Here is a 115,343-nt window from a genome sequence, read left to right on the forward strand (position 1 = left end):
ATCTCTCGAGAGTTCCACACAACCCCGACCAAAACCCCCCCCCCCCCTCCCCCCCACCCCCCCCCCCCCACCCCCCCCCCCCCCCCCCCCCCCCCCCCCCCCCCCCCTTCCTCCCCCCCCCCCCCCCCCCCCCCCCCCCCCCCCCCCACCGTCGCAGTAGTGTGGCGGCATGGCGGTCTCGTACGTCGGCCTGTTGCGGAACCGCCGGGTGATGGCCCCATTCATCACCGTCTTCATCGCTCGTCTGCCGCTGGCCATGACGCCCCTCGGCGCGGTCGTCCTGATCGCGGAGGCCCGAGGTTCGTACACCAGTGCCGGGCTGGTCAGCGGCACCATCGCGGTGGCCACGGCCGCCTCCGCCCCGGTGTGGGGGCGGCTGATGGACCGCGTCGGCCAGCCCCTGGTCATCGCCGGCACGTCGATCGGCGCGGCGCTGCTACTGACCGCGTTCGTACTGGTCGCGGTGACCGGAGTTCCGATCGGGGTGCTCGTGGGGCTGGCCGCGCTGGTCGGGCTGAGTTGCCCGCCGGTGAACCCGGCCATGCGGGTGGCGTGGTCGGTGATCGTGCCGGACGAGACCGCGCGCAACGCCGCGTACGCTCTGGACGCCTCGATGGTCGAGACCGTATTCGTGCTCGGCCCGCTGTTGCTCGCCGTTCTTCTCGCCGGGCCGGCGGCGTTGCCGCTGCTGGTCACGGCCGGTCTGATTCTCGCCGGCGGTGTCGGCTACTCGCGCACCTACGCCGCCCGCAGGTGGCGGCCTCAGCCCTTGGGCACCGAGCGCGGCAGGGGCGCCTCGCCGCTGCGCTCCCCCGGCACCGCGCTGACCCTCGCCGTCGGGCTGGCCATGGCGATCGCCTTCGGGCAGTTCGACGTCGCGATGACTGCCACGGCGCAGCGGGTGTTCCACTCCGACACCGTCCTCGGGCTGTTTTTCGCCTCGGCGGCGATCGGCAGCGCGGCGGGCGGGCTGTGGTACGGCAGCCGGCAGTGGCCCGGGGCGGAGCGGCATCGGCTTCCGGTGACCCTCGCCGGATTCGGGGCCGGCGCGGCGGTGCTCGCCATCGTGTTGACCACCTGGCCGTCGCCGCCGCTGCCGGTGCTGATGGCCGTACTGCTGGTCACCGGCCTGTCTATCGCCCCTAGCTTGATCGTTCAGCAATCCCTGATCGATCAGCACACCGCGCCCGGCCGCCGCAGCGAGGCGCAGGCGTGGCTGACGACGGGGCTGACCGCGGGCAGTGCCGCCGGCCTGTCGATCGCGGGCGTGCTGGTCGATGCGGCCGCTCCGGCGGCCGCCTTCGCCGGAGGCAGCGTCGCGCTGGCTCTCGCCGTCCTGGTCGCCCTCTTCGCGCAGCGGTGGTGGCGTCCCGGGCGCCCCGGCGGTGGAACGCTGCTATCCCGCGAAGGCGCGCCGCATCAGCAACGGCGAGCGGGACGCGAGGGCCAGGCTCCGGCCGGCGACAGCGCGTAGCGGGGGCCGCTGCCGCGCCCAGGACGGCATCGGGTTGGGCAGCACGAACAGCACTCCGAAGTTGAGGGAGGGCGCGTCCTGGTAGCCGTTCTCGACCAGCCGCACGATGCGGCCGCCGGCGTGGTGGTAGATGGCCAGCAGTCGATCCTGCGGGATCTTCCGGCCGTTCACGGTCCGGGTCAGCCGTAAATAGGCTTCGGCGTACTCGCGCCGCTCGGTGTCGGCAAGCTCGTCGATCCGCCGGCCTTGCCGTGCGCACTCGCGTGCCAGCCACCCCCGCAGGCCGGGCAGTCGGCTCTCGAAGAAGACCTCGGCGATGTCGTGCCGGATGATGGCGGCGATCTGGTTGGCGAACAGCATGCTGCGGCCCGGTCCGCCGGACGCTGCGGGCAACATCGAGAGCGTGACGATGTAGAGGTTCCGGCCGGCGGGGTCGTGCGTCGACTCCAGCGTTCCCTGGTCGGTCATCTCCTCCCACGTCCTGAAGTCACTCGCGGACCGGTTCGTGCGGCACCCCATCAGGAAGCCGGCCATCCTGTCGCCGTCCCACACGACGGGCGCCCACTCGGCGCCGAGCCGCCGCAGCCGCTGTTCGAACACCGTGCGCAGCCGCGCGCGCAGGGCGTCGGGGCTCTCGCCGTAACCCCGGTAGACGTGACCGAACGCCCGCAGGTCCACCTCCACCAACTCCGGCACATCGGCCAGCCGTGCCGGGCGCAGACGTATCCCGCCCGCGCTGCCCGATCCGGCTGTCGCCGGAGCGTTGCCGTGGCGCTGACGGGGAAGCACCCGTGGCCGGGCGAAGGAGCGTGAGCGGCAGAGGGCAGGGAACCGGACACCACGCATGAAACGAGCCTAAGTGGCATCGAAGCCTTCGCAGGATTCATTCACCCGCAAGGTGTCATCCGGGCGTCAACTCGACGCGGCCTCAGAAGAGGCCGAGTCCGGCCGATCGGAACCGAGTAAGCACCGAACATCGACGCGGCCGGAGAAGTCCTTGTCGAACCGCAAGCTGACTGCGGGCTACCTCGGCTGGATGGTGGCCCTGGCATCGGTTTACTTCGCCGTGCCCGGCACCGGCCCGGTCGCGTGGGCCTTGATCAGCCTGTCGAGCGTGGCCGCCGTCGTGGTCGGCACGCGCCGTCATCGGCCGCGCAAGCGCGTGCCGTGGATCCTCCTGGCCCTTGCCGTCGCGGCGTTCGGGGCCGGCGACACCATGAGCAAGATCGGCTCGGGCGGCCCGGACGACTGGCTCCCGATGGTGTCCGGCCTGCTCTACCTGGCGATCTTCCCCCTCATGACGGCCGCCATGATCATTTTTGCGAACGCCGGCGGCAACCGCGATCAGGGCAGCCTGCTCGACTCCTTCGCGCTGGCCTCGGGCGCGGGACTCTTTCTCTGGGTCGCGCTCATCTCGCCGAACGTCCGTAACCCGCTTCTGACCGACATCGACAAGATCAGCGTGGTCTGCTTCGCCCTCGGCGACGTGATCCTGCTGGCCCTCACCACCCGGCTGCTCCTCGAGGTTCGCCGCGGGCGCGCGGCTGTCCTGGTGGTCGTCGGCGCCGCCGGCCTGTTCACCGCAGACGTGTCCTACGGCCTGCTGAGACTGGCCGGCAGCTGGACCCCGGGCGGACCGGTCGACGCGGGCTGGCTCTACTTCTACCTGCTGTGGGGCGCCGCCGCGCTGCAGCCATCGATGACCGGGCTCACCGATCCTCGTCCCCCGCGGCCACGGTCGGTCAACGCCTGGCGCCTGCTGCTGCCCGCCACCGCGCTGCTGGCGGGCCCAGCGGTCCTGCTCTATCAGGTCGCCACCGGCGGCGTCACCGACGGGCTCGCCATCGCCGTGATGTCGAGCGTGACCATCGCGCTCGGAATGGCACGGCTTACCGGCGTCGTCGCCACCCACCGTCAGGCGCTGCGCCGGGAGCGCCAGTTGCGCAGCGCAAGCGCTGCCCTGGTGTCCGCCACGGCACTCGACGAGATCGACACCATCCTGCGCGACGCGACCAGGCGGCTGCTGCCGGTCGGCACGCCGCACCGCGTCCTGCTGATCCGTCAGGCGGGGGCGCCGGCCCCAGACGCGGTCGACGTGAACGGGCAGGACGGGATACTCCTGCGTTCCGTGCGAGATCTGTCACCGGACGTCCGCGATCAGCTCGCCGGGTTCCCCCTCGCCCTGGTCTGCCCGATGACCGTGGGCACGGGCGACAGCAGTGACAACGACCCGGACACCGGAGCCCTGGTGGTCGCCGCGCCCGAGATCGCCCTGGTCAATCTGCAATCCTTCGTCGAGGTGCTCGCCGGCCAGGCCGCGCTGGCACGCGAACGCATCCGGCTGGCTCTCGAGATCAACCACCGGGCGAGTGAGGAGTACTTCCGTACCCTCGTGCAGAACACCGCGGACGTCATCCTGATCCTCGACGACCAACGCAACATCCGGTACGCCAGCCCCTCCGCCGCCTTGACGCTCGGCTCCGCGGATCTGACCGGCGTGGCCCTGCTCGACCTGCTCGACAGCGAAACCGCCCGCCGAGCCGCCGAGGCGATCGACATGCTGCACCCCGGCGAGAGCCACGCTGACGGCACCGACTGGCAGCTGCACACGGCCGACGGCAAGCCGTTGCTCGTCTCGACCTCATTGCGCGATCTGCGCCACGACCCGACCGTACGAGGATTGGTGGTCACCTTCCGCGACGTGACCGACCGGCGGCAGCTGGAACACGACCTGACTCACCAAGCCTTCCACGACAGCCTCACCGGACTGGCCAACCGCATCCTGTTCGCCGACCGGCTGCAACAGGCGGTGACCCGCTCCGGCCGCACCGGCGCGCTGCTCGGCGTAATGGTCGTCAACCTGGACGATTTCAAGGCGGTCAACGACTCGACCGGCCACCAGGACGGCGATCGGCTGCTGATCGCGGTCGCGCAGCGGCTGCAGACGGCCCTGCGTTCCACGGACACCGTGGCCCGCCTCGGCGGCGACGAATTCGCCGTCCTGGCCGAGGACCTGAGCTCACCGGCCGAGCTGACCACCATGGTCAACCGCATCGTCGATGCCTTCGCCGAGCCGTTCGACCTCGCCGACCGGTCCACCACCGTCTCGGCCGGCATCGGCGTGGCATCGACCCTGGACGCCACCTCGGCGGAAGAGCTGCTCCGCCAGGCCGACCTTGCGCTGCACATCGCCAAGCGCTCCGGCAAAGCGCAGTGGCGGCGCTACCAGCCGACGCTGCACAACCCGATGCTCGAGCAGCAGGAGCTGCGGGCCGACCTCGAGCAGGCGGTCGCCGACCAGGCGTTCACCGTGTACTACCAGCCGATCGTCGAGCTCGGCAGCGGCAGCACCGTCGGCATGGAGGCCCTGGTCCGCTGGAAACACCCCGACCGCGGCATCGTCCCGCCCGACCAGTTCATCCCGATGGCCGAGGAGACCGGCCTGATCGTCCCGCTCGGGCTGCTGGTGCTCGAGCGCGCACTGGAAGCCGCCGCCGGATGGCGGCAACGGCAACCCGACCGTCCTCCGTACGTGAGCGTGAACGTCTCCGCCCGCCAGTTCCGCACGACCGGCTTCGTCGACGACGTGACCAGCCGCCTGGCCGACGCCGGACTGCCGCCGGACGGTCTGCTCATCGAGATCACCGAGAGCATGCTGCTCCGCGACGACGAACAGGCCTGGACCCACCTCGCCACACTGCGCGAATTCGGAATCCGGGTGGCGATCGACGACTTCGGCACCGGCTACTCCTCACTCAGCTACCTCCGTCAGGTCCCGGTCGACGTCGTGAAGATCGACAAGTCCTTCATCGACGGACTGAGCGACTCCGACCCGCAGCAGGCCCTCGCGGAAGGCATCCTCAAGCTGGCACAGAGCCTCCAGCTCGCCGTCGTCGCCGAGGGCATCGAACGCGAAGAGGACCGCGCCGTGCTGCACGCCATGTCGTGCCCATACGGCCAGGGCTACCTGTTCGCGAAGCCACTGCCCGGCGACGACGCCGACCGGTGGGTCAGCGACCAGCCGCAGTTCACGAGTCTCGCCTGACGGTGAAGCCGGCTTGCCAGATCGGCGGGTTCCCGGCCGGCCGGCGGAACCCGCTCATCGGAGGCGTCGGTGAGGAGCCGGCCCACCAGGTCCGGAACGACCGCGCGAACGGCCGGCAACTGGCGCAGCCCGAGCGCGGGCAGCGAAACGAGCGCGGCTCGGCGCTGGGCGGAGGTCCGCGCGACCAGCGGCGTCCGGTCGGTGTGCAGCGGCAAGTCGGCGAGGCAGACCGCGACGCCCCACCGGTCGCCGGTGCGCCGATGGGCGAGGTCGTCGAGCAGCGCGTCAGCGCCGCCGTCACGTCGCGGCGCCACGTCACCCCAGCCTTCCCGGACGGTCCAACGCACGTTGGCGTCCACCCGCTCGCCCGCGCAGTCAACCCAAGAAATCACTTATTCATGTCGTACCCGCGCAGAAGGCCCACCCCTCTCATCGATGGATGAAAGCTGTTTGGGCGGTGTCCCGACGGGTAGCCGGGCACGCAAAGCACGCAAAGGAGGGTCCATGGAACTGACGGCCACGACAACCATCCGCAACCCCCCGTCGGAGGTGTACGCGTTCTGGCGCGATCTGGAGAACCTCCCGACGTGATCGGACCAGCCACTGGTCGGCCGCCGCCCCGTTCGGCTCCGATGTGGAATGGGACGCGGAGATCATCGACGAAACGCCCGGCGAGAAGGTCGCGTGGCGCTCGACCGGGAACGCCGGTGTGCCCAACGCCGGCACCGTCCGATTCGTGCCCGCCCCCGACGGGGTGAGCACCGAGGTGCACGTCGTGCTGGTGTACGACATCCCGGGTGGGGAGCGGACGCATGAGGGCCAACACCTGGGCCGGCCGGAACAAGGTCGAGGTCCGCGACGTGCCGGACCCGAGGGTCCTGAACAACCGCGATGCCATCGTACGGATCACCTCCACCGCGATCTGCGGCTCGGATCTGCACCTGGTCGACGGCTATGTGCCGACCATGCAGGACGGTGACGTGCTGGGCCACGAGTTCATGGGCGAGGTGATCGAGGTCGGATCCGGGGTGCCCGCGGACAAGCTCCGGGTCGGTGACCGAGTCGTCGTGCCGTTCCCGATCGCCTGCGGCGCGTGCGCCGCCTGTGCCGCCGAGCTGTACTCCTGTTGCGAGAACACCAACCCCAACGCCGGGATCGCGGAGAAGATGTTCGGCCACCCGGTCGCCGGGATCTTCGGCTACTCCCACCTGACCGGCGGCTTCGCGGGCGGTCAAGCGCAGTACGCTCGGGTGCCATTCGCCGACGTCGGACCGCTGAAGGTCGTGCCGCAGCGGCGGCGTGGTCTCGGTGATCGGCGTCTACGGCGAACTGCTGGACAAGTTCCCCGCCGGCGCCTGGATGAACCGGTCACTGACCCTGCGGACCGGGCAGTGCCACGTCCAGCGCTACATGAAGCCGCTGCTGCAGCGCATCGAACGCGGCGAGATCGACCCGACCCGGATCATCACCCACCGGCTTCCGCTCGACGAAGCCGAACACGGCTTCGACATCTTCAAGAACAAGCAGGACAACTGCGAGAAGATCGTCCTGAAACCCTGACCACCAACCGGATCCGGCCACCGCGATGAGCGCGGTGGCCGGACGCGAACATCCGGTGTGCCGCGGCTGAGCACGACCCGGCTCTCGTCGCCGTGCAGCTACGCTCAGGACGGCCCGCGAGCGGCCGATAAGGCGCTTGTGAGCGTCGTGCCTGGTCGGATGTGCAAGAACGTCACCGGTGTGATCACCGAGGTGGATGATCTGATCCTGGATGTGCTGGGTTTCAGCCGGGAGGAGATGCTCGGCCGGCGGTCCACCGAGTTTCTTCACCCTGACGATCACGAGCAGGCCTTCGACTCGGAGATCGAACTGTCGCTGGTCCACCCGGTCCGAGGCCCGCGCCGCTGCAGCGTGATTCTCAGCTCCCTGGCCGGCCACTCCGGGTATGGGACCACCGGCGCTCTGCAGTGCATCTCCGACATCACCGATGAGGCGCAGCAACGAGCCGACATCATCCACCGTGCCGCGCACGACGGCGATCGATAGCGCGTGCGGCACGTTGATCGCCGACGAGGTGGCATGGAGGCCTTCTCGTCGTGCGCTGCCAGTGCGTCCCGGCGCAGGGGGTCAGCACTCGAGCGCGTCCTCGTTTCCTTGGCGACGTAGTGAGGTGCGGCGGCCGAGCAGCCGTAGCACCAAGCACACCGGCTCGCTGGCCGCCACCAACCAGAGCTGACGGCCGGATGCCGCGTCAATGCGTTCGAGAGCACGCAGGCCGGCACAGTCGAAGAAGGTCACCGCGGACAAGTCGACTTCGACACCACGTCGCCCGCTGTCGGTGGCGGCCGACAACGCCAGATAGAAGTCCATGGCGGTGGAGCTGTCGATTTCACCGGACGCACGCACCCGCGCGGCGCCCGGCACGCACTGGCCCGGAAGAGTTTCGATGTGCAGCAATGCGCCATCCACCCGAATCACCTCCCCGCGACGCTAGCTCCGCAGCACGACAAGTGTCACCGTCCAACCGACTCCGCCGGACATGCCGGAACGGCCTAATCCGCTCGGGACTTGGCAACGTCACCGTGCACGAATCCGCACCGCCGACCTCCGGCCTCGCCGACGAACTCGCCACCCATTCCTGCGTCGACCGGTCATCCGATCGTGCTGCGGACGGGCCGGGCCGCGAGAGCCCGGCCCTCTCCCCCGAAGTCAGCGGGCGGCGAATCGCAGAATTTGGTCATCGTCCTCGCGGGGCGCGCGCGGCTGGTTCGAGGTGGTCACCCACAGCGAGCCGTCGCGGGCGATCTCCACGGTGCGCAGCCGGCCGTAGACGCCTTGGAGATGTTCGGTGGGCTCGCCAAGGCGGCCGTTGCGCAGGGGGATGGTGATCAGCCGCTGACCGGTCAGCCCGGCCACATAGAGCGTGTTACCGGAGATCGCGATGCCGGCGGGTCCGGCTTCGCTGGTGGGGAACGTGATCAGTGGGTTGGTGAGGCGGCCGTTCTGGGTGTCGCCGGTGCCTTCGACCATGGGCCAGCCATAGTTGCGGCCAGGCTTGATGAGGTTGATCTCGTCAAGGGCGTCCTCGCCGAACTCGGAGGCGTACATCCGGCCCTTGGCGTCCCAGGCGAGACCCTCCAGGTTGCGGTGCCCGTAGCTCCACACCGGGGAGTTCCGGAACGGGTTGCCCGGCGCCGGCCGGCCGTTCGGGGTGATGCGCAGGATCTTGCCGTTGAGGTTGGTCAGGTCCTGCGAAGCGCCCGGGATATGACCGTCGCCAACGGTCGCATAGAGCATGCCGTCGGGGCCGAACTTGAGGCGACCGCCGCTGTGGCCCTCGCCGCGGGGAAAGGCGAAGACGATTTCGATCGGGTCGTCGGAGTCGAGTGCGAACCGGGCGATGCGAGACTCGCCGCCGACGGCGTTGTAGAACACGTACACCAGATTGTCCCGGGCGAAGCGCGGGGAGAGGTCCAGGCCGAGCAGACCGCCGTCGCCGGGCGGCAGGACCATGTCGGGGATCGTACGCACGAGCTCGGGAGCCTGACCCGGCCGAATGCGCAACACGTTGCTCGTCTGCCGTTCGGTGATCAGGGCGTCGCCACCGGGCAGAAAGTCCAGGCCCCAGGGCATCAGGATGTCGGTGGCCATCACCGTCGGCGCCGCGCCGAGATCCGGCGTACGCACCGGGGCGGCCGCCGCCGCCTGCGTGGTGAGGCCGGTCAGGAGCAGGGCAGCCAGGGTGGCCGCGGTCCATCGGCGTGGCGACAGGGACAAGGTCATGGGGTCTCCTCGAGGTAAGGGATCGCTGAGGATCGATTGCCCATTCAGGTGACCAGTCACGGTGGAAAGGCGACCGAAAGGTGCTTCCGGAACGTGGGCGATGACGAGGCCTTGACCTGCGGCGATGCGCCGGGCGCATAGCGATGTCCCAGATGTCGCCGCCGGCCCGGCGTACCGGGCGGCTCGGTATGCGTCGAACGCATATCGACGTCCCGGAATCCGCGTTGGCGGTGGCTTCGCCGGGCGGGAAGAGTCCCCGTATGACGCAGAGCGAGGGACTTTCCCGGCGTGAGCTTCTCGAACGTTCCGGGGCCGTGGCCGCGGCCGCGGTGACGGTTCCGCTGATCGGCGGGGACGCCGCGACCGCGGCGGCGCCAGGCGACGTCAGCGTGCGGATGACGGTGAACGGGACGGTTACGCCGCTGACCGTCGATCCACGCGAGACGCTGCTGGACGCGCTCCGGGAGCGTCTTCGGTTGACCGGCACCAAGAAGGGGTGCGACCGGGGTCAGTGCGGCGCCTGCACGGTGCATGTGAACGGTGATCGGGTGGTCTCGTGCCTCACCCTCGTGGCCACGCTGGGCGGCGCCCGGGTCACCACAGTCGAGGGGCTGGCCGACGGCGACCGATTGCATCCGCTCCAGCAGGCGTTCATCGATCACGACGGCTTCCAGTGCGGATTCTGCACGCCCGGGCAGATCATGTCGGCGGCCGCGGTCATCAACGACGGAAGCGCCCGAACCGACGACGAGATCCGTGAGCAGATGTCCGGAAACATTTGCCGGTGCAGTGCGTATCCGGGCATCGTCGCCGCGATCCAGCAGGCCCGCAAGGAGATCAACTGATGCGCGAGTTCCAGTTCGAACGACCCCGCACCATTCTCGACGCGGTGCGGCAGTCCGGTCCGGACGCGGCCTTCCTCGCCGGTGGGACCACACTCGTAGACCTGATGAAGCTCGAGGTGATGACCCCCGGCCGCGTCCTGGACATCAATCGCCTCCCGCTGCAGGGCATCGAGGCGACCGGCGGCGGCCTGCGGATCGGAGCCCTGGAACGGATGCGGGACGTGGCGGCACACCGCCAGGTGCGCCGCGATTACCCGATGGTGGCTCAGGCCCTGGATGCCAGCGCCTCCGGTCAGCTCCGCAACATGGCCAGCATCGGCGGAAACCTGCTGCAACGCACGCGCTGCGGCTATTTCCGCGACGTCAGCAGGCCCTGCAACAAGCGGCGACCGGGCAGCGGATGCCCCGCGATCGAGGGTGAGAACCGGATGCACGCGATTCTGGGCTCCAGTGACTCCTGCGTGGCCACGCATCCCAGCGATCTCGCCGTCGCGCTGGTCGCGCTTGGTGCGACGGTCCAGCTGCAGAGCCGGACCGGTCCGCGCGAGGTCGCCCTGCGCGAGTTCTACCTGCTGCCGGGCAGCACCCCGAATCGCGAGCACGATCTGCGGCCCGGCGAGCTGCTCACCGCCGTGACCATCCCGCGCCTCTCGTGGGCCTCGCGCTCGATCTACGTCAAGGTCCGCGACCGGCAGTCGTTCGAGTTCGCGCTTTCGTCCGCCGCCGTGGCGGTGCGGCGCGACGGCGACGCCATCGCCGAGGCGCGCGTAGCGGTTGGTGGCATGGGCACCCGGCCCTGGCGGCTGCCGGCCGTCGAGGCCGCTCTGGCCGGCCGGCGGGCGACCGAAGCCAACTACGCTGCGGCGGCCGAACGGGCCACCGAGGGCGTCCGCCCGTTGCGGCACAACGCGTTCAAGCCCGAGCTGATGCGACGCACGCTCGTCCGCGCCCTGATGGAGCTGGAGGAGATCCGATGACCGTCTCCCCGATCGGCCGTGAGACCGCCCGCATCGACGGGCCTCTGAAGGTCACCGGCCGCGCTCCGTACGCGACCGATTATCGGCCCGAAGGACTGGTCTACGGCCACCTCGTCCTCGCCACGGTCGGCAAGGGCACCGTACGGTCGATGGACGTCTCCCGCGCCGAGGCCGCACCCGGAGTCCTCGCCGTCTACACCCCATTTCAGTCCCTGCGGCTCATCAACGACTTCCAGGGGCGCGGCCCGGAGAATTACGTCGTGCTGCAGGACACCACCGTGCGCTTCCGTGGCCAGATCATCGGCCTGGTCGTCGCCGATACCATCGAACGGGCCCGGGATGCCGCCGCTCTGGTCTCCGCCGAATACACGACCACGCAGGCCCGGACCTCTCTCGCCGAGGCCGCCCCCGGCGAGCCGCGGGACGTCGTGCAGGTGCTGGCCTCCGGATTGTCCTCGATTGACGAGGCATTGGCGTCGAGCCCGGTCACCGTCACCACCGCGGTGACCCAGCCCACCCAGCACCACGTGTCGATGGAGCCGCACGCCACGACCGCCGTGTGGCAGGACGACCAGCTCACGGTCTACACCGGTTCGCAGGCGCCGCAGCGCCACGCGCCATCGATCGCCGCCAGCCTCGGCGTCGAGCCGGCCAAGGTCCGCGTCATCTGCCGGTACACCGGCGGCGGCTTCGGCAGCCGGTCGTTCGCGTGGAACGAGGCGAAGCTGTGCGCGGCGGCCGCCCGCGCGCTAGGACGCCCGGTCAAGCTGGTCCTCAGCCGCGAGCAGGTGTTCACCACTGCCGGGCACCGGGCGGCCATCCAGCAGACCGTGCGGCTCGGCGCCGAAGCCGACGGGCGGCTGATCGCGATCAGCCATGAAAGTGATGCGGAAGTGCCCGCATCCGGCGGCTGGGAGACGATGCCCGCGGACAGCACGTCAGGGGTCCTCTATCGCACCCCGAACCTCCGCTTGGAACAGCGAATGGTCACTCTGGACACTCCGTCGACGTGGGCGATGCGCGCGCCCAACGAGGGTCCCGGGTCGTTCGCGCTCGAAACGGCGCTCGACGAGCTGGCCGCCCGCACCGGCGTGGACCCGGTCGAGCTGCGGCGGCGCAACGACGCGACCGAGGACCCCGTCAACGGCATGCGCTTCTCCAGCAAATATCTCGACCAGTGCTACCGGGTGGGTGCGATGCGCTTCGGCTGGAACCGGCGTCCCCGGCGTCCGCGTTCCCGAACCGACGGCGACTGGCTCGTCGGCATGGGCACGGCGAGCGCCGTCCTCGGGTCGGGGCGCCGGCCGACTTCGGCGCGGGTGCGGTTCCGCGACGACGGCCGCGTCGTCGTCTCTTCGAGCACCTCCGATCTCGGCACTGGCGCGCTGACCATGCTGGCCGTGGCAGGTGCAGACGCGCTGCGCCTCCCGGTCAGCACGATGGTGCCGGAGCTCGGCGACTCCGCCCTCCCGCCCGGCGGCGCCGGTGCGTTCGGGTCCGCCGTCACGGCCAACACGGTGCCCGCCGTGCAGGAGGCGTGCCGGTCGGCCGTCGCGGCGCTCATCCAGACCGCCGTGGAGAATCCGCGCTCGCCTTTCCACGGCCTCAACCCGGCTGACCTCCGCTTCCGGCAGGGCCGGGTCTGGGCGGGCGCCCGATCGATGAGTTTCCCCAACCTGCTTCGCGAGATGGGCCTGGCGCACGTGGAAGCGGTCGCGAACACCACACCCGCCGAGGTCGAGCAGTATGCCTTCCACAGTTTCGGCGCTCACTTCTGCGAGGTCCGAGTCCACCGGCTGACCGCCGAGGTGAGAGTCAGCAGATTCTCCTCGGTGTTCGACGCGGGCACCATCATCAACGCCCGGGCGACACGCAGCCAGCTCGTCGGCGGGATCATCTGGGGCATCGGGCACGCCCTGCTGGAAAGCGACCCGATCGAAGCCGACGGCCGCTACGCCGCGGCGTCGATGGCGGACTACCTCGTCCCGGTGAACGCCGACATCCCCGACATCGATGTGCACTGGCTGGATCATCCGGATCCGCACATCAGCGAGGCCGGCGCGCGCGGGCTGGGCGAGCTCGGCACCGTGGGATCCGCGGCGGCGGTCGGCAACGCCGTCTTCAACGCGACCGGCATTCGCGTACGCGATCTGCCGATCACCATCGACAAGCTGCTCTGACTGCGGCTACGCGCGCGGACCCCGGTGCGTCCTCAAACCCCCGGTCATTCACAGCTCCAGCACGAGCTTCGGGCTCGCTCCTCGTGACACGCAGATCAACATGACGTCGCCGGCGGCCTGCTCGGCGGCACTGAGCACCGAGTCACGGTGCTCGACGGCGCCGTCGAGCACAGTTGCCTCGCATGAGCCGCAGGTGCCCTCCTGGCAGGAGGACAGCACCGGGACCCCCGCCGCTTCGACGACGTCCAGGATGGATCGGTGCGGCGGAACCGTGAGGGTCAGCCCGCTCAGTGCCAGCTCCACCTCGAACGACTCGGCGCGCGCCGGCATCAGGGTTTCCTTGGGAGCGAACCGTTCCAGCTGCAGCGCGCCGGGTGGCCAGGCCGCGCAGCGCTGCTCGGTGGCGGCCAGAAGCGGTTCCGGTCCGCAGCAGTACACCAGCGTGTCCTGCCGTGGTGCGCCGAGCAGGTGATCCAGGTCGATGAGCCCGACCTTGTCTTGCGGATAGAGCCTGGCATGCACGCCGGTCCGGTCGAGGAAAGCCATCGAGCGCTCGCTGCGCCCGCCGTAGTGCAGCTCCCAGCGGGCTCCCGGTGCCTCGGCCGTGACGATCATCGGCAGGATCGGGGTGATGCCGATTCCGCCGGCTATGAATACGTATTGCTGAGCTGGCCGCAGGGGGAAGTGGTTGCGTGGCAGGCTCACGTCGACTTCGCTGCCTTCGTGCAGGTGGTCGTGGATGTACGCCGAACCGCCGCGGCCGTCCGCCTCGCGCAGCACCGCGATCTGCCACGCGGTGCGATCGGCCGGTGCACCGCAAAGCGAGTACTGCCTGACAAGGCCGCCCGGCAGTCGCAGGTCGATGTGCGCGCCGGCCGTCCACACCGGCAGGTCGGCTCCGCGCAGGTCGCGCAGCTCGAGCGCCACAACTCCGTCCGCGACCGTGCCGCGTCGGGCGACCCGCAGCCGCAGGCCGCCCTCCTGATCGGCCATCACGCGGCCGAATCGGCCGCCGGCACGATGGTCAGCGGCAGATTGGTCACGCTGAGCAGCGGCCAGGTCAGCCGGTGCACCGGGCCGCCGACCGAGAACGACTCGGTTCTGGTGAGCAGTTCCTCGACCGCGATCCTGATCTCCAGCCGGGCGAAGTGCTGCCCGACGCACTGGTGCAGTCCACGGCCGAAGGCGACGTGCCGCTTGTCGGTCCGGTCGAGGTCAAAGGTGTCGGCATCCGGCCAGGCGGCCGGATCGACGTTGGCGGAGCCGAAGTTCAGCAGCAAGTATTCGCCGGCCCGGATGGTCTGCCCACCAATCTCCGTGTCGACCGCGCATCGGCGGGGCATCGCCTGTTGGGGCGTGTCGATCCGCAGGCTCTCCTCGATCGCGTCGGGGATCCGGCCGGGGTTCGCCCGCAGGTGGTTCTGCAGCTCACTGTCGTGGGCGAGCCGAAGCACGAGATTGCCGAGGCCGCTGGTGGTGGTGATGTGCCCGGCCAGCATGATCGTGACGATGAGGTTAAGCACCTCGGGCTCGCTCGCCGGCTGGTCGCCGACGAGGCCGTCGAGGATGCCGCTCACCACGTCTTGGCGAGGGTGCTGCCGGTGGTCGGCGATCAGGCCGGCCAGGTGCGGCATGATGCCGGCGAATAGCTCGTCGGGGATGGGCACGTCCGGGTCGGTGAGGCCGTGGCCGGTCGCCTTCGCCATGGCCATCACCCAGTCGTGGTGCACCCGCCAGTTGTCGTCATTGACGCCGAGGAGCCGGCACAGGCCGCGGGTCGGGAACGGGAATGCGAACTCGTCGGCGAAGTCCGCGTGGCCGCGCCGGACCATGGCGTCGATCATTTCGCCGGCGTCGCTGCGGACCTTCTCGGCGTGCCGGCCGACCGCGTCGGCACGGAAGTGGTCGTTGAGCAGTCTGCGATAGAGGGTGTGGCCGGGCGGATCTACCTGCAGCGGGATGATGCGCGGACCGTCGGGCGGGGTGGTGCTGCTGAAGGCATGGACGTTGCGCGCGGCGTCGAGGAGATCGCGGTGGCCGAACACCCCCCACCAGTCGACCGTGGAATCCGGCACGGCAATCCGATCGACAGGGCAGCGGTTGAGCTGCTCGCGGTAGGCGTCGGCGGTGCTCGCCTCGGCGGATTCCTCGATGTGCCGTAGCGCCGCGGTGGGATCCCAGGTCATGCGCTCTCTCCCGCCGGCTCGATTCGCATGGCGTCGACATCGGCGAAGTAGTCGGTGTCCCAGTTCGACATCTGTTCCTCCCACACGTCGCACAAACTGTATGCAGTTTATGATGTGATCGAAACGGTACGGTACGGTACGCAGGTCGGGCAAGGGGCTGCCCCAGGCCCGCTCGACAACGTGTTAGTCGGCCAGCAGGGCCGGCAAAAGGATCTGGTCGACCAGCTCGGTCAGCGTGCGCGGCTCGACCGGCCGGCCCGGTATCAGAAACCGAAAGGTGAGATAGCCCAGCAGGACATCCCACAGATCTCCTTCGTCGGCCGAGCCGAGTTCACCCCGCTCGACGGCGCGAGTGAGCACGGCCCGGGTCACCTCGCGGTGGTGCTGCAGGAAGTCGGCCACCGCCGCCCGCAACTCGGCGTTGCGCTTGAGCTCGGGCAAGGTGGCGGCCAGCATGTGCACGTGCTGACCGACCTCGGCCGCGGTCCGCTCAGCCAGCGCCACGAGGTCGGCGCGCAGCGAACCGGCGTCCTGTGGCACCTCCATCAGGCCGATCTGCGAGCTGACCGCCGCCACTACAAGCGCTGCCTTCGTGGGCCAGCGCCGGTAGATGGTGGCCTTGCTCGCTTTGGCTTGGGTCGCCACCTGCTCGACGGTCAGTCGCTCGTATCCGTGCTCGGCGAGCTGCTCCACCACGACGGACAGGATTTCCGCCTCCCGCGCGGTTGGCTCCCGGCGGGTCACAGCAGCCTCCTCGATCACCTACCGAGCCTATCCGGGCGTGTGTCCGGGTGGTGGCGGGGCCAGGTGTGGTGCGGGGGTGTCGAGTGTGTCGCGGATTTTCTGGAGGAGGTCGGGTTCGGTGAAGGGCTTCTCGACGAGCGTGACGCCGTCGTCGAGGGTGCCTTGTGAGGCGAGGACGGGTTGGGCGTAGCCGGACATGTAGAGGACTTTGATGGTGGGACGCATGTGGCGAATATTGGTGGCGAGTTCTTTTCCGAGCATGTGGGGCATGATCACGTCGCTGAGCAGCAGGTCGATGTGTTGGTCGGTGTGTTCGGCGATTTTGAGGGCGGCGGGCCCGCTCGGGGCGGTCAGGACGTGGTAGCCGTTGCGGGTGAGGATGCGGCGGGTGACTTCGCGTAGGGCGTCTTCGTCCTCCACGATCAGGACGGTTTCGCCGCCGTGGGTGAGCTGTGGTGCGGTGGTGTCCTGGGTGGGTGCAGGGGTTTGGTCGGTTGCCGGTAGCAGGGCGGTGAAGGTGGTGCCGGCGCCGGGTGCGGACGAGATGGCGGCGTGTCCGTCGGCTTGGTGGATGATGCCGTAGACGGTGGCCAGACCCAGGCCGGTGCCCTGACCTTTGGGTTTGGTGGTGAAGAACGGTTCGAAGACCCGTTGGGCGACCTCGGGTGGGATGCCGGTGCCGGTGTCGGCCACGGCGAGCTGCACGTGTCGGCCCGGGCGCAGGTTGGGATGTGTGTCGACGGCATGATGGTCGAGGATGCGGTTGGCGGTCTCGATGCTCAGGGTGCCGCCGTCGGGCATGGCGTCGCGGGCGTTCACGGCGAGGTTGACCAGGACCTGTTCTAGTTGTCCTGGATCGGCCAGCACCGGCCACAGGTCACCGGCAAGTTGGGTGTGCAACTGGATGTGCTCGCCGAGGCTGCGCTGCAACAGGTTCTGCACCTGGCCGATGACGGTGTTGAGGTCGAGGACCTGGGGTCGCACGACCTCACGGCGGCCGAAGGCCAGCAATTGGTGGGTGAGTTCTCCCGCGCGGTGCCCGGCGCGCACGATCTGATCGATGTCGCGGCCCACCTCGACCCAGCGCGGGTCGCTACTGGCATCGGCGGCCTCGGCGACCTGCTCGCCGACGAACGTCGTGTAGTTGAGGATCACCGCGAGCAGGTTGTTGAAGTCGTGGGCGACACCGCCGGCGAGCTGGCCGAGGCTCTCCAGGCGTTGGGATTGGTGGAGTTGGGCTTCGAGGCGTTCGCGTTCGGCGATGGCCTTGAGTCGTTCGTGTTCGGCCTGTGTCTCGAGGCGTTCGGTGACGTCACGGATTGCCGCGGACACGACGATGCCGTCCTCGGTGTCGAGCGCGGAGAGGCTGATCTCGCAGGGGAACTCGCTGCCGTCTTTGCGGCGGGCGGCCAGGTGCATGCCGGCGCCCATCTCCCGTGGCTGGGGTTGGGTGAAGTAGCCGGCGCGGTGGGCCGGGTGCAGCGGACGGGCACGGTCGGGCACGAGGATCTCGATGAGCTGGCCGAGCAGCTCGTCACGTGGGTAGCCGAACAGGCGTTCGGCTTGGGCGTTGACCAGGGCGATTTCCCCGTTGGCGGTGACCCCGACGATGGCGTCCGGTGCGGCTTCCAGCAGGCCACGGAATTTGGCCTCGGCTCGCCGCAGGTCGGTGATGTCGCGGCTGATGGAGGCGACCCCCGTGACATGCCCACCGCCGTCGGTGATCGCCGACAGGGTCACCATCACCGTGACCACACGGCCGTCGGCGTGGCGTCGTTCGGCCTGGTACGGCTCGACGTACTCGCCGGCCACGACCCGAGCGAGTTTTGCCGCCTCGGCAGGCCGTTGCGGTGCCGGGACCACCACGGCGATCCTCTGCCCGATGACCTGATCGGCGAGATAGCCGTAAAGTCGCTGTGCGCCGGCGTTCCAGCTGGTGATCACCCCATCCGGGTTCTGCCCGACGATCGCGTCCGGCGAGGACTGCACGATCGCAGCCAGTTCCTGCCGTTCGGCCAGCACAGCCCCGCGCTGGGCGAGCAGGGCCGCCTGCGCGCCGAACGCGGCGAACAGGATCACGTCGTCGTCGCTGAACAGACTTCGGTGGTGGTTGAGCAACACCAGCGCACCTCGGCCGCCCGGCAACGGCACTGGCACGGCCGTGACCAGCCGCACCCCGCGGCGCCGCGCCAGCGTGGTGGCCAGCGGCGCAGCGCCACCGTCCACGCCCGTATCGAGCATGCCCCGGATACTCAGCAACTGGTCCACGCTCGCCGCGTCGGTGGTCACCGCCGAGTCGGCGTCGATCCCTGCCCTGGCGACCTCGCGCAGTCGGCCATCCCCGGTGGGTAGCAGCACGACGGCCGCGTCAGCACCGACTTGCGCGCGGACCGTGTCCGTGTACCGCTGCCACGTCGTTTGCGGTGGCTCGTCGAACGGCGCTTCCAACAGTTGCCGGGTCAGCACGGCCGATGCCTGCGTAGACCATCGGCGGCGCAGCCACCCCGGCGGCGAGAACGCCATCAGGTACACCAGCGCGGACAGCACCGCCGTCGGTCTTGCCGCCCGGCTGCCCTGCGGGCCCGTTGCCGCGATCAGCAGCATCGCCCCGAACGCGGCCGTGGCCGCCGCCGCCAAACCCAGCCGGACTCGGGCCGCACCGGCGCGCCGCCGCGCTTCGCCGACGAGGTATAGCGCGGCGATCAGCTGACCCGCGAAGAACGTCACCACGGTCGCCCACACCACCGGCCGCGCAACAGGCGGCGACAGTAAGGCCAACGGCACCGCCGTCATCACCCAGCCGCCCACTACGACCGGGTACAGCCACCGCGGTACTCGGCGCACATGCCTGAGCAACCGCAAGGTGAAGAACGGCTGACCGAACAGCAGGACCAGGGCGACTGCGGTCACCGGCCGCGGCGGCGCCGGGGTCACCGCCCGCAGCATCGACAACGCGAACAGCATTGCCGGAGCGGCGAACAGCACCACCACGTCGCGCTGCAGCGGATCGCGCCGACGTAGATAATCCGCCAGCGCTTTTCCGCACACCAGGACGAACAGCACGCCTGCGACCAATGTCACCACGGCCCCCAAGGATGCTGGCACAGGGTGGGAACTAATCACCCCAATAAGGGCATACCGATCATACTTGTCGCGGCGTCGGGCCGGGCGTCAATGGCGGTCGCGAATCGGTCGACTCGACGCCCGGGCCAGTCCGCACGCCTGCCGTCGATCGCCGACGAGCACGGGGCGACGCGTGGATCGCACGGGAATCCCATCGGCGGCCGGGTTTGGTGGTGGCTATGCCGCTGTCGGCGCGGCTGAACCGGTCGAACAGGTGGGGCACGAAGGCCTCGGGTATCCCTTCGCCGTTGTCGGCGATGTGTATGCGGACGTGGTCGGGGTGGTTTACCACGGTGACGGTGACCGGTGGGGCACCGCATTTGGTGGCGTTGCCGAGCAGGTTTCCGAGGATGAGTTGCAGGTGGGCCGGGTCGGCCAGCCAGGACGAGTTCGCCGGTGGCGACCACGTTGGCCAGGGGCTGCCGTACGTCGTGGGTGAGCATGGCGAGGAAGTCGAACATCTGGGCGTTGGCCTGTTGCAGTTGTTCGGCGCGTGGGTTGCGGTTCGCGTTCTACGGACGGATCTCGCCGTTCGAGTATCAGGATCGCCGGCGCTGATGGGGACTTCGGTCCGATGGCATCATGAAAAGTGGGGCGTGCTGCCGGTGAACATCCGGTCCACTGTCATCGGCACGTCGCGCAGCCGGAGCCCGGTCGCGTTGTAGATGGCATTGCTGATCGCCGCGCTGACACCGCCGACGCCGATCTCGCCGGCGCCGCGCGCACCGAGTTCGTTGTGCGCGTCATCCGGGACGTCCAGCAGCACGACATCCACCTCGGGCACGTCGGCGTTCACCGGCAGCAGGTAGTCGGCCAGGTTGGCGTTGGTCATGACTCCGCTCGGGTCGAACTCCAGCCCCTCGAACAGGGCCGCGGACAGCCCCCAGATCATCCCGCCGATGATCTGGCTACGGGCCGCCTTGGCGTTGATCACACGGCCGATGTCCATCACGCCGAGCATCCGGCTGACCCGCGGCTCACGGGTCCAGCGGTTGACCCTGACCTCGCAGAACTGCGCCCCGAACGACCAGAACGCGCGTCCGTCGGTGATCGGGCCACGCGGCTGGGTCATCCCCTGCCCGGTCACCGAGGTCAGCCCGGCGCGGGTGAGCGCGGCGACCAAGGATGCCTGCCCCGGATGAACCGGCAGGTCGCCGGCCCAGGCTCGTAGCTGAGTCAGGGCGTCGCGCACGGCCGCCGCGACCGCAGGAGCGACCGAGGCGGTCCCGGTGGAGCCCAGGGCCGCGCCGCCGGGCGGCAGGGCCGCATCACCGAGCCGGACCCGGATCCGGTCGATCGGCAGGCGCAGCGCGTCCGCGGCGGTGATGGCAACAACCGTGGCCATGCCGGTGCCGAGATCCACGGCGGAGGTCGCCACCTCGGCGGTGCCGTCAGCGCACACCGTCGCCGTCACGGTCACGGGCGTGACCTGGATCGCGCGGTACGTCGTCACCGCCATACCCATGCCGAGGAGGTCGTCGCCGTCGCGCCGCGCCCCGGGCTCGGCGACCCGCTCAGCCCACCCGAACCGCTCGGCGCCCACGCGCAGGCACTCGGTGAGCTGGTTGCTGCTCCACGGCACGCCGGTCCCGGGGAACACATCGGCGTGGTTCTGCTCACGTAGCCGCACCGGATCGATGCCGAGCCGGACGGCGAGTTCGTCCATCGCGGTCTCCAGGGCGTGCAGGCCGGGAACCTCGGCGGGCCCGCGCATGAATCCGGTGCGCGGCAGGTTCAGGGTGACCCGGCGCTGGCTGACCGCCACCGCTTCGGCGGCGTAGAGCATCCGGGTGACGGCGTGCCCTGGCGCGATCAGCAGGTCGGAGATGATCGCCGCCTCCGCGGAGCGCGAGCGGTGCCGGATCGCGGTGAGCCGGCCGTCGTGTTGCGCGCCGAGGGTGATCTCCTGGTCGGTCATGCCGCGCACGATCGTGGTCGTGAAGACCTGTTTGCGGGTCAGGACGGTCTTGATCGGCCGGCCGAGATCGCGGCTGGCGGCGCAGGCCAGTTTGGTATCGACGCCGGCGCGGGTCTTGCCGCCGAAGCCGCCGCCGATGTGCTCGGCGGCCGCGTCGATGGCCTCCGGGTCCAGGCCGAAGGTGGCGGCGAGCTCCGCGACCAGCCAGGGAATCGCCTGGTGGCCGGTGCGCACGTGCAGACGGTCGCCGGTCCACCAGGCGAGGCTGTTGTGCGGTTCCATCGCGGCGTGGTTCTGTGCGGCCGTGCGGTAGCGGCCGGTCACGACGACGTCGCTGCCGGCCAGGATCTGATCGACGTCACGATCGTCCCGGCGGTAGCCGACGTCGGGGTCTTGGCCGTGGTCGACGCTGTCCGGCACGGTTGTCGGCGCAGCGTCCAGATGCACGGCCGGCTTGGTGATTTCGTACGTCGCGGTGACCAGATGCGCCGCATGCCGCGCCTGCTGCGGCGCCTGCGCCACGACAAACGCGATCGCCTGGCCGTAGTGGTGCACCAGCGTATCCATGAGTGGCGCGTACCGGGCGCCGTTCGGGTTGGTGACCGACGGCAGCGGGGTGATCGGCAACGGGGCGAAGGGTGAGTAGATCGCCACCACGCCCGGCGCCGCGGCCGCCGCGGTGGTGTCCAGCGCGGTCAGCCGGCCGGCGGCGACGTCGCTGGTGACGAGATGGCCCCACAGCATGCCGGGCCGCGACTCGTCGAGGGGATACCGCGCGGCGCCGGCGACCTTGGCCGGGCCGTCGATGCGGTCGACCGGCGAGCCGAGGGTTGTCATGCGGCGATCACCTGTTCGATGGCGCGCAGCAGAGTGCGTTCGAGCAACGGGGACTTGTAGGCGTTGTGGGCCAACGGGCGGGCGTCCCGGGTCGCGGGGCGGACCGCGGCGGCGAACGTTCCCTGGGTGGCCGGCATGCCGACCAACGCCGCCTCGACCCCGCGCAGCCGCCAGGGGACGGTGGCGACGCCGCCGGCGGCGAGACGCGCGTCGGCGATGACGCCGTCGCGCACCTGGACGGTCACGGCGACGGAGGCGAGGGCGAACTCGTAGGAGGCCCGGTCCCGCACCTTGACGTACGCGGAGCGCGCGCCCGCCGGCGGCCGGGGAACGTGCACTTCGGTGATCAACTCACCCGGCCGCAGCGCTGTCTCGATGTGCGGCGTGTCGCCGGGCAGCGGATAGAACTGGCCGACGGGCGTGGTGTGCGGACCGTCCTGCCCGGTCACGTGCACGGTCGCGTCGCTCGCCACGAGGGCGACCGCGAGATCGCTCGGATGGGTCGCCACGCAGGCCGTGCTGGCGCCGAGGATGGCGTGCGTCCGGTTCGACCCGCCGATCGCAGGGCAGCCGCTGCCCGGCCGGCGGCGGTTGCAGGCCGAGGCCGGATCCCGGAAGTAGCCGCAGCGGGTGCGCTGCATCAGGTTGCCGCCGATGCTGGCCATGTTGCGGATCTGCTGCGAGGCTCCGGCCAGCAGCGCCTGGCTCACGAGCGGAAACCCGTCCGCCACGCCGGGGTCCGCGGCGAGGTCGCTCATCCGTACGCCGGAGCCGACGGTCAGCCCGCTCGCCGTGACGCTGATGTGGCGCAGCGGCAAGGAGTTGATGTCGAGCACCACTCGCGGCCGTAGCACGTCGAGCTTCATCAGGTCGATCAAGGTGGTGCCGCCGGCCAGGAACGCGACGTCGGCGGCGGATCCGACCGCCTCTTCGACGTCGGTCGCGGCGGCGTAGGTGAACTCACGCATCCGCATCGCCCCCCGCGGCGCGGACCTCGCGGATGGCGGCGACGATGTTCGGGTAGGCCGCGCAGCGGCAGATGTTGCCCGACATGAACTCGCGGATCGCCGCGTCGTCCAGGCCGGGCACCTCGACCGCAGCGGCCGCCGACATGAGCTGGCCGGGGGTGCAGAATCCGCACTGCAACGCGTCGTGCCGCACGAACGCCTCCTGCAGGCGTGCCCCGACCGGGTCGCCGGCCAGCGAGTGCACGGTGCGGACCTCGGCGTCCCGGGCCGCGGCCAACAGGGTGAGGCAGGCGAGCACGGGCCGGCCATCGAGGCGCACCGTGCACGCGCCGCACTGGCCGTGGTCACACCCCTTCTTCGGGCCGGTCCGGCCGAGGCGGTCGCGTAGCGCGTCCAGCAGGGTCTGGCGGGTGTCCCCGACCAGCTCGGCCGGCTCGCCGTCGACGTGCATTCGGGTTCGCGCCGTCGGGGGGACCCGGGGTTCGGTCATCGGCCTTCGAGCCTGTCGCGCGCGGCGGCGAGAGCGGCGGCCATCGCGCCCGGGTCGCCGTCACGAGTGGCTGCGCCGTTCACGGTGTCCGTACTCATCAATCCTCCGACGCTCGGCTGCGCTACCGAACGCAGCGTATCAGCTTCTTTATAAGCATCAAGGCTTTGATACACCCTCGAACGGCCCATCAGTGCATCACCGACCCTCCGTCGACGACCATCGTCTGCCCGGTGATGAAGTCGCTGTCGGCGGAGAGCAGGAAGACGACGGCGCCGTCGAGATCCTCGGGCTGCTGGTCGCGCGGGAGGCACCGGGAGGCGATGTTCGGTGCGCTCATGGCGTCAGCCTCATCTCCCCAGTCGAGCACCCCATCGCTCAGAGTGAAGCCCGGCGCGATGCAGTTCACCCTGACTCCGTCTGAGCCGACCTCGCGTGCCATCACCCGGCTCAGTGCGATCACCGCGCCCTTGGAGGCGACGTAGTGGGCTCTGCCCGGAACCCCTTTGAAAACAGTGCCCGACGAGATGTTCACGACCTTGCCGTAGCCCTGCGCTCGCATCGTCGGCAGCACCGCCCGCGTGAACTCGAAGACGCCGCGCACGTTGACCTGCATGACGCGGTCGAACTCGTCGGAGTCGATCTCGTCGAACGGCTTGCTCTTCCCGAGTGCCGCGAACACTGCGGCGTTGTTCACCAGTCCGTCGATCCGGCCGAAGCGGTCGACAACCCGCCGGACGAAGTCGGCCACGTCCGCGGGTTCGGTCACATCGCAGGTGCCCCCCAAGGCGTTCCCGCCGATCGCGGCGACGACCTCGTCGGGCTCCAGTACGTCGCACACCGCCACGTTGCCGCCCTCGGCCGCAACTGCGCGCGCGTAGGAGGCGCCGATACCTCGCGCGCCGCCGGTGATCACGACCGTCCGGCCGCTCAGCCGCCCCATCGGACGGCCCTCACCGACGCGGGAGGCCGAGGGCCTCCCGCGTCTGCGCGACGTCGGCCACGGCGTGACCGAGATCCTCGGCGAGACGAACGGCTCGCTCGACCAACGGCAGGTTTCCCTTCGTCAGCGTCCCGGGTCCGACGTGGAGGGTGTCCTCCATCCCGGCTCGCGCGTTGCCGCCCAGTGCCAGGCCGATGCCGGTCAAGGACAGGTTCGCGCGGCCGATCGCGATGACCTGCCAGACGGCGCCCTCGGGAATCCGCCGCACCATGGTGATCAGGTTCTCGGCGGTGGCCGCCATGCCGCCGCGCACGCCGAGCACGATGGAGAACTGCAGCGGGTCGGTGTCGAGGCACCCCTCGTCCCGCAGCCGGAGCGCGGCCTCGAGATGGCCGGTGTCGTAGATCTCGAGCTCGGGCTTCACACCGAGGTCCCGCATCCGGGCGGCCAGCTCGCGAACCTTCTGCGGCGGATTGAGAAACTCGCCGTCGCCGAAGGACATGCTGCACGGGTTGAGAGTGGCCATCGCCGGTCTCAGGTCGACCAGCCGGGCCCGCTCCTCGAAGGGCACCGAGAGCCCGACTCCGGTGGAGAGCTGCACCAGGATGTCACAGCGCTCAGCAATCAACTCGATGGTCCGCCGGGCGATGCCGGGATCGGCGGTTGGCCGGTCGTCCTTGTCGCGTAGGTGGATGTGGGCGACGGTCGCACCCGCGTTGTAGGCGCGCAGCACGTCGTCGGCGATCTCTTCCGGCTGGGTCGGCAACGTCGGGTTGTCCGCCTTGGTGGCTAAGGGGCCGGTCGGTGCGACCGTGATGACGATGCTCATGACACCTCCTTGGTTCGCGGCGGTCGTCAAATCTTCAGAATCCGACGCGCGTTCAGATTCGCGATCTTGGCTCGGTCGGAGTCGTCGAGCCGGGCGGCCTCGAAGCCGCGAACCGCGTTGGCGGTCGACTCGTAGGGATAGTCGATCGAGAACATGATGGAGTCCGCACCCATTGCCAGCACCGCGCCTTCCAGGACGGCCGGCGAGACGACGCCGCTCGTGGTTATCACGATGTTGCTGCCGAGGTACTCCGACGGCATCCGCTCGAGCGGCCAGAGCGGCTCCTGGGCCAGGTAGCGAGAGTCCATCCGGGAGCCCTGGAACGGCAACAGCTCACCCATGTGTCCGACGATCAGGGTCGCGTTCGGGTGCCGGTCGAAGACCCCGCTGAAGAGGAGTCGCAGCACATGCCCGGCCACGGTGACCCCGAAGCTCCACATCGATCCGCGAAGCTCGGGATGGTTCTCCATCACATGCCATCGGTCGGCGGCGAGGATGCTCGGGTGGATGTACAACGGGACGTCCAGGGTCTCGAGTGCGGTCCAGAAGTCTTCGTACGCCGGCTCGTCCAGGTAGGACCCGTTGGTGTGGTCGTTGACGAGCGCGCCCACGAAACCCAGTTCCCGGACGCAGCGGCGCAACTCGGCGATCGCCGCCTTCGGATCCTGCATCGGCAGCGCGGCGAAGCCGCGGAAGCGGTCGGGTTGCTTGGCGATCGCCTCGGCCAGGTAGTCGTTGGCAACCTTGGCGTTGGCGACCGCGTCGGCGGCATCGGCGTACGCCTGGATGCCGGGCACCGTCAGCGACAGCACCTGGATGTCGACGCCATACTCGTCCATCTCGGGGAGCCGGTACGCAGTGAAGTCGGTCAGCCGCCTCGCCCAGTCCTTCATGACGTCGGGCTTGGTGCGATGTGCGTTGCCTGCCCAAGGAGGTGTGCCGGCGTCAGGTCCGGGGATCGAGAACGCCTCTTCCAGCGCGATGTAGGTCATGAGAACGGAACGGTCCTTTCGTCGGTTCGCGGCGCGGTCCTGTCCGCGTCGAGTAGCCGGAGCGCGGTGCGTCGCCTGACCGCGGCGAGCTCGTCGCCGTCGATGAACGACGAACTGATGCTCTCGAAGAGACGCTCGAGGCGGTCGCCGTGGATGAACGGGGCGTCGGAGCCGAAGACGATCCGTTCCGCTCCGGCGAACGCGGCGAGCGCCGCCAGGGCCGGCCGGCCGAGCAATGCCGTGTCGAAGCAGCTCACCGCCAGCATCGCCGCGAAGGTGTCCCCGCCGTCGATCGTTCCCGCGGGGTCGTCCAGCCGGTCGAGAACGAAGGGAAACGTGCCACCGCCGTGCGCGAAAACCCAACGGATGTGCGGGAACCGCGAGAACAGGCGCCGTTTGCCGAAGAGCACGGCCACCCGGGTCGTGTCGAAGACGTACTCCACCAGGTTCGGGCCGACCTGTCCGGTGAGCGGGGTCAATGCCGGCGAGGTGGGATGGACGTGGACGAGGGCGCCTTCGCGGTCGAACAGGTCGAGTAGCTCGTCCCAGGCAGGCTCGCCGAGATACTGTCCGGCGTACTGGGTGAGTGCCGAGATGCCGTCGACACCGTCATGCCGCAGCGCGTTCTCCGCATGCCGCAACGCGTCGTTGAGCGACGGCAGCGGAAGCGGCGCGAAGACACCGAACCGCTCCGGGCGGAGCTCTCGGAAGCCGAGCAATTCCTCGTGCGCCGCGGTGCTGAACCCAACGAGGCCGTCGACGTCACCCAACCCGAAACCACGCGCTGCCGGGGACAACATCGCCCGCTCGATCCCGACCGAGTCCATCCATCGCAGCGTGGAATCGGGTTCCCAGCCGGGAATGCCGGGAAGACCGGTAGCGCCGGCCGCCGTGCCGGACCGTGCCAGCACCCGCTCCCGGTAGGCGTCGGTGACTGCGTGGTGGTGGAAGTCGATCGCTGGTTCATCGCCAGGGTCACTCATTGAGGCCGTCCAGCGGGTGCAGGTCGGCGTCCGACCGGATGCTGGTACGGCGAATGAGTCCCAGGACATGGGAACGCAGCTCGGCGAAGCGGGGATCCGCCTTGGTCGCGATCTGGTCGCGAGGTCTGGGCAGGGTCACGTCGAGGGTCTCGAGGACCGTGCTCGGCCGCGCTGACAGCACCACCACACGGTCGGCGAGGTAGACGGCCTCGTCGATGTCGTGGGTGACGAGCACCATGGTGATGCCGCTCGAGCCGTGGACGCGGAGCACGAGGTCCTCGAGGTCGGCCCGGGTCTGGGCGTCGACCGACGCGAATGGCTCGTCCAACAGCAGGATCTCTGGCTCGTAGGCGAGAGCTCGCGCAATTGCGACGCGCTGTTGCATCCCTCCCGATAGCTGCCACGGGTACTTCGTGCCGAATGCGTCGAGACCGACCTGTGCGAGTGCGGCCCGGACCCGCCGGTCTCGCTCGGCGCGTGACGGCAGCTTGGTCTTCAGCGGCAGGCCGACATTGCGCTCGACCGTGAGCCACGGCATGAGCGAACGTCCGTACTCCTGGAACACGCAGGCCAGCTTTCTGGGTGGTTCGCAGACCTCGGCGCCGTCGAGCTGGATGCTGCCCGAGGTGCATCGCAGCAGTCCGCACATGCATCTGAGCAACGTCGTCTTGCCGGCCCCCGACGGGCCTACGATGCAGATGAACTCGCCGTCGGCGACGGTCAGCCCGATGTCGCGGATCGCCTCGACCGTCGAGCTGCCGGCGCCATACTGTTTGGTTACGTGGGATAGTACGAGCATCAGGCACCTACCATCGTCAGACCGGCGTGCCAGCGCAGTACGCGGCGCTGGAGCAGGAGAAGCAAGCCGTTGGACGCGATCCCCAGGAGCCCCAGCAGCAGCATCCCCGACCACATTCCCGGCATGTCGAACGTTGACTTGGCCTCGACCGTGACTCGACCGATCCCGTTGGTCGAGGCGAACATCTCGGTGACGACCATCATGATGAACGCCAGTTGAAGCGACACCCTCATGCCGGCGAGGATCTGTGGCCCCGAAGCCGGCAGGAACACCGACAACAGGCGCTGAGTCCGGCTGAGCCGGAAGACCCGGCACACATCCTCCAACGCCGGGTCCACCGAGCGCACGGCATCGACGGTGTTGAGCAGGACGGGGAACATCGCGATGAACCCGATCACAACGATCTTGGAGATGTCGCCGATTCCGAAGACGAGCACGCTGATCGGGACCAGCGCCGCGCCCGGCAGCGACCGGCCGAACTGGACAGCGGGGTTGAGCGCACGGTCGAGCGGCCGGATCCGGCCCAGCACCACTCCCGCCGCCACGCCGGCGAGCGAGCCTAGGGCGTAGCCCGCGGTCATGCGCACGACGCTGGGCGCGACATCGGAAAACACTCGCGCGGAAATCCAGGTGGTGTGGAACGTGTCGAGCACCCGAGACAGGGCCGGATAGTACGGCGACGTGCTGTGCGCCGAGGTGACCCACCAGGCCACGAGCACGGCGATAGGAAGCGCGGCTGAAAGGGCCAGCCGTCGTGCATGTCGAGCCATCATGCCTCCATCGGACGGTAACCGGGATGCCAGCGCAGCAGCGTTCGCTCGGCACGCGCGAAGACGACGTTGAGAGCCAGACCGAGCACGCCGGTGGTCAACAGAATCCCGTACATCGCGTCATACAGGCCGTTGGCCGAGTCACGCGCCAGCACGCTACCCAGCCCTGCCACACCACCGAGGAGTTCCATCACGACCGAGGCCAACAGAGCTATCGAGGACGCGATCCGGACGCCGGTAGCAAGGAACGGCAGCAGGCTCGGGATCGCAACACTGTGCAGCCGCTGTGCTCTGCTCAGCCCGAACACACGCGCCGTGTCGCGGGTGACGGGATCGATGCTCCGTACGCCGTAGTGAACCTGATAGAGAATCGGCCAGAATGCGCTCAACGCGGCGAGCGTGATAGCGACCTGCGCGGTAGCGCCCATGACCAAGAGCATCAGCGGCAGATAGACGATCGCGGGGATCGGGCGGACGAACTCGAACACCCCGCTGAGCAGGTAGTCGATCCAGCGGCTGCTGCCCGTGGCGAGCCCTACGGCCGTGCCGGCGACCAAGGCCACCGCCAGTCCGGCCGCCCAGTGTGTCAGCGTCTGACCGACCGCGTCCCACAGATCACCGGACAAGGAGTTCCTCGCCAGCCACGCCAGAGTGCTCGAGACGGGCTGCACCTGGCGAGGCAGGACGGTCCTGGCCAGGACCTCCCAGAGTCCGCACAGCAGTAGGGTGCAGCCGACCGGCAACAGGGCGCTACTGAGCCGGGAACGCACGGTCTGCGTCGCCGAACGCCGAGCGCCGGGCGGGCGAACGGTTGCCACCCGAACGGGATCTCGGCTGGTGGAGTCCTCGCCATCAGTCGCGCGGATCGTTGTACGAGCCTGGAACATCGTCGCCTACCTCAGGGCCTGATCGTGATGCCCGACGGCGGCGTGGAGAGATCGGCGTCGGGAGCCTCCGACCAGACGACCTCGCCGATCGGGAGAGCTTTTTCCAGCAACTGGTAGCGGACCATCAGATCCATCATCTTCGTGGTGGAGTCGCGGCTCACGCCGCTGACGTACCAGGGCAGGGGCAGGTTCTGGACAACCTCCGCGGCCGCACCGGTCTTCGCCACGATCTGGGCGCGGATCTCGTCGGGGTGCGTGTTGGCGTAGGTCACCGCCTCGGCCCACGCGTCCAGGAACCTCGACATGACGGCGCCGTGCTCCTTGACGTACTCCTTGGACGCCATCATGACGCTGCCGACGGAGTGTGGGCCGAGAGCGATGGCCGCGGGGTCGCCCAGGCTCTTGAAACCCGCCTTCTCGAGTTGGCCGACGAACGGCTGCAGGGTGCTGACGGCGTCGACCTTGCCTTGCTGCAGCGTGGCGACCTGGTTCGGCAGCGGGACCGCCAGCAGCTTCACCTTGGCCGGGTCTCCACCGGCCTTGCGCACGGACTCCTGCACCTCCAGGCTCCAGAAGCTGTTCAGGCCACTGACGCCGACCGTCTTTCCCTCCAGGTCTTTGAAGGACGCGATGCCGCTCGTTGGCGACACCATCGTGGCGAAGATGGAACTGGTCGGCGATTCGTAGTCGGCGACGAGGGAGGTGACGACGTGGACCCCGAGGCCCTTTGACACGGCCGACGGGACCGCGGTCACATCCGTGATGCCTACCTGTGCCTGTCCGTTGAGCAGGAGCGGCACCTCGTCCGACCCGGCCGTGCTCGCCGGCGGCAGGGCTTTGATCTCGATGCGGTGCTTCCGGAAGATGCCGTTAGCGACCCCGAGGGTGAACGCAGCAGTGTTGGCGTTGTCGGTGTAGATGACCGTGACCGTCGCCGTGCCGTCAGCGTTGTCGGCGCCCCCCGAGCCGCCGGTTCCACCGCAGCCGGTCAGACCGCCGATCGTGGCGGCGATCACCGCCCCGCATAGCGCCGTGCGCCTGGGAACCATGGTGTCCTCCTCAATATCGTGCTGCCGTGGATGTGCATTTCGCGTGGGCGACGCAGGCGGAGCTCAGGTTGTCGAGTGCGCCCCCGTCATGAGGGCTGCCAGGTCCTCTGGATGAAGGAACGACGGCGGGGGCGGCGGTCCCCAGCTATAGAGGCTCTGCGCCTCGCCCCAGATCTGCGGAGCCCAGACTGCGTCGTCGACGATGCAGTCCATGTCGGAGTAGTACTCGGAGAAGTTGCCGGCCGGGTCCTTGAGGTACCAGAAGAAGTTGGAGCCGATGTGGTGCCGGCCCAGGCCCCACACGTGCCGGTCGGGATCCTTTTCCAGCATGGCCGTCGCACCGCGCCCGATGTCGTCAAGGTCGTCCACCTGCCAGGAGGTGTGGTGGAGGTAGGCGAGCGGCGATTGCTGCACCAGGACGTTGTGGTGGTCCGACGAGCAGCGCAGGAACGACGCGAGCCCGGGCACCGTGTCGCTGACCCTGAAGCCCAGTCCCTCCTGGAAGAAGTGCTGGGACCGTTCCTGGTCGGTCGAGCCGAGGACGACGTGGCCGAGCCGGCGTGGCCGCACCGGCGTCTCGCGCAGGACGCCCGGCGCCCGTTGGTCGGTGCGGGCGTCGATGCCGGGAGTGTTGTAGGACGGTGGCGGTGTCGGGTCCTGGCGGATCCGCTCGGCGATCTCGACATTCACCCAGACCTGGGTGCCGGGCTCGAACGCGCGCACCTGAGTCGCCGCGCGCTCGACCGCGATGCCGATTCCCTCCAGACTGGATGCCACCCGATCGAGGTCGTCGCGATCGTCGACCCCGACTCCGAGCTGCAGCAGGCGACGGCGGTCGCTATGGGCGATCTTCAGCTGCTCGCCGCCATCGGCTGTGGTCAGGATGCGCGTCCGGTCCTGCGCGGCCGTGCCGTGTTCGATGTCGGCGCCGCGTGGGGAGAGCCCGAAATCGACGTAGTAGTCGACGGTATCCGGGACGTTCGGGACGCCCATGACGATCTGGGTCAATCGGTGTAGAGACATAGGAACCCTTCTCCCGGATGATCAGGTAACCGAGGTCGGATAGTGGGGTCCGGCGACGAACTCGTTGCGCAGTTCGCCGATGCCGGTGACATAGGTGGTCAGGGTCGATCCAGGTGTGAGGAACCGCTTGGGGTTCCTCGCGTTTCCCACTCCGGAGGGCGTTCCGGTGAAGATGATGTCGCCGGCGAGCAGGGGGCACACGGCCGAGAGCCGGGCGACCAACTCCGGCACACTGAAGATCATGTCCCGGGTCCGGCCGTGCTGGAGGACCTCACCGTCCAGTGCGCAGCCCAGCTCGAGGTCGTCGCGGTCCTCGAACTCGTCCGGCGTGACCAGGGCCGGGCCGAGGGGAGCGAAGCCAGGGAACGACTTGCCGAGGGAGAACTGCGGTACCGGACCGGCGAGTTGGACGGCCCGCTCGGAGAGGTCCTGACCCACTGTCAGGCCGGCGACGTGACGCCACGCCGCGTTCTCGGACACCGCATAGGCACGGCGCGCGATCACGACGACCAGCTCGACCTCCCAGTCCACGTTCGCGCTCGGCAACAGAATGCGAGCGCGCGGACCGGTGATCGAGGTCGGGAACTTGGTGAAGACGGGTGGGCTGACCGGCCTGCCCATCGCCGACTCGTTGACGTGTTCGTCGTAGTTGAGCCCGACCGCGAAGACCTGCTTCGGCGCCGGCGCCGGGGGCCCGACGCGCTCCGGCTCGACGGCGACATCAGCCCGGCCGCCGCGGGAGGCGGCCCACTCCTGGAAGGCGTCCCAGTCTGCGAAGAGCTGCTGAGGGTCCGAGGAAAAGCGGCCGTCGCTGGCGCCGGCGATGTCGAGTCCGCCCTCCGGCCCGCACAGCAGCGTCGCCCGTCCGTCGACGTTTGCAACTTGCACGGCTCCTCCGATTGTGTGGAGTGGATGTGCCTGAGGTTACGAATGTTAACCCAGAAGATTCTCTTGTCTAGGGCAGAATCAACTATTGCCTCGACTGTTATCATCTTCGCATGGCTAAGCGTGGAAGCAGCGAGAGCCTCGTCGACGACGTGTACCAACGGTTGCGCGCAGAGATCTACGATCGGCTGCTGGCGCCCGGCGAGCGACTCAGGCCGGTTGAGCTCGGGCAGCGATTCGGGGTCAGCGTCGGCGTGACGCGTGATGCCCTCGGCCTCCTGGCCACCAACGGGCTGATCAGGATCGAGCGCAACCGGGGATTCCACGTCGTCACCCTCTCCCCGGCGGCGCTTGTCGACCTGACCGAGGCTCGCAAGCTCAACGAGGGAGCGGCTCTGCGCAAGTCGGTGCTCAAGGGTGGTGTCGCGTGGGAGTCCGAGATCCTGGCCGCGCACCATCGCATGGCGAGCGAGCCGATGTACCTCCCTGATCAGCGGGGCGTCCGTAACAAGGTGTGGGCGGCCAACCACATCACGTTCCATCACAAGCTCATCGAAGCCTGCGAGAATCCGATCCTCCTCGACATCTGCACGCGGCTTTCCGATGCGGCGGAGCTCTACCGCGCCTGGTCCGTCGTCGGCGGCGAGACGAAGCGGGACATCGCCGGAGAGCACCGGGCGATACTGGAGGCCGCGCTGGCGCATGACGCCGACCGGGCGGTGGCGCTGTTCGAGGACCACGTCGACAAGACGATGCAACTCGTCATCGAACTCGAGCATGACCGCCCCGCAGCGGCCAAGGTGACCCCGTGACGGTTCCGGTGCCCGTCCTCGTCGTAGGCGGCGGCCCCGCGGGTCTGGCCGCCGCGATCGAGCTCGGCCTGCGCGGGATCGACTGCACGCTGGTCGAGCCACGGATCGCGGTGTCGGAAACACGTCCTCGCGGAAAGACCACGCACGCTCGAACGATGGAACACTTCCGGCGCTGGGGAGTCGCCGACGAACTGCGCGCCGTCACACCCACGCCGTCGGGGACCTTCCACGATGTCGCATTCTGCACGTCACTGCTCGGGCGCGAGGTGCATCGCATGCCGAACGCCCTGGGGCTCTTCGCCGAAAGACGGCCGGAGATGGCGGAGACCGGCCTGTTCATCGGACAGCCCCACGTCGAGCAGGCGCTTCGGCGCAAGGTCGCGTCGCTCGCGCCGGTCCGCACCCGCTACGGCTTCCAGGCGACCGGAAAGCTCGTCGAGCACCCCGAGCACGTCGAGGTCGAGATCACGAGTCGGGATGGACGCGCCGAGTTCCTGTGCGCACGCTACGTTCTGGTCGCAGACGGCCCACGCAGCCGTTTACGGGAGGCGATGGGCATCCCGCTCATCGGCGCGGCCGAGGGCGGCGAGAGCCTGAGTGCTCTCTTCCGGGCACCAGGGTTGTGGGGCCGGGTCCGGCACGCGCCGGCGGTCTTCTACTGGTGTGTGGGTGAACATGGCGCCGGCAACCTCTCGCCGTACGACGTCGGGCGCGACCTGTGGGTCGCCAGCTGGCAGCGCTCGGCGGGGACCGAGCCGGCCACGGTGATTCGAGCCTTGATCGGCGGGCCCGCAGAGTTCGAGATCCTCAACGTCGACACGTGGCAGTCCCGCCGGGCGATCGCCGCGCGTTACCGAACCGATCGGGTGTTCCTGGTCGGAGATGCTGCCCGGCAGACGCCGCCCTGGGGCGGGCACGGTTACAACACCTGCGTGCTGGACGCCATCGATCTGGCGTGGAAGCTGGCGGCGGTGTTGCAGGGCTGGGCGGCAAAGCCGCTCCTGGACACCCACGAGGTCGAGCGTCGCCCCGTGGCGGAGTACGTGATCGAGACCTCAACCCGGAACCTGCGCGTCCTGAGCGGCGATCTGGTCCGTGCCGGGACAGACCACGACAGTCCACAGGGGAACGCGGCACGTGCCCAGCTCTCGAACGAGATAGCCGCCGCCAAGGGACCGGAGTTCTACAGCCTGGGCCTGGTGCTGGGATACAACTACGCGCACTCACCCGCAGTCTGCGGTGAGCGCTCGGGAAAGGCGAGCAGGCAACCCGTCGACGTTTCGACGTACATCCCTTCCTTCGACGCGGGCTCACGGCTCCCCCACACGTGGCTGACGGATGATCGCTCGCTCTACGACATGCTCGGTCAGGGCTTCACCCTGCTGGTGAAAAGCTACGACCACGCCGCCGAGGCGATCGTGCGCGCCGCCGGACAGGTGCCGCTGACCGTCCTGACCTCAGCGGAGCTGCCGGACTCCTATCGCCGGCCCGCTTTCGTCCTGGTCAGACCGGATCAGCACATCACCTGGAGCGACGACGGGCTCGATGCCACGTCACCGGCCGCGATTTGGAACACAGCAGTCCGCCACGACCTCACCTAGCCAGGAAGGACCGGGTCGCATGCGAGCCCAAATCATCGAATCAGCTCGTGCCTTCGACGGCGAGGCGGTCCTCGAGCGCACCTCGCTCAGAATCGTCGGCGACCGTATCGAACAACTCGGTCCACAGATCCAGGCTGGACCGGACGACGTCGTGTACGACGGGCGAGGCACAACCTTGATCCCCGGACTCATCGACTGCCACGTCCACTCGAACCCGGACACCACCGCGCACGCCGTCCTCTTCGGTGTGACCACAGAGCTCGACATGAACTCCTTGCCCGCCTGGATGGACGGTCTCAGAGCCGCCGCCACCACGCGGACCGACGTCGCCGACATCCGCTCCTCCTCCATCGGCCTGACTGTGCCTGGTGGACACCCCACACAGCTCATTCCCGCCGAGCACGTACAGCACTTCCCGGTCGTGGAGTCCGCCGACCACGTCGAGGCGTTCATCGACGCGCGCCTGGCTGAGGGCGCCGACTACATCAAGGTGTACATCGAGGATGGCCAGCTGTTCGGTGGGCGGATCCTGCCGCCGGTCGGCCGCCGGATCATCGAGCGGGCGGTCGCAGTCGGCCACGACCGGGGAAAGCTTGTGGTGGCGCACGCGCTGAAGTTGAGGTACGCGCAGCAGGCGGTCGACGCCGGCGTCGACGGGTTGGTCCATCTTTTTGTGGACGAGCCCATTCCTGACTCCCTGGTGCAGTCCATGCTCGCCCAGTCCACCTTCGTGGTTCCAACCCTGACGACACTTGGCTCACTCACCTCGACAAGAGCACTGAGCCGCCTCGCCGACGACCCCCGCGTCTCGCCCTTCCTGACACCGGAGTGGGCTACCAACCTGAGAAACACCTGGCCTCAGAACGGCACCGATGCCCGCCTGCAGACCGCCCTGCAGAGCCTCACGAAGCTGCACCGGAGCGGAGTCACGATCCTCGCAGGTAGTGACGCGGCGCGCGCCGGATCCGCACCCGGATCCGCGCATGGAGTCAGCATGCACGATGAGCTTCAGTTGCTCGTAGAGTGCGGCCTCACTCCCGCTGAGGCGATTCGAGCCGCCACGTCGAGCGCAGCCCGAGCCTTCGGCCTCGCGGACCGCGGCACACTACGCCCCGCCATGCGAGCCGACCTTGTCATGATCGACGGAGACCCGACCGAATCCATCAATCAGACCCTGTCCATTCGCAAGGTGTGGCGTGGCGGCGTCGCACTCGATCGAGAAGGGCAGGCACTGCGGCTGCGGGACAGCTAACTTGGGTTGTGGTCCGGCACGAGCGCGACGGGGATCAGGTCATCGGTCCTGGGCCGCCATCCAGCCGGCGATCTGGGTTCGTGAGGTAAAGCCGAGCTTGATGAGGATGTTGCGGATGTGGCTTTCCACCGTGCGCTCGGAGATGAACAGCCGGGCGCCGATCGCCTTGTTGCTCAATCCCGCCGTAACGAGCCGCGCGACATCGGCTTCACGCTGACTCAGGTTGGCTCGGTCGCGTTCGACCGGCGCTTCGGTGTCTGCGACTTCGCCCAGGGCGAGCCGCACGGCGGTGTCCCGGTCCAGCTGACGGCCGGCGTCATAGGCTGAGCCGAACTTTGCGGCGCCAAGCGCGGCCGTTGCCGTCTGGGTGGCGTGGATCAGCGCCGGCGCCATGCTCGGGTGGACCGCGGCTCCGATCTCGGTGCGGAGCTCCTCCATCGCACCGAGGAGTTCCGCGGCCAGCAGAGGCCGGCGGTTGGCCGCCGCGCAGCATCCGAGCGCGCCGACGAGGTAGCACTGTGCGACGCGGTCGTCGATCTGGTCAGCGATCCGCAGGCCTTCGGTGAGCCATTCGTCGGCCTTCCGTACGTCGCCGGAGCGCAGCGCGGCGTAGCCCTGGTTCATGAGCATCATGCTGAGGCTGTAGAGGTCGCCCGCCTCGCGGCTGAGCCTGGTGCCTTCGGCGGCGGCCTCGGCGGCCGCAGCGAGGTTGCCGTCGGCAAGGCCGTTGAGTGCTTGCGCCTGGTAGGTCATCAGCGTGGCGCCCAGGTCGTCCAGCCCGTCGGCGATCGTCCGCGCCTCATTGAGCAGTCGTTGCGCCGACGCCCGGTCGCCGCTCATGGTCGCCGCGATCGACGCCATCGACAGGGTCTGCGACAGGGCATCGGACGGTCCGACCGCGCGGGCCAGGTTTGCGCCATGATCGAGGGCGCGCGTCGCAGCCTGCGGATCGTGCTGCAGCACGGCCAAGAATCCACGAGTGAAGTACGTCCACGGGCCGGCGATGGATCGGTCCAGGAGTTCGTCGAGCCATGACACGCCTTCGGCGGTCGCGCGAGTGACCCAGTACCAGACCAGCGCCCTCGCTATGCTGGTCGCTCGCAGGAAGTCGCCGCGGACGACGCACGCTCGCAGGACACTGCGGATGTTGTCGATTTCCAGGTCCAGCCAGGCCAGCGACGGCACCAGCTGGTGCCGGCCGGTCGCGGCGAAGTGCAGGCAGCGGGACAGATAGTAGTCGGCGCAACGCAGCTCGACGGTGTCCGCGTGGCCGGACTCGTTCAGCTTGAGCCGGGCAAATTCGCGCATCGTCTCGTGCAACCGGTAGGAGGCGACCCCGGCGGCATCCTCTCTGCCCGCCATTGACTTGTCCAGCAGCGACGACAGCAGGTCCAGGGCCTGCTCCGCCGGCAGATCGTCGGCGCAGCAGACGGCTTCGACATCCTCGAGCGTGTACCGTCCTGCGAACGCACTGAGCCGCATCAGCATCGTCTGCTCAGCCGGCGTCAGCAGGTCGTAGCTCCACTCGATTGCCGTACGCAGCGTCTGGTGACGTGCAAGGGCGGCCGGGCTACCGCCGGTGAGCAGACCGAACCGGTCGCTCAGCCGGTCCAGGATCTGTTCCGGGCTCAGCGCCCGGATCCGCACCGCGGCGAGCTCGATGGCCAATGGGAGCCCGTCAAGCCGGCGGCACACGTCCACCACGGCGGGCCGGTTGATCTCGGTGAGCCGGAAGCTGCCGGCTGCCGCGGCCGCCCGCTCGACGAACAACTGCACGGCGTTGTTCTGCCCCGTCTCGGCGAGCGGCTCAGGATGAGGCGGCGGCAGCGGCAGCGGCGGTACGGGCAGCACATGTTCGCCCGCCACAGACAGCGGCTGCCGGCTGGTCACGAGCACACGGACCGCCGGCGCGGCTCGAAGGACGTCATCGACCAGCCGCGCGGCCGCATCGAGCAGGTGCTCGCAATTATCGAGCACCAGCAGCAGTTCCTTGTCCCGCAGATATGACCGCAGCAGCGCTGCCGGCTCGGTCGCGGCCTGGTCGCGCAGGTCAAGTGCGGCCAGCACCGCGTTGTCGACCAGCGCCCGGTCTCGCACGCCGGCCAGCTCGACCAGCCAGACGCCGCCGGGAAAGGCGCGCCCGACATCGGTGGCAATGCGGACCGCCAGCCGGGTCTTGCCCACGCCGCCTGGCCCGACCAGGCTCACCAGGCGCACCGCGGCCAGCTTCTTCCTGGCCTCAGTCATCTCGTGGCGGCGGCCGACGAAGCTCGCCACCTCCGCGGGCAGATTGCCAGATCGCTGAGCGCGCTTGGCCACGACCCGAAGGTACTACGGCCGCTCTCAAGAAATGATCTACCCAAACCCCGATTCAGTACTGACTCCGTGCTGCCACGGAGGGCCGCCCCGGCCACCGTGCCTACCTTGGCGGACATGACAAAACAGCATCCGATGAACACCGCAACGGAACCGAGCGTCTCGCCGGGCACCGAACTGCCCCTGTGGCGCCTTCAGGTACTGCGGCTCGGCTATCTGATTCTCGGCGGTGGCCTAGCGGTGTACAAATGGCCTCTGCTTGTCCGGCACGACAGTCCGTGGCCGCTGATGGACAGCGTCGTCACCTGCATCCTCGTGGCGATGTCACTCCTGGCACTGCTCGGCCTGCGATACCCCCTGCAGCTCCTGCCGATCCTGCTGTTCGAGGTGGCCTGGAAGCTGATCTGGCTCGGCGTCGTTGCGCTGCCGCTGAGCCTGGACCACGCGATGGATCGCAGCGCCCGCGAGCTGACCAACGAGATCCTCTGGGTAGTCGTCATCCTCGCCGTCATTCCGTGGCGATACGTCTTCTCGCACTACCTGGCCAAACGCGGTGACCGGTGGCGGTAGTCGCCGCGGCGGCTCGGGACGTGATCCAACCTCGTCACACCGGCCGACCACCCCGCCCTCGCGGTCGTTCCCGTGTGGCCGGGACCAGGGCGAGCGCCGGTATCAGCACGACCGGGACTACGAGCAGGCTTGCTAGCACGCCGATGTGGTCGCCGAGCATCCCGACGAGTGGAGGACCGGCTAGGAACGCGGTGTAGCCGAGGACCGCCACGACGCTGACCCGGGCGGGGGCGAGGTGCTCGTCATCGGCGGCCGCGCTCATCCCGACCGGAAATCCAAGTGACGCGCCGAGCCCCCAGAGAGCGACGCCGCCCAGCGCCAGCAGCCAGTGGTCGGCGAGCACCGCGATCACTGCGCCGGCGGCGGCCAGCACCATGGTGGCGAACAGCACCGGGACACGGCCCCACGCGTCGAGCGCCACCGTGCCGACGGTACGCCCGATCGTCATTGCCGTCACGAACACGGCAAGCGCCGCCGCGCCGGTCGCTTCGCCGGCGTCGTGTCCGTCGACGAACGCGACTGCCAGCCAGTCATTGGCCGTCCCTTCGGTAAACCCCATGATGAGAACCAGCAACCCGACGAGCAGAGTGCGCGGCTCCCGCCATGCCGCGAGCACACGCCGGCGGGTATCCGGCCCCCGCACCGCAGTGTCTGACGGGGAGAGCAGGAACGAGCGGACCGCCACCACGGTGCCGACGAACATGACGGCCGCAGCAAGAGCCAAGTGCACGGTGATTGGTACGCCGGCTCGTGCGCACCCGGCCCCGGCGAGCGCACCGCTCACTGTTCCCAGGCTCCAAGCTGCGTGAAAACGCGGCAGGATGGTCCGTCCGAGCCGGCGCTCCACCGCGGCTCCCTCGACATTCATGGCCACCTCGCACGCGCCGCAGCCGCAGCCCAGAGCGAACAGACCGAGCCCGACCAAGACCGGCGACCCGGCGGGGCCGGCGCCGATACCGACCACCACCAGCCCGGCCGAGGCGAGCGTCGTCGCAGCCGCAACCGTGCGGGAGTTGCCGAAGCGCTGCGCCACCACGCCGGCTACAGGCAGCGCCAGCAAGGACCCGGCGGATAACGCCAGCAGCAACAACCCCAATCGTCCCGGGCTGAACCCCAACGCGTCGCGAGCCGCCGGAATCCGGGCGAACCACGACGCCAATGCCACACCGTTGAGCCCGAACACCATTGCCACCGCCGTGCGGGCGGCGAGCACCTGCCGCCCATCAGCGGGCCTGCCGGCGTCGTTCATGGCGGAGGTCGCGGCATCCATGTCGACGATCGCACCCCTGAGAGCGTTCTCACTTCAAGCGCGGCGACCGGTCGAGGTACATAATCCTGGGTATTGACACTCACGGGAGGACGCGATGACCGCGCCAGGGCCGCGCCGAGCGACGCTGAACGACGTCGCCCGCGCGGCCGGCGTCTCCCGGGCCACGGCATCGCGAGTCATCGCAGGGTACGGGGCAGCATCACCGGCCGCCCGTGCCCGCGTCAGCACGGCAGTCACCCGCCTCGGCTACACACCGGATGCGGCCGCCCGGGCACTGGCCAGCCGGGCCGGCTACCGGCTTGTCATCGCCGTTACCGGGGTGACACCGACCGTGCTCGACGATCCGTATGTCGATCGCCTCGTCAGCGCGACGGCCCAGGCCTGCACCCCGCACGGCATCGGAGTGGCCCTGCAATGGCTACCACTGCACGCTGCGGGCGAACTGCACCGTTTGGGCGAGGACCGCAGCGTCCGCGGCGTGCTCCTGGTCGACGCGACCGACGAGGTTCTGCGAGCCGTTCCGAACGCACTGACGGAGCGGATCGCCTCAATCGGCGTTGGCTCCCCAGACGTCCCGTCATTCGACGTCGACAATGCACGGTGCACCACGACCATGGCGCGATACCTGCACGCCTCCGGCCGGCGCCGGATCGCGATGATCTCCGGCCCATCCTGGCTGCCCTGCACTCCACACAGGATAGATGCCTTCCAGGCCACGATGCGCGCCGCCGGGCTACCCGTCCGGATCGTGCATGGCGACTTCACCGCCTCCAGCGGCAGCGCCGCGACGCTCGCAGCGCTGCGCCGCTGGCCCGACACCGACGCCGTGCTCGCCGGAAGCGACGCCATGGCACTGGGCGCGATCGCCACGCTGCGCCGACACCACCGCAGCGTGCCCGCAGACGTCGCCGTCACCGGCTTCGACGACATCCCGTTCGCCGCACTCAACACACCAGCTCTCACCACCGCAAGTCACCCCGTCGAACGCATCGCCGGCGACGCGGCAACCGCTGTGCTCAACGGCCGCCGAACACGACTCACAACCGTGTACCCCTCGACACTCATACCCCGCGAAAGCGCCTGACCGGCTCCATCACGCTCCGCTCTCTGCCCGCGGATGGTGTCCAGGTTCTGATCAGGGTCCCGGCAAAGTCGTTAGGTGATGCCGAGCAGGCCCATTCCACGGTATGTGGGTCGACGGCGGACGGGTTGGCAGGGAGCGTGATCGGCAGGGAGCTGGATCGGTAGGGCGTTCGAGAGGCGCGCGGCGAACGCTCAGAAGAAGGGGGTCGCGGCGGCCGAGGTGGCGTCTATGGATCTTTCCGGGATGGGGTTCGGCCGTGTCATGGCCGTGCGGCTCTTGATCGAAAGTGGTGGCGACTTTTGCTGCCGCGCCGGCGCTGTAGCGACGAAAGGTCGCCTCCACTGTGTCGTCGGCGATCTATGGGAGCCCGTCGTCACCGGAGATCGTGCGACTTCATGATCGTCTACCATAGTCGATCTTCGGCGAGATCCGCGAAACCCTGACCCCGCAAGCCGTTTTTGTTCGGAAGTGCAGGTCGAGTAAGTGGAACTGCCATCCTGTGCAAAATACGATGGCACTCAGGGTGTGAGGCCAGGAGACTCACGGAGTGGGAGTGCGGGGGATTGCACTGCGACCAGCCCGCCATCTGCTGGCAGCCGGGTGTCAACGTATCGCGCACGGTGTACGCCGGTCGCGCATGGGGTGTGCTATTGCGGACGGTGGGAGGGCACAAGCAGGTGAAGGCAGCGGAGGCGCGGCGTGCGGTGGATGCAGCGATATCGACGGTCTCATCGCTCGGCTTGACGGTCGATGACGCGGTCGTTCTCAGCGACTCCTACCGGCTCGTCGTCCACCTGACGCCGTGCGACGTCATCGCGCGAGTCACACTCTTGACGCATTCCGCGAGCGCGGAGCGAGAAGTCGAGCTCGCGCAGCGGCTCATGCAGACGGACAGCCCGGTCGCCGCGCTCGAGGCTCGGGTCGGGCCACGCGCCTTCGTGCGTGACGGCTTCAAAATCACCATGTGGACCTACTTCGAGCCTGTGCAGTGTCGAGTGCTTCCGCCGGCCGACTACGCGCAGGCGCTTGAGCGTCTTCATGCCGGCCTGCGGCAACTCGATTTCACGACACCGCACGTCATGGATCGCATCGCGGCTACCCAACGAGACGTTGCCAGCCGTGACGTCACTCCCGAACTCGCCGATGCGGACCGGGCGCTACTCGCCGACACGCTGCGCGATCTGGGCCGGTCGATCGCCAACCGGCGCGCTCCCGAGCAGCTACTGCACGGCGAGCCGCACCCGGGGAACGTCCTCGACACGAAGAACGGCCCGCTGTTCATCGACTTCGAAAACACCGCCGAAGGACCTGTCGAGTACGACATCGCATGGGTGCCCCAAGAGGTTGCAGAGCGCTATCCGAACGCTGACGAAGACTTGGTGGGCGACTGTCGGGGGGTCGTCCTGGCGATCATCGCAACCCACCGCTGGAGCCGCGGCGACCAGCACCCCAGCGGCGGGAGGAAATCAGGATTGGCGTTCCTCAACGCTCTGCGAGACGGTCCGCCGTGGCCGGCGCTCGATGAATTCACCTGGTAGCGCCCCGCCGAATGGATCGCACAGCGGTCGCACCCCCAGGCCCGGCAAAGTCGTTAGGTGATGCCGAGTAGGGCCAGGGATCGGTTGGCGTTGCGGGCGTGGTGGCGGGTGACGGCGGCGATGTTGGTGATACCGGCCAGACGTAGTGCGCCGATGGCTGCGTTGCGGATGGTGGCCATGACTTGTGGGCCGGTGCCGGTGCGGATCTGGAATCGGTCCTCGTCGTAGGTGACGTCACGTACCCAGTGGGTCCTATTTCGATCGACCAGTGTCCGCGGATCCAGTCGGCTAGCTGCCACGGTTTGGCTTGGTGTGCTTGCAGATCGATGATGGCGTAGACGGTTTCGGTGGTGAAGTGCCTGGGTTCGTCGAGGCGGCGTCGGCGGATCTGGATTGCTTGTGCGGCGTGGGGGAATTCGATGCCGGCGGCGACGGACAGGATCTTCAGGGTGCGGATCTCTCGGCGGCCGTGCCACGTGTGGTGTCCCGGTCGGCGTCCGGGGACCTGTCGCCAAAGGAGGTCGGCCAACTGTTGGTGCAGGATGGGCTGATTGCCTTTGGCGGTAAGGATCCAGTGCGCGCCGCGACTGGCGAGGTACGCGACGTGGTCGCGTTGGCAGTGCAGCGCATCGGCAGTGATGACGACACCGCGTAGGTTGTCGAGCAGGGCGTCGAAGCGGGTGATTTCGCTGGTCTTGCTGTCGACGTCGGTGCTGGCGAGTACGACGTCGGTGGATTGGTCGGTGGCGGCCAGGACGTGGCGGGCCGCGGTGGTGCGGGTGCGTGAGCATCGCAATGTCTTGCCGTCCAACGCGATCGCCTGCCTGGACCCCGGCGTGGGTGTGGGTGTCTGTGCGGTGGTCTTTGCGGCCAGCCATCTGCCGATCGCTGCGGCGAGCAGGTCCGGGTCGACGGCCTGCAGCAGCCTGCGGATCATCGATTCGGACGGTCGTCTACCGGGGATCGATTCCCAACAGCATCGCGGTGTCGGCGGGCAGGTCCGTGATCCATTCAGCGATCGCGGTGTAAGAGCGGTAGCCGGCCACGACGGCGCAGACCGCCGCCGTGACGACCACCGTGAGGCGGCGATCAGGGATGACGGCGACGCGGGCATGAACTCACTTCGGAAGATGATCAACGGCGTAGGAACCTTGACGATCTTCCGAACCGATCATGCTCGCCCTGCTACCTCCAGCAAGGGCGCGTCTGCACCACTCAGCTCAATCCAGACACCCGGCTACGACTTTGCCGGGGCCCTGAGGTTCTGGAGGGTGTATTGACAGCCCACCTCTCGTCCGGGCGAACCGGCCTAGTTTGGGAGGCGTGGACAACCGTGACGAGGTCAAAGCCTTCCTCAGCTCCCGCCGGGCCAGGATCAGCCCGGAGCAGGCCGGCCTGACCAGCTACAACCGCAACCGGCGGGTCCCGGGCCTGCGCCGCAGCGAGGTCGCGGACCTGGCCGGGGTCAGCGTCGAGTACTACGCCCAGCTCGAACGCGGCAACCTCGCCGGCGCGTCCGACAGCGTCCTCGACGCCCTCGCCCGGGCGCTGCGGCTCGACGAGGCCGAGCGGGCACACCTCACCGACCTGGCCCGCGCGGCCGGCCCGGCCACTCGCACCCGCCGCACGGGGCCGGCCCCGCAGATCCGGCCCAGCGTCGCGCGCGTGCTGGAACTGATGACTGATGTGCCGGCTTTCGTCGGCAACGGCCGGGCTGACGTCCTCGCCGCCAATCCCCTGGCCCGGGCCTTGTACGCGCCCATGTACGACGACCCCGCCCGGCCGGCGAACCACGCCCGGTTCGCCTTCCTCGACCCGCAGGCCCGCGAATTCTGGCGCGACTGGAACCGCATCGCCTCCGACACCGTGGCCATGATGCGCACCGAAGCCGGCCGCGACCCGTACGACCGAGCCCTGACCGACCTCGTCGGCGAACTCAGCACCCGCAGCGATGAGTTCCGCACCCGGTGGGCGTCCCACGATGTACGCCTGCACCGCACCGGTATCAAACAGTTCCGCCACCCGGTGATCGGCGATCTGGACCTGCACTTCGAGACCATGCAGCTCAACGCCGACCCCGGCCTGGCCATGACCCTGCTCAGTGCCCCGGCCGGCTCGGCCGACGACGACGCCCTGCGCCTGCTGGCCAGCTGGGCGGCCGCTCGTGGCGACGTCGACACAGACTCGGATACCGCCGACCGGTGACCGCGCGACGTTTGCGTGAGGCGCCCGGAACTTGCCGGGGAAACGCGCTGGTGAACCGCGCCAGTTCCCTAGACCCCGGTCAGGTCGACGCCTGTCCTCGCATCCGGCCGGTCGCATTCATCGATGCGGGCCGGTGCGATGTGCGCGGCAGGATGAGCGTGGCCAGCATGGCGATGGCGGCGACACCGGCGCAGACGGCGAAACCGATGGTGAAGGCGTCATCGTCGGGAGCGCCAGCGATTCCGGTCCCGGCGGAGAGGATGACCGCGATGACCGCGGTGCCGATGCTGCTGCCGACCGTACGGGCAATGGCGTTGACGCCGGTCGCCTCGCCGGTGTGGTCGGCCGGGACGGCGCCGATGATGGCGTTGGGCATGGCCGCGAAGGCCAGGCCGATGCCGGCACCGGCCAGCAGACCGGAAACGATGATGTGCCACACCGCGTCATGGACTCCGGTGAGCAACAGGAACGCGGCCAGCACCGCAGTAGCGCCCAGGAGCATGGGCGGCCGGGGGCCGGCGCGGCGGACCAGTAGACCGGCGAGCGGACCGGCGAACAGCATCATCACCGTGGTGGGCAACAGGAACAGGCCCGCCCGCGTGACGGTGGTGCCGAATCCATGGCCGTGCGCCGCCGGCAGTTGGAGCAGCGTCGGCACCAGCAGGAAGGTGCCGAACATCGCGAAGCCCAGCAGCAGACCGACGAGGTTGGTGACCCAGACACCACGCAGGCTCGCGAGACGCATCGTGATCAGCGGTTCGCGGACTCTGCGCTCCACCTGAACGAATGCGATCGCACCGAGCACACCGACCGCGAGCAGGCTGACGTCGGCGACGCCGGCCCAGCTCCCGTCCTCGATGCGGGTGACGGCGAGCAACAGCGACACCAACGACACGGCCAGGATCGCGGCGCCGAGCACGTCCAGGCGGCCGGGCGTCCGCACCCGCGACTCCGGCACGCCCAGGGCCGTGCCGAGCAGGGCGATCCCGATGACGATCAGCGGAGACCAGAACAACCAGTGCCAGGACAGATGGTCCACGATCGGACCGGCAGCGACGATACCCACGCCGGCGCCGGCGCCGACCATGGCGGACAACAGGCCGATGATGACGCTGACCCGCTCGCGGGGCAGTACATCGCGGACGATGGCGATGGACAGTGGCAGGATCGCCCCGGCGGCACCCTGCACGGCGCGGGCGGCGACGAGCACCGGCAAGTTCGGTGCCAGCGCGGCCATCAGCGTGCCCACCGCCAGCAACCCCAGCACGGCCAGCAGAACTCTGCGCTTGCCGACCATGTCGCCGAGTCGGCCCAGCACCGGCGTCAGCACCGAGGCGGACACCAGATAAGCCGTGAGCACCCAGCTGACGTCCCCGGTGGAGGCATTCAGGTCGGCGGCGATCGTGGGCAGTGCCGGTGCGACCATCGACTGCAACACGGCGAACGCCAGGCCCCCCAACGAAAGGGAGAACACCACGAGGGCTGAATTCATGACGTGGCGGTCGGCTCCAGCACCCGGTCCAGCCGGATGGGCAGAGTCCGATGACGGGTGCCGGTGGCGTGCCAGACCGCGTTGGCGATCGCCGCCGCGGTGGCGGCCGTGCCGATCTCGCCGAGGCCGTTGAACCCAGACGGGTCCTGCGGTTCGTAGTCCGGCACGAAGTCGGCCTCGATGTCGGGCACGTCGGCGTGCGCGGCAATGTGGTAGCCGGCGAAGTCGCCATTGACCTGCCGGCCGGTCAGCGGATCACGGACGCTCTCTTCGTGCAGCGCCATCGACAATCCCATGATCATGCCGCCGACCAGCTGACTGCGCGCGAGCATGGGGTTGATCACCCGGCCCACCGCGAACATGCCGAGCAGCCGGCGTACGCGCACCTCGCCGGTCGCCGGGTCGACGGTCACCTCCGCGAAGACGGAGCTGTAGGTTTGCCGTTCCCGAGTCGGCTGATAGTTGATCAATGCGGCGGTGTCCACGGTGGCGGTCACCGGCCGCAACGGCTTGTCCAGGTCACCGTGCAGCTTCTTGGCGGCTTCGATGATGGCGAAGGACCAGGACGTCGTACCGCGGGAGCCTCCCGCACCCCAGGCCATGCCGAGGTCGCTGTCGCCGATCCGGATCCGGACGCTTTCCACGCCGACGCCGAGCGCGTCGGCGGCAACCGCGGTCAGGGCGGTCCGGGCGCCGGTGCCGATGTCGCTGGCGCCGACCGACACCGTGAACGTTTCGTCGGTCTCCGCGGTGATCGTCGCTGTGGACGGGAACACCCCGGCGCTGAACGAGGTGGTGGCGATGCCGCTGCCGATCAGCAACGGGCCCTCGCGCCTGGTGCGGGGGCGCCGGTCACGTCCGGCCCAGCCGAACCGTCGGGCACCCTCACGCAGACAGGCGATCAGGCGGCGGCTGCTGAACGGCAATCCCGACACGGGGGCGACGGTGGGCTGGTTGCGCAGGCGCAGCTCCACCGGGTCCAGGTCCAGCCGCTCCGCCACCTCGTCGATCGCCGACTCCAGGGCGAACGATCCGGGCGTCGCGCCGGGCCCGCGCATCGATGCGGGCGGCAGGATGTCCAGCGGTACGGCGGTGAGCTGCGTGCGGATCGCCGGCGCCGCGTACAGGATCTTGGCCTGCTCGGCGCACGCCTCGATGTACTCGGACAGCGGGGAGAGCGCGTAAGCCGGGCGGTGGTGAATCGCGCGCAGGCAGCCGTCGGCATCGGCGCCGATGCGGACCTGCTGGTCGGTCGGCGGCCGGAGCGCGGTCGCCTCGAACACCTGGTTCCGGGTCAGGACGACCCGCACCGGCCGCCCGAACCGCTCGGCCGCCATCGCAGCGAGGATCGTCTGTGGACCGCACGCTCCCTTGCCGCCGAAACCCCCGCCGACATGTTCGGAGCGGACGTGCACCCGGTCCCGGTCGATGGACCACAAGGTAGCCAGAACCTGTGAGACGCTGAAAGCTCCCTGGTTGGAGTCGACGGCATACAGGTGGCCGTCCTCCCACCACGCCGTTGTGGCGTGGGGCTCCATGGCGCTGTGGCTCTCCTCGGGCGTGCGGTACCGCTCGTCGACCACCACTGCGGAGGTGGCCAGTTCGGCGTCCACGTCGCCCGTGTCCGCCTCCGGTCCGAACGCGGTCGACGCCGGACGGGCAGCCGGATGGTCGAGGCGGAAGTCCACGTCGTGCGGTTCCACGTCGTAGGCCACCACTAGCGCTGCCGCGGCTGCCCGCGCCTGCTCGGGTGTCAGCGCCACCACGAGCGCGATCGGAAAGCCCGCGTACGGGATCACGTCGCTCTGCAAGAGTTGCAGACTGCCGTCGGGGCCGAAGTAATTACCGGCCTCTGGGTTGAGCCGGGGTGCGTTGCGCCGGTCGAGCACACCGAGCACGCCCGGCATGCCGAGGGCGCCCGAGGCGTCGAGGTCGCGCAGGCGACCCCGGGAGACGGTGGCCATGATCGCCCAACCGTGGGCCAGGTCCGGCATCGGCACGTCCGCGGCGTAGCGGGCGGTGCCGGTGACCTTGAGCCGGCTTTCGATGCGGGGACGTGGGGTGCCGACGGCACTGGTGATCTGCTCGTCACTCATCAGTCATCTCCCCGTTCCGGCGAGTTCGCTCAGCACAGCCTCGATGAGGTTCTGCGCCAGCGTCACCTTGTATCCGTTGTCACGTAACGGCTCCGCAGCGGCCAGCTCCGCCGCTGCGGCGGCCCGGAAGCGGGCGACGGTGGCATCGTCGTCGCGCAGGGCGGCTTCCGCGGCAGTCGCACGCCAGGGCCGTGACGCCACGCCGCCGAGGGCGATCCGCACGTCCCGCACCACGCCGTCGTGGACGTCGAGGGCGACCGCGACGGAGACGGTGGCGAAGGCGTAGGACGCACGTTCACGGACCTTGCGGTACCGCGACCGCCGGGCGACCGTCGAACCGGGCAAGGCGATCGCGGTGATCAGCGCGCCGGGCGGCAATGCCGTCTCCAGATCCGGCCGGTCACCGACCGGCAGGTAGAACCGCGACAGAGGGATCTCGCCGGCGCCGGCGAGCGTCTCGTAGTGCACGACCGCGTCGAACGCGGCGAGCGCCACCGCCATGTCGGACGGGTGGGTCGCCACACAGTGATCGGACTGGCCGAGAACGGCGTGATTGTGGTGCTGCCCCTCGATCGCGGGACATCCACTGCCGGGATCGCGCTTGTTGCACGGCTGCGCGACGTCGGCGAAGTAGGGACAGCGGGTCCGCTGCAACAGATTGCCGCCCATCGTGGCCATGTTCCGCAGCTGGCCCGACGCGCCTGCCAGAATGGCCTGAGTCAGCGCCGGATACCGGCGGCGAACCTCGGGGTGGGCGGCCGCGTCGCTGTTGGTGGTGGTCGCACCGATGACGAGTCCGCCGTCCGGCGTCTCGCGGAACCCGTCGAGGGGAAGATGCCGGACGTCCACCAGCCGGGTCGGCACCTCGACGCCGTCCTTCATCAGGTCGACGAGGTTCGTGCCGCCGCCGAGGTACCGGGCGCCGGCATTCTCGGCGACCCCGGTGAGCGCATCACGGACCTCGGTCGCACGCTGGTAGGCGAACTCCCTCATCCGGCCGACTCCTCGCGAGCGGCCGTCTCGAGCACCGCACGCACGATCGACGGATACGCACCGCAGCGGCACAGGTTGCCGCTCATCCGCTCGCGCACCTCCACGGCGTCCAGTTCCCGGGTGGGAACGTCCGGCGAGACGTCGGCGGTGGCCGCACTGGGCCAGCCGGCCGCGTGTTCCGCCAGCATTCCGAACGCCGAGCAGATTTGCCCGGGCGTGCAATAGCCGCATTGGAAACCATCGAGCCGGACGAATGCCTCCTGGATCGGCCGCAATTCGTCGTTCCCGGCGATTCCTTCAATGGTCGTGACGGAGGCGCCTTCGGCGGCGACCGCCAGGATCAGGCAGGACACCGCACGCCGGCCATCGAGCAGAACCGTGCACGCGCCGCATTGGCCATGGTCGCAGCCCTTCTTCGGCCCGGTCCGGCCGAGATCCTCGCGGATCGCGTCGAGCAGCGTCCTGCGGTTGTCCACGGTCAGCTGATGCGTCGTACCGTTCACGCGCAGCGAGACATCGCTGGTGATTGCGTTCGTCACTGTTTTCCTCTCGCCTTGCCGGGCGAACAAGATCTGCTGCCGAAATCATTCAATCAGTCCGCAAGCGGTACATTCTTGAACGTTCCTCGCGAACATTTGCACGATCCTGCTCGGCGGTGGGCGTTGGTCTCCGCCCGTACCGGATGGTCTCGAGAATGATCAGAACGGTCAGGATGGCGGCCAAGCCGGCCAGTCCGGCCATCGGCGGCAGCAGGACCGCGGCCGGAGCGGCCGCGAGGAGTAAGCCGGTCGCCACCACCCGCGGCAGGCTCAGCGTGCGATGCATGCGGCGCTCGAACACCAGGTGCCCGGCGAGGTAGAGGGCCGCACCGCCGAAGAGAGACAACGCGGAGAAGGCCCCCAGCGGGCGGCTTTCACCGGCGTGGGCCACCACACCTTCGACGCCCAGCGCGGTGAGCACGATGCCGGCGACGAGCGGGAAATGCCCATACGTGTAGGCGTCGACGGCCAGGCTGACCCGCGCCTGGCCACGCGCGTCGACGAGGCGGCGCTCGGCGGCGGGCGAAACCACGTCGAAGTACAACCACCACAGGCAGACCGCGGTGCCGACACCGAGGACGGCGGCGAGCACCAGTGGCACGCTGATCGGCCGACCGGCCGCGCCGACACCGATCGCGACGACCGACTCGCCGATGGCCAGGATGATGAACAGGCCATGCCGTTCAGTCAGGTGCGCCGGGCTGTGCAGCCGCCAGTTACCGCGCCGGGCGGTGAGATAGATGCCGACGGACAGCCCGCCGGGCGCGTTGTGCCACGCCTCGGGGATCGCCAGGCCCACCACGAACATCGCGGCCATCGCAACGACCATGCCCGCCCGCAGCGGACCCCGGTCGGCTCGCGAGTGATTGCCCAGCCAGGTGTAGCCGGATCAGGTGCCCCACAGCAGGGCGAGCATGATCAGCCCGCGCAGCATGCCGTTCGCGCTGTGTTCGTGCGCCAGGTAGCCGGTGGTCTGGGTGATCGCAAAGACATAGACAAGGTCGAAGAACAGTTCGAACGGCGTCGCCCGGTGACTTTCGCCGGCCGGGCGCACGCCTCCCAGTACCCTGCTTCGCCGCGCCATGCTAGGCGGGGACCAGTGCGTGCGGCCGCGCCGGGACGCGGGGGCGTCGGCAGTGGTAGGCGAACGCCGGTGGCATGTTCGCCCAGACGGTCCGGCCGGTCACGACCTCGTCGAACCGGTCGCTCAGGGACTCGCGGAGACGGCGGGCGGGTGGGGCCCAGCGGGCGAAGGTGTAGGCGAAGGTGGTGAACGCGCCGTCCGGGACGAGGGTGTCGGTGACGGCGGCGAGTAGGTCGTCCTGTTCGGGCGCGGGGAACGCCGCCCAGGGCAGTCCGCTGACGATGACATCGGCGTGCCGGTGGCCGCGTTCGGCCAGCAGTTCGGGAAGCCGGCGAGCGTCGGCCACGGCAACGTCGACATTGGAGTAGCGGGCGGCCAGGGGGTGCGCGAACCGTTCGTTGATCTCGATGGCGAGGTGGTGTCCGCGGCCGGCGAGGCGGTGCTGAATCGCGGCGGTGAATGCTCCGGTGCCGGGGCCGAGTTCGACGACCACCGGGTTGCCGGTGCGGGGAACGGGTGAGGTGATGAGGTCGGTCAGCCGGGTTCCGCTGGGGGCGACAGCGGCGACGGTGAACGGCTCGCGGAGGAACTCGCGCAGGAACGTGGCCTGGAAGCCGTGGCCGATGGTCATCGAAGGTCTCCCTATTCGTGTGCTGCCACCTGGACCTCAGTGGCAACTCCACTCTGCGTGCCACCCGTTTGATCCTCATCAGTCATTCGACTCCGACGATGCGGGCGGACGGCGGCCGTGAGGGTTAGGTCGTCTGACAGATGCGCGGCCGGTTGGCATGGCAGAGCATTCAAGACGTGACAACACCATCAGGACGGGAACACTCCGCCGTGCCGCCGACCGTGCTTCGTGCGCGCGAGGCACGGGACCGCGCTCTGCTCGTGCGCGCGCCGACCGAAAGGTCACTCGCCGAGTTCCTGAGCGCCTGCGCGGATCAGGACCGCGGCAGCGCGCGAACCATCGCGGGCCGGATCCGGCAGCTCGGCTTCGTCGGCGAGTACGACTCGCGGCACCTGAGCGTTCGGTCCCGGATCACCTTCCGGGCATTCGCCGACGGTGAGTTCGCGGGCATCGTGACGCAGAGCCTCGTGGGGGCCCGGATCCTCGTCCAGAGTCTGCAGGAGGCGGTGCGCTGGGTCGGCGACGACGATCCCTCCACGCGGCGGCTGCTGGAACGGCTGCTCGAGGAGAAGGAGACCCAGACCGACGCGCTCAGCGCGCAGTCCTCTCATCAGCAGGCGGCGAGAGCACATCCCTGAGCCCGGCGCGGGACGTCAGCCCGAGCTTGGGAAAGATCCGGTACAGGTGCGCGCCGACCGTTCGATGGGAGAGAAACAGCCGACTGGCGATCTCCTTGTTGCTCAGGCCGCGGGCGGCCAGGTGAGCGATCTGGAGTTCCTGCGCCGTCAGAACACTCGGACCCTCCGGCCGTGACTGTGGCAGCCGGTGCCCCGAGGCGCGCAGCTCGGTCTCGGTCCGGGCCAGCCACGGTGCGGCCGCCATGGCGGCGAATCCGTCACGTGCGACGAGAAGATGCCGGCGGGCCTGCACCGGCGATCGGGTACGGCGTAGCCGCTCGCCGAGCGCCAACCGGACCCGAGAGGAGTCGAACAACCACCGCTCCCCCGCCGAACTCGCCAGCAGCGCTTCCAGGTGTGTCGCCGGCGCATCGTCGTCGAGCACGAGCGCCTCCGCGCCTGCCTGAATCAGGGCCATCCCGCTCGACAACGCCCCCACATCGGCGGCACGCATCGCCTCCACGTGAGCCCTGCGCGCCGACCAGCTGCGCGGCGGCCTCGCTGCCGATCGGCTCGACGACCTGCTCGGCCAGACCCTGCCGATCGAGGAAACTCGAGGTGCCCGCTCTGGTGGACACCAACAGGCCGGCCTTGCGGTCCTCCAGCCGCCGGGCGATGAAGCCCAGCACCATGGCGCTCGCGCGATCGATCGATTGAACGTCGTCGACCACCAGGACAAGCGGTGCGTCAATGGCGAGCTCGGTCAGCAGGCGAAGCGCTGCATTGCAGACGAGCAGGACACCCGGAGGCGCGCCGGCGCCGAATCCGAGAGCGACCGACAGTGCGTCACGCGGCCCGGCCGGAAGACGCTCGAGATCCGCGTGCACCGGCAGGAGCAGCTGGTTGAGGCAGGAATAGCTGACGTCGGCTTCGAACTCCGAGCCGGAGGCGCGCAGCACCCGCATGCCGGCGGTGTGGGCCAGATCCACCGCCGCGGTCAGCAGGGCCGACTTGCCCACGCCGGGGTCCCCGCAGATCAGCAGTGCATCGCCACGATGCCGTAAACCGCCGAGAAAGCCGGAAAGCTGCTCGAGCTCAGCATGGCGTCCATAGAGTTCGTAGTCGGCCATACCTTCCTCACGTGCCGTCGCAGCCGATCATCGCGCCCGGCTCGGCTCGGCGGACGTCGAGACGACCGACGGCGTCTGCCGGGACGCTATACCGGCAAGGCAGAGTCCAGAGGATGCGGACTCACATGTCGGCAGGATCGATCAAGAGGTCGCGAGCTTTGATCAACTGCTCTGTGCTGGGCTCGGCGTGCCGGTGCCTGCGTGGGTGTGCAGGTGGATTGCGTCGAGGGTGGGTGGCCTGCCGAATTGGCGCCGGAAGTCGCGGCTGAACTGGGCGGGACTCTCGTAACCGACGCGCCGGCTGACGGCTGCGATGTCGCCGGGGTCTGCGGCCAGCAGGAGCCGGGCCTGTTGCAGCCGGATCTGTTTCCGGAACTGGATCGGGCTCATCGCGGTGACGGCATGGAAGTTGCGGTGCAGGGCAGAGACGCTCATGCCCGCCTGCTGAGCCAGTTCCTCGACCCGGAAGGGCTGCGCGTAGTTGTCGCGGATCCACCGCACCACGCGGGCGATGTGACTGAGGCTGCTGTCGGGCAAGCCGAACTGGCGGACAATGGCGCCTTGCTCCCCGGTGATCAGCCGCCAGATGATCTCGCGTTTGATCAGCGGCGCGAGCACGGTGATGTCGCGCGGCCGGTCGAGCAAGCGCAGCAGCCGGACGACAGTCTCGATGAGTTCGTCGGGAGCGTTGCTGACGGCGAGACCGGGCGGCGTGCCCTGGCCGATCTCCGGCAGGTCCTGGGAGTCCGCCTCGAGCAGGACCTCGGCGACGGCGGTCGGCTGCAGGGCCAGCCCGACGCCGAGCCCGGGCAACTCCGCGCTCACCTTCTCGAAGTAGGCGGTCACGGGCAGGTCGACCGAGGCGATGAGGTACTGCCCGGCGTGGTATTCGTACAGGCTGTCGCCGAGTGCGAAGCGTTTGGTGCCCTGGGCGACGAGAGTGAACACTTTGCCGTACGTGGTCGGCGTCGGCGGATCGGGCCGATCGGCCCGGAAAATGCGGACGTCCTCGATGGGAGTGCTCAGGTCCGGCCGTGCGTGGCGGGCGAGCAGGTCACGCAACTCGTCGAGGGGCATGGCTCCGATTAAAGCACTTGGATCGAGGCGTCTTTCCGGACGATCCGTCCGGAAAGAGCACCGCTGGAGACATCCAATGTGGATGGTCTATCTCGTGTGACGAGGTGATCCAGGCCGTTGATCACGCGGGGGATGCGCCGCAAACCCGGTTCCGGCCGGATTGTTTCGCCTGGTAGAGGGCGGCGTCGGCCCGGCTGACGAGCTCGTCGGCGGTCTCCGAGCCGGTCCAGGCGGCCAGGCCGGCGGAGAAGGTGGCTCGGTCCGGGGTCACCTGGCGCAGGCGGTCCAGGATCTGTGCGGCTTCGCCGGGGCTGACGCCGGGCAGCAGGACGGTGAACTCCTCACCGCCGTAGCGCGCCAAGGTGTCGGTCTCCCGCAGCTGCTCCGACCAGGCGGCACTGGCCTCCTTGAGCAATAGATCACCGGCGGGATGGCCGTGCCGGTCGTTGTAGAGCTTGAAGTGGTCGAGATCGAGGATGCCGACCGTGAGTTGCTCGCCGGTGTAGTGAGCGCTCTCGAGCGCGGCGTTCAGACGCTCGGTCCAGGCCCGGCGGTTGGCCACGCCGGTCAGCGGATCGCGCAGGGACAGCTCGCGCACCTGCCGGGTGGCGCGTTGCGACCTTCGCAGGAGTTGCATGACCCGGACCAATACGAGAGACCAGATGATGGCCGAACTGACGGCGATGGCCTGGCCGTCGGTGACCGGCGGATAGGTGGCCTGCACGAACAGGGTCGCCGGGGCGATGAGCACGGCAACGCCGAGGCCGCCGAACTGCGGCACGCTGACGCCGTCGGCGGCCGCGACGGGCCCGGCCGCTTCCCTGGGGTATCGCGCGGCCCAGCCGAGTAGCGCGATACCGGCCAGGGGCAAGGCCGCCGCGAGGCGAGCGACCCAGGTGGCGTCGATGACGGGCAGGAACTCGGCGATGGTGGGAATCCAGTCGGCCAGCAGGAACAGTCCGAAGGCCGCGGTCATGATGCGTGTGCCCAGGCCGGCCCTCGGCCCGGTCGTTCGCAGCAGCAGGACCGTCGCGCCGAACAGCATCAGGTCCACCACGGCGAAAGCGAGCGGGAAGAACTGCTCGGGCCGGGTCGCGCCGGGCTCGTCGAGCACCGGTTCGACCTGGAGGAGCCAGAACACCAGGCCGATCCCGGCGGTGACGATGAGAGCGTCGACGACCGCGGCCCAGTCCGCTCGCCGTGATGACGTCCGCACCATCAGAATCAGGCCCACCGCCGCGATCAGGGGGCCGGCCAGCTGCAGCAGAGGCGGCACCATACCCGGATCGGTGGCCAGGTCCGCGACCAGGAAGCTCGAACCGGGAACGGCGACCGCAGCCGCGAGGATCGACCAGGGCAGCCAGACGTCGCGGGTGGCTCCGGCGACGCGTTGTTCGATGAGAATCGTGGCGGACGCGGTCCAGGCCAGACCGGTCTGGACGACCGGCAGCCAGAAGCCGATCGGTGGTTGCAGGATCGAGAAGGCCAGGCCGCCCAGAGCCAGCACCGCGAAGAAGCATCGCCACTGCGTCAGCACCCCATCATCAAACAGCCTCTCGGCCCGGGGAATGGGCAAATCGTGCTGGACTGCGCAAATCTGCTACGCGGGCCGGGGTATGCAGTTCGGCGTGGCCGTCGGCGACGAGCTCTGCCAAGTCGAGGTAGTAGCGGCCGGACTCGGTGTGCTCGCCCAGCAGAATGCGCCGGGTGGTGTCCGTGACCAGCGCTGCGCCCAGGGCCACGCCTGATGCCAATTGGGGCCAGCCGCCGATGGTGACGCCGATCTCCGGCAGCGACGCGGACATCCGGGCACTGATGCGTTCACCGTCGACGATGGCCATCAGGATCGGCAGCTTCTCCTCGGCGGTCAGCTCGCCGAGGTCTGCGGCGCGGGTGGAGCCGAGCAGACCGTGCAGGACCGGCCGGTCCGGCTCTCGATCGAAGCGTTCCACATCGAGCATGCCGCGGTCGTTGGTCTCCATGACGACCGGTATGCGCAGCAACCGGGCCCGTTCCCGGATCAGCACCTTCATCTCGAGGTCGTCGCACTCCTCGATGACGAGGTCGAGCCCGGACAGGAAGGTGTCGACATCATCGGCCCGCAGGCCGTCCCGGTAGAGCTCGATGTCGAGCCACGGGTCGATCTCGTACAGGTCACGTGCGGCCAGTACCGTCTTCTCCACGCCCAGGTCGCAGACCGCACCGCGCAACCGATTGAGGTTGGACAGACCGAGCCGGTCGAAGTCAGCCAGTCGGAACGCGCCGCCCACCCCTTCGAGCGCGAGTGTGACGGCAGCCATGTTGCCGACCGACAGGCCGACGATGCCGATCCGGGCCTCGGCCAGTCGACGCTGCTCGGTCTTCGTGATCTTGTATTGGTTGCGGCTGCTGCGCACCTCGCGGAACTCGTCCACCGGCAGCAGGTGGGCCACCTGCCGGCTCCACGGGTAGTGCACCCAGCTGCCGTACTGCTCCGGGTCCTTCCCGCCGAGGTGTTCCCGAACCAGGTGATCCAGGTCGGCGGCGGTCAGCAGGCGATTCGGGTGCCGGATCGTGACGAGTTCACGGAGCTGATCGGCCAGCGTGTCGTACACCTCGTCCGCTTGACCCGTTCGCTCGCCGGTCGCCGCGTCGATCACCACGGGTTGCCAGGTCATGCCGCCTCCCCCTGCGCCTCGAGGGTGGATCGCAGCCGAGCAAGCGTGCGCGTCATCGTCATGGGCACGTCCTGCGCGCTGCCGGCGACGACGCAGAGCGTGTCGGCGAGTTGCGAAGCGTATCGCCGGCCGAATTCCTCGCGCACCTGCATGCCGACCGCGACCGGGACGTGATGCTGGTGGTACCGGGTGCCGGACGTTCCCCAGATCACGGGCCGGCCGATCATCTGGCCGAGGGCGAACGCGCCGAGCATCATCAGCACACCCAGCCCACGACCGCGCCAGGAGGCGGCCACCACCAGCCGCGCACCCTCCAGCACCGATGACTCGCTGACTCGGCATCGGCTCAGCAGGCGGTCGCTCAGCGCGGGGCTCCAGCTCCGGACCCCACTCGTCGGCAACGACTCCAGCGGTGCGAGGGCAAGGCAGGCCACCATCGACTGCTGCGCCGTCGTGCGCAAAACCAGATGGTACGCAGCAACGTCGGCGGGATGCGGATCGATGACACCCTCCTCGGAGGTGTGCAACATGGACGGTGCAACTCTGTCGCGGATCATTGCACCGCGGAAGCACCGCACTTCATCGACCACCGGCGTCCCCGGCCGGTGAACAGTGAGCCCGAGGCCGTCGAGTCGCCGGTCCAGGTCGTGAGCCTCAGCAAGAGCCGATTGCTGAAGTGACATGTTCATCCGGATCTCCTCGACAGTCAGCGGGAGCGAACACCCTTCGATCCATGCTGGCCGAAAGAGAGCCGGCCCACCAGCCGGTCTCGCCCGCGTCGGCGCCGGATCGGCCGGAGGAGCGGGCGGACGGCGGCGCGGACCGGGTCGCAGCCGAGGAATGCAAGGCCGTACTTTGTCGCCCGATTCCCTCAGGTTGATGGTCCGCGGCTCGATGATGCACAAGAGGGAACAACACGGATGAGAGGGAGAGCCGTGCCGCCTGCCGACGGGCCGGACGAGGCTCACACCGCTGCGATCGTGCGAGCCTATGCCCTCGTCGAGGCCTCTCAGGGCGAGGACGCGGCAGATCAAGCCCACGTGGCCGGTGTCGAGGCGGCCGCCCATGGCTGGGACGACGTGCAGGTCCTGGTCCATTTTGCCGCCTCGTTCGTCGCGGCCTACGCCGGCCAGGACGGCTCCGCCCACATCCAGGCAATGGTCGACATCGCGAGCCGGATCGAGGATCCGGCTCTGTACGCCCTGTCGCTCGCCCATACGGCGGCCCGCCGGGTGGAATCCCGCCGGGCTCTGGATGTGACCGAGTCGCCGACGAGCCTGCTGGTGCGTGCCGTCGGGTTGCTCGACGGCTCGACCGCTCCCGTGGTGCACCGCGCGGCCGCCATGATCGAGGTCGCGAACGTGTCGCACGCCCTGGGCCTGTGGGAACTTGCCGCGGAGCAGTACGACATGCTCGCTGAGGCGTTCGGCGAAGACCACGACCCCCGGTGGGGCTCGACCGTCCACCGGCAACGGCGCGCCGTCGCGTTCAACCGGCTCGCCCTGGCCCTCGACTGGGCGAGCGAGGAGGCGGCCCTCGGTGACTGGGCCGCGGCCGGGGCCCGCGCCGCCGCGAACCTGCCCGTCAGCCTCGAGGCCGTCGATGCCGACTGGCCGCCGAGTTGGGTGTCCGACTACCAGGGTCACCTGAGTCTCCTGGCCGCCCTGGCCGGGTCGTCCGGCAGCTCGCACTGCGAACCGGGCCCGCAGCCAGACGACGCCAACGCCGCCACGATCATCGCCGTCAGCGCAGCCATCCAGGCGGCCCGGAACGGACAGACACATCTCGCGGCCCGGCTGGCCGACGGCCACGCCGAGCGGGTCAACAATGAACTCATGCCGGCGAGCACGCGGCTGCTGTGCATGAACATCGCCGCCCGGCAGCCGGGCACGCCGGCCGTCGCCATCGCCTACGCCGACGAACTCGTGACGCTGCGCTGGAACGCCCGCATCAACCAGATGATCGGCGTGCGGGACGCGATCGCCGTCGAGCGCCGGCGCCGCGAACACGAGCAGCTACGCCACCAGGTCCTCGTCGACGACCTGACCGGACTCGCCAACCGGCGCGGCTACCAGGCCTACCTGACCGGCCTGCAGCAACCGGCGATCAAGGAAACGGACGACAAGCAGGACGACTACGCGGTCATGATGATCGACGTGGACCATTTCAAGGGCGTCAACGACACCTTCGGACATGACGTCGGCGATGTCGTCCTCACCCGGATCGCGCAGGTGCTTGCCGTGAACGTGCGCCCGGTGGACCTCGCCGCCCGGCTCGGCGGCGACGAGTTCGTGGTGATCCTGGCCGACGTCGGACCGGACGTCCCCGAAGCACGGGCCCAGGCGATCCTCGATGCCGTCCGCAGGCACCCGTGGGAGGAGGTCGCGGCCGGCCTCACCGTGTCGATCAGCATCGGCGTGCACCGCGGCGGCCGCCAGGAACTACCCGCCCTGCTCACTGACGCCGACCGCAAGCTCTACCACGCCAAGCAAGAAGGTCGCGGACGAGTGGCCGGCCGCGCCGCGCGCTGACAAATGTGACAGGCCTTCTAGTTCCTGCCGGCGACGATGTCACGGGTCACGGCAGCCTGTTCGGTGAGCACACCGCTGATCATGGTCTGAGTCTCGTTGATCCGATCCACGATGACGCGGATTTCCTGCAGCGCCTCGACGACCACTCCGGCGTCGCCTTGAATGGTCGCGATGAGGGACCCCACGTCCTCCGTGGCCTTGGCGGTGCTCTGTGCCAGGTCTTTCACCTCACTGGCCACCACAGCGAAGCCCTTCCCGGCCGCGCCGGCACGAGCCGCCTCGATCGTGGCGTTGAGCGCCAGCAGATTGGTCTGATCCGCGATGCTGTTGATGACGGCGACGACGGTGCCCACCTCAGCGCTCGACCGCGACAGACTGGCCACCGACTCGTTCGCGTCCGCTGTCAGCGTCTGCGCCTGGCTCGCCACGGCGGTGGCTTGCAGGACATTGCGCTCCGCCTCTTCGATCGATGTGGTGAGCTCGGCGCCGGCCATGCTGATGCGCGTGGTCTCCTGGATACGCTGTAGCGCTTGAGACACCGTGAAGGCGGTGTTGCGCAGTGCGTCCGTTCTGCTGGGCGTCAGCTGCATGACGTCGGTGGAGAAGAAGTCCATGGTTCCGATGACTGACCCGTGCACGATCAGTGGCAGCGAGACACCGGATCTGACGCCGTCCTTCTGTGCAGCCGGCGCCCGGACACAGTCAGTCATCTCTCCCAGGTCACGGACGTAGACCATGTCCCTGGCCCGCCAGGTGCGGCCCGCGAGTCCCACACCTTCGGCAAAGGTCGCTTCTCGAGTGATGCGACGGAAGTCCTCGCCGGTGTGTCCGGACTCCAACACGAAACGTAGGACCTTCTTCTCGGGATCAACTGCCCAATAGGAGCCGTACGCCCAGCCGAATTCCTCTCTGATGGTCTCCAGGGCTCGCCCCGTGGCTTCCTCGGCGGTTGTCGCGACCGACAGGTCTCGCAGGACGCTGTTAACGGCGGTGAGGTCGGCCGCCGCCGCATCCTGCTTCTCACTGTCGGAGATGCGCTCCAAAGCCTGCGACACCAGCAGACCCACCGCTCGCAGGGCGCCAAGGCGTTGATCGGACAGTTCCAAACTGTCGGTGGAGAAGAAATCCATGGTGGCGACGACGGCTCCGCGCTCGAGCAGCGGAAAGCACACACCGCTCCTGACGCCGGTCTGCTGAGCGACCGGCGCCCGCACACAGTCGGTCACTTCCCCCAGGTCACGGACGAAGACGAGGTCTTTCGAACGCCAAGCTCGTCCGGAAAGGCCCTCGCCCTCCGCGAAGGAGGCCGCCAGCGTAACCCGCCGGAAGTCGTCGCTGACGCTTCCCGACTCGGCGACGAAATGCAGTTTCCCATCGTCCGGAACAATCCGCCAGTAAGACCCGTAGGCCCACCCGAAGCTTTCCCTGACAGCGGTCATTGCCGACGCGATGGTATCGATCGAAGAATCCGCCTTGTCCAGCGCCTTCAGTACCGCCATGATGGCGTCGGTGTTCGCTCTCGCCTCGGCGACAGCCTCCAGCGCTTCGTGTTCTGACCCACGACGTCGAAGCCGAGTACGCATCAATATCTGACCTTTCGAAGGGCTGGCACCCAGGCACATTGTCGTGGAAGATGTTGTGTCACCACTATCGCAAACAGACACGAAATCAGCGGTCGATCTCGAACGATCGGACAATTTCGGTGTCGACGTATCTGGGCATCCCTCGGGCGCGCAGCCGCGGCGTCACACTGCAAACGTATGACCGCATCGCAGACGGGTACTGTTGCGTGATGGCCAACGCGCGCAAGCCGCCGCCGGAGGCGGCTCGCCCCGTCGTGACCATGCGCGATATCGCCGCCGCGGCGGCGGTGTCGCAAAGCACCGTCTCTCGGGTGCTGAACGGCACGGAGACGCAGGTGCCGATCGCCGAGCGGACACGCAAGCGCGTGATCGAGGCGTCCCGCCAGCTCGGCTACCGGCCCAACCCACTGGCACGCGGCCTGCGCGGCGCCTCCACCAACCTCATCGGCGCGGTGGTCCGTGACTTCAGCGATCCGTTCTTCGCCGAGGCCATCGAGGCATTGGTCAAGGAGTCGATGGCGCACGGTTACAACATCGTCCTCGGCCACGTCCACCCACGGCTCGAGGAGGCGACCCCGCTCACGTCGGTCCTCGAGACCCGCCATATCGACGCCGTCGTTCTGCTGGGCGACCTGCGGGTCCACCCAGAGCTGCTGGCCGACCTGCGCGCCTCGCAAGTGCCGGTCGTGGGGTTGTGGCAGGGCACCAGCCAGCTCGAGTTCCCGAGCGCCGACACCGACGACCGGGCCGGGATCCGGGCCGGGCTGCAACACCTCACCGACCTCGGCCACCGCCGGATCGCGTTTCTCAGCGCCGAGCTGCCCGGCGAATTCTGGGTCCGCGAGGTCGCGTATGCCGACTTCATGCGCGAGCGGTTCGACGGCGTCCCCGAAGGTTACGTTCAGCGCTCCCCCAACACTCTCGCCGGCGGCGACGCGGCTCTGCGCCGGCTGATGGCGCTCGCCGAACCACCGACGGCGGTCGCCACCTCGACCGACCTGCTCGCGGTCGGCGTTCTCCACGCGGCGCACAGCCTCGGAGCGACCGTGCCGGAGCACCTGTCGGTCGTCGGATTCGACGATATTCTGATCTCCAGTCACACCGTGCCCGCCCTGACCACGTCTCGGATGCCGACGGCACAGCTGGTGAGCTACGCGATCAACCTCGCGGTCGATCTCTCCCGTGACCCCGAGGCCCCCCGCGGTCCGAGTCTGCAGATCTTCGAGCCCAACCTCGTCGTACGCGACTCGACATCGCATCCCTTCCGCGGCTAGGCCCAGCTACCAGCTATTCCAGCTAGCGGGGCAGCCACACTCGCATTCCGCCGTCGCCCCGGTTGGCCCATGTGTAGTACGGAATCGCCGGCACCGTCGTTCGGGACCCGGCCACGGCCGCCGGCACGTCGATGCCGACAACGCCGTCGCCCAGGTCGGGCCTGGGTGTTTCGGACACCGCGCCGTCCGAGTCGTATCGCACGTCCTCGAGCGGCACTCCGTTCCCCAGGTCGGCCGACTCGATGCAGTAGACGATCGGTCCTCGCTCGAAGGCCACGCAGCCACGAACCGCGTCGACACGCGGGTGCGGCTCGACCAGTCGCACCGGGAGTTCGAGGTCGAGGATGACGCGGTCGCCCGCCCGCCAGGTGCGGCTGCGGGTCGCGTAGCCGGTGGTCACCGCCTCCGCCGGGCCGTCGCCGACGCTCAGCGTCGCCGAGCGGCACCAGCCGGGCACCCGCAGCGACAGCGCCCAAGGACGCTCCGGCGTCCTGACGACAGTGACGACGATCTTGCCGTCCCACGGGTAGCCGGTTGCGATGGTCAGCTCCATATCGGACGTACGAAGGCCCGCGTTGGCGTACTGATGCACCTGCACGCCGGCGCCGTCGGTCGTCAGGACGTACTGCTCCCAGGTGCTGAGCATCCGCATGAGGTTGGGCGGGCAGCATGCGCACGCCTGCCACGGTGCCCGCTTGCCGTCGCCGGCGGTATCGGAGGCGCGATGTGTGCGCCGTTGAAGCGGGTTGACGTAGAAGAACTCCGTTCCCGACCGGGACAGGCTGGGAAGCACACCGTTGAACATCACCCGTTCGATGTCGTCGGCATAGCCGGGTTCACCGGTGGCGAGCAGCAGGCGCCAGCCGAGCATGACCTCGGCGATGGACGCGCAGGTTTCCGCGTACGCCCGGTCCGGCGGCAACTCGTACGGGTCGCCGAACGCCTCGTCGCGGTGCCGGCTGCCCACACTGCCGGTGAGATAACGGCGGGTCCGGATCATGTCCTCCCACCGATGCCGCACCGCGGCGAGCAGGTCCTTGTCGTCGCGTTGGACGGCGACGTCGACCGCGCCGCAGTCGAGGTAGAGCTGGCGCACGCTGTGGCCGGCGACCTCGGCGGCCTCCCGCACGGGCAGGTGATCCTGCCAGTACGCCGAACCGAAGCGGCCCTCGCCGAGGATGCCGTGACCGCGCAGGTCGAGCATCCGCGCGGCGAACCTGAGATGCGACTCGTCGCCGGTCACTCGGGTCAGCTCGACGAGCGCCATCTCGATCCCCGGGTGCCCGTCGACTCCGGGGGCACCGCCCGGGCCGAGCGCTCGATCGGCGTGCGCGACCGCGCGGAGCGCGATGTCGAGGAGCCGGTCGTCGCCTTGCGCGCGGTGCCAAGCGACGGCGGCCTGCACCAGGTGGCCGAGGCAGTAGAGCTCGTGCCCCCACGCCAGGTCGGTGTACGGCTGACCGCCGAGCACGGTCACGAAGCTGTTGAGGTAGCCGTCGTGACGCTGGGCGCGGGCCACGATGCCGATCGCCTCGTTCGCGGCGGCGCGCAGCCCGACGTCGTCGTCGCGGCCGAGCTCCCAGCCCACCGCCTCGAGCCATTTGTAGACGTCGGAGTCGAGAAACGGCAGCACGGCGCCACTCGTGTCGCCGCTGGCCCGGTAGGTGCCGCTGCGCCCCGCCGCAATGTGGAGGTTGCCCAGCGTGCCGGCGGCGCGGAGCCGGTCGAAGCCGTGCGGGATCGTCCGCTCCCGATTGGTCCGCAGCCGGTCGGCCCAGAATCCACCGTGGACGGTGATATCGGCGGCGCCGACCGGCCGGAGTGCGGACGTGGCGCCCGGCGACGGGCGGACGCAGGTGGCGTGAGCGATCCCATCGGCGATCATTTGACTGCTCCACTCATCAGACCCGATACGTAGAAGCGCTGGAGAAGGAGATAGAAGGCGACGCAAGGGATGATCGAGATGGTGATGCCGGCCTGCAGCATCCCCCAGTCGGTGCCGCCGAGGCTGGTCTCGGTGCGTGCCGCGGCGAGCACGAGCGGAAGCGTGAAGGACGAGCCCTTGCTCATCATCACGAGAGCACCCAGAAACTCGTTCCACGACATGATGAACGCGAATAGCGCGACGGTGACGATCGCCGGCTTCGTCGCGGGCAGGAAGACCTTACGCAGCGCCTGGAACGACGAGGCACCATCCATGATGGCTGCTTCCTCGAGCTCGCGCGGCACTGCGGCCAAGCTGTTGCGCAGCACGTACAGGCTGAACGGCAGCTGAATTGCGGTGTGCACGACCGCCAGACCGACGAGCTTGTTGGTGAGGCCCAGCTCGGCGAACATCAGGAACATCGGCGTCAGCAGCGCTTGGTACGGCACGATGAGCGCGAGGATCAGCACCACGAAGATGACTTCCTTGACCGGCACCGGGAACCTGGCCAATGCGTACGCGGCCGGCACGGTCAGCAGGAGGGTGAACACGATCGTGAGCGCCGCCGTGCCGAAACTGTTGAGCAGATATGTGGGCAACCCCTGCTGGTAGCTCCAGAGCCGCTGGTAGCTGTCGAGACTGAACACGTCGGGCAGGTACGTGGGCGGCGAGGCGGCCGATTCTGCTGTCGGCTTGACCGAGGCGAGCATTGACGCGACCAGCGGCAGCAGCGTGATCGTGCACAGCGCGACGCAGAGCGCGCCGACCAGGTAGCGGGTCCGCCCGGCTCGTGTCGCGCTCACGAGTGACTCCGCCGAGCCAGGAGCAACTGGACGACCGTGAAGGCGAGAATCGTGAGCGCCAGCACCATCGACAGGGCCGCGCCGTATCCCAGCTTGAGGTACGGGAACGAGTTGAGGTACACGAAGAAGACGGAGGTGGCCGTCTCGTTCTGCGGTTGGCCCGCGGTCATGATGTAGAACTGGTCGAACGCCAGCAGCGACCCGATCACGCTCAGCAGGGTGACCAGCAGCACCGTTCGCAACGTGAGCGGCAGCAGGATCCGGGTCACGCGCTGCCGGTAGGACGCGCCGTCGACCATGCTCGCCTCCGTGACCTCAGACGGAACCGCCTGGATGGCGCCGACGAACAGCACCATGCCGAAGCCGATCACCTTCCACACCACCGATACGATGATGGCCAGATTGGAACGGTCGGCATCGACGCCCAGCCACACGATCGGCGAGTTGATCAGACCTGAATCCATCAGCACCTTGTTGACGAATCCGAAGTCGGTGCTGAACAGCCAATACCACAGCAGGCTCGAGACGCCGAGCCCGATGACGACCGGCGTGAACACCACCGTCCGGGTGATCCGCCGCAGCGGGGAGTTCGACGCGGTCAGCAGCGCGAGCAGGTAGCCGCCGACAATGAGGATCGGCGTGATGATCAGCGTGTACTTGAAGGTGAAGCCGAGCGACACCCAGAACTGCCGGTCCTCGAACGCCTGCCGATAGTTGTCGAGCCCGACCCAGCGCGGCGGCGAGATGAGCGACCAGTTGTGGAACGACATCCAGACCATCCGCCCGAGCGGATAGACAGTGAAGGCGAGGACGAACAGCAACGCCGGGCTGAGGTAGGCCAATCCGATCCATCGGCTCCGTGAACGCTGGCGCACCGCCGCCCTCCCTTCGTACCGCTCCCTTCCGGCGCGATCGCTCAACCTTGCGAAGCGATCTTCTTCATCGCGGTCTTGGCGTCGGCGATGATCGTGTCCAGACTGTCGTCGGTGTAGTACGCCCGTTGCAGCATCTGCAGCCACGGACCCTGCGGTGAGTTGATCTGCTCGAAGAAGGTCAGGGTGTACGGCGTCCGCCCGATCTCGAGCGCCTTGGCGACGTCCTGCACGAGCGGCTCGGCCTGGAAGTACTTGTTGTCCACCATGTCGGTGCGCGTGGTGAGGTTCAGCGCCTTTGCGTACACCTCGACCTGCACCTCGTCGGACAGCAGGAACTTCATGAAGTTGACCGCGTCGGCCACTCGCTCGCTGCCCTTGGGGACGACGACGAGGTCGCCGCCGATGAAGGAGCCGGACGAGCCGGCCGTGACGCCCGGAAGCGGAGCGATGCCGAACTTCATCTTCGGGTTCTGCTGCCGGGCCAGCGTGATGTTGAAGTTGCCGGTGCCCATCATGCCGACCTTGCCGGACCCGAACTGCAGGTGGAAGGTTTCACCGTTCTCGGCCCGGTCGCCCGCGTGGACGTTGCCGGCTTTGACCATGTCGCGTGCGAACTGAAGCACCTGCTTGACGCCGTCGCCGGTCAGCGGCTCGTCGCCGGCGTTGATCGCCTCGATCTTCGCGCCGGACGCCCACATCAGCGGGCCGACGGTGAAGATGTTGCAGCCGGCGCAGTTGCCGGGCAGGTAGTAACCCTTGACGTCGCCACCCAAGGCGGAGATCTTGCCGGCGTACTCGCTCAGCTCGGCGAGACTCGTCGGCGGCTTCTCCGGGTCGAGGCCGGCCCGCGAGAATAGATCTTTGTTGTAGAACAGGGCGGACACGTCCGCGTACAGGGGCACGCCATAGAGCCGGTCCTCGAACGTCGCGACGGTCATGTGGCCCTTGCTCGCGGCCCGGAGCTCCGGCCACTCCTTGATCCGGTCGGTGAGGTCGACCAGTTGCTGGGCCTTCTCGAACTGCGGTGCGTAGATCAGGTCCATGCCCATGAGGTCGGGAACCTCGCCGGACGCGATGCCCTGGGCAATCTTGCCGACCATCTCGGTGTGCGGGATATAGGTCAGATTGATCTTGCAGGTGGGGTTCTTCGTGTTCCAGGCCTCGACGAGCAGGTCGACCATCTGCTTGTTGCCGCCCGAACGCTCCCACATCGTGATGTCGCCGGTGGTGGCGCAGGACGTCGTGGCGGGCGTAATGGCCTCGGCAACGGTCGGCTCGCCGGCGGATTCGCAGGCGCCGACGAGCGTCAGAGTGAAAGCGGCAGCCAAGGCCGGCCCAAGGGATCGGATTCGCACTTCATGCCTCCTCTTCGTCGAGGGACACCCGGATGACCTGACGATGCGGACGACCACCTTCGGCTCCGGGTTACGGGCACGCTACCCCCTACCGCATACGTTTGCAGGCATTCGATTTCAGACTGTGCATTTTGGCGACGTTGACCGGTCGCCGGGTCGGTTCTAGCCTGGCCCGAACAGCGGCGGACGACCGCGCACAACTGATTGCACCGACCGACTCGAGGCGCTCGAGCGGCTCTCCAGTGCGCGCTACCCGGTCCCGCCCGCGAGGCGTGGCCCTGACTTCCACTCCCGTAGCCCCGCCTTGCCGCCGACCCTCGTACCGGCGGCCGCCAGTTGCGAAGGACATCCGATGAGCAACGTGCACCCCGCGGTCGAACACGCTCTGGAAACCGTCCCGCTCAACGCTCTCACCCGCCGCCGGCTGCTCCGCGGCACCGGCCTGTTCAGCGCAGCGCTCGCCGCATCGGCATTGACCGTCGCAGGCTGCAGCGAGCAGGCCACCGTCGCCGGCGCCATCGGCAACTTCCCCAAGACCCCGTCATGGAAGTTCGGCTTCATCTGCCACGTGACCACGAATCCGTTCTTCACGCCCACCCAGTACGGCGCGGAGGACGCGTGCAAGCTGCTCGGCGTCCAATACCAGTGGACCGGCTCGATCAACTCGGTGGTGGCCGAGATGGTCGACGCCACCAACACAGCCATCTCCGCCAAGGCCGACGGCATCGCGCTCGCCGTCGTCGACAAGAACGCGTTCCGCGCACCTGTGAACCAGGCGCTCGATGCCGGCATCCCGGTCGTGTCGTTCAACGCTGACGGCGCGCGCGAAGACCCTGGCACCAACCGCCTCGCGTACATCGGTCAGGGCCTCTACGAGTCCGGCTACGAGCTCGGCCGGCGGGCGCTGACCCAGCTGGACTCCGGCGATGTCGCCGGCTTCATCGCGACGCCCGGCCAGCTCAACATCCAGCCCCGCATCGACGGCGCGCAACAGGCATTCAAGGACTCCGGCAAGCCCGTCACGTTCACTCCGGTCGCCACGAACGCCGACATCACCCAGGGTCTGTCCATCATCGACGCATACGTGCAGGGCCATCCGAACCTGGCCGGACTGCTCGCCGTCGACGCCGGCTCGACGCAGAGCGTGGGGCAGACCGTGGCCAAGTACAAGCTGCGCGACAAGGGCCTCAAGGTGGCCGGCGGCTTCGACCTCGTGCCGGAGACGCTCGCCGGGATCAAGAGCGGCAACCTCGACTACACCATCGACCAGCAGCCGTACCTGCAGGGCTTCCTGCCGGTGCTCGCCCTGTACCTCTTCAAACTGACCGGCGGACTGCTGTTCCCGACGCAGACCAACACCGGCCTGCTGTTCGTCACGAAGGACAACGTCGACCCGTACCAGAACACCAAGACCCGGTACGAGGGCTCCGACACGGCGGTGAAGCTCGTCGAGCGCACCGGCCCGATCGCCCATCCCTGACGGGCCGGGCCATGGGCATCGACACGGGCACTCCAACGGCCGACCGGCCGGCGCCGGCACGGGCGGCCGGCCTGCCGCGCCGCGGCTGGGACGCCTTCCTGCGGCGGCGGGAGGCCAGCGTTCTGATCGTCGCGATCGGGCTCGTCGTGTATTTCCAGACCTCGACGCCGCTGTTTCTGACGATGGACAACCTGCGCAACATCGCTCAGGCGACCGCGCCGACCGCGATCGTCGCCGTGGGCATCGTGTTCCTTCTCGTCAGCGGCGAGATCGACGTCTCGGTGGGCATGGTGGCGGCGCTCGCGCCGTACCTCATGCACTACGCCATCGACTTCTACGGCATTCCGGCCATCCCGGCGATCCTCGCGGCGCTCACGATCGCGGCCGTGATCGGCCTCGCCAACGGGCTGATCACGACCATGCTCCGAGTGCCCTCGTTCGTCACCACGCTAGGCATGTTCTACCTGCTGTACGGCATCCTGCTGACCACCTCGCGGGCCTACCCGGTGCCGATCCCCGAGCCGGTGAAAGGCACCATTCAGAACTGGGTCGGCGCCGGAGACTGGGCGACGCTCGGCTGGTGCCTGCTCGTCGTGGCGGTCTTCCATGTCGTCCTGACCCGGACCCGCTGGGGCCTGCACACCATCTCGGTGGGCGGCAATCTGCACGGCGCCACCGAAGCCGGCATCCGCGTCAACCGCGTGAAGATCGGCAACTTCATGCTCGTCAGCCTGCTCGGTGCGATGGCCGGCCTGATGGAAGCCTTTCGCATCAACTCGATCGACCCCAACATCGGCGGCGGCACCCGCATCACGTTCACCGCGATCGCGGCCGCGGTGATCGGCGGCACCGCGCTCGCGGGCGGCTCGGGGACCGTGATCGGGGCGCTGCTCGGCATGTTGGTGCTCGCGATGCTGCAGAACGGGTTCAACCTCATCGGCGTGAGCGCCAACCCGTTCTTCCTCATCCAGGGCATCGCCATCCTCGTGTCAATGATCGCCAACCAGTACCTGTCCCGTCTCCGCCGCGCGGGAAAAGCCTGAACGAACCGGTCCCTATCTGTGAGGGGAGCAAGTCATGCACACCTTCCTCGAAGCCAGGCTCACCCGTTCGGCGCGGAGGCTCGCCGCCGTCGCCGCAGTCGTGGTCACCGCCGTCGCCTTCGTCCCGATGCCGGTGAACGCCGGCGGCGCGCCCACGGTCGCGCGCGAGGTGTTCGGCAGCACGGCCGAAGGCCGGGTCGACCGGTACACCCTGACCAACGGCAAGGGCATGCGCGTACGGATCCTGACCTACGGCGGAATCATCCAGACCGTCGAGGTGCCCGATCGGCGGGGCCGCACGGCGAACGTGGCCCTGGGCTTCGACAACCTCACCGACTACGTCGAACGAAGCCCGTACTTCGGCTGCATCACCGGCCGCTACGCCAACCGGATCGCGCTGGGTCGGTTCACCCTCGACGGGGTCGCATACCAGCTTCCGATCAACAACGCACCCAACAGCCTGCACGGGGGTGACGCCGGCTTCGACAAGCACATCTGGGTGACCACGCCGTTCCGGCGGGGGGACAGCGTCGGCCTGCTGATGCGCTACACGAGCCCCCACCTCGACCAGGGCTACCCCGGCACGCTGAGCACGACGGTCGTCTACACGCTGACCCGCGACAACGCCATCCGGATGGAGTACCACGCCACGACGGACCGGCCCACGATCGTCAACCTCACCAACCACACGTACTTCAACCTCGCCGGTGAGGGGTCGGGCACCATCGAGGGCCACACGCTTCAGCTCAACGCCAGCCGGTACACCCCGGTCGACGCGACGCTGATCCCGACCGGCAACCTCGATGCGGTCGCCGGCACACCCATGGACTTCACCCGGCCGACCGCAATCGGAGAGCGCATCCGAGACAGCTTCCCGCAACTCGTCATCGGCCGCGGCTACGACCACAACTACGTCGTGGACCGGCACGGCCGGTCGGGCCTGGTGCAGGCCGCCCGGGTCGTCGAGCCGCGCAGCGGCCGGGTGCTGAGCATCCTGAGCGAGGAACCGGGCATCCAGTTCTACTCCGGGAACTTCCTGGACGGCACGCTCGTCGGCACCAGCGGCCGGATGTACAGGCAGGGCGACGGATTCGCGTTGGAGACCCAGCACTTCCCCGACTCACCCAACCAGCCGAGCTTCCCGAGCACCGTGTTGCGACCGGGGCAGGTATACGAGACGACGACGGTCTACCAGTTCGGCACGACCAGATGACGCGACGCCGGACCGAGCCGGCGCACTCCGGCTCGATCTGCCTTGGAGGTTCCCGGTGGATGAATCGACGACAGGCGCGGCCCCAGCCGACGCTCTCCGGGTCGAGAACGTCGCGAAGCGGTTCGGTGCGCTCACGGCTCTGCGCGACGTGACGATGCGCGTCAAACGGGGCGAGGTGCTGGGACTGCTCGGCGACAACGGTGCCGGAAAGTCCACCCTGATCAAGATCATCTGTGGTTTCCACCGGCCGGACGCCGGCCGGATCATCGTGGATGGCGTCGACGTGACGCTGCGCAGCGTCGACCATGCGCGCTCGCTCGGCATCGACACCGTCTACCAGGATCTGGCGCTGGTCAACGAACTCAGCGTTTACCACAACATGTTCCTCAACCGCGAACACCGCATTGGACCGTTGCTCGACAACCGAAAGATGCGGCGGCTGGCACGGGCGCACCTGCGCGACATGGGGGTCGACATCCCGGATGTCACGGTGGAGGCGGCCAAGCTTTCCGGCGGTCAGCGGCAGGCGATCGCCGTGGCGCGCTCGGTCTACTCCAAGGCGCGCCTGCTGTTGCTCGACGAGCCGCTGGCCGCGATGGGCGCAAAGGAGGCGGCCGTCATCCTCGACCTGGTGCGCGGCCTGAAGGACCGCGGGGACATCGCGATCGTCATCATCGCGCACAACTACGCCCAGGCGCTGTCGGTGTGCGACCGGGTAAACATCCTCCAGCAGGGACGCATCACGTTTGACCGCGATTCCGCCCAGACGTCGGTGGTCGAGCTCACCGAACTGATGACCGCCGGCTACCGCGACCGGCGCCGCGCGGCCGACCATCCCCTCGTGGAGGGGACGTGAGCGATCGCAGCGGCCGGCGCCTGACCTAACTGGATCTCCTGCTCTCCGGTGGGCCGAGGTAGCTGTATCGCACTCCTCCGGTGTCGACCACGAGCCGCTGCAGGATGACCGTCGGGTCGACCGCCCAGAAAGTCAGGGTGTGCCGGCCGGCCCGGTCGATCCGGTGGGTGGTCGTGGTGACGTTGACGTTGTCCGAGGTGTTGCGCGCCCACTGCCGGTTCATCGTGGTGTCGTTGGCGCCGGTCGCCGTGGTCGCGTTCACCTCCTGTGGCGTCGCCCCGTCGACCGAAATCGCGTAGCGCAGGCCGGGCGTGGGACGGGTGTTGTTGCGCGGCGACAGATAGGCCGACACGTTGACCGGGCCGGTGGTGGTCAGCGTCATCCGGTATTCCAGCCGGGCGCCGGCGCCACCGAGCGGGGTGAGCCCGTCGCCGAGCTTCCCGACGTCGGGCAGCAGCCGCCAATCACCGACCTTGCGGGTGTAGTGGCCGGCGCCCATCGCGACGTATCCGGCGGCCTCCAGGAAGCCCCCCGGCCGCACGGTCGGATTCTCGACCGGGACCTGGACCACCGTCGTCGCGCCGGCCCCGGTGACGGTGATCGGCACGGTCGTGACGCCGCGCGGCGCACGCCGCCAGTCGACGGTGACCGCAGCCCGGATCTGGTCCCGGACCGTGCCCGCGGCCGGCGTCACGCGGATCCAGGACGCCCCGGGCGTGATCCGGTAGCCGAACGGCGTCGTGCCCTTGTTGTAGACCTCGATGAACCGGGCGGGCTCGCTCGACCAGGGGCTGAGGGAGGGCAGCCGAACCGGGTCGCCGCCGTCGAGCGCCACACCGAGGGACGCCGCGGACGGCACGGTGATCCGCTTCAGGTAGGGGAAGATCTCGTCGGGCAGCGCCACGTTGTTCAGCTCCGGCTGCTGCCAGGGCGCGTTCGGGCCGTACCGCTCGACGTTGCCGTACCCGATCTTGGGTTGGGTCTGCCAGCCTGACCACTTCCCGCCGGCCAGCGTCTCGTTGTAGTACCGCGACATGGCCTGGTCTTCGGCGAAGAGCGCCTCGGCGCGGTCGGCGAGCGCGTTCGTCGCGGCCCGGCCCTCGCCGGCATACCGGATGTTCTGGAACTCCGCGCGGCGCAGGTCGTAGACGATCGCGGTGTCCTTCACCTGGTAATAAAGGAGTTGGTAGAAGGCGTCCTGCCGGGCGGCCGGCACCAGCCGCCGGACGCGGTCGGCGCGCGCCGCGAGCGTCAGCCACTCGTCCGTGACGCGATCCATCTCGCGGTAGGAGGTGAGGCTGAACGGCGTCTGCTGGTCGTCGTAGACCACGGCGCTCGGATCGGTGCGCGGGTCCTTGGCGGGATCCATCGTGATTCGCCGGTTGAGCAGCTCGGGCTTCCGGCGTGACTGCAGGCGGCCGTACTCCTCGAGAAGGTCTCCGATCGCCGGCGCGAGAGCCGGGCCGAAGTTTTGGGCGGCATACCGCCGATGCCATTCCCCGAGCCGGTCCACCGGCCAGGCCGAGGGATTCCAGGCATAGTCGAGGAAGAACTGCGTGGGGAGCTCCTCGTTCTTCAGGTCACCCACGTTGACCATCCAAAGACGGTCAACCCCTGATGTGTACGCGAGATGCAGCTGCTCCCAAGCATTGGTGAGGTTCGTGGTGTCCGCCCACTTGTAGTTGCGCCCGTCGCCCACGTAGTCGAAGTGGTAATACATGCCGTACCCACCGGACCGGGCGGGCAGCGTCGGGTCCGGCAGCTTGCGCATGTTGCCCCAGTTGTCGTCGCAGAAGACGACCGTCACGTCGTCCGGCGGCCGATAGCCTCCGTCCCAGTAGCGCTGCACTTCCTTGTAGAGCGTCTGCACCTGGGGCCGATCGATCAGCCCGGTCTCCGCCAGGATCTGCCGCTGACTGTCGATGATGGACGACATCAGGTCGATGCCGTCGCCGTCCGGCAGGCTCACGTCGCCGTTGCCCCGCATGCCCAGCGTGATCACGCCCTCGATGTCCTGGTCCCGCATTCGCTCCGCACCGTCCCGCCAGTACGCCTTGATCGCGTCGGCGTTGCGCCGGAAGCTCCACTCACCGGTCCCGGTGGGATGCCGGTTCCACTCCTCGATGCCGCGCATCATCGGCGCCTCGTGCGAGGTGCCCATCACCACGCCGTAGAAGCTCGCGGTGGCGTGGTTCTGCGGGTCGTCCTCGGCGAACGCCCGGCCCCACACGGCCGGCCACAGATAGTTCGCCTTGAGCCGGAGCATGGTCTCGAAGACCTTGGCGAAGTAGGCGCTGTTCAGCCCGCCCGGATAGCCGGGCGCCTTGCCCGGCCCGAAGTAGCGCGGCGCCCACGTGCCGGTGGCCGGGTTCTCGTCGTTGATGAAGAAACCGCGGTACTTCACCGCGGGGGTGCCCTGGGTGTGCCGGCCGGGCCGCACGTAGAGCCGGTCGTGCCGGGCCGCCGGGACGTCGTCCCAGAAGGACCACGGCGAGACGCCGATGTTGCGGGACAGGTCGTAGACACCGTAGATGGTGCCGCGCTGGTCGCTGCCGGCGATCACGAAGGCCCGCTCGACGCCGGGCAACGGGTCGGCGACGACCTGTTCGACGGTGGTCTCCCAGTTGCCGCGGACGCCTCGCACGTCGAGCTTGCCGCGGGCGATGATCCGGTCGATCAGCGGGCTCTTGCCGATCGTGCCGACGATGACCGGGTCGCGGCCGCCCGGGATCTCGTCGTGGCCGACCTCCGGCCGGACGCCGGTCACCTTCTCGAGGTCGGACTGCAGGTCGTCGACCACCCGGATGACCCCCGCGTGGTCGGCCCGGCTGACCACGATCGGCGCGCCCACCAACGGAAACCGGCCCGGCCCGGGGGTCGTCGCGATGTAGTCGGAGGCATCCGGATCGCCGGCGAGCGCCGGCTGGGCGATGGGAACGGCCAGGAGCGGGGCGAGGAGTACGAGCGCGAGCGCTGCGGTCGGACGCATCGTCGGCCTCCCGGAAGTTTCGGAAACAACAGGCGTCGAAACTCGTAACGTAGAGGCGAGCGTCAATGTCGTCAAGGCAAGGAGGTGCGGATCTTGCCGGAAACAATCAAGGATCGACGGCTGATTGCCGGGCACCCAACCCTCCGGATGTCATCGGAACTTCCGGCGGGACCAAGCTCGTCATCATGATCCGCGAGAAAGGCGGACAGCTCTCCTACAGCAGCTTGTCCTGGGTGAACGGCAGGTCCCGCAGGCGCCGGCCGGTGGCGTGGAAGATCGCGTTCCCGATCGCCACCGCAACGCCGGTGATGGGTGTCTCTCCGAAGCCTTTGGCGCCGAGTCCGGCGCTGCCCGGGTCGGGCTCGTCGACGAACAGCGCCTCGATGCTTGGCGGTGCGTCGGCGTTGACCGGCACGAGATAGGTCGACAGGTTCGGGTTGACCACCCGGCCGCTGGCCTGGTCGACCAGGGTGTGTTCCATGAGCGCGTAGCCGATGCCCCAGGTGACGCCGCCGATGACCTGGCTGCGGAGGGTGCGCCGGTTCAGCACCCGGCCGACGTCGTACGCGCCGACGACGCGGGTGACCCGCACGTTGCCGTACCGCCGGTGCACCCGGACCTCGACGAAGACCGCGCCGTACGTGTGGCCCGGCGTGTTCTCGACCGTGGCGACGACCTCCACGGGCTTGCCGTGGCGGCGCATCACGTTGCGGTAGGTGTCCGACCGCGAAGGATCGGCGGAGTCGGTGAGCCGGCCGCCGGACGCGGCGACTCTCTCCGGCGGCACGCGGTAGAGCGGTGATTTCGGATCGCCGACGGCGAGACGGATCACGGCGGCCCGGACGTCACGGCCGGCGCGGTCCACCGACGGGATCACACTCGGCATCGTGGACGAGATGGACGAGCTGCCCGCGGGCGGGAGGATCGTGTCGCCGAGCACGGTGCTCACCCGGCCCAGTGGCAGAGCGAGCGCGTCGGCGGCGACCTGCGAGATCACCGTGTACGTGCCCGTACCGATGTCTTGGGTCGCCACCGCGACGCGGGCCCGGCCGTCCGTGTCGAGAGTGACCCCCGCACTGGCCGGGAAGTTGCCGTAGGTGTGTGTTTCCGTGGCCATCCCCCAGCCGACGTATTCGTCGCCGTCCCGGGTGGCGCCGGGCCGGCGCTCCCGCCGCCGCCACCCGAACTTGTCCGCGCCCATCTGGTAGCACTGGGCGAGGTGCTTGCCGGTGAACCGGTCGCCGGTGTTCTGGTCCACTGTCGCGTAGTTGCGCAGCCGCAGGTCCACCGGGTCGACGCCGACCTCGTAGCTCAGCTCGTCGAGTGCCGTCTCGAGTGCGAACTGCGCCGACATGTCGGGCGAGCGCATCCAGCAACCGGTGGGCAGGTCCAGCCGGACGCCCAGCTGACGCACGTGGACGTTCTTGCAGGCGTACAGCGTGTGGGTGGCGATGCTGGAGTTGAACATGTTCTCGTCCGTGCCGGTGAGCTGGGCGATCGTGTCGTGCACGATGGCGTTCAGCTTGCCGTCGCGCCGGGCGCCGAGCCGGATCCGCTGGTGGAATTCGGTGCGATGGCCGGTGCCGGTGTACATCTGGGCCCGGGTCAGCACGGTCGTCACCGGCCGGCCGGTGAGCCGGGCGGCGGCCGCCGTCAGCAGCGTGTGCGGCCAGACGACGCCCTTCGTGCCGAACCCGCCGCCGAGGTAAGGCGCGATCACCCGCACGTTGTCCGGCGGCACCCCGAATGCGCCGGCCAGCGTGTCCCGGAACGTCACCACCGCCTGCGAGCTCTCGTGGAGGATCAGGCGGTCGCCGTCCCAGACCGCGGTGGTGGCGTGCGGCTCGATCGGGTTGTGATGGTGCGTCGGCGCTGTGTAGCTGTGCCCGACGCGCACCGCCGAGTCTGCCAGAGCGGCAGCGGCGTCACCTCGGGTGATCTCGTTCGGCTCCCCGAACATCGGCGGCGGGAGGTAGGCGTCGTCACGCGCCTCGGCGATGGTCAGCCTGTGCGGATCGACCCGGTAGCTGACCCGGACCCGAGCGGCGGCGTCGCGGGCCTGCTCCATGGTCTCGGCGACGACCATGGCGACCGGCTGGCCGTTGTGGTGGATCTCGGTGCCCTGCATCGGGACGAATCCCTTGAGGTAGAAGCCCTCGGAGACATCGAACCGCGGCATCTCGCGGTGGGTGTGGACGGCGACCACTCCCGGCATCGCCCGGGCCTCGTCGGCGTCGATGCCGGTGACCTCCCCGCGGGTGACCGTACTCGCCACCAAGAAGCCGTACAGTCGGTTGTCCGCGGCCTGGTCCGCCGCGTACTTCGCGGCGCCGGTGACCTTCGCCCGGCCGTCGACGCGGGCGACATCGCGCCCCACCAGCCTGCTCACCGGATCTCCCTCCATTCGTTGAGCACACCGGCGAGCGCGCGCTGCACCAGTTCCACCTTGAACCCGTTCTCCCGTCCGGGATCGGCGCCGCTCACCAGCGCACGCCCGGCGTCGCCGACACTGTCCGCGGTCAGCGGCCGGCCACGCAGGGCCGCTTCGGCCTCCCGCGATCGCCACGGCTTGGTGCCGATGCCGCCGAACGCGAGCCGGATGTCCTGCACCCGGCCGCGCTGCAAGCGCAAAGCAGCGGCCACGGACACGACCGCGAATTCGAACGAGGCCCGATCGCGCAGCTTGAGATATCGAGAGTTCGCCGTCAGCGGGCTCCGCGGAACGTCGACCCGCAGGATCAGCTCTCCGGGGCGTAAGGCGTTCTCGAGGTGCGGGGTGGCTCCCGGCAGCAGGTGGAAGTCGGCGATCGGCACCTGGCGGGGACCGTCCGGCCCGAGCAGGTGAACGACGGCTTCCAGGGCGACCAGGGCCACGGCCAGGTCGGACGGGTGCGTGGCGATGCAGTGCTCGCTGCCGCCGACGATGGCGTGGATGCGGTTCTGCCCACCGATCGCCGGGCAGCCGCTGCCGGGTGTGCGCTTGTTACAGGCCGAGCCGGGGTCCCGGAAATAGCCGCATCGGGTGCGCTGCAACAGATTGCCGCCGATCGACGCCATGTTCCGCACCTGAGGTGAGGCCGAGGCCAGCAGCGCTTGCGACAGCAGCGGGTAGTCCGTGACTACCCGGCGATCGTCGGCGACCTGCCGCATCCGGGCCATCGCCCCGATGTGCAGTCCGGTCTCGTCGGCAGTCACCGTGGCGGCGTCCAGCTGGTTGATGTCGACCAGGTGACTGTGGTGCTCGGCGCCGTCGCGCATCAGGTTGAGCAGATCCGTGCCGCCCGCGATGTAGGTGGCCCCGGGCTGCGCGGCGAGTCGCACGGCGAGGCTGGGATCCGCGACGGCGGTGTACGCGAAGGCTCTCATCCGTGCATCTCCCGGCCCGCGTCGCGCACCGCCGCGACGATGTTCTGGTATGCCGCACAGCGGCAGATGTTGCCGCTCATCCACTCGCGGACCTCGTCGTCGGAGCCGGCGTGACCCTCGCGGATACACGCGACCGCGGACATGATCTGGCCCGGCGTGCATCCACCGCACTGGAACGCGTCGTGCCGGATGAACGCCTCCTGCACCGGGTGCAGATCGTCGCCCCGGGCCAGCCCTTCGACGGTGGTGATCTCACTGCCCTGCCGCATGACGGCGAGAGTGAGGCACGACTTCACCCGTTCCCCGTCGACCAGGACGGTGCAGGCACCGCATTCACCGCGGTCACACCCCTTCTTGGTGCCGGTGAGTCCCAGCCGGTCGCGCAGGGCGTCGAGCAGTGTCACCCGCGGCTCCACGGTCACCTCGTGGTGCGCCCCGTTGATCGACAGAATGATCTCGGTGGCCTGGCCGGCTCCCACCGAGGCGATCATGGGCCGCCCGGCGGCGGCGCCCGGAGGTGCCGCTCCGGCAAGCACCGGCAACGCCGTTCCTGCTGCGGTCGCTGCTTTGAGGACCGTGCGACGCCGGATCGACGTCGATGAGGGCTCCTGCATGGCTGCCTCCTGCTCTAAGCGATGGTCATGACGGCCGGTCCTCGAGTCGCTCGCGCGTTGCGGCGAGAGCGGCGGCCATGGTGCCCGGCGGGCGGTCGAAGGTGGTCGTCGGCGCCGATGCCGGTCCCGTCCGGGTCGAGATGGCGTGCGGATAGGCGAACTCGCGCAGCCCTTCGTCGCCGTGTTTGCGGCCGAAACCGCTGTCTCCCCGGCCGCCGAACGGCAGCCCGCTGATCTGCGAGAACGCCAGGGCATCGTTGACGCTGGTCATGCCGACACGCAGCCGGCGGGCGATCTGCACGCCACGGTCCCGACTGAACACGGCGCTGCCCAGGCCGTACGGGCCGGCGTTGATCCTGCTGATCGCCTCCTCGGTGTCGCTCACCCGGACGATCGACAGCACCGGGCCGAAGGTCTCCTCGGTGGCGGCCAGCGCGTCCGGCGGCACGTCGGCCAGGATCGTCGGCTGCACGTACCTGCTGCCGTTCGCGGCCGGCCCACCCACCACCGCGGTGGCGCCGCGGTCGAGGGCGTCTTCGATGTGCCGTTCGATCACCGAGATCTGGCCGGGCATCGGGACGGGCCCGATGAGGTCGTCCACGCCGCTGCCGGCATGCACCCGCGCAGCCAGTGCGGTGATCTTGTCGACCAGGGCGTCGTACACCTCGCCGACCACATACGCCACCTCCAGGCTGATGCAGCCGAGACCGGCGTTCTGCAGCGCACCCCAGGTGATGTGCTTGGCGGCAAGGTCCAGATCCGCGTCCTCAGCCACCACGACACCGTCGTTGCCGCCGAGCTCGAGCAGCATCGGGATGAGGCGCGGCGCGCACGCCGCGGCGACCGCACGTCCCGAGGCCACGCTGCCGGTGAAGGCGATCTTGTCGACCCCGGCGGCGATGAGCGCCTGCCCGGTGCCGGCATATCCGTTGATGGTCTGCAGGACGTCCGGATGGTCCGGCACCGCGCGGGCCCAGGACCGGGACAGCCACTCGCCCACGCCGGGAGTGAGCTGGCTGGGCTTGAAGACGACCGCGTTGCCGGCGGCCAGCGCGTGAATGACGATCGCACCCGGGGTGCCGAGCGGGAAGTTCCAAGGCCCGATGACGCCGACCACCCCATATGGCAGGTGCTCCACCCAGGCCTGCTGGTTGTCCATCGCCGGCGGCGTCGGCACCGGACGGCGGCCCAGCACCCGCTCGGCGTTGTCGATCACGAACGTCAGATGCGCCACGACGGAAAGGACCTCGGCGAGACCGTCCTCAACCGACTTGCCGTTCTCCGCGTGGATCAGATCGGCGAGCACGTCACCGCCGCGGACGATGTCCAGACGCCACGCCCGCAGACGATCGGCGCGGCCATCGAACCCGAGATCCCACCACGGCTCGGCGGCGGCACGCGCCGTTTCCACGGCCTGCGTCGCCTCGGCCGGACCCGCGACCGGGTAGCGCGCGGACTCCGCACCGGTCGCCTGGTCGAAGCTGACCACCACCGCTCCGGCCGCGCCGAGGTCGCCGTCCCGCGTGTTCAACGTGTCTGCGCTCATCGTCTGCCCCAACTCCGAGATCGATTGACCGCCTCCACGTTATCAGGTTCTTGGTGCGTATCAAGGTCTTGATGCGAGATCGAACGTACAGGAAGACTATCAATAACTTGATAAGCGACAAGCCATGGATATGCATTGGGCTGGTGTACTTTGAGCACCGTGATGGAGAAGCCGGTTGAGGTGGCGAGCGACAGCCAGATCCTGGGCCGGGTCGCTTCCGCCCTGCGCCGTGCGGACCTGGCCATGCTGGCAGTCAAAGAGCGACCCCTGCGCAAGGTCGGCAACTCCGGTTCCCTGTACGCCATCCTGGTGAACCTTCAGGTCAAACCCGGTCAGACCGCCGCTGAGCTGGCGCGTGTCGTCGGCGTGACGCCGCAGGCCATCCAGCCGATGGTCGGCAAGCTTGTCGACCGTGGATGGCTGGAACGGCGCACGCACGAGCGACACGCGACCGTCCAGGAGCTGCACCTGACGCCCGAGGGCCTCAGCGAGGCCGCCAAGGCCGACCGCATCATGGCCGACCTCGATGATCACCTGCGCGTCAGCCTGGGCGACGAGGACTACGAACGCCTGGCCGGCCTCCTGGTCAAAGTCATCGCCGTCCTGCCCGACTGGTCTCCCCCGGACTGACTCCCGTTGACACTGTGTTATCGACATTTGGCTTTCCGTAGCATGATGGGCGGGTGGGGTTATCTGGCGGACCTCTCCTCGTGGGGGAAGTACACACCGGGCTGCTGCAGCACTCATCAGCTCTGCCGCCCCTGGACGTGGTGGAGATCCTGCGGCTGCGGCCCGGCGACAGCGTGCGCACCGTCGAGCGGCCCACGCGGTACGCCGTCTCACCGTCAATGCTGACCGGCATCGATTGCCGGTTCGGGACAACCGCAGGCGTACGCGTCGTGGGAGCGCTCTTGTCCCGGTCGACCGTCGTCGGCGGGCACGTGCTGCAGACCTCGTCCTTCGGCCTGATCCGTCAACGGCTGTCGGGCCGGCGCACCGAGTGGTCCCGATACCTCGCCATGCCCGGAGAACTGGAAGCCATCGGCCGGCCGATTCCCGAGCAGGCCGCCCTCGAGTTTCTCGCCACTGACCGGCCTCCGTCCGGGCTGGACCTCGCCGCGATCAACGCACGTCTGATGGACATCGTGCAGGCGACCCCTCGGCTTGATCGCCGCCCACCGTTCCGTACCTCTCGCACCCGGGTGCGCTGGCTCGCCGAACCATCCCTCGTGTCCCGCGTCCACTTCGGCCTCGAAGAGGCCAATCTTCGTTCCCTCCGGCTCGGGTTGCTGGACGACGGGATCGAGGGCTACTCGGCCGTCGCGTCTTTCTGCGAGGACGTCGCGCTGCACGACTGGCTGCTGAGTTGCCTGCTGCAGATGATGGACCGGGCCGGGGTCGGCCGACGGCATGAGGATGGCCTTGCTCAACGTCTCCAGCCGATAGTCGACCACCTGCTGCACCTGTGGATGCCGGCGAGCCGTGCCGGCGATCCATACCTCCAGCTCTGGCGTGGCCTCGACCGGCGGGCCGGCTTCAGCAGGCAGTGGAAGACCTCGGCGAACTGGATTCGCGACCAGATCGGCGTCGGCTATCTACACCGCCGTCCGGAACGGTCATGGTGATACACACCGGACCGCTCCGGCGCCTCTGGCTCAACACGAGCCCGCGGCTGCGGATCACCTCCCTGGTGATGTGGTCTGCGGCGATTGCCGGGACGGCGGCCGGAATCGTGGGCGACCAGCGCGGCTGGTGGGCCGGACAAGAGTTTCTGACCAACCTCACCTCATCGCTCGTAGGTGCGCTGTTCGGAGTGCCGATCGCCGTGATCGTGATCCGGCGGATCTCGGCTGCCGAGAGCAACCGTCTGGACCGTGCGGCAGCCGTCGAATTCGCCCGGCTCACCATCAACCGGCTCAGCGAGACCATCGCGCCACTCCTGCCGGATCCGGGCGCCGCCGACGACCTGCGAAGGCGGCTGCGCGGACTCGACGCCGATCTCCAGGCGCAACCGGAACACCGGCCCGGCCTGACACGCGCGCTGGCGGAGTTCGCCGATGTGGCGGACGCCCTACTCACCACGGTCAGAACCGGGTCCGGCGCGGCCGACGCGGTGCGCGACGCCGAGGCCACCTGGCGGTTCCTTCGCCTCCACGTCGCACCGCGACTCCAGATCTACGGCGTGGCATGGCTGTCGCGCTCGGTCAACGATCGGATCGATGCGCTCTTCGAGCGGGCGGAGCGGTTCACCCGGACCGGCACGCACGAGACCAAGGCGCTGGCCGAGGCCGTCCGGCGGCAGATCGGGCCGGACGCCATCGTGCCCTTCGATCACCACCCCGACCTGCGGATCCTCATCGAAGACAATGTGGACCTGTGGCTTGACGGTGTGGATTGTCTTCTCGAACTGCACGAGACGGCGGTCGTGCTCACCGTGCAACTGGACGTCGATGAGCCGGGTCCCTACAGGAACACGTAACGCATGCGCCGCGTGGCGTGGTCCAGCTGGGCCAGTCCTTCCGCAGCGGCGCGATCCTCGGACTGTCGCAACGCGACCGCGTCGAACACCGTCTGGTCGAGAATGGTGCGCACGGCCGCTTCCACGGGAAGAAACCGGCTGGGCAGGATCGACAGTGTGCGGTACGCCGCGAACGGCGCCGCCCGTTCGCGCAGGCGCACGATCGGCGGCAGATCACGCCACTGATCCGGTAGCTCATCGGGCAGTGCGGTCGGGTTGAACGGCACCCGTCCGCCGTCGCGGAGCAGGCCGAGACGAAGCATCTGCCAGCACGCGGCAAGAAAGGCACAGGAGTACGTTCTCTTCCCGTTCCGGTCGTCCCAGAGTTCGACGTCCAGGCAGATCGAGTGCCGGTCGGGCACGTTCTGCCGGGGCGGCGTCCACCGGGCGAGCGGTGCCATCGCCTGCGGTTGGTCGACGGTGCCGCTCCGGCCGTTCGCGAGCCAGCCCGCTTGTGCGGCGGGCGGCCGGGCGCCGGTCATTCCCGGCGGAGGCTCGGGAACCAGGGCGCCGGTCAGCAGCTCGGCCGGGGAGACACCGGCCGCCTCGGCACAGGCTGACTCCCGGACCAGATAGTCGATGGCCACCCCATTCTCCCGGGCGGCTTCCATCAGCGCGGTGAGCACGGCCTTCGGCGGCTCCGGCTCCAGCAGATAGTCGTCGACCAGATAGCAGGTGCTGACCCGCCGGACGCCGGCCGACTGCACGGCCGCCGAATACCACGGCGACACGGCGGCGAACAGTTCGCGGAAACGATCCGTCCCGGCCGCGTAGTCGGCGTGGTAGAGGTGCCCGAGCTCGACCGAGAGCTGGGCGTAGGGCACCGCCTCGACCTGGCGACGAGCGCCGGCCTGGTCGAAGGTCACCTCGGTCATGTCAGAGGCCCTTCCACGCCGCTTCGTCGGTCAAGGCGACGGAAAGGGCCTCGAAGGCGTTGACGGTCTCGGCGTTGGCAATCTTGCGGCCCCAGACGTCGTCGTCGGAGATGAGCTGCTCGCGCCACTGCAGCAGCGGATCGAGCGGGGCCGTGCCAAGGGTGACGGTCCGGCCCATCTTGAGACGACTCGCCAGCTCGTGCAGTTCACGGTTGCAGGCCCGAAGCCAGGCGATCTGTTCGGGACGCAGGCCCGCCAGCTCGGTGGAATCGAGATCGACCACCGCTGTGCGAACGAACCGCAGCGACTCGGCGATGGAGGTCGCGTGGCCGATCTCGCGACCGGCATCGCAAATGCCACGTTCACCGTGGACGAGGCCGGCGGCGGCCACGATGTGCTGTCGCGTCCAGCGGTGAAAGATGAGCCAGCGAACCGGCATCGCGCTGAGCCGCCGGTCGGCGGTGGCACGCAGGACCAGATCGGTAGCGTACGAGCGGCCCGCGCTGAGGTCGATCAGCAGGACGTCGAACTCCTCCTCCAGGCGCAGCAGCAGCCGGGTGCAGCGCTCGACCAGCTCGGGGCCACTGGGAAACTCTCCCCCACCAAGGTCGCCGGGGACCAGCACCAGCCTTCCGGAATTCGGCGGGCGCTCGCGTAACTCCGGCCTTTCCGTCTCGCTCCAGACGTCCACCCGCACCGGTTCGGCCGCCTGCCCGAGGAGATAACTGTGCAGACCGCCGTCGGTGGTTCCGCGGGAAATGGCGTCCAGCTGAAAGATGCTCCCCGCGGTCGGAGACCCGAAGTCGAAGTCCAGATAGCAGACGTCGTGACCGGCCAGCGCGTGGCGGAAGAGCATGTTGCAGCTCGTGACTGACCGGCCGGTGCCGCCCTTGTCAGAAGCGGCGAAGACGAGCACCTCACCTCACCTCTCCGCGCGCGGCGGCCAGCCGGTCCAGCTTGAGCAACACGTCTTCGGCCAAGGTGGCGGCGGTGCCCGGTCGGATGTCGATGATTTCCCGGGCGCGGCGCAGGCTGGCCTGCACTTCCTGCAGATGTTGCCGCATGGAGACGCCGATGGTGTCCGCCCCGTTGAGCAGTTCCTGGTCGTAGACGTGCTCCGCCTCGAGCAGGAGGTCGGCGGCGAAATCGGCGAGCCGCTCGCTGCGCAGCGGAATGCCCCCGAGGACACTGGCCGCCGTGACCAGGCACTCGGTCACCCGCCTGTTGTACGACCACAGCGGATCCACATAACGGGGCAGTCCCGGGCCGTACACGTTTGCCGGCTGGTCCCAAAGGTTGCGCGCGGGGCCGTCGGCGATGCGGCGCCGGAGCAGGTGCTCCCAAACCGAGTCAGCCAACAGCAGCAGTTCACCGCGCAGGGCGGTGTCCCGCATCAGCGCGGCGAGACCGAGTGTGCGCCGGAGCAGCAGAGGAGAGAAATCGGTGCAGGGCCACGCCAGCCGGCCGCCGCCGGCCTTCTCGCTGCCTTCGAGGTCGATGAGCATGCCGGGGTCGTGAAGGCGAACCGCGGCGTCCTCGGTGAAAGGCCGCCGAGTGATCCGGGCGCGGCCGGCGAGCTCGTTCAGGATGCGCGCCACCCTGTTCAGTTCGGCGTCGCTCGCCCACCGGCGGATCAGGTCCTGCGTCGTGATCGAGGTGACGAGCAGGCTGAAATAGTCGGACTCCTGCCCGTCGGTCGTCACCCAGGGCAGATCCTCCAGGGGCCATCGCTCGTTGCCGAAACCGGCGATCGTCGACCAGTACCGCTGCGTGATGTCCCAACGCAGCTGGAGTGCCCGGGAGAGGCGTTGCTGCTCCTCGCTGAGCAGGCCCAGCACCCGGGTCCGCTCGGAGAACAATTCCTCGATCCCCTCCAGGGCGGTGAGCGAGAAGTAGAGGTAGGGAGCGTTCTGCGCCGTCCCATCACGCTGAGAGCCGATCGGCTCCGTGGTCTCGATCTCCGGCGCGTCCTTGACCACTCCCCAGGACCAGCCGCATTCGAAGAGCCGCTCCGGGTTGGCCAGCGCCTCGACGCTGTCGGCGCCGCTTCCGATCCCGACCTCGCCCAGCGCGGACCTGGTGTCCCGCATCCGGCGGCGGAACTCCTCGGCCACCCGCCGGATCGGCAGACCTGACTGATTGACCGTCCGGATGAGGCATCGCCCTTCGGGCGAATCGACGTCGAAGACGTTCACTGCGAAGCTGCGAAGCAGACCGACCATCGCGGCGGTGAGCCGGCGACTCGCCATCTGCTCCACCGCGTCGATCTGCTCACGGAGAACCGGCCGGGTGACCATCGCCCGGAAGACCCGCACGAAGCCGATGATCGCCAGCGACAGCGTGATCGATGTCGAGAACGACTCGACGACGTCCATGGTGTTCTCGTCATCGACCGGGACCTGGCCGTCCTCACGAACGAAACGGCCACCACCGGAGAAGATCGGCGTGTCGTGCTCGGCGGTGTACCGCTTCAGGTACTGCGCTGCGACTCTGACGACCACCTGCGGAATCTCCACCGCGTCACCGACGGCCCGGAGGGCGGCGAGTGCATCCTCGGCGGTCTCGTCGGGCTGCTCGAGCGCGAACCGGGGATCGGAGGTGGCCGGCTGGAGCAGGCAGAGCAGCTGCTCGGCATCACTGATCGAGTTGGACCCGTCGCGCCCGCCCCAGTGCCACTCGCCATTGCGTTGGGAGAGCTGGGTCGTGGCCCGCCAGATCTCCAGAAGCTCCTGCCGAGGCTGCATCTTCATGCGGTCCTCCCTCCGACTTCCCATCGTCGTCCACCCGGGCAAGCCGGATCATCAACTCGCGATACCAAGCGCCAGGACCATGCCGGTGTAGCCCTCCCGGAGCGGCGGATCCGAGATCACCAGGCTGACCCGGAGTTCGCGACTGTGCGGCGCGAGAAGTGCCTCCACATCAGACGTGTCAACGGGAACTGCCGGGAACCACTGTTTGCCAACGGGGTATCCGTGCGAGTCGCGCATGAACGCCGCCGCATATGGTGCGCCCGGACGCAACGCCCCGACGAACCTGGAGACGGCCAGGGCGAAGCGCGAGGGGCAATCGGTGATCGACTCGGCCGTGAAGAACATGGTTCCGACATCCCAGGCGCGGGCGGGAAGCCGGAACAGGTCGGCATGCCGCACACGCGCGGCTCGGCTCAGGCGTTTCCTCGGGTCGACGGCCGCGGGGCGGTGTTGCCGCTCCGCGACGACGTCCCAGTAGTCGTCCCACATGGCGGAATAGGACCGGACCTCCGCGGTGAGCCACCGGCACGAGCCGGCACTGCGTTCCCACAGATCCACGTCACGGCAGAACGGCAGCATGGCCAAGCTTGGATAGAGATTCGGCCCGGTGCCGACGTCCACACCCACCAGCTGTTTGCCCGGTGTCTGAGGCGACAGGACCGCGGCCAGAAAGCTCGCCGTCTCCGCGAGCAGATAGCGATCGTCATCGCGCAGGTGAGCGTAATTGGCCTTCAGGTATGACTCGGCGTCGAAGCCGTCCCAGACGCCGTCGGGCTCGTCGGGGTCCGTGCCGGGACAACTGGGGAGCATCACGAGGGACGGATCGGCGGGCTGCCGCATGTGGCTCGCTCCTGAGCTGAGGACACGGGAACCGGCAGCCCTGCGGCGCCGATCAGTCCCAATGTATCGAGCGATGTTGCTCTCTGTCTCGCCTTGGTCGACGATTAGTCACCAACGGATCTTCAGCAGCCAATACCGATCGGCGGCCGAGGCGGTCAGCGTTGCCGGCGCCGCGAGTAGCGCAGCCTCAGCAACGCCATCAGCACCAGCCGGGAGCCCGCCTTCCGGGACACCTTCGCCAGGTTCTCGTACGCGGTCCTGATCTTCTCGATGTCGGCGCCGCCGAGCGCGCCACGGAGGGTGCCGAGCGCCTCGGAGATCTTGACTCGGTCGTCCGCGGAGAGCTTGTGACCAGCCTCCGCCAGGAACATCACGGTCTGCCACTGCGACTGCTCGGCCAGGTCCCGGGTCTCGGCCTCGCGGTCCCTCGTGTCGTCGCCCGCGTGGACCCGGGCATCGACCGTCTCTGCGCGCCCTCCAGCCAAGGCGATCTCCGCCGCCGCTGAAACCATCCGGCTGTCGTCCTTGGTGAGGCGTTCGAGGGCGTTCCCGGCGGCGGGCGCCAACTCCTCGTTGCTGACCGCCAGCAACCGGGCGAGTTCCTCGACTGCGGCCCTCCGCACCGACGCGAACGGGTTGTCGATGGCTGCCCGCAACTCTGGCGCGAGGTCGGCGGCCACTGCGACCGGATGCCTGCGGCGAGCCAGGTAGAGCTCGCCCTGCATCTCGATGTCCCGGCTCGGGGTCTGATTCGGGTTCCGTTGCCGGACCCGGTCGAAGACATAGTCGTAGAGCTCGGACAGCGACACCCGGCCGTCCTGGTCGAGGTCCGCGTCCCCACTGGCCAGTCCTTCGACCAGCACCGACGTGAACACCGACGGACGCGGGGCCGTCCCCTCGGCGAGACGACCGCCCTCGAAGGCGTACTCCATCGCGTTCGAGGCCGTGATCACCGCCCGGCCACGCGCGGCCGGAAGGCTGCCCCGCACGTCGACGTCGCCGGCCGCCCGCACCTGCACGCCCTGACCGAAGGCCCCGCCGAAGCAGCAGTCCAGGAACAGGACGATGCTTCCGGACCTCGACGAGCGCATGCAGTCCTGGACGAAGGCGGCAGGCACCGCGGTCGAGGAGAGCCGGTTCGGTCGCGTGTTACGGGCGGCGAAGAACAGTTTGCCGGAATCGGCCTTCAGCCCGTGGCAGGAGAAGTGCAGGAGCAGCAGGTCCGCGGGACGGCTCTCGGCGAAGAAGTCGTCTATCCGCTCCGCGATGCGGTTCGAGAACTCGTCGGCCACGACCTCGACCTCGAACCCGCCGATCTCCGCGTCACCCAGAACCTCGGCCAGCGCGGTGGCATCCGCGCGCGGGGACCGCAGCTGCTTGAGGCCCTCGTGGTCGTAGACGCCGTTCGCGACGATCAAGGCCCTGCGCCGGCCTGTCATCAGGGACGACCTCCACCACCAGTGTGCGAGACGCCCCAGTGTAAGCGGACGGTCGCTCCAGTTCCGCAACCGGACGCCGGCCTGCAGGCGCCAGCACACTGCCTTCCTGGGACTTTGTGGAGGCAGTCCTCTAGTCGTAGTGAATGAGCGATGGCCAGACCTTAGTCCAGCCGCCCACTGGGCCGTCACAGATCTGCAGGTCTGCGCCCTGTTCGTCGTTCTCCAGCCGGTACCCGTTGTCGACTCTGCCTGCCGGCCGGCAACCGGTGAAATACCGGCTCGCGCCGAAGCCGGGGGCGTAACCGGTCAGGATCACCGGGCCGGTGGCCGAGGCCGGCGGCGGCCAGAACGCGTACCCGTTGTGTCCGCTGTAGGCCGGCGGCAGGCCGCGGCCCAGGTCCACCGCGGCGGCCTCGGCGTAGTTGGAAGCGAATACCACCGCGCGCGCCTGCTCCTCGGCGGGCAGTGTGCGCACCGCGGCGCGGACCGCGTCCTGGAACTCCGGCCAGCCGACCTGCTCGCCCGCCTCCGGGTTCAGCTCGTTGATGCCGCTTTCCTGCAGTCGCGCGGCCGGGGTGAGCGCCAGGCCGTTGAGAGCGTTGAGCACCAGCGACACTCCGATCGCGGCGGCCAGCAGCGCGGTGCGCAGCCGACGCCGGCCGCGGGCCAGCCACGCGTCGGTCGCGATGCCGGCCGAGGCCGCGATCAACGGCAGCATTCCGGCCGCGTAGTAGCCCTTGCCGCCGGTCGCGAGGACGAGCACGAGCAGCGCCGGGTACGCGTACCCGAAAGCACGTGCCGGACCGGCGTCACGCCGCAGCAGACGCACGAGCCCGGCGCCGAGAAACGGCGTCAGGAAGATCGACACAAGCACCAGCTGCAGTGGCAGGACCCCGATCCAGTTGTCGTCACCGGCGATGGAGGCCGCCACGTCGGACTGCGGCCAGCCGTGCGCCGACTGCCAGAGCAGGTATGGCAGCGCGCCCAGCACCGCGATCAGGCCACCGGCGAAGGCGTGCCACCTGAGCAACGGCCGCCGCGGCCCCAGGATCAGCAGCGCCGCGCAGATCAACGCGATCACGAGGCCGATCACCATTTTGTTCAGCAACCCGACGGCCAGCACCGCGCCGGCCGCGAGCAGCCAGCCGGGCCGCTCGGCGGTCAGCGCCCTGAGCAGGCAGGCGATCACGCCGGCGGTGAACATCACGTCGAACGTGGCGGTGCTGAGAAGATGACCGGTGATCAACGCGGCCGCGCCCACCGCCCACATGCCCGAGGCCACCAGCCGCGCCCGGTCCGTGCCGCCCAGCAGACCCGCGATCACACCGGTCAGCACCACGGTCGCGGCCGCCGCCAGCGCCGCCGCCGACCGCAGGACGACCAGCGAGCCGCGGCCGACCCGGTCCAGCGCGGCCGCCACCAGCGGCGTCAGCAGCGGCTGGTCCGGATAACCCCACGCGGGATGCCGCCCGGCCACCACGAAATAGAGCTCGTCGCGATGCCAGCCATATCGCGAGCTGGTCAGCAACAGCAGCACCAGCAGCGCGGCGGCCACGAACCACTCAGGACGAATGCGACGCACAAGGCAGGCTAACGAATGCGCCCGCAGCGCTCACGTGCCGTCGTGACCTCCCCGTCTGCACGGGGGTTAGTTCGTGGTGGCGAGCTGCGGGTAGACGGCCTCGAGTGGGGCGCTGAGGGCGACCTTGAGCTGTACGGAGGTGTCGTCGGCGAGGACCTCGTGGCCGCCGGCTTCGACGGTGTCGAGGACCTGGGTGACCAGGTCGGCGGGGTCGAGTTTGGGGTCGGTGGTGTGTGCGGCCATGGCGGTGTCGACGTAGCCGACGTGTACGCCGACGACCTGGACGCCGGCGGGCTGCAGCTCCAGGCGCAGCGAGTTCGTCGCTGACCACAGAGCTGCCTTGGTGGCCGAGTAGATGCCGGCGACGGCGTACCAGGACAGGGCTGAGTGAATGTCGACGATCGCCGTGTGCCCGCCCTTCGCTGACAGGATCGGTGCGAACGCGCGGGCGAGGAAGAGCGGGCCGAGGAAGTTGGTCTCGACGTTGCGGCGGATCTCCTCGTCGGTGTGGGTGAGGATGCCGGGGGTCGACACCGACGCACCGGCGTTGTTGATCAGGATGGTGACGTCCGGCGCCGCCTCGACGGCAGCACTGATCGACGCCGGGTCGGTGACGTCGAGGGCGAGCGGCACGATGCGCTCGTCGTCCCAGGTACGGGGGGTGCGGGCAGTGGCGTACACCTTCGCCGCGCCGCGGGTGAGGGCGTCGCGGACGAAGTGGCTGCCGATGCCACCGTTCGCGCCGGTGATAAGGACGACGGCGCCGTTCAGTGAGGTCATGGCGTGTTTCCCTTTGCTCTTGTCGTGGGTCGTGGGTCGTAGGTCGCGTCGATGTCCGCTACCAGCCGGGCGACGACGCGGCGTGTGGTGATCAGCGGGCCAGGAAGGCTGACGAAGTGCGATCCGAAGCCTCGCCCAGGGTCAGTCGTCCGGGGCGGCGAGCAGCGCGGAGATGGACCGGACCCCTTCGGCGAGCACCGTCGCGGACTCCTGCGGGTCCTCGATCGCGCGGGCCAGTTGCAGCGATCCGACCAGGATCGCGATGCACCCCAGAGCCTTGCGCCGCCCGACCACCGGAGCGCCCGGCTCCATCAGCGCGGCCATGTCGTCGGCCACGCCAAGGATGCCCGTGCTGTAGGCCCGCCGGATCACCGGCGAGCTGCGGGCGACTTCGTCCAACAATGCTCCGGACGGGCACCCGCCCTCGGCGTCGTCACGATGCTCGGGTGAGAGGTATGCCTGCACGAAGCGCGTGAACCCGTCCGGCTCGCCCGCGAGCTGCCGCATCAGCACCCGCTGCTCCTGGAGCTGGTCGGCGATGGTCGCGGCGATCAGATCGTCCTTGGACTCGAAGTGCGCGTAGAAGGCGCCGTTGGTCAACCCGGCGTCGGCCATCAGCGTCGTCACGCCGGATCCGTCCAGACCGTCCTTCTTCAGTCGCCGGCCGGCGCTCTTGACGATGCGCTGCCGCGTTGCTTCCTTGTGTTCCTTGCCGTAGCGCGCCATGTTCCCCTCGCCCGACGGGTGCTGCGTGTCATGTTCCGGCTCGTTTGGATTACGACCATACTACAATTGGTCGGGCTGGACCACGGAGCACCCCGTCACAGGTGCCGACAACCACCAGGAGGACGCCGTGAAGGCCTTCGTCATCGACCGGTACAAGAGTGAACAGGGTGTCCGGCTCGCCGAACTGCCCGAGCCCGGCGTCGCCGCCGGCGAGGTCCTGGTCCGCATCCACGCGGCCGGCGTCAACCAGCTCGACACCAAGATCGCGGAAGGGGAGTTCAAGCTGATCCTGCCCTACCGCCTGCCCCTGATCCTGGGCAACGACCTGGCCGGCGTCGTCGTGCGGGTCGGTGCCGGGGTCCACGCGTTCCAGCCCGGCGACGAGGTCTATGCCCGTCCCGACAAGGACCGGATCGGCACCTTCGCCGAGTTCCTCGCCGTGAGCCAGGACGACCTCGCGCTCAAACCGGCCAACCTCACCATGGAGGAGGCCGCCTCGCTGCCCCTGGTCGCCCTGACCGCCTGGCAGGCCCTCGTCGAACGCGCCAACCTGCGGCCCGGCCAGAAGGTCCTCGTCCAAGCCGGCTCCGGCGGGGTGGGCACCATCGCGATCCAGCTCGCCAAGCACCTCGGCGCCACCGTGGCCACCACCGCGAGCGCCGCGAACGCCGGTTTCCTCAAAGAGCTGGGCGCCGACATCGTCATCGACTACCGCACCCAGGACTTCGCGACGGAACTCGAAGGCTACGACGTCGTCCTGGACAGCCAGGGCCCCGCGAGTGTGGCGAAGTCGATGCGGATCCTCAAGCCCGGCGGAAAGGTCATCGGCATCGCCGGGCCCCCCGACCCGGACTTCGCCCGCGAGATCGGGGGCAATCCCGTCCTCAAGGTCGCCACCCGTCTGCTGAGCCTGCGGATCAGGCGCACTGCCGCACGGCTCGGGGTCGGCTACTCGTTCCTGTTCATGCGGGCCAGCGGCAAGCAGCTCGGCGAGATCACCACCCTCGTGGAGAACGGGACCATCCGTCCGGTCATCGACCGCGTATATCCCTTCGCCTCCACCCCGCAGGCCCTCGCGCACATCGCGAAGGGCGCCACCAAGGGCAAGATCGTCGTCACGCTCAACCGAATGCCCAACTGACGCCCGCACCGCCGCGCAGTCAAGGAACGAGGCAGACCCGGGCGTGGTGTCCGCAAGCTTACAGAGAATACTCTGCATAAAAGTTCTGCATGCACTACCGTCGGGCCATGACCGATCCTCAGCAAGACCGCCAGGTCACCGATCCCGCCGATCTCAAGGCCGTGGCCCACCCGCTGCGGGTCCGCATGCTCGCCCTGCTGCGCCGGCACGGCGCGGCGACCGCCACCGAGTTGGCGCAGCAGCTCGACACCGACACCGGCTCGACCAGCTACCACCTGCGCGTCCTGGCCAAGCACGGGTTCGTCGCCGAAGCGGCGGCCGGCCCGCAGGGGCGCCGACATCCCCGGGAACGCCGCTGGGAGGCCGTGCACCGCACCACCGGCTGGAGCAACACGCAGCTCGCGGCGACAGACGCCGGCCGGGAGGCCGCGGCGATGATGCGCCGCCGCCAGGTCGAAGTCCTCATCGATGACGTCGAACGCTTCGAGACCGAGCAGGACGAGTTGGAGCCCGCCTGGGTCGAGGCCGCCGGCATCGGCGATCTTCAGGTACGGCTGACCCTGGCCGGCCTCACCGAGTTGTGGGACCGCTTCTACGCCCAGCTCGACGAGTTGCGGGCGCGTGACTCGGACGACCCGGCAGCTGCCATCGTCTCCGTCGTGGTGGCCGGGTTCCCCCGCGCCTCGAACCGATGACCGACGTGGCGGCCGCGCGCCGCTACGCGCTGCTGAATTTCCTGCTCTGGCTGCCGACCGGCCTCTACCTCGTGCCGCTCGTGCTGCTGATGCTCGGCCGCGGCCTGCCGGTTTCCACGATCGCCGCGGTCGGCATCGTCTACGGACTCACGACGGCGGTGCTCGAGCTGCCGACCGGCGGCCTCGCGGACGTGCTCGGGCGGCGGCCGGTCCTGATCGCCTCGGCCGTGGCCGGCGCCGCCGGGTTGCTGCTGCTGGGTCTCGCCGGCACCGTCGCGCTCTTCCTGGCCTCCGCCGTCCTGCGCGGTGTGGCCCGAGCGCTGTCCACGGGCCCACTCGAGGCCTGGTACGTCGACACCGTGCACGCCGAACGGGGCCGCGATGCCGACCTGACCGCCGGCCTGGCTCGCGGCGAGGTCGCCGCCTCCCTGGCACTGGGCGCCGGCACCCTGATCGGCGGGCTGCTGCCGCTCGCGCTGGGAGACATCGGCCCGCTGCCGGCGCTGGCCGTGCCGGTGCTGATGGCCTCGGGCCTAGAGGTCCTGCGCGCACTGATCACCACCCGGCTGCCCGAGCCGCCTCATCCGCGCCCGGCAGCGGGAGCCGTCCTGCGCGGCGTGCCCGCCACCGTCGCCGCGGGGCTGCGGGTGGCCGGTCGCGACCGCGCTCTGACCCGTTTGCTGCTGGCCGCCGGCGGGGCGGGCATCGCGCTGGCCACCATCGAGCTGCTCACTCCCGCCTGGCTGGCCGGGCTGTCCCAGGGGCCCAGGGCCGCCGCGACCTACGCGGTGGTCGCGGCGGCAGGGTTCGGCGCGGACGCGATCGGCGGCCTGTTCGCCGCCGCGGCGGTGCGCCGTTTCGGCTCACACGCCCGAGCGGCGTCGGCCGGCTGGACCGTGTCGGCACTGGCCCTGGCCGGGCTGGCCGGCTGCGCACTGCTCACCGGGGCGGTGTCCATGGTCCTCGCCGGGGTCGCCTACTGCGTGCTCTTCATCGGACTCGGCGCCGCCTTCCCGGCGCAGGCGCACCTGCTGCACGAACGGGTCGAGCCGGGCGAGCGGGCCACCGTCCTGTCCGCGCAGTCGCTACTGGTGCAGGCCATCGGCGCGGCCGGCATCGCGCTGATCGGCTGGCAGGCCACGCGCAACGGCATCGCAGTGGGCTACACCATCAGCGCGGTCGTCCTGCTCGCATCGGCCGGGCTTTTCCTGCGCCTGCGAACCACCCGGCGCATCGCGGCGACCGAGGTCCACGCATAGACGTGCTCAAATCAGGCCCGTGCTCTCAGGATTTCGCGCCGGTCCGAGAAGACATCGCCTCCAGGAAGATGTCACCGATCTTGGCCGGGTCACGGGAGATGAACACTCCACCCGCGCTGGTCGCGTTGGTGATCGTCTCCAGCTCGTCCTGATCGACCTCCTCGCCGATGCCGATGACCACCATGCGGATCGGGCGTTTCGGGTCGTTCGCCTTCCGCAGGGCGGCGACCAGCTGCGCCTTGGTGATGCCGCCCTTGTTGGAGTTCTGCCCGTCGGTGAACAACATGACCGAGTTGACCCGACCGGCCACCCAGCCGTCCTGCACCTCTTTGTACGCCGCCAACGCGGTGTCGTAGAGGCCCGTGCCGCCGTCCGGTTTGGGGGTGGTCGAGGAGACGGCAGCCTGGACCGCTCGGCGTGAGGTCGACAGTGGACTGATCGGGACGATCTCCTTCCACGGCTGTTCGCCCACCAGATCGGTGGAGAACACCCAGAAACCCATCGACCATTTGTCGTCGAACAGCTGGAGGCCCTGAAGCGCGGTCGCCTTGGTCACGTCGTTCCGGGAGGCGCCACCGGCGGTCGGCACCTTCTTGCTCATCGAGCCGGAGATGTCGAAGACCGCAAGCGTACGACCGGGCAACGTGATCGCGGCCCAGCTGCCGAGCGCCTGATTGATCGAGCGGGCGCCCTCGGACTGCGCGCCCCGGGGATCGGGCGCGGGCTGGACGGCACCCGGCCCGCCGACCGGCAGCGCGAAGCCCTCGCCCGTGGTGCCGTCCGCCGCACGCAGACCGGCGGTGGCCAACGCGTTCCTGAAACCGGCCGAGTTCAGCGCCGTTCGCAGACCGGCGGCCGCGGCGGATTTCTGGGGATCCACCTCGGGCATGACCGCGAACGGGTAGTTCAGGCCCGGCGGCTGCGGGTCGAGGTAGAGCGCGGCCAACTGGATCGGCGGCCGCCCGGCGTTGAAGGCGACCACGTCCCGCTCGGACAGCGGTGCGGCGCTGAGACCGGGCGTGGTTCCGGCCACGTCGGCGGACCTGGGGAATTTCTCCAACAGGTCGTCGCGCAGTGCGGAGCTGCCGGCGGCCAGGGCACGAAGCGCGCCGACCTTGGCGACCTGTCCCTTGCTGTCGGCCGGGGCAGCGGAGGCCAATGCGAGCAGACCGGCCAGTCCCGCCGCGTCGCGGGTCGGGTCGACGATGCCGGTGCGCACGTTGGTGCTCTTGGCCATCTGGGTGAGCAGGTCCTTCCAACCCAGCTTGCGGGCGGGCCAGCCGAATTGCTCGGCCACCGGCGTGGGCATCGCCACCACGACCGGGCTCAGCGCGATCGGGTGGTTGTCGGCCGGCGTGAAGCCCGACGCCTGAGAGTTGAGGCGTTGCAGCCAGCTCGACGAGTCCGGGATCCAGACATCCGGCACCCGGACGGCCTGCGGCGCGGTGCCGAGGCCGGTCAGCGCGACCCGGTGCTCACGGGCGACGGCGGCGGCCATCTGGGCGGGGTTGACGCCGGACACGTTCACGATGACGCAGGTGCCACCGACGTTGGCGCCGTCCGCGACCCACTGCTGCGCGGCCTGCTCGACCGCGGGCGTGATCTCGGTGGCCGCGGCGACGTTCAGCGCGATCCGTCCGTTACATCCCCGGTCGGAGAGCTGCCGGTAACCCAGCCAGGATCCGGCAATGACGACGACCATCGCCACCGCAGCTCCGATGACTCCGGCGCCCCTGTAGTTGAAGTTTCCCCGATGGCGTCCTGACACCCGATCGATACTGCGCACCGAAGAGGCCAATTGACCATTAAGGTTCGGTTAAAACTGCTCATTCTTAGTATTCTCACAGAAATGACCGACCCCGAAGCCGGGCAACTAGACTCGACCCGTGACGGATGCTGAGCTCATCGCCATCGCGCGGGCGAAAGCGGCCGAGCTGCGTCGCCCGTCCTTGCGCGACGCCGAGGTGGAAGTCCACGGGCCGGAGGCGGAGGTTCTGCTGAGCGACCCGCGGTACGCCCGCGGTGGCGGGCTCCTGGTGGTCATCGACACCGCCACCGGCACCGTCCTGCGGGTGATACCGCAGTTGTGAAGGGCGCCGCCCGATCCACTGCCGGACGGCCGGCGTGACCTATCGTCGTGGGGTGTCGCTCGCCGAAGACCTGGACGACCCGGATGACATGGCCCGGTTGCTGGCCGTCTGGAGAGCCGCGCGCGACGGTGGGCCCGAGGTCATCGGCAAGCTGCTCGACATGGCGCTGCACGACGGTGCCGAGGTGCAGACGGCGGGTGGCGTGGCCGAGCGCTGGGACAACGTGAGCGACGCCGCGGCGGAAGCCCTGGCCGCCGTCATTCGCCGGCATGCGCCGGCCGACCAACGGATCGGCCGGGCCGTCGTCGACCTGGCCGAGGACGACGACCGCGTCGCCCGGCTGCTGCAGTTCCTCGGCCCCGATGCCGAGCCGGTGCGCCGCGAGCTGGAGACGAGCAGTGAGGAACGGCTCCGCTTGCGGGCGCTGCGGGCGATCCTTCCCTTCGACCGTCCGGTGGAGCTCAACCGCCGCTTCCTCGCCGACCCCTCGCCGATCGTCCGGCTCGAGGCGCTGCGCGGAAGTTCCCGGTTCGGCCCGGAGGACGCACACCGGGCGCTGACCGACGCGAGCGCAGACGTGCGGCTGGCCGCGGTGCGGAAGTTGCAGTGGCGGGACACGCCGGCGTTCGTCGCCGCGGCGCGCGTCGAGACGGTACGCGAGGTCCGGGAGCAGTACGTTGAAGCGCTGGTCGCCCGCCCACTGACCGACGACGTGTTCCGGGCGCTCCTGGGATATCTCGCCGACGACGGCTGGGTGGGGCGCATGGCGGCTCGGCGCCTGCGACTGATCGACAGCCCCGGTGTCGTTGCGGCGGTCGCCTCCCGGATCCTGGTCATCGACGACGAGGCGCACCTGTCGAACCTGGCCGAGTTCCCCCACCTGCTCGAATACGCGCCCGAACTGTCGGAGCCACTCCAGTGTCTGCACCGCAGCGCGACGGACGACGAACTGCTCGGCATTCTGGGCCGGCTGCCGCGGTGGGAGCGGTCCGCGTACCCCCTGGAAGATCCGGCGGACGGCCTGGACCCGGTGCAGCAAGCGCGGCTTCTCCGCGCCGTCCTGGGTTGGGCGCACAGCGTCGTGGAATCGGACAGCGCCGTGGAATCGGATGGCCTGGCCGCGTGGCTGGCGGCACCGGACGACCGCAGCGCTGCGGAGTGGATCATCGAGCACGACTGGTTCGGCACCGGGCCGGCCGCCGACCTGCTGCACGCGGCCATCGACGGCGACCTGCGGCGCGCGCTGGCCGTCGACCTCGGCTCGGATCTGCTGCGCCTGGCCTTCCTGTTCACGGCCCGGCAGATCCGCGCCGGTCTGGACCCGCTGCCGCCGAGACCGCTGAGTCGCCTGCTGACCGAAGGTCCCGACCTGCTGCGCGTGCGCTTTCACCGGGGACGCACCGTCGTCCTCCGGCTGTACGGATCGGCTGCCGTCGGCCCGCATCTCGAACCGGCGAGCGCGTTGCTGCACATGCCGTGCCCGGACTGCGGAACATCGACGCGGGTGCAGGGTCCACCCGAGTGGAGGTACCGCGACGATGACCGGATACGCGAGTTCGAGGACGGTTACGCGGCCACGCTGGTCGGCGACTGCCCGGCCTGCGGTGCGTCGGTGCGCACGGAGGTGCGATTGTCGGTGACGGAAGGACGATTCGACGGCCCGCGCGAGGTCAGCTGGGACGTCCGGTCATGAGGGTGATCACCGGCGTTCTGCTGCTCGCGGTGGGAGCCACGCTGATGGCCGGCGGGGTCGCGTGGCCGGAGGGCCGGATCACGGCGATCGCCGTGGCCGTACTCACGCTCGCCGCCGGCTTCGCCATCCTGGCCGCGCGGATCACGCTGTTTTCGGCCGCGGTCTGGGGTGTCGGGTGGGTCGCGCTGGCCGGCGGCATCGCGGCCGGTGATTGGGTAGCGATGTCGGGCGGCGCGGTCGCGGTGGTGGCCGGCGGGGCGGCGTTCGCGACCAGCAACTACGTCACCTGGTTCGGCGTGGCCGCGCTGGGCGACGCGCTCGCGCTGGGCGCGATCGCCTGGTGGGCCTGGGGTACGGGCGGAACCGTCGCCACAGTGGGAGCGGCCGCCGGTGCCGTCGCGTCGGCAACCTTCGGCGCGGTGACCTTGCGTTCGTGACCCTCTGGACTGTGTTCGTCCGGCTGCCGCAGGCACTCAGGCTCGCTCCGCGGCGAAGTACGGTTCGGCCGCCTCGAGGTAAGGGGCCTTCAGTCCGAGCCTGCGCGCTTCCGCCAGGGTGTCGCGGCAGACCGCACGCAGTTCCTCCGGGTTGGCGTGGGCCCGCATCACCAGCCGCATGGGCGGGAAGTGGCCGAACAGCCCGGCGAGAGCCGGTGCCGCCAGCCAGATGGGCGCCTGGAACGGCAGCAGCTCGCCGCGGTGCCGGCGCAAGTCGATCCCGTGGGCCTCGACGAGAGGCAGCAACTCGCGGGTGGCCAGAATCGCCGCCCGGACCTCGCGCGATGACAGCCCGGACAGCGATCCCCGCTTCAGGCTCTGCGTGTGCAGGGCTGCGTTCTGGATGAAGTGGATCAGCAGCCATCCCCGGAAGTCGGAACTCTCCTGGATCCTGAACCCCGCCTCGCGGAACACCGTGCGCACGGCCCGCTCGCGTGCGGTCGGCGGCCGGTCGAAGGTGCCGAAGAAGACCATCGGCAGCAGCGCCCCGCGCAGCACATTCCCGTCACCGAAACCGCCCCCGGCTCCGGGAAATCCCCAGGCCAGCTGGTCGGCGGGGAGGTGCTCGGTCGCGGCCAGCGGCTCCTCCAACAGGTTGTTGAAGACGAGCACCGTGGCATTTCCGACGCGGGGTCCCAGAAAGGCCGTGGCCTGGGCGAAGCTGTAGTGCTGCACGCTCAGCACGATCAGGTCGAAGTCGTGGTCCGGCTCCAGCGACTCACGGAAGCGCACCGGCCACCGCCCGGTCACCCGCTTGCCCCAGGGCCTGCGCCGGGCGTCGAGCAGATCAAGATCAATGGCTTCCCCGTACGCCGCCGCGCGTCCCTCGCGGACATAGAACTCGACGTGGTGGCCGGCGCGCTCCAGGGCCCAGCCGTACACCGAGGTGATCACGCCGCGGCCGACCATGAGAATCTTCATGCGCTCCCGTGCCCTAGAATCGGAGATCATCTCCACTTCTAAAATATGGAGACAATCTCCGTTTGTCAACGAGGCCCTCATGACCGATGCCAAACCCCTGCGCGCCGATGCCCGCCGCAACCGCGAGGCCCTGATCGCCAAGGCCCGCGAGCTGTTCGCCGACGGCTTCTTCGACATGCGCTTCGACGACTTCGCCAAGCTGGCCGGGGTGGGCACCGGCACGCTCTACCGCCACTTCCCCACCCGGGAGGCCCTGGCCGAGGCGGTCTACCGCGAGGAAATCACGGCCATGTGCGACCGCGCCCGCGAGATGCAGGCCGCCCTCCCGCCCGACGAGGCGCTGGAGTCCTTCCTGCGCGGCTTCATGGCACACCTGCATTCGCACGAGGGTCTGGCCCGGACCCTCGCGACGCTGATGGCCACCCGTTCGGGGGCCTTGGCCGATGGCACCCGAGCCCTGGGCCAGGTGATCGCCGATCTGCTGACCGCCGCCGCCCGGACCGGAGCCATCCGCGACGACGTGGGCGCCGGCGCCGTCATGATGGCGCTGCAGGGCATCTGCGCGGCCTACGACCAGCCGTCCCGCACAGACGCCGACGGCGTCATCACCCTGGTCATCGCCGGCCTCCGCCACCCAGCGCCCTGAGCGAGGCCGGGTGCGCTCCGCATGGCAGCGGCGTCAGAGATCTCGTACCCGGAACACCACATGGCCGGCGACGGTCACGGTGACGCCCGCGCCGGCCAGGATGAGCAGGCCGAGCCCGGGGGCAACCATGCCGTCGGCCGGCACCACCGCGTACGCCGCCTGACCGGCCGTGGTGGGCCAGAAGGTGCCGAACAGGTCGCCGAGCACCCCGGGCAGACCCGGGCCGAGCGCCGGCACGAGCAGGAGCGCACCGACCAGCACGGCGAGGCTGGTGGTGGCCGACCGGACGATCGCACCGACCGCCACCCCGAGCAGGGCGACCAGAGTCAGGTACACGGTGCCGCCGATCAGGGCGCGCACGACGCCCGGATCGCCCGGCCGGGCCGCCGGCAGGCCGGCGCCGGTCAGCATCAGCTGCACCACGGCGAAGCTGAGCACGGTGGTGGCCAGGGCGACCACGAACCCGACCGCAGCGACGACGGCCGCCTTGGCCGCGAGCAGCCGGGACCGCGAGGGCACGAAGACCAGGCTGGTGCCGATCATCCCGGTGCCGTACTCGGAGGTGATGCTGAGCGCCCCCATCATCGCGATGATGAGCTGCGCGAACAGGAATCCCTTGAGGCTCACGGCGGTGGGGTCCCAGCCGAGTGGGAGGTCGGACGGCGACGCGCCGAGCACGTCGGAGGCCCCGAGCGCGCTCAGCGCCACGCCGGCGGCCACCGCACTCAGGGCGGCGATCCAGGTGCTGCGTACGCTACGCAGCTTGGTCCATTCGGAACGAAGGACGTTCATGCCGCGACTCCTTCGAATTCGATGGCGTCGTGAGTGAGCCGCAGGAACACGTCCTCCAGCGATTCGCGGACCGAGCCGAGCTCCTGCAGCGCGATCCCCTCGACCGCGGCGATGCTGCCGACGGTCGTCGAGTCGGTGCCGGTGACCAGGAACGAGGAGTTCGGCTGAGTCGTGAACGTCAGGCCGGCCTGGCCGAGTGCACGGGCCAGCTGCCCCGGTGACTGCGCCCGGACGGCGACCGCCTGGGAGGTGTTCGCCCGCACGAACTCGTCGAGCGTGGTCTCGGCGATGAGCCGGCCTCGGCCGACGACGACGAGGTTGTCCGCCGTCAGCTCCATCTCGGACATCAGGTGACTGGAGAACAGGATGGTGCGGCCCTGTCCCGCGAGATCACGCATGAGGGTGCGGATCCAGCGGATGCCTTCCGGATCAAGACCGTTGAGCGGCTCGTCGAGCACGATGACTCCCGGATCGCCGAGCAGGGCGGTCGCGATGCCGAGCCGTTGCTGCATTCCCAGCGAGAACTCCCCTGCCCGGCGGTCGGCGGCGTCGCGCAGGCCGACCAGGTCGAGCACCTCGCCGACCCGTCGCCGGTCGAGGCCGGCGGCCTGGGCGAAGGCGAGCAGATGCTGCGCCGCGGTGCGCTGCGGGTGCACGGCCCGGGCGTCCAGCAGGGCGCCGACCGTACGGGCCGGGTCGTCGAGCTCGGTGATGTCACGTCCGCCGATCGTGATCGTGCCGGCCGTGGCCCTGGTCAGCCCGAACAGCATCCGCATCGTCGTGCTCTTGCCCGCCCCGTTGGGGCCGAGGAAGCCGGTGATCACGCCCGGGGCCGCGGTGAAGGACAGGTTGTCGACGGCTGCTTTGCGGCCGAACTTCTTGGTCAGGTTCTCGGCCCGGATGCCGGCGGCGGCCGGCCGGCGGGTTCCGGTGTTCACCGAGGACGACCGACCGGGGGTACGTCCGCCGGTCATCGCCGGCCGGCCAGGGTGCGGAGTCGTTCGTTGCGGGCGTCCAGGGCTTCCTGAGTTGCCGGCACGACAAGGTCTCCGCCGGGCCCGGCACTGTCCTGGGCGCGCGTGGCGTACGGCCGCTGCCTGCTCTCGTAGTCGCGCAAAGCCGCGCCGAGATCGTCCGGATGGTCGCGCAGCGCCTGGGCGAGGAACCAGGTGCCGGTGAGCGCGAGGGAGGTCCCGCGGCCGGACAGGCCGGAGGCGCAGTGCGCGGCGTCGCCGACGAGGACGACATGCCCTCGGGACCAGCCCGGCATGTGGATCTGGCTGACCGAGTCGAAGTACAGCTCGGCGTCATCGCGGACCGCGTCCAGGATCTCGGGCACGCGCCACTCGTCGTGCCCGGCGAACGCCTCCGCCAGGATCCGCTTCTGCGCTGCGAGATCGCGGTGGTCGTATGCGATCCAGTCGGAGCGGAAGGTCATCACGCCGAGGGCGACGTCGCCGTACCGGGTGATGCCGATCATGTGGCCGGGCCAGTTCAGGATCGGGTTGTCCGGCGCGCCGCCGGGCTGGGCCGGCAGCGCCGTGAGGGCCACATAGAACCCGAGGTGCCGCAGATAGTGCTGCTCCGGGCCGAACACCAGCCGGCGGGTCAGGGAGTGCATCCCGTCCGCACCCACGACCAGGTCGAAGTGGTCCCGGCGCCCCGACTCGAAGGTGATGTCCACTCCGTCCCGCACGTCCCGAAGCTCGCTGATCGAATCGCCGAAGACCAGGGAGGTCGTCGCGCCGAGGGCGTCGCGAAGGACGTGCGCGAGGTCCTCGCGGGGAATCTCGACGTCGTCCGCGGAGTCACCGACCTCGTAGCCGGGAAGTTCGGCGACCACCGCGCCGTCGGTGTCGACGAACCGGGTCCGGGCGGTCATGGCGACCCGTCGTTGCTGGACCTCGTCCAGAATGCCCATCCGGCGGGCGACGTCGATGGCATCGCCGCGGATGTCGATGGGTGAACCGTTGACCCGAAGGTGGTCGGCTCGTTCGACGATGGTGACGTGGTGGCCGGCGGCGCCGAGGGTGATCCCGGCGCTGAGCCCGGCCATGCCGGCTCCGGAGACGAGGATGCGCATAGGCCACTGCCTTCGTGTCGAGAATAAGATACGAGTTGTATCTTACACCTGTGTGACAGCATGGTTCGACAACGTCGAGGGCGAGGGCGAGAGTGAGGTCAGTGGCGGAAAGCACCCCGGTCCGGCGCCGGCGCGGAACCGCCCTGGAAGAGGCGCTGCTCGAGGCGGCGTGGGCGGAGATCACGGAACGCGGGTACGAGCACCTCAGCTTCGACGCCGTCGCAGCCCGGGCCGGCACCAGCAAACCGGTCGTCTACCGCCGGTGGGCGAGCAAGCCGGAACTCGCCCAGGCCGCCTTCCGTCACGTCATCCAGCGCGACCCCATCCTCGCGCCGGACACCGGGAACCTGCGCGACGACGTCATCGCGCTGCTCAAGGAGATCAACGGGCGGCGCGTCGGCATCGCCACCGTCCTGATCGCCCAGCTGGGAGATCTCTACCGGGCCACCGGCACCAGCATGGACGCTCTCCGCACATCCCTGGAAACCGGCCAGGAAACAGCCATGGAGACGATCGTCGGCCGGGCCGTCCGGCGGGGCGAAATCGACGGGGCGAAACTGACCCCTCGCATCATCCGGCTCCCCGTCGACCTCTTCCGGGCCCAGCTGCTGATGACGGCCCGGGCCGTACCGGATGCCGACATCCTCGAGATCGTCGACACGATCTTCCTGCCGGTGGCCACGCGACCCGTGTTGACTCCGGGCCATCGATGATTCTCAGCTGATTGCCAGGCCGGGGCGATCCGGCGGGGCAATGCGGCCGGTCAGCGGGCCGCTACTCTGTCGTCTCGCTGTGCGATTCGGGGGAGGACGCGTTGTCGTCACAGGGTTATTCGTCGGATGTTTCGGCGGGTCCGGAGGAGGGTCTGCAACGGTTGCTCGCATCCGTGCAGTCGTTCCGCCGAGTGATGGGCGCGGCCGCGCGGGGGGACGCGCGGCACGAGGGCAGCGACGCGACCGGGCTGGTCAGTCTGGTGCTGGACGGCGCCGGCGGGGTGGAGTCGGTGCGGATCGGCCGGGAGTGGTTCCAGCGGCGCGGGGCGTCGTCGCTCGGCCCGGCGATGTATGAGGCTTACCAGGCCGCGATGACCATGGCTATGGAGGCGAGCGTCGGGCAGATGGACGCCGCCGAGGAAGAGGAGCGGCTCCGGGTCACCGACCCGTCCGATGTGTACCGTCCGCCGGCGCCGACCGGCCGCCCGCAGGATTTCCAGGCGCCGTCGTTCGCCGACATCCGGGACCGGCTGCGGACCATTGAGGAGCAGCAGTACGAACGGGAATACCTGCGCGAGCGCCGCCGCGTGGAGCAGCCGGCCGAGCGCCTGGTGTACGGGCCGTACCACATGGTCGCCGTCCAGATGCGCGGCGTGGGCGTCGCCGAGATCACCGTGGTGGCGAGTGCCGGGCGCGACGACGTGACCACCCTGGAACAGGACGCGGTTCTCGCGCTGCGGGCGGCCGGCAGATCGGCCGCCGACGGGGACGACCGGGAAACGGGGGGTGTGTGAGATGCCGGACGATGACATCAATGTCGTTTACAGCGCGTTCGACGCCGAGGCGCAGAAGTGGCGCGATCTCGCGGCGGTGATGAGCACGTCGCACAGCCGGGCCAGCGCGCTCTGGCTCAACGGCAGCGCGTTCTTCTGCGGCAACCCGGCGACGGCGTACGTCCTGAGTGAGGCGTACAACGGGATCCACGACCTGGTGAAAACGTTGCTGACCGACGCGGAGGAGGAGTTCTACCAGCTCGCCGAAGCGTTGATCATCGCCCGCGACCTGTACGACGGCTCCGACACGACGAGCGCCGCAGCCTTCGTCAAGATCTACGGGGAGTGACCGATGGCGCCGGAACCTGACAAGGCCAGCGCGGAGGGCACGCTGCAGGCGTCGGTCGACAAACTGACCACTGAGATCAACAAGCTGGAACCGAAATGCAACGACCTCATCGACAAGATCAACGGGTGTCTGCGCGACGCCTCGTTCGTGTCCCCGGTCGCGGCCTACCTTTACTACCGCAAGATCGAGGGCAAGCTCGACGAGATGTGGCAGTTCGTCAAGAAGCTCACCGAGGAGATCGGTAAGTACATCGGGGCGTCGCTGCCGGTCTTCTCGCTGATCGACCGGGGCTTCCGGTGGACCGACGAGGTCCTGCCCGAGTTCAGCGGCACGGTCGGCATCGCGCGGGACATCAAGCCGAACGCCCTCCAGGCCTGGGGGGCCGGCGAGGCCGGTCGCGCCTACATGGAGAAGCGGTGGGGCCAGGCGGGGGCTCTGCAGGGGACGACGAACGTCATCAAGGAATCCGGCCAGTGGCTGATCGACGTCGCCGCGCTCAACACCAAGTTCCTGGTCGACATCACCGAGCCCATCATCGAGCTGATCGAGGCCATCGTCGAGGCGATCGCCGAGTTCTCCACCGTGATCGGCGCGCCGCTGGCGATCGACACCGTCGCCGACGCCATCGGCAAGGCCCTCACCGCTGTGCTGCACATCGCACAGGAAGCGGTGAAACACCTGACGGACAGCCTGAGCGCGCTCAACCAGGCAAAGGTGATCGTCAACAACAACGACGCCTTCCCGGGCGGCAGCTGGCCGCAGGCGGTCAACCGCTGATGCAGAGGTGGCGACGAACGGCCGCGGTCCTGGCCGCGGCCGGTTTCTCGGTGGCGCTGGCCGCCCCGGCCGCCGCGGCGCCGCGCGACCAGCAGTGGTATCTGGATCGCATCGGCGCCCCCGCGGCGCAGGCGGTGAGCACCGGCGACGACGTGCTGATCGGCACGTTCCAGTCCTCGGTGGACACCACCGACCCGGCCCTCGGCGGCCGGGTCCGGCCGGCGAAACGGGTGGCGCCCGGCGATGGGGTGGAGGACATGCCGCCGGGCGAGGTCTCGGCCGCCGGCCGGGCCGCGGACACCGGTGCGGCCGGTCTTGTCGTCGCCCGCGGCAGCGACGGCCTGCTCGGCGTCGCTCCCGGGGCGCAGATCCAGCCGATCAACGGTCCGACCGGCGAGGAGAAGGTGTCGCAGGCGCTGCGCTGGCTGACCGACCAGGGCGCAAAGGTGATCGACATGTCCGGCGGTTTCACCGTCGGCGACGACGTCGAGCGGATCGATGGCATCAGCTACGCACTGTCGAAGGACGTCGTCGTCATCATGGACGCCCGGCGCGCCGACGACCTGAAGGACACGGTGACGACCGGAGTGCTCGTCGTCGGCGGCCTGACCGAGGACGACGAGCGCGACGGTGCCGCCTCGTTCGGCAGCCGGATCGACCTGGCCGCGCCCGGCGCGACCCTCGGTCTGGTCGGCCGCACCGGCGAGCGCACGAACGGGCCGATCGCCACGCAGGGCGACATCCAGGCGTGCGCGATCACCGCTGGTGTGGTGGCCCTGGTCCGCGCCGAGCACCCCGAGCTGAACGCCGCGTCGGTGATCGACCGGCTGCTCGGCACGGCGAAGGACCTCGGACCGGCCGGGCGCGACTCGACGTACGGCGCCGGCCTGGTCGACGCGGCGGCCGCGGTGACGACGGACCACCCGGCGATCACCGCCAACCCGCTCGGAGATCCGGGGCCGCCTCGTGACGGCAGCCTGACCGACCGGATTCCGAGGCTGGCGGCGATCGCCGGGGCGGCCGTCGTCGTGCTGATCGTTGTGGGAGTGATCCTGCTGGTGGTGGTGAGACGCCGCCGGCCCCGATAAGCCGGCTCAGGCCCTGATGACCCGGCGCATGCAGGTGGCGTGGCCGCTCACGTCCACGCTCACCACTTCCCACCCGCGCGTCTCCAGCAGCTCCACAGCGGACAGCATCTCGTCGGGCGGGCCGTTGTTGCCGGTCTTCAGCGAGAACCCGGCCCCGCCCTTGGCGAACATCGACCCCGCCGACGGCGTGACGTAGATGTATCGAAACGGGTAACCGTCGAGCGAGATGCGCCCGGCGAGGATGTCGTCGGCGGGAAAGATGCGTGGAGGACGGGCCTGCATCGCCCCACTATGCCTGACTGACTCCGTCCGCGGGTATCGGAGCCGCCGGCAGCGCTATGAGATCCGCCGTGAACGGAGTTCAGTGGCTCGCAGTGGTGCGGCACGGGGCAGGCTTCCGGTGAGGCTCCCTGTCCAACAGAATCCTCGTCACACATGCTGATCCCCGGCACCACCTGCGGTCGGCGTGGCGGTCTGCTGTTCTCCGCCGGGCCGGACCGGGCCAGCGATCGCACGGATGCTGTCGTGGGCGGCTTCGGCGACAGCCTCGGCCGTGATGCCGAATTCGTGGTAGAGCCGCTGAAAGTCGGCGGAGGCGCCGAAGTGCTCCAGGCTGATGATGCGGCCGGCGTCGCCGACGATGTCCCGCCATCCTTGACCGACACCCGCCTCGACGCTGACCCGAGCCCGCAGCGCGGGCGGCAGCACCTCGTCGCGGTAGGCCGCGCTCTGCTCGGCGAACCATTCCCGGCACGGCATCGAGACCACGGGGGCGGTGATGCCGTCGGCGGCGAGCAGATCGCGAGCGGAGAGGGCGATCGGCACCTCCGAGCCGGTGCCGATCAGCAGCACCTCAGCATGGTCGTCTGCGCCGGCCAGCACGTAGCCGCCGCGGGCCGCGCCGTCCGCCGGCGCGTACGCACCCGGGCCGCGGTCGAGCACAGGCAGGTTCTGCCGGGTCAGGATCATCCCGGCGGGCCGATCAGTGTTTTCGAGGACGGCACGCCAGCAAACGGCGGTCTCGTTGGCGTCACCCGGGCGCACGACGTCAAGGCCGGGAATGGCCCGCAGCGCGGCGAGGTGCTCGACGGGCTGATGGGTCGGTCCGTCCTCGCCGAGGCCGATGGAGTCGTGCGTCCAGACGTAGGTGGCGGGCAGCTGCATCAGCGCCGCGAGCCGGACCGCGGGCCGCATGTAGTCGCTGAACACCAAGAAGGTGCCGCCGTACGGTCGCGTCAGGCTCTGCAGGGCGATGCCGTTGAGAATCGAGCCCAGGGCATGCTCGCGGATGCCGAAATGCAGAGTTCGGCCGTAGGGTCCGCCGGCCCAGTCCCGGGTCTGCCGATCGGCCGGGATGAAGGACGCTTCGCCGGCCATGGTGGTGTTGTTGCTCTCCGCGAGGTCGGCGGAGCCGCCCCACAGCTCGGGCAGGACCGGTGCGAGCGCGGCTAGGATCTCTCCGGACGCCTTGCGGGTGGCCATGCCCTTGGCATCGGGCGCGAAGGTGGGCAGCGCGCCAGCACCTGGTCGTCGACAGCGAACGAGACGTCCGGGTCGAAGCCGAGCAGTCGTTTCGTCGCGGCGATCTCGTCGGCGCCGAGCGCTGCCCCATGGGCCTTGCCGGTGTTCTGCTTGGTCGGGGCCGGCCAGCCGATGATGGTGCGGAGCTTGATCAGCGATGGCCGGCAGGTCTCCGCCTTCGCCGCCTCGATCGCCGTGTGCAGGGCGTCGACGTCCTCGCTGAACGAGATGTCGGTGTCATCCTCGATGGAGATGTGGTTGGCGTCGTAGAAGACGACGAGGTTGCCGAGCTGCTGGTGCCCGGCCAGCGAACTCGCCTCGGCGGTGACCCCTTCCATGAGGTCGCCGTCGGACGCGATGACGTACACGTGATGGTCGAACGGGCTCTCGCCGGGTGCCGCCTGCGGGTCCAGCAAGCCGCGTTCGCGGCGGGCCGCCATCGCCATGCCGACGGCACTGGCAAGGCCCTGCCCGAGCGGCCCGGTCGTGATCTCGACCCCGCGGGTGTGGTGGTACTCGGGGTGGCCCGGCGTTGCCGAGCCCCAGGTGCGCAGGGCGCGCAGGTCGTCGAGTTCAAGGCCGTAGCCACTGAGGTAGAGCTGGGTGTAGAGGGTGAGGCTGGCGTGTCCGGCGGCGAGCAGGCGTGCGGTGTCCACCGCACGGACATCGAGCGCGTCCCAGCCCACGGTGTCCGCGACCGGAAGCGAAACCTGCCGGTCAACCTGATGGCTTCGGGTCATGATGTCCTCGTTCCTGTGATGGGCGTGCCGATCAGGACCGGACGAGCTCGATCCGTTTGTCGGCGATGCCTTCGAAGAGCTTGTCGAAAGACGCGATGAACGCATCGACGCCTTCCCGTTCCAGGACGGTCGATGAGTTCCTCGACGTAGGTCACGTCTCGCCGATCCAGACTCTCCTCGTAGAGTTCAGTCCCCGCTCGTGGGACTTACGCTGCTGGAAGGACCGCCCGCTCACCTCTGGTGAGGAGCTGACGCCAGCTGTTGTCGGAGTACCGGAACGGCATCGTCGAGTTGAGGAAGTCCTGCAGCGCCGGCAGGAGTCGGTCTGCTGCGGTCTCATGGGGATAATGGCCTGCGCCGTCGATCTCGAGCAGGCCCGCGTCATTCAGCAGCCCTGCGACGGCCCGGTTCTGGTGGGGCGGGATGGTCCGGTCGTCGCTGCCCCAGGCGAGGAGTACCGGCAGGCCGGTGAGCTGTCTGAGGTGCTGAATGGCACTGATCGATTGTCCTCGCCAGTTGATGACGGTGTGCGCGGTGCGCATGAAGGTACGACGCTGACCTGCGTGGATGAGGCGGCGCAGCCCTTCGGCAACCGGAGCGGCGTCGGGGGCGGCCAGCGCCTTCGGCGCAACCGCCGACACCGCCGACAGTGCTCGCCGAGTGACGCTTTCGGGCACCAGCGCCAGCCCCGCGACGAAGATTTGCGCTCCTGGCAGGGTGGCTGCACGCAGTGCCGGGGTGAGCTGGGGGCCGAGGCCGCCGCTGCTGATCAGCACGAGCCGCTCGATACGCTCCGGGAATTGGTAGGCGAACTGCAAGGCGACGCCGCCGCCCAGGCTATGACCAACCACTGTGGCCGATGGGTGGCCGAGCACGACGAGTAGGTCGCGCAGCGACGCGGCGAGCGCCCCGAGGGAGTAGTCGCCGGCCGGTGCGTCCGATTCGCCGTGACCGGGAAGGTCGGGGGCGATTACGGTGTGAGTGGCCGCGAGGGTGCCGATAACCTGATCCCACGTCCGGCGAGTACCGCCGAGTCCGTGAACCAGAAGCAGCGGCTCGCCGGCACCCGCGACGGTGTAGGCGATCGTGCCGGTGCCGATACGAGCGCGACGTTCGCGGCACGGTTTCAAGTGCGTGGTCGTGATGGGGCATCTCCGATGCAGTGGCAATGTGAGAGCAAGCCACAGCTCGCGGACCGTCGGCGACGGCGTCACGGCGACAGCGATGTCGAGTGGGCTTGCAACGAGCCAGGGACTGCCCGCCGTGCCGCACCGCAAACGCGGTCACTGCCAGGAGCGGCCGAGACGACTACCACACCGGCGTTGGTGACCCTCGGCCTCGATCTGGCGGCGCATCTGCCGCAGGGACCGCGCGATCATCGGGAGACATGCATCGGAACAGCCGCATCGTCATCGAGCAGGCCAAGGGTATCGTCGCGCAGGCCTATGGGGTGAGCCCTGACGAGGCCTTCAGCCTGATCCGCCGCTACTCGTGCGGTAACCGGCAGCGCCTCAGCGACGTCGCAAATGCCATCATCACAAAGCTGCCTGTCCTGCCGGACTTGATACAACCGTGACGGACCGTCAACCGGCCTCAACATGACGCGAGTCCATCGGTGTGACCAATCGCCGCGCCAGCACGCGGTAGGGCGAACCGCCAACGGGTAAACGTCTGCATGCGACTGCGACGAACAGCCCGGATGAGTCCCGCCCAGCGCCGATCAACCCGCGCTGCGCCGCATCCGTACCAAGGTTTCACCAGCACCCGTGCCACCTTGGAGCAAGGCCTGCACCTGCACGTCCGCCAACGCGTCCACCCGGAAACCACATCGCCGGCCTGGGTCCTGCTGCACGGTCTCGCTGTGTCACACCGATACCTCATGCCGACCGCGTCGGCACTGCCCGGCTCGGTGTTCGTCCCCGACCTGCCCGGCTTCGGCCTCTCCGCCAAGCCGCACCGGGCGTTGAGCGCCGAAGAGCACGCCGATGTCATCGCCGCTTGGCTCGACACGGCCGGCCTCGCCGAGGTGAACGTGGTCGCGAACTCGTTCGGCTGCCAAGTCGCCGTCGAACTCGCGATCCGACGTCCGGCCACGGTTTGCTCACTGATCCTCGTCGGGCCGACCGTCGATCCCTCTGCGGCGACCTCCGTCGGTCAGGCACGCCGCTGGGCACGCGATCTGTTCAGCGAAGACCCGCACCAGATCCCGATGATCGCCACCGACATCCGGGACGCCGGCCCCCTGCGCGTCCTGCGTACGCTTCGGCACTCCGTCCGCCACCAGATGGACCAGCGCATTCCCCTGGTCGACGCGCCGATTCTGATCCTCCGCGGCCAGCACGACCCCCATCGCCCCGGCCGACTGGACCACCCGAGCAGCGGCACTGGCCCGTCGAGGTCGAAGCGACGCCATTCCACACGCGCCGCACAACGCGGTCACGACCAGCGGGGACCTGGTCGCCGCGTGTGCTGCTGCCTTCGCCGACGAGAGCACTACTCGTGGTGCGCCTCAGAGCGGGCGACCGCTCGAACGCTGGGAAGTCCCCTCAGCCGATTAGCCGACCTCGCCAAAGGCACTGACTGAGGATTTTGCCGGAGATGGTGATGCGGGTGGCACCGCTGGTCGACGCCGAGTAAGCGGCGGCAGCCTGTTCTGCTTCACCCTGCCCCAGGCCGGCCCCTCCCCCACTCGACCGGCGGAACCGCCGAAGCAGCACTGCACGCCTCGGCGTGACACCGGACCTGTGCAACAACGTCGATCACGCCGGCTCGCAAGCGCAACCCCACGACACGAATGCCGGGTTCGCGACGCAATCTAGATCTTGGCGGTACGTACCTCGCCGGAGCGGTGCAGTAGGAAGCCACTCACAGCCCCGGCAACCGTGAGCACGGCGAATAGGCCGACGGTGAGCACGGGTGACAAGTCGAGCAGAGCGAGCACCAGAGCCAGCGGAACGCCGGCACCGGGCCACAGCACCGCTCCTCTCACCCGTCCGCCGAGGTGAGCCTGCATGACCGCAGCACTGAGCAGGTAGCCAGCCATGGCGATCCCAAGCACCCAGCGGGTCCCAGCACTTAGATGATCGTCAGCGCCGTGCAGGACCGCATGTTCCAGCCCGACTGCCACCGCCGCAAGGGAAACAGCCAGCGGTAGATGGATGTACACGAAGAAGTCGTGGACGCCGTGTTTGGCGCCCTCGTCCCCGTCTATCGCAAGCCGCCGCTTCGCTGCTCCGCCGGAAAGGTCGAAGTAGATCCACCACAGTGCTACGGCGACCACGAACGCCGCCGTCGCGGTAACTATCACGGTAGGCTGCCACTCACCGTCGTGCAGGCCCGTCACCACTGCGGCTACGGATTCGCCGAGCACCAGGATGATGAACAGGCCGAAGCGCTCCGGCAGGTGCTCCAGATGCAGCGGGACAGCATCCTTGAGCCGGGCGGCGAAAGTCGGCCACGCAAGGTCGGCGAGCACTCCGAGGCCCCACAGCCAGTATCGTGCCGATTCCGGGAAGGCCAGGGAGGACAGCCAGATGGCCGCGCCGAGCGAGTGCCCGATCAGGTAGAGCCGAGCGGTCGAGCGGGCCTCCGGAACGTGCCACCACGCCCGCAGGTAGCCGGCGACCAGCGCCAGCCGAATCATGACGTAGCCGACGACAAACCAGCGTACGACCGGGCTGTCGATCTTGTCGGCGGCGGCTGCCATCGCCACGACACCAGCCATCGCCGCAAGCATGATCAGGCGGAACACCGCGTCGTCGGTGTCGAACCGGTTGGCGTAGAGGGTCGAGCTCGCCCATGCCCACCAGCCGATGGTGAGCACCGCACAGAACACCAGCGCGCCGTGCCACGTCTCGTCCTCGGCCAGCGCGTGCGCGCATCGTGCTACGAACAGCACGAACGCCAGGTCGAAGAAAAGCTCCAGGCGCGTCGCGGAACGGTTCGAGTCCTGGTTCAGGTCCGGTGGCCGGACGGGATCGACCTGCTCGGACTCCTGCTCGTCGAGCCGCTCGCTGTCCTGCGCCATCGCCTCTCCCCGGCTGATCGATGCGAACGTAACCGTCTGCAGTCCAGACGTCGAGCTCCCGCTGGAAGTGGAAGCGCGACGCCGACGGGCGCCCGAGGGGTCGTCAGTGCACGCGCGGCTGGGCTTTGGCACGGCGGGCGACCGAGAGCAGCACCCGGGCGCGGGCGTCGTCGCGGCCAAGGACCGCATTCAGCTCGGTGGCGACGGCGTCGGTCGCCGTGATTACCTCGCTCAGGTCAGCTCGAGGATCCATCGTGGCAGTCAGAGCAACGACCAGTTGCCCGCGGTCGCGTTGAACTTTGCTGCGTGCGGAGCGGATGCCGGGGGTATCGGACAGCACTTCGGCTGCGGTGGTAGCCGGCCCGGACGGGTCGACCAGTAGACGGCCGGCCTTACCGGAGCCGGGCAGCACCAGCAGGCCGACACCCCGCCTGGGTAGGTGGGCGAAAAGCCACCACAGGCCGAGCAGCACGGCCAGTGCACCGGCGCCGCCGGCGGCCCAGGGCCACCAGCTGGTGTTGAGGATGTCGCCGGCGCCCTCGGTGGACAGCTTTGTGGGGAACTGCGGAAACAGATGGCGGAGGTTTCCGTTGTACCAGGCGGTCAGGCCGATGCCCGCGACAAGCAGAATCAGGCCGAACAGCACCGCGAGGATGCGGTCGAGGCCGAGGACGGAGCGGCGCATCAGTTGCCTTCCCGGCGCGCATAGTGGGAACGAACCCGGACCTTGACCGACGGTGGTTGCTGCAGGGCGGACAGCCGCTGTCCGACGGCATCGCGGACCAGGTCGGCGATCTGGTCTCGGTCGGATTCGACGGTGACGGTTACTTTGCGGCGGCTGGCCACCGAACTGGCCGAGAGCACACCGTCGACGTCGTCGGCGGC

General features: G+C 69.1%; 102 protein-coding genes and 3 pseudogenes (1 of these 105 cut by a window edge). 37 read left to right on the plus strand and 68 right to left on the minus strand.

What is annotated here, in order from left to right; genetic code table 11:
- The first annotated feature begins 169 nt into the window (after positions 1-169).
- On the plus strand, positions 170-1,474 hold the full coding sequence (locus ACZ6TI_RS26745) for an MFS transporter (protein WP_465347895.1): 1,305 nt from the start codon (positions 170-172) through the stop codon (positions 1,472-1,474).
- On the opposite strand, the gene ACZ6TI_RS26750 is transcribed toward ACZ6TI_RS26745, so the two are convergent.
- Positions 1,397-2,170: a hypothetical protein gene (locus tag ACZ6TI_RS26750; protein WP_465347896.1), complete on the minus strand. Its 774-nt coding sequence runs from the start codon at positions 2,168-2,170 to the stop codon at positions 1,397-1,399. The two genes, ACZ6TI_RS26745 and ACZ6TI_RS26750, sit on opposite strands and share 78 nt — an antisense overlap.
- Before the next feature lie 301 nt (positions 2,171-2,471).
- Here ACZ6TI_RS26750 and ACZ6TI_RS26755 point away from each other — a divergent pair, with 301 nt between their 5' ends.
- Positions 2,472-5,519, plus strand: a complete 3,048-nt coding sequence (locus ACZ6TI_RS26755) for a putative bifunctional diguanylate cyclase/phosphodiesterase (RefSeq protein WP_465347897.1) — start codon at positions 2,472-2,474, stop codon at positions 5,517-5,519.
- Here ACZ6TI_RS26755 and ACZ6TI_RS26760 read toward each other — a convergent pair.
- Entirely contained in the window at positions 5,438-5,911 is a 474-nt protein-coding gene (locus tag ACZ6TI_RS26760) for a hypothetical protein (RefSeq protein ID WP_465347898.1), read from the minus strand. The genes ACZ6TI_RS26755 and ACZ6TI_RS26760 overlap by 82 nt on opposite strands.
- Before the next feature lie 420 nt (positions 5,912-6,331).
- On the opposite strand from ACZ6TI_RS26760, the pseudogene ACZ6TI_RS26765 reads away from it, so the two are divergent.
- Together ACZ6TI_RS26765 and ACZ6TI_RS26770 are read left to right on the plus strand one after the other, a co-directional pair.
- Positions 6,332-7,079 (plus strand): annotated as a pseudogene (locus ACZ6TI_RS26765) (alcohol dehydrogenase catalytic domain-containing protein).
- A 159-nt stretch (positions 7,080-7,238) separates the two neighbouring features.
- Positions 7,239-7,565 carry a PAS domain-containing protein gene (locus tag ACZ6TI_RS26770; protein ID WP_465347899.1) on the plus strand — a complete coding sequence of 109 codons (327 nt, stop codon included), beginning with the start codon at positions 7,239-7,241 and terminating at the stop codon, positions 7,563-7,565.
- Between the two features lie 81 nt (positions 7,566-7,646).
- On the opposite strand, the gene ACZ6TI_RS26775 is transcribed toward ACZ6TI_RS26770, so the two are convergent.
- On the minus strand, positions 7,647-7,988 hold the full coding sequence (locus tag ACZ6TI_RS26775; protein ID WP_465347900.1) for an STAS domain-containing protein: 342 nt from the start codon (positions 7,986-7,988) through the stop codon (positions 7,647-7,649).
- A gap of 240 nt (positions 7,989-8,228) precedes the next feature.
- Positions 8,229-9,302, minus strand: a complete 1,074-nt coding sequence (locus ACZ6TI_RS26780; protein WP_465347901.1) for a PQQ-dependent sugar dehydrogenase — start codon at positions 9,300-9,302, stop codon at positions 8,229-8,231.
- A gap of 395 nt (positions 9,303-9,697) precedes the next feature.
- On the opposite strand from ACZ6TI_RS26780, the gene ACZ6TI_RS26785 reads away from it, so the two are divergent.
- The 3 genes from ACZ6TI_RS26785 to ACZ6TI_RS26795 are packed head-to-tail and all read left to right on the plus strand — an operon-like array spanning position 9,698 to position 13,304.
- Positions 9,698-10,147 carry a (2Fe-2S)-binding protein gene (locus ACZ6TI_RS26785; RefSeq protein ID WP_465348076.1) on the plus strand — a complete coding sequence of 150 codons (450 nt, stop codon included), beginning with the start codon at positions 9,698-9,700 and terminating at the stop codon, positions 10,145-10,147.
- On the plus strand, positions 10,147-11,124 hold the full coding sequence (locus tag ACZ6TI_RS26790) for an FAD binding domain-containing protein (RefSeq protein WP_465347902.1): 978 nt from the start codon (positions 10,147-10,149) through the stop codon (positions 11,122-11,124). Before ACZ6TI_RS26785 ends, ACZ6TI_RS26790 begins: the two co-directional genes overlap by 1 nt.
- Entirely contained in the window at positions 11,121-13,304 is a 2,184-nt protein-coding gene (locus ACZ6TI_RS26795; RefSeq protein ID WP_465347903.1) for a xanthine dehydrogenase family protein molybdopterin-binding subunit, read from the plus strand. The genes ACZ6TI_RS26790 and ACZ6TI_RS26795 overlap by 4 nt, the downstream gene beginning before the upstream one ends.
- Positions 13,305-13,352: 48 nt before the next feature.
- Here ACZ6TI_RS26795 and ACZ6TI_RS26800 read toward each other — a convergent pair whose 3' ends face one another.
- The 18 genes from ACZ6TI_RS26800 to ACZ6TI_RS26885 form a co-directional block, all read right to left on the minus strand.
- Complete coding sequence (locus tag ACZ6TI_RS26800; protein ID WP_465347904.1) at positions 13,353-14,231, minus strand: PDR/VanB family oxidoreductase; 879 nt, start codon at positions 14,229-14,231, stop codon at positions 13,353-13,355.
- Between the two features lie 65 nt (positions 14,232-14,296).
- Complete coding sequence (locus ACZ6TI_RS26805) at positions 14,297-15,643, minus strand: cytochrome P450 (protein ID WP_465347905.1); 1,347 nt, start codon at positions 15,641-15,643, stop codon at positions 14,297-14,299.
- A gap of 30 nt (positions 15,644-15,673) precedes the next feature.
- Positions 15,674-16,234 (minus strand): TetR/AcrR family transcriptional regulator, encoded by a 561-nt coding sequence (locus tag ACZ6TI_RS26810; protein WP_465347906.1) that lies wholly within the window; start codon positions 16,232-16,234, stop codon positions 15,674-15,676.
- A 27-nt stretch (positions 16,235-16,261) separates the two neighbouring features.
- Positions 16,262-19,297, minus strand: coding sequence for a hybrid sensor histidine kinase/response regulator (locus ACZ6TI_RS26815; RefSeq protein WP_465347907.1), 3,036 nt, complete (start codon positions 19,295-19,297; stop codon positions 16,262-16,264).
- Positions 19,298-19,376: 79 nt separating this feature from the next.
- Positions 19,377-19,916, minus strand: a complete 540-nt coding sequence (locus tag ACZ6TI_RS26820) for a sensor histidine kinase (protein WP_465348077.1) — start codon at positions 19,914-19,916, stop codon at positions 19,377-19,379.
- Positions 19,917-19,937: 21 nt separating this feature from the next.
- The gene (locus ACZ6TI_RS26825) at positions 19,938-22,112 is read right to left on the minus strand and encodes a xanthine dehydrogenase family protein molybdopterin-binding subunit (protein ID WP_465347908.1); all 2,175 of its coding nucleotides are present in this window, start codon (positions 22,110-22,112) and stop codon (positions 19,938-19,940) included.
- The gene (locus ACZ6TI_RS26830; RefSeq protein WP_465347909.1) at positions 22,109-23,080 is read right to left on the minus strand and encodes an FAD binding domain-containing protein; all 972 of its coding nucleotides are present in this window, start codon (positions 23,078-23,080) and stop codon (positions 22,109-22,111) included. Before ACZ6TI_RS26830 ends, ACZ6TI_RS26825 begins: the two co-directional genes overlap by 4 nt.
- Entirely contained in the window at positions 23,073-23,531 is a 459-nt protein-coding gene (locus ACZ6TI_RS26835; RefSeq protein ID WP_465347910.1) for a (2Fe-2S)-binding protein, read from the minus strand. Before ACZ6TI_RS26835 ends, ACZ6TI_RS26830 begins: the two co-directional genes overlap by 8 nt.
- 226 nt (positions 23,532-23,757) lie before the next feature.
- Complete coding sequence (locus ACZ6TI_RS26840; protein WP_465347911.1) at positions 23,758-24,483, minus strand: SDR family NAD(P)-dependent oxidoreductase; 726 nt, start codon at positions 24,481-24,483, stop codon at positions 23,758-23,760.
- 37 nt (positions 24,484-24,520) lie between these two features.
- A complete protein-coding gene (locus ACZ6TI_RS26845) occupies positions 24,521-25,339 on the minus strand; it encodes a beta-keto acid cleavage family enzyme (RefSeq protein WP_465347912.1) in 819 nt (272 codons plus the stop codon).
- 26 nt (positions 25,340-25,365) lie between these two features.
- A complete protein-coding gene (locus ACZ6TI_RS26850) occupies positions 25,366-26,331 on the minus strand; it encodes an amidohydrolase family protein (RefSeq protein ID WP_465347913.1) in 966 nt (321 codons plus the stop codon).
- Positions 26,328-27,314, minus strand: coding sequence for an amidohydrolase family protein (locus tag ACZ6TI_RS26855; RefSeq protein ID WP_465347914.1), 987 nt, complete (start codon positions 27,312-27,314; stop codon positions 26,328-26,330). Before ACZ6TI_RS26855 ends, ACZ6TI_RS26850 begins: the two co-directional genes overlap by 4 nt.
- Entirely contained in the window at positions 27,307-28,113 is an 807-nt protein-coding gene (locus ACZ6TI_RS26860) for an ABC transporter ATP-binding protein (RefSeq protein WP_465347915.1), read from the minus strand. Before ACZ6TI_RS26860 ends, ACZ6TI_RS26855 begins: the two co-directional genes overlap by 8 nt.
- Complete coding sequence (locus tag ACZ6TI_RS26865) at positions 28,113-28,826, minus strand: ABC transporter permease (RefSeq protein WP_465347916.1); 714 nt, start codon at positions 28,824-28,826, stop codon at positions 28,113-28,115. The genes ACZ6TI_RS26860 and ACZ6TI_RS26865 overlap by 1 nt, the downstream gene beginning before the upstream one ends.
- Positions 28,827-28,882: 56 nt before the next feature.
- The gene (locus ACZ6TI_RS26870) at positions 28,883-29,509 is read right to left on the minus strand and encodes an ABC transporter permease (protein ID WP_465347917.1); all 627 of its coding nucleotides are present in this window, start codon (positions 29,507-29,509) and stop codon (positions 28,883-28,885) included.
- Positions 29,510-29,781: 272 nt separating this feature from the next.
- Entirely contained in the window at positions 29,782-30,819 is a 1,038-nt protein-coding gene (locus ACZ6TI_RS26875) for an ABC transporter substrate-binding protein (protein ID WP_465347918.1), read from the minus strand.
- 63 nt (positions 30,820-30,882) lie between these two features.
- Positions 30,883-31,827, minus strand: coding sequence for a VOC family protein (locus ACZ6TI_RS26880; RefSeq protein WP_465347919.1), 945 nt, complete (start codon positions 31,825-31,827; stop codon positions 30,883-30,885).
- A gap of 36 nt (positions 31,828-31,863) precedes the next feature.
- Positions 31,864-32,730 (minus strand): fumarylacetoacetate hydrolase family protein, encoded by an 867-nt coding sequence (locus tag ACZ6TI_RS26885; RefSeq protein WP_465347920.1) that lies wholly within the window; start codon positions 32,728-32,730, stop codon positions 31,864-31,866.
- A gap of 110 nt (positions 32,731-32,840) precedes the next feature.
- Here ACZ6TI_RS26885 and ACZ6TI_RS26890 point away from each other — a divergent pair, with 110 nt between their 5' ends.
- From ACZ6TI_RS26890 to ACZ6TI_RS26900, 3 genes are read left to right on the plus strand one after another with little or no spacing between them, the layout of a single operon-like run.
- Complete coding sequence (locus tag ACZ6TI_RS26890; protein ID WP_465347921.1) at positions 32,841-33,539, plus strand: GntR family transcriptional regulator; 699 nt, start codon at positions 32,841-32,843, stop codon at positions 33,537-33,539.
- A complete protein-coding gene (locus ACZ6TI_RS26895) occupies positions 33,536-35,140 on the plus strand; it encodes an FAD-dependent monooxygenase (RefSeq protein WP_465347922.1) in 1,605 nt (534 codons plus the stop codon). The genes ACZ6TI_RS26890 and ACZ6TI_RS26895 overlap by 4 nt, the downstream gene beginning before the upstream one ends.
- 19 nt (positions 35,141-35,159) lie before the next feature.
- Positions 35,160-36,392, plus strand: a complete 1,233-nt coding sequence (locus tag ACZ6TI_RS26900; RefSeq protein WP_465347923.1) for an amidohydrolase family protein — start codon at positions 35,160-35,162, stop codon at positions 36,390-36,392.
- 39 nt (positions 36,393-36,431) lie between these two features.
- On the opposite strand, the gene ACZ6TI_RS26905 is transcribed toward ACZ6TI_RS26900, so the two are convergent.
- Complete coding sequence (locus ACZ6TI_RS26905; RefSeq protein ID WP_465347924.1) at positions 36,432-38,711, minus strand: ATP-binding protein; 2,280 nt, start codon at positions 38,709-38,711, stop codon at positions 36,432-36,434.
- A gap of 105 nt (positions 38,712-38,816) precedes the next feature.
- Here ACZ6TI_RS26905 and ACZ6TI_RS26910 point away from each other — a divergent pair, with 105 nt between their 5' ends.
- On the plus strand, positions 38,817-39,278 hold the full coding sequence (locus tag ACZ6TI_RS26910; protein ID WP_465347925.1) for a hypothetical protein: 462 nt from the start codon (positions 38,817-38,819) through the stop codon (positions 39,276-39,278).
- A gap of 34 nt (positions 39,279-39,312) precedes the next feature.
- Here the strand turns inward: ACZ6TI_RS26910 and ACZ6TI_RS26915 are convergent, their stop codons facing one another.
- Positions 39,313-40,548, minus strand: coding sequence for an MFS transporter (locus ACZ6TI_RS26915; protein ID WP_465347926.1), 1,236 nt, complete (start codon positions 40,546-40,548; stop codon positions 39,313-39,315).
- 94 nt (positions 40,549-40,642) lie between these two features.
- Here ACZ6TI_RS26915 and ACZ6TI_RS26920 point away from each other — a divergent pair, with 94 nt between their 5' ends.
- Positions 40,643-41,632: a LacI family DNA-binding transcriptional regulator gene (locus ACZ6TI_RS26920; RefSeq protein WP_465347927.1), complete on the plus strand. Its 990-nt coding sequence runs from the start codon at positions 40,643-40,645 to the stop codon at positions 41,630-41,632.
- A 677-nt stretch (positions 41,633-42,309) separates the two neighbouring features.
- The gene (locus tag ACZ6TI_RS26925) at positions 42,310-43,170 is read left to right on the plus strand and encodes a phosphotransferase family protein (RefSeq protein WP_465347928.1); all 861 of its coding nucleotides are present in this window, start codon (positions 42,310-42,312) and stop codon (positions 43,168-43,170) included.
- Between the two features lie 53 nt (positions 43,171-43,223).
- On the opposite strand, the gene ACZ6TI_RS26930 is transcribed toward ACZ6TI_RS26925, so the two are convergent.
- Together ACZ6TI_RS26930 and ACZ6TI_RS26935 are read right to left on the minus strand one after the other, a co-directional pair.
- Positions 43,224-43,469: a hypothetical protein gene (locus ACZ6TI_RS26930; RefSeq protein ID WP_465348088.1), complete on the minus strand. Its 246-nt coding sequence runs from the start codon at positions 43,467-43,469 to the stop codon at positions 43,224-43,226.
- A gap of 14 nt (positions 43,470-43,483) precedes the next feature.
- Positions 43,484-44,284, minus strand: a pseudogene (locus tag ACZ6TI_RS26935) (ISAs1 family transposase); the annotation flags it as partial.
- 209 nt (positions 44,285-44,493) lie between these two features.
- On the opposite strand from ACZ6TI_RS26935, the gene ACZ6TI_RS26940 reads away from it, so the two are divergent.
- On the plus strand, positions 44,494-45,375 hold the full coding sequence (locus ACZ6TI_RS26940) for a helix-turn-helix domain-containing protein (RefSeq protein ID WP_465347929.1): 882 nt from the start codon (positions 44,494-44,496) through the stop codon (positions 45,373-45,375).
- Between the two features lie 79 nt (positions 45,376-45,454).
- On the opposite strand, the gene ACZ6TI_RS26945 is transcribed toward ACZ6TI_RS26940, so the two are convergent.
- The 7 genes from ACZ6TI_RS26945 to ACZ6TI_RS26975 form a co-directional block, all read right to left on the minus strand.
- Positions 45,455-46,867 (minus strand): MFS transporter, encoded by a 1,413-nt coding sequence (locus ACZ6TI_RS26945; RefSeq protein WP_465347930.1) that lies wholly within the window; start codon positions 46,865-46,867, stop codon positions 45,455-45,457.
- Positions 46,864-48,963, minus strand: a complete 2,100-nt coding sequence (locus ACZ6TI_RS26950; protein ID WP_465347931.1) for a xanthine dehydrogenase family protein molybdopterin-binding subunit — start codon at positions 48,961-48,963, stop codon at positions 46,864-46,866. Before ACZ6TI_RS26950 ends, ACZ6TI_RS26945 begins: the two co-directional genes overlap by 4 nt.
- Positions 48,964-48,966: 3 nt before the next feature.
- Positions 48,967-49,956: an FAD binding domain-containing protein gene (locus ACZ6TI_RS26955; RefSeq protein WP_465347932.1), complete on the minus strand. Its 990-nt coding sequence runs from the start codon at positions 49,954-49,956 to the stop codon at positions 48,967-48,969.
- Positions 49,953-50,483 (minus strand): (2Fe-2S)-binding protein, encoded by a 531-nt coding sequence (locus ACZ6TI_RS26960; RefSeq protein ID WP_465348078.1) that lies wholly within the window; start codon positions 50,481-50,483, stop codon positions 49,953-49,955. Before ACZ6TI_RS26960 ends, ACZ6TI_RS26955 begins: the two co-directional genes overlap by 4 nt.
- 61 nt (positions 50,484-50,544) lie before the next feature.
- Positions 50,545-51,312, minus strand: coding sequence for a low temperature requirement protein A (locus ACZ6TI_RS26965; RefSeq protein ID WP_465347933.1), 768 nt, complete (start codon positions 51,310-51,312; stop codon positions 50,545-50,547).
- Between the two features lie 72 nt (positions 51,313-51,384).
- Entirely contained in the window at positions 51,385-51,549 is a 165-nt protein-coding gene (locus ACZ6TI_RS26970; RefSeq protein ID WP_465347934.1) for a low temperature requirement protein A, read from the minus strand.
- Positions 51,550-51,580: 31 nt separating this feature from the next.
- On the minus strand, positions 51,581-52,210 hold the full coding sequence (locus ACZ6TI_RS26975; RefSeq protein ID WP_465347935.1) for a class I SAM-dependent methyltransferase: 630 nt from the start codon (positions 52,208-52,210) through the stop codon (positions 51,581-51,583).
- Between the two features lie 176 nt (positions 52,211-52,386).
- Between ACZ6TI_RS26975 and ACZ6TI_RS26980 the strand changes: the two genes are divergently transcribed.
- Positions 52,387-52,848 (plus strand): ferritin-like domain-containing protein, encoded by a 462-nt coding sequence (locus ACZ6TI_RS26980; RefSeq protein ID WP_465347936.1) that lies wholly within the window; start codon positions 52,387-52,389, stop codon positions 52,846-52,848.
- Here ACZ6TI_RS26980 and ACZ6TI_RS26985 read toward each other — a convergent pair.
- The 6 genes from ACZ6TI_RS26985 to ACZ6TI_RS27010 form a co-directional block, all read right to left on the minus strand.
- The gene (locus tag ACZ6TI_RS26985) at positions 52,802-53,092 is read right to left on the minus strand and encodes a response regulator transcription factor (protein ID WP_465347937.1); all 291 of its coding nucleotides are present in this window, start codon (positions 53,090-53,092) and stop codon (positions 52,802-52,804) included. The genes ACZ6TI_RS26980 and ACZ6TI_RS26985 overlap by 47 nt on opposite strands.
- 13 nt (positions 53,093-53,105) lie before the next feature.
- Entirely contained in the window at positions 53,106-53,957 is an 852-nt protein-coding gene (locus tag ACZ6TI_RS26990; RefSeq protein ID WP_465347938.1) for an ATP-binding protein, read from the minus strand.
- 162 nt (positions 53,958-54,119) lie between these two features.
- Positions 54,120-55,019 (minus strand): AraC family transcriptional regulator, encoded by a 900-nt coding sequence (locus tag ACZ6TI_RS26995; protein ID WP_465347939.1) that lies wholly within the window; start codon positions 55,017-55,019, stop codon positions 54,120-54,122.
- A gap of 136 nt (positions 55,020-55,155) precedes the next feature.
- A complete protein-coding gene (locus ACZ6TI_RS27000; RefSeq protein ID WP_465347940.1) occupies positions 55,156-56,571 on the minus strand; it encodes a GGDEF domain-containing protein in 1,416 nt (471 codons plus the stop codon).
- A 7-nt stretch (positions 56,572-56,578) separates the two neighbouring features.
- Complete coding sequence (locus tag ACZ6TI_RS27005; protein ID WP_465347941.1) at positions 56,579-57,691, minus strand: ThiF family adenylyltransferase; 1,113 nt, start codon at positions 57,689-57,691, stop codon at positions 56,579-56,581.
- Positions 57,688-58,380, minus strand: coding sequence for a hypothetical protein (locus tag ACZ6TI_RS27010; RefSeq protein ID WP_465347942.1), 693 nt, complete (start codon positions 58,378-58,380; stop codon positions 57,688-57,690). The genes ACZ6TI_RS27005 and ACZ6TI_RS27010 overlap by 4 nt, the downstream gene beginning before the upstream one ends.
- Positions 58,381-58,671: 291 nt before the next feature.
- Between ACZ6TI_RS27010 and ACZ6TI_RS27015 the strand changes: the two genes are divergently transcribed.
- A complete protein-coding gene (locus tag ACZ6TI_RS27015; RefSeq protein WP_465347943.1) occupies positions 58,672-60,222 on the plus strand; it encodes a sensor domain-containing diguanylate cyclase in 1,551 nt (516 codons plus the stop codon).
- A gap of 17 nt (positions 60,223-60,239) precedes the next feature.
- Here the strand turns inward: ACZ6TI_RS27015 and ACZ6TI_RS27020 are convergent, their stop codons facing one another.
- On the minus strand, positions 60,240-61,721 hold the full coding sequence (locus ACZ6TI_RS27020) for a GAF domain-containing protein (RefSeq protein WP_465347944.1): 1,482 nt from the start codon (positions 61,719-61,721) through the stop codon (positions 60,240-60,242).
- A gap of 293 nt (positions 61,722-62,014) precedes the next feature.
- Between ACZ6TI_RS27020 and ACZ6TI_RS27025 the strand changes: the two genes are divergently transcribed.
- Positions 62,015-63,079, plus strand: coding sequence for a LacI family DNA-binding transcriptional regulator (locus tag ACZ6TI_RS27025; protein ID WP_465347945.1), 1,065 nt, complete (start codon positions 62,015-62,017; stop codon positions 63,077-63,079).
- A gap of 22 nt (positions 63,080-63,101) precedes the next feature.
- Here the strand turns inward: ACZ6TI_RS27025 and ACZ6TI_RS27030 are convergent, their stop codons facing one another.
- From ACZ6TI_RS27030 to ACZ6TI_RS27045, 4 genes are read right to left on the minus strand one after another with little or no spacing between them, the layout of a single operon-like run.
- The gene (locus tag ACZ6TI_RS27030; RefSeq protein WP_465347946.1) at positions 63,102-64,964 is read right to left on the minus strand and encodes a glycoside hydrolase family 127 protein; all 1,863 of its coding nucleotides are present in this window, start codon (positions 64,962-64,964) and stop codon (positions 63,102-63,104) included.
- Positions 64,961-65,806 carry a carbohydrate ABC transporter permease gene (locus ACZ6TI_RS27035; RefSeq protein WP_465347947.1) on the minus strand — a complete coding sequence of 282 codons (846 nt, stop codon included), beginning with the start codon at positions 65,804-65,806 and terminating at the stop codon, positions 64,961-64,963. Before ACZ6TI_RS27035 ends, ACZ6TI_RS27030 begins: the two co-directional genes overlap by 4 nt.
- Positions 65,803-66,681 (minus strand): carbohydrate ABC transporter permease, encoded by an 879-nt coding sequence (locus tag ACZ6TI_RS27040; RefSeq protein ID WP_465347948.1) that lies wholly within the window; start codon positions 66,679-66,681, stop codon positions 65,803-65,805. Before ACZ6TI_RS27040 ends, ACZ6TI_RS27035 begins: the two co-directional genes overlap by 4 nt.
- Positions 66,682-66,722: 41 nt before the next feature.
- A complete protein-coding gene (locus ACZ6TI_RS27045; protein WP_465347949.1) occupies positions 66,723-68,036 on the minus strand; it encodes an ABC transporter substrate-binding protein in 1,314 nt (437 codons plus the stop codon).
- A gap of 352 nt (positions 68,037-68,388) precedes the next feature.
- On the opposite strand from ACZ6TI_RS27045, the gene ACZ6TI_RS27050 reads away from it, so the two are divergent.
- Genes ACZ6TI_RS27050 through ACZ6TI_RS27065 form a run of 4 tightly spaced genes read left to right on the plus strand, consistent with a single transcriptional unit; the run spans position 68,389 to position 72,628 of the window.
- Positions 68,389-69,516, plus strand: coding sequence for a substrate-binding domain-containing protein (locus ACZ6TI_RS27050; RefSeq protein WP_465347950.1), 1,128 nt, complete (start codon positions 68,389-68,391; stop codon positions 69,514-69,516).
- An 11-nt stretch (positions 69,517-69,527) separates the two neighbouring features.
- Positions 69,528-70,559: an ABC transporter permease gene (locus ACZ6TI_RS27055; protein WP_465347951.1), complete on the plus strand. Its 1,032-nt coding sequence runs from the start codon at positions 69,528-69,530 to the stop codon at positions 70,557-70,559.
- Between the two features lie 34 nt (positions 70,560-70,593).
- The gene (locus tag ACZ6TI_RS27060) at positions 70,594-71,772 is read left to right on the plus strand and encodes an aldose epimerase family protein (RefSeq protein WP_465347952.1); all 1,179 of its coding nucleotides are present in this window, start codon (positions 70,594-70,596) and stop codon (positions 71,770-71,772) included.
- 55 nt (positions 71,773-71,827) lie between these two features.
- Entirely contained in the window at positions 71,828-72,628 is an 801-nt protein-coding gene (locus ACZ6TI_RS27065) for an ATP-binding cassette domain-containing protein (RefSeq protein ID WP_465347953.1), read from the plus strand.
- Between the two features lie 25 nt (positions 72,629-72,653).
- Here ACZ6TI_RS27065 and ACZ6TI_RS27070 read toward each other — a convergent pair whose 3' ends face one another.
- The 5 genes from ACZ6TI_RS27070 to ACZ6TI_RS27090 all read right to left on the minus strand — a co-directional run bounded on the left by ACZ6TI_RS27070 (position 72,654) and on the right by ACZ6TI_RS27090 (position 81,143).
- Positions 72,654-75,617, minus strand: coding sequence for a glycosyl hydrolase 115 family protein (locus ACZ6TI_RS27070; RefSeq protein WP_465347954.1), 2,964 nt, complete (start codon positions 75,615-75,617; stop codon positions 72,654-72,656).
- A gap of 214 nt (positions 75,618-75,831) precedes the next feature.
- A complete protein-coding gene (locus tag ACZ6TI_RS27075) occupies positions 75,832-78,006 on the minus strand; it encodes a xanthine dehydrogenase family protein molybdopterin-binding subunit (RefSeq protein ID WP_465347955.1) in 2,175 nt (724 codons plus the stop codon).
- The gene (locus ACZ6TI_RS27080) at positions 78,003-78,983 is read right to left on the minus strand and encodes an FAD binding domain-containing protein (RefSeq protein WP_465347956.1); all 981 of its coding nucleotides are present in this window, start codon (positions 78,981-78,983) and stop codon (positions 78,003-78,005) included. Before ACZ6TI_RS27080 ends, ACZ6TI_RS27075 begins: the two co-directional genes overlap by 4 nt.
- Positions 78,980-79,474 (minus strand): (2Fe-2S)-binding protein, encoded by a 495-nt coding sequence (locus ACZ6TI_RS27085; protein ID WP_465348079.1) that lies wholly within the window; start codon positions 79,472-79,474, stop codon positions 78,980-78,982. Before ACZ6TI_RS27085 ends, ACZ6TI_RS27080 begins: the two co-directional genes overlap by 4 nt.
- Before the next feature lie 148 nt (positions 79,475-79,622).
- Positions 79,623-81,143: an aldehyde dehydrogenase family protein gene (locus ACZ6TI_RS27090; protein ID WP_465347957.1), complete on the minus strand. Its 1,521-nt coding sequence runs from the start codon at positions 81,141-81,143 to the stop codon at positions 79,623-79,625.
- A gap of 162 nt (positions 81,144-81,305) precedes the next feature.
- Here ACZ6TI_RS27090 and ACZ6TI_RS27095 point away from each other — a divergent pair, with 162 nt between their 5' ends.
- Positions 81,306-81,773, plus strand: coding sequence for a MarR family winged helix-turn-helix transcriptional regulator (locus ACZ6TI_RS27095; protein ID WP_465348080.1), 468 nt, complete (start codon positions 81,306-81,308; stop codon positions 81,771-81,773).
- A 140-nt stretch (positions 81,774-81,913) separates the two neighbouring features.
- Positions 81,914-82,768 carry an SCO2521 family protein gene (locus tag ACZ6TI_RS27100; protein WP_465348081.1) on the plus strand — a complete coding sequence of 285 codons (855 nt, stop codon included), beginning with the start codon at positions 81,914-81,916 and terminating at the stop codon, positions 82,766-82,768.
- An 838-nt stretch (positions 82,769-83,606) separates the two neighbouring features.
- Here the strand turns inward: ACZ6TI_RS27100 and ACZ6TI_RS27105 are convergent.
- The 8 genes from ACZ6TI_RS27105 to ACZ6TI_RS27140 all read right to left on the minus strand — a co-directional run bounded on the left by ACZ6TI_RS27105 (position 83,607) and on the right by ACZ6TI_RS27140 (position 92,653).
- Positions 83,607-84,536: an SCO2522 family protein gene (locus ACZ6TI_RS27105; RefSeq protein ID WP_465347958.1), complete on the minus strand. Its 930-nt coding sequence runs from the start codon at positions 84,534-84,536 to the stop codon at positions 83,607-83,609.
- A 1-nt stretch (position 84,537) separates the two neighbouring features.
- Positions 84,538-85,452 (minus strand): SCO2523 family variant P-loop protein, encoded by a 915-nt coding sequence (locus tag ACZ6TI_RS27110; RefSeq protein ID WP_465347959.1) that lies wholly within the window; start codon positions 85,450-85,452, stop codon positions 84,538-84,540.
- 1 nt (position 85,453) lies between these two features.
- Complete coding sequence (locus ACZ6TI_RS27115) at positions 85,454-87,286, minus strand: SCO2524 family protein (protein ID WP_465347960.1); 1,833 nt, start codon at positions 87,284-87,286, stop codon at positions 85,454-85,456.
- Between the two features lie 51 nt (positions 87,287-87,337).
- A complete protein-coding gene (locus ACZ6TI_RS27120; protein WP_465347961.1) occupies positions 87,338-88,126 on the minus strand; it encodes an SCO2525 family SAM-dependent methyltransferase in 789 nt (262 codons plus the stop codon).
- Between the two features lie 155 nt (positions 88,127-88,281).
- Positions 88,282-89,565: a caspase family protein gene (locus ACZ6TI_RS27125; protein ID WP_465347962.1), complete on the minus strand. Its 1,284-nt coding sequence runs from the start codon at positions 89,563-89,565 to the stop codon at positions 88,282-88,284.
- Positions 89,566-89,695: 130 nt separating this feature from the next.
- Positions 89,696-91,147: a glycosyltransferase family 39 protein gene (locus tag ACZ6TI_RS27130; RefSeq protein WP_465347963.1), complete on the minus strand. Its 1,452-nt coding sequence runs from the start codon at positions 91,145-91,147 to the stop codon at positions 89,696-89,698.
- Positions 91,148-91,213: 66 nt separating this feature from the next.
- Complete coding sequence (locus ACZ6TI_RS27135; RefSeq protein ID WP_465347964.1) at positions 91,214-91,927, minus strand: SDR family oxidoreductase; 714 nt, start codon at positions 91,925-91,927, stop codon at positions 91,214-91,216.
- A gap of 141 nt (positions 91,928-92,068) precedes the next feature.
- Positions 92,069-92,653, minus strand: a complete 585-nt coding sequence (locus ACZ6TI_RS27140) for a TetR/AcrR family transcriptional regulator (protein ID WP_465347965.1) — start codon at positions 92,651-92,653, stop codon at positions 92,069-92,071.
- 127 nt (positions 92,654-92,780) lie between these two features.
- Here ACZ6TI_RS27140 and ACZ6TI_RS27145 point away from each other — a divergent pair, with 127 nt between their 5' ends.
- The 3 genes from ACZ6TI_RS27145 to ACZ6TI_RS27155 all read left to right on the plus strand — a co-directional run bounded on the left by ACZ6TI_RS27145 (position 92,781) and on the right by ACZ6TI_RS27155 (position 95,748).
- Entirely contained in the window at positions 92,781-93,794 is a 1,014-nt protein-coding gene (locus tag ACZ6TI_RS27145) for an NADP-dependent oxidoreductase (RefSeq protein ID WP_465347966.1), read from the plus strand.
- A gap of 107 nt (positions 93,795-93,901) precedes the next feature.
- Entirely contained in the window at positions 93,902-94,489 is a 588-nt protein-coding gene (locus ACZ6TI_RS27150) for an ArsR/SmtB family transcription factor (RefSeq protein WP_465347967.1), read from the plus strand.
- Positions 94,486-95,748, plus strand: a complete 1,263-nt coding sequence (locus ACZ6TI_RS27155) for an MFS transporter (RefSeq protein ID WP_465347968.1) — start codon at positions 94,486-94,488, stop codon at positions 95,746-95,748. The genes ACZ6TI_RS27150 and ACZ6TI_RS27155 overlap by 4 nt, the downstream gene beginning before the upstream one ends.
- Before the next feature lie 25 nt (positions 95,749-95,773).
- On the opposite strand, the gene ACZ6TI_RS27160 is transcribed toward ACZ6TI_RS27155, so the two are convergent.
- Complete coding sequence (locus tag ACZ6TI_RS27160) at positions 95,774-97,450, minus strand: substrate-binding domain-containing protein (RefSeq protein ID WP_465348082.1); 1,677 nt, start codon at positions 97,448-97,450, stop codon at positions 95,774-95,776.
- 184 nt (positions 97,451-97,634) lie between these two features.
- Here ACZ6TI_RS27160 and ACZ6TI_RS27165 point away from each other — a divergent pair, with 184 nt between their 5' ends.
- Genes ACZ6TI_RS27165 through ACZ6TI_RS27175 form a run of 3 tightly spaced genes read left to right on the plus strand, consistent with a single transcriptional unit; the run spans position 97,635 to position 99,968 of the window.
- Complete coding sequence (locus ACZ6TI_RS27165) at positions 97,635-97,838, plus strand: hypothetical protein (RefSeq protein WP_465347969.1); 204 nt, start codon at positions 97,635-97,637, stop codon at positions 97,836-97,838.
- Positions 97,839-97,890: 52 nt separating this feature from the next.
- A complete protein-coding gene (locus ACZ6TI_RS27170; RefSeq protein ID WP_465347970.1) occupies positions 97,891-99,531 on the plus strand; it encodes a hypothetical protein in 1,641 nt (546 codons plus the stop codon).
- Positions 99,528-99,968, plus strand: a complete 441-nt coding sequence (locus ACZ6TI_RS27175) for a hypothetical protein (RefSeq protein WP_465347971.1) — start codon at positions 99,528-99,530, stop codon at positions 99,966-99,968. The genes ACZ6TI_RS27170 and ACZ6TI_RS27175 overlap by 4 nt, the downstream gene beginning before the upstream one ends.
- Before the next feature lie 36 nt (positions 99,969-100,004).
- Here the strand turns inward: ACZ6TI_RS27175 and ACZ6TI_RS27180 are convergent, their stop codons facing one another.
- The gene (locus tag ACZ6TI_RS27180; RefSeq protein ID WP_465348083.1) at positions 100,005-100,979 is read right to left on the minus strand and encodes a ketopantoate reductase family protein; all 975 of its coding nucleotides are present in this window, start codon (positions 100,977-100,979) and stop codon (positions 100,005-100,007) included.
- A gap of 49 nt (positions 100,980-101,028) precedes the next feature.
- Here ACZ6TI_RS27180 and ACZ6TI_RS27185 point away from each other — a divergent pair, with 49 nt between their 5' ends.
- Positions 101,029-101,595 carry a TetR/AcrR family transcriptional regulator gene (locus ACZ6TI_RS27185; protein WP_465347972.1) on the plus strand — a complete coding sequence of 189 codons (567 nt, stop codon included), beginning with the start codon at positions 101,029-101,031 and terminating at the stop codon, positions 101,593-101,595.
- A gap of 33 nt (positions 101,596-101,628) precedes the next feature.
- Here ACZ6TI_RS27185 and ACZ6TI_RS27190 read toward each other — a convergent pair whose 3' ends face one another.
- The 3 genes from ACZ6TI_RS27190 to ACZ6TI_RS27200 are packed head-to-tail and all read right to left on the minus strand — an operon-like array spanning position 101,629 to position 104,470.
- Complete coding sequence (locus ACZ6TI_RS27190) at positions 101,629-102,387, minus strand: ABC transporter permease (protein ID WP_465347973.1); 759 nt, start codon at positions 102,385-102,387, stop codon at positions 101,629-101,631.
- Positions 102,384-103,325, minus strand: coding sequence for an ABC transporter ATP-binding protein (locus ACZ6TI_RS27195; protein WP_465347974.1), 942 nt, complete (start codon positions 103,323-103,325; stop codon positions 102,384-102,386). Before ACZ6TI_RS27195 ends, ACZ6TI_RS27190 begins: the two co-directional genes overlap by 4 nt.
- A 32-nt stretch (positions 103,326-103,357) precedes the next feature.
- Entirely contained in the window at positions 103,358-104,470 is a 1,113-nt protein-coding gene (locus ACZ6TI_RS27200; protein ID WP_465347975.1) for an FAD-dependent monooxygenase, read from the minus strand.
- Positions 104,471-104,571: 101 nt separating this feature from the next.
- On the opposite strand from ACZ6TI_RS27200, the gene ACZ6TI_RS27205 reads away from it, so the two are divergent.
- From ACZ6TI_RS27205 to ACZ6TI_RS27225, 5 genes are all read left to right on the plus strand, one after another.
- On the plus strand, positions 104,572-105,183 hold the full coding sequence (locus ACZ6TI_RS27205) for a TetR/AcrR family transcriptional regulator (RefSeq protein WP_465347976.1): 612 nt from the start codon (positions 104,572-104,574) through the stop codon (positions 105,181-105,183).
- 161 nt (positions 105,184-105,344) lie between these two features.
- Complete coding sequence (locus ACZ6TI_RS27210; protein WP_465347977.1) at positions 105,345-105,977, plus strand: hypothetical protein; 633 nt, start codon at positions 105,345-105,347, stop codon at positions 105,975-105,977.
- A gap of 1 nt (position 105,978) precedes the next feature.
- Positions 105,979-106,305, plus strand: a complete 327-nt coding sequence (locus ACZ6TI_RS27215) for a hypothetical protein (protein ID WP_465347978.1) — start codon at positions 105,979-105,981, stop codon at positions 106,303-106,305.
- Positions 106,306-106,308: 3 nt separating this feature from the next.
- Positions 106,309-107,082 (plus strand): hypothetical protein, encoded by a 774-nt coding sequence (locus ACZ6TI_RS27220; protein WP_465347979.1) that lies wholly within the window; start codon positions 106,309-106,311, stop codon positions 107,080-107,082.
- Positions 107,082-108,170, plus strand: coding sequence for a S8 family serine peptidase (locus ACZ6TI_RS27225; RefSeq protein ID WP_465347980.1), 1,089 nt, complete (start codon positions 107,082-107,084; stop codon positions 108,168-108,170). Before ACZ6TI_RS27220 ends, ACZ6TI_RS27225 begins: the two co-directional genes overlap by 1 nt.
- Before the next feature lie 6 nt (positions 108,171-108,176).
- On the opposite strand, the gene ACZ6TI_RS27230 is transcribed toward ACZ6TI_RS27225, so the two are convergent.
- The 3 genes and pseudogenes from ACZ6TI_RS27230 to ACZ6TI_RS27240 all read right to left on the minus strand — a co-directional run bounded on the left by ACZ6TI_RS27230 (position 108,177) and on the right by ACZ6TI_RS27240 (position 111,645).
- Entirely contained in the window at positions 108,177-108,452 is a 276-nt protein-coding gene (locus tag ACZ6TI_RS27230; protein ID WP_465347981.1) for a hypothetical protein, read from the minus strand.
- A 147-nt stretch (positions 108,453-108,599) separates the two neighbouring features.
- Positions 108,600-110,332 (minus strand): annotated as a pseudogene (locus ACZ6TI_RS27235) (transketolase family protein); the annotation flags it as partial.
- A 305-nt stretch (positions 110,333-110,637) separates the two neighbouring features.
- Positions 110,638-111,645, minus strand: a complete 1,008-nt coding sequence (locus ACZ6TI_RS27240; protein WP_465347982.1) for an alpha/beta fold hydrolase — start codon at positions 111,643-111,645, stop codon at positions 110,638-110,640.
- Positions 111,646-111,818: 173 nt separating this feature from the next.
- Here ACZ6TI_RS27240 and ACZ6TI_RS27245 point away from each other — a divergent pair, with 173 nt between their 5' ends.
- Both ACZ6TI_RS27245 and ACZ6TI_RS27250 read left to right on the plus strand, forming a co-directional pair.
- Positions 111,819-112,007: an ANTAR domain-containing protein gene (locus ACZ6TI_RS27245; protein ID WP_465347983.1), complete on the plus strand. Its 189-nt coding sequence runs from the start codon at positions 111,819-111,821 to the stop codon at positions 112,005-112,007.
- A gap of 123 nt (positions 112,008-112,130) precedes the next feature.
- A complete protein-coding gene (locus ACZ6TI_RS27250) occupies positions 112,131-113,015 on the plus strand; it encodes an alpha/beta fold hydrolase (protein WP_465347984.1) in 885 nt (294 codons plus the stop codon).
- Positions 113,016-113,246: 231 nt separating this feature from the next.
- Here the strand turns inward: ACZ6TI_RS27250 and ACZ6TI_RS27255 are convergent, their stop codons facing one another.
- The 3 genes from ACZ6TI_RS27255 to ACZ6TI_RS27265 form a co-directional block, all read right to left on the minus strand.
- Complete coding sequence (locus tag ACZ6TI_RS27255) at positions 113,247-114,458, minus strand: low temperature requirement protein A (RefSeq protein ID WP_465347985.1); 1,212 nt, start codon at positions 114,456-114,458, stop codon at positions 113,247-113,249.
- A gap of 103 nt (positions 114,459-114,561) precedes the next feature.
- Positions 114,562-115,143: an Asp23/Gls24 family envelope stress response protein gene (locus ACZ6TI_RS27260; protein WP_465347986.1), complete on the minus strand. Its 582-nt coding sequence runs from the start codon at positions 115,141-115,143 to the stop codon at positions 114,562-114,564.
- Positions 115,143-115,343 carry the end of a DUF6286 domain-containing protein gene (locus ACZ6TI_RS27265; protein WP_465347987.1) on the minus strand. The gene runs 279 nt beyond the window's last position, so only the last 201 of its 480 coding nucleotides appear in the window; the start codon falls outside the window, past its right edge — the gene reads right to left on this strand; the stop codon is at positions 115,143-115,145. The genes ACZ6TI_RS27260 and ACZ6TI_RS27265 overlap by 1 nt, the downstream gene beginning before the upstream one ends.

It is taken from the genome of Actinoplanes sp. NPDC051388, from assembly GCF_055586225.1.

Bases quoted from the DNA above. Each gene is read 5' to 3' on its own strand.
- ACZ6TI_RS27020 (WP_465347944.1), bottom strand. From the start codon at position 61,721: ATGGCGGTACTGAAGGCGCTGGACAAGGCGGATTCTTCGATCGATACC.
- ACZ6TI_RS26860 (WP_465347915.1), bottom strand. From the start codon at position 28,113: ATGCTCGTACTATCCCACGTAACCAAACAGTATGGCGCCGGCAGCTCG.
- ACZ6TI_RS26965 (WP_465347933.1), bottom strand. From the start codon at position 51,312: ATGGCCGCGATGTTCGTGGTGGGCCTGGCGATCCCCGAGGCGTGGCAC.
- ACZ6TI_RS27215 (WP_465347978.1), top strand. From the start codon at position 105,979: ATGCCGGACGATGACATCAATGTCGTTTACAGCGCGTTCGACGCCGAG.
- ACZ6TI_RS26795 (WP_465347903.1), top strand. From the start codon at position 11,121: ATGACCGTCTCCCCGATCGGCCGTGAGACCGCCCGCATCGACGGGCCT.
- ACZ6TI_RS26920 (WP_465347927.1), top strand. From the start codon at position 40,643: ATGACCGCGCCAGGGCCGCGCCGAGCGACGCTGAACGACGTCGCCCGC.
- ACZ6TI_RS27160 (WP_465348082.1), bottom strand. From the start codon at position 97,450: ATGGTCGTCGTCATTGCCGGATCCTGGCTGGGTTACCGGCAGCTCTCC.
- ACZ6TI_RS26835 (WP_465347910.1), bottom strand. From the start codon at position 23,531: ATGCACGTCGACGGCGAGCCGGCCGAGCTGGTCGGGGACACCCGCCAG.
- ACZ6TI_RS27090 (WP_465347957.1), bottom strand. From the start codon at position 81,143: ATGAGCGCAGACACGTTGAACACGCGGGACGGCGACCTCGGCGCGGCC.
- ACZ6TI_RS26990 (WP_465347938.1), bottom strand. From the start codon at position 53,957: ATGGCCGACTACGAACTCTATGGACGCCATGCTGAGCTCGAGCAGCTT.
- ACZ6TI_RS26945 (WP_465347930.1), bottom strand. From the start codon at position 46,867: ATGAATTCAGCCCTCGTGGTGTTCTCCCTTTCGTTGGGGGGCCTGGCG.
- ACZ6TI_RS26780 (WP_465347901.1), bottom strand. From the start codon at position 9,302: ATGACCTTGTCCCTGTCGCCACGCCGATGGACCGCGGCCACCCTGGCT.
- ACZ6TI_RS27220 (WP_465347979.1), top strand. From the start codon at position 106,309: ATGGCGCCGGAACCTGACAAGGCCAGCGCGGAGGGCACGCTGCAGGCG.
- ACZ6TI_RS27135 (WP_465347964.1), bottom strand. From the start codon at position 91,927: ATGACCTCACTGAACGGCGCCGTCGTCCTTATCACCGGCGCGAACGGT.
- ACZ6TI_RS27175 (WP_465347971.1), top strand. From the start codon at position 99,528: ATGAGGGTGATCACCGGCGTTCTGCTGCTCGCGGTGGGAGCCACGCTG.
- ACZ6TI_RS26985 (WP_465347937.1), bottom strand. From the start codon at position 53,092: ATGGCGGCCGCACCGTGGCTGGCCCGGACCGAGACCGAGCTGCGCGCC.
- ACZ6TI_RS26845 (WP_465347912.1), bottom strand. From the start codon at position 25,339: ATGAGCATCGTCATCACGGTCGCACCGACCGGCCCCTTAGCCACCAAG.
- ACZ6TI_RS27150 (WP_465347967.1), top strand. From the start codon at position 93,902: ATGACCGATCCTCAGCAAGACCGCCAGGTCACCGATCCCGCCGATCTC.
- ACZ6TI_RS27060 (WP_465347952.1), top strand. From the start codon at position 70,594: ATGCACACCTTCCTCGAAGCCAGGCTCACCCGTTCGGCGCGGAGGCTC.
- ACZ6TI_RS27155 (WP_465347968.1), top strand. From the start codon at position 94,486: ATGACCGACGTGGCGGCCGCGCGCCGCTACGCGCTGCTGAATTTCCTG.
- ACZ6TI_RS26955 (WP_465347932.1), bottom strand. From the start codon at position 49,956: ATGAGGGAGTTCGCCTACCAGCGTGCGACCGAGGTCCGTGATGCGCTC.
- ACZ6TI_RS27115 (WP_465347960.1), bottom strand. From the start codon at position 87,286: ATGAAGATGCAGCCTCGGCAGGAGCTTCTGGAGATCTGGCGGGCCACG.
- ACZ6TI_RS26790 (WP_465347902.1), top strand. From the start codon at position 10,147: ATGCGCGAGTTCCAGTTCGAACGACCCCGCACCATTCTCGACGCGGTG.
- ACZ6TI_RS26975 (WP_465347935.1), bottom strand. From the start codon at position 52,210: ATGACCATCGGCCACGGCTTCCAGGCCACGTTCCTGCGCGAGTTCCTC.
- ACZ6TI_RS27185 (WP_465347972.1), top strand. From the start codon at position 101,029: ATGACCGATGCCAAACCCCTGCGCGCCGATGCCCGCCGCAACCGCGAG.
- ACZ6TI_RS26850 (WP_465347913.1), bottom strand. From the start codon at position 26,331: ATGACCTACATCGCGCTGGAAGAGGCGTTCTCGATCCCCGGACCTGAC.
- ACZ6TI_RS26785 (WP_465348076.1), top strand. From the start codon at position 9,698: ATGACGGTGAACGGGACGGTTACGCCGCTGACCGTCGATCCACGCGAG.
- ACZ6TI_RS26770 (WP_465347899.1), top strand. From the start codon at position 7,239: ATGTGCAAGAACGTCACCGGTGTGATCACCGAGGTGGATGATCTGATC.
- ACZ6TI_RS27125 (WP_465347962.1), bottom strand. From the start codon at position 89,565: ATGACAGGCCGGCGCAGGGCCTTGATCGTCGCGAACGGCGTCTACGAC.
- ACZ6TI_RS27030 (WP_465347946.1), bottom strand. From the start codon at position 64,964: ATGATCGCCGATGGGATCGCTCACGCCACCTGCGTCCGCCCGTCGCCG.
- ACZ6TI_RS27055 (WP_465347951.1), top strand. From the start codon at position 69,528: ATGGGCATCGACACGGGCACTCCAACGGCCGACCGGCCGGCGCCGGCA.
- ACZ6TI_RS26890 (WP_465347921.1), top strand. From the start codon at position 32,841: ATGGCTAAGCGTGGAAGCAGCGAGAGCCTCGTCGACGACGTGTACCAA.
- ACZ6TI_RS27255 (WP_465347985.1), bottom strand. From the start codon at position 114,458: ATGGCGCAGGACAGCGAGCGGCTCGACGAGCAGGAGTCCGAGCAGGTC.
- ACZ6TI_RS27120 (WP_465347961.1), bottom strand. From the start codon at position 88,126: ATGCGGCAGCCCGCCGATCCGTCCCTCGTGATGCTCCCCAGTTGTCCC.
- ACZ6TI_RS27050 (WP_465347950.1), top strand. From the start codon at position 68,389: ATGAGCAACGTGCACCCCGCGGTCGAACACGCTCTGGAAACCGTCCCG.
- ACZ6TI_RS27260 (WP_465347986.1), bottom strand. From the start codon at position 115,143: ATGCGCCGCTCCGTCCTCGGCCTCGACCGCATCCTCGCGGTGCTGTTC.
- ACZ6TI_RS26855 (WP_465347914.1), bottom strand. From the start codon at position 27,314: ATGAGTGACCCTGGCGATGAACCAGCGATCGACTTCCACCACCACGCA.
- ACZ6TI_RS27180 (WP_465348083.1), bottom strand. From the start codon at position 100,979: ATGATCTCCGATTCTAGGGCACGGGAGCGCATGAAGATTCTCATGGTC.
- ACZ6TI_RS27070 (WP_465347954.1), bottom strand. From the start codon at position 75,617: ATGCGTCCGACCGCAGCGCTCGCGCTCGTACTCCTCGCCCCGCTCCTG.
- ACZ6TI_RS27010 (WP_465347942.1), bottom strand. From the start codon at position 58,380: ATGAACATGTCACTTCAGCAATCGGCTCTTGCTGAGGCTCACGACCTG.
- ACZ6TI_RS27085 (WP_465348079.1), bottom strand. From the start codon at position 79,474: ATGATCGCCTCGGTGGGAGCCGGCCAGGCCACCGAGATCATTCTGTCG.
- ACZ6TI_RS27105 (WP_465347958.1), bottom strand. From the start codon at position 84,536: ATGACCGAGGTGACCTTCGACCAGGCCGGCGCTCGTCGCCAGGTCGAG.
- ACZ6TI_RS27230 (WP_465347981.1), bottom strand. From the start codon at position 108,452: ATGCAGGCCCGTCCTCCACGCATCTTTCCCGCCGACGACATCCTCGCC.
- ACZ6TI_RS26915 (WP_465347926.1), bottom strand. From the start codon at position 40,548: ATGGATGCCGCGACCTCCGCCATGAACGACGCCGGCAGGCCCGCTGAT.
- ACZ6TI_RS27190 (WP_465347973.1), bottom strand. From the start codon at position 102,387: ATGAACGTCCTTCGTTCCGAATGGACCAAGCTGCGTAGCGTACGCAGC.
- ACZ6TI_RS26830 (WP_465347909.1), bottom strand. From the start codon at position 23,080: ATGCGTGAGTTCACCTACGCCGCCGCGACCGACGTCGAAGAGGCGGTC.
- ACZ6TI_RS26875 (WP_465347918.1), bottom strand. From the start codon at position 30,819: ATGGTTCCCAGGCGCACGGCGCTATGCGGGGCGGTGATCGCCGCCACG.
- ACZ6TI_RS27080 (WP_465347956.1), bottom strand. From the start codon at position 78,983: ATGAGAGCCTTCGCGTACACCGCCGTCGCGGATCCCAGCCTCGCCGTG.
- ACZ6TI_RS27025 (WP_465347945.1), top strand. From the start codon at position 62,015: ATGGCCAACGCGCGCAAGCCGCCGCCGGAGGCGGCTCGCCCCGTCGTG.
- ACZ6TI_RS27140 (WP_465347965.1), bottom strand. From the start codon at position 92,653: ATGGCGCGCTACGGCAAGGAACACAAGGAAGCAACGCGGCAGCGCATC.
- ACZ6TI_RS26950 (WP_465347931.1), bottom strand. From the start codon at position 48,963: ATGAGTGACGAGCAGATCACCAGTGCCGTCGGCACCCCACGTCCCCGC.
- ACZ6TI_RS27250 (WP_465347984.1), top strand. From the start codon at position 112,131: ATGAGTCCCGCCCAGCGCCGATCAACCCGCGCTGCGCCGCATCCGTAC.
- ACZ6TI_RS27095 (WP_465348080.1), top strand. From the start codon at position 81,306: ATGGAGAAGCCGGTTGAGGTGGCGAGCGACAGCCAGATCCTGGGCCGG.
- ACZ6TI_RS27225 (WP_465347980.1), top strand. From the start codon at position 107,082: ATGCAGAGGTGGCGACGAACGGCCGCGGTCCTGGCCGCGGCCGGTTTC.
- ACZ6TI_RS26745 (WP_465347895.1), top strand. From the start codon at position 170: ATGGCGGTCTCGTACGTCGGCCTGTTGCGGAACCGCCGGGTGATGGCC.
- ACZ6TI_RS26825 (WP_465347908.1), bottom strand. From the start codon at position 22,112: ATGACAACCCTCGGCTCGCCGGTCGACCGCATCGACGGCCCGGCCAAG.
- ACZ6TI_RS27200 (WP_465347975.1), bottom strand. From the start codon at position 104,470: ATGCGCATCCTCGTCTCCGGAGCCGGCATGGCCGGGCTCAGCGCCGGG.
- ACZ6TI_RS27005 (WP_465347941.1), bottom strand. From the start codon at position 57,691: ATGACCTGGCAACCCGTGGTGATCGACGCGGCGACCGGCGAGCGAACG.
- ACZ6TI_RS26900 (WP_465347923.1), top strand. From the start codon at position 35,160: ATGCGAGCCCAAATCATCGAATCAGCTCGTGCCTTCGACGGCGAGGCG.
- ACZ6TI_RS27245 (WP_465347983.1), top strand. From the start codon at position 111,819: ATGCATCGGAACAGCCGCATCGTCATCGAGCAGGCCAAGGGTATCGTC.